Source organism: Pseudomonas sp. MS15a(2019) (assembly GCF_013277805.1).
Classification (GTDB): Bacteria; Pseudomonadota; Gammaproteobacteria; order Pseudomonadales; family Pseudomonadaceae; genus Chryseomonas; species Chryseomonas benzopyrenica.
Genome location: NZ_VBTN01000014.1, coordinates 80453 through 194491 on the forward strand (window position 1 = coordinate 80453; position 114039 = coordinate 194491).

General features: G+C 66.4%; 106 protein-coding genes (1 of these 106 running past the window's edge). 55 read left to right on the forward strand and 51 right to left on the reverse strand.

The window, feature by feature from the left end; genetic code table 11:
• The 6 genes from FEZ61_RS24495 to pilG form a co-directional block, all read right to left on the reverse strand.
• A partial coding sequence (locus FEZ61_RS24495; RefSeq protein WP_242455208.1) for an Hpt domain-containing protein occupies positions 1-3567 on the reverse strand: 3567 nt, incomplete at its 3' end.
• An 11-nt stretch (positions 3568-3578) separates the two neighbouring features.
• Positions 3579-4427, reverse strand: coding sequence for a CheR family methyltransferase (locus FEZ61_RS20330; protein ID WP_093254149.1), 849 nt, complete (start codon positions 4425-4427; stop codon positions 3579-3581).
• 61 nt (positions 4428-4488) lie between these two features.
• A complete protein-coding gene (locus FEZ61_RS20335; protein ID WP_173150232.1) occupies positions 4489-6519 on the reverse strand; it encodes a methyl-accepting chemotaxis protein in 2031 nt (676 codons plus the stop codon).
• Between the two features lie 161 nt (positions 6520-6680).
• The gene (locus FEZ61_RS20340) at positions 6681-7217 is read right to left on the reverse strand and encodes a chemotaxis protein CheW (RefSeq protein WP_017640975.1); all 537 of its coding nucleotides are present in this window, start codon (positions 7215-7217) and stop codon (positions 6681-6683) included.
• A gap of 49 nt (positions 7218-7266) precedes the next feature.
• Positions 7267-7632, reverse strand: a complete 366-nt coding sequence (gene pilH / locus FEZ61_RS20345; RefSeq protein WP_007161680.1) for a twitching motility response regulator PilH — start codon at positions 7630-7632, stop codon at positions 7267-7269.
• A 40-nt stretch (positions 7633-7672) separates the two neighbouring features.
• The gene (gene pilG / locus FEZ61_RS20350) at positions 7673-8080 is read right to left on the reverse strand and encodes a twitching motility response regulator PilG (RefSeq protein WP_007161679.1); all 408 of its coding nucleotides are present in this window, start codon (positions 8078-8080) and stop codon (positions 7673-7675) included.
• 223 nt (positions 8081-8303) lie between these two features.
• Between pilG and gshB the strand changes: the two genes are divergently transcribed.
• The 7 genes from gshB (at position 8304) to FEZ61_RS20385 (ending at position 14110) form a co-directional block, all read left to right on the forward strand.
• Positions 8304-9254: a glutathione synthase gene (gene gshB / locus FEZ61_RS20355; RefSeq protein WP_173150234.1), complete on the forward strand. Its 951-nt coding sequence runs from the start codon at positions 8304-8306 to the stop codon at positions 9252-9254.
• A 103-nt stretch (positions 9255-9357) separates the two neighbouring features.
• The gene (locus FEZ61_RS20360) at positions 9358-10236 is read left to right on the forward strand and encodes an energy transducer TonB (RefSeq protein WP_173150236.1); all 879 of its coding nucleotides are present in this window, start codon (positions 9358-9360) and stop codon (positions 10234-10236) included.
• A 55-nt stretch (positions 10237-10291) separates the two neighbouring features.
• Entirely contained in the window at positions 10292-10861 is a 570-nt protein-coding gene (locus FEZ61_RS20365; protein WP_173150238.1) for a YqgE/AlgH family protein, read from the forward strand.
• A complete protein-coding gene (ruvX, locus tag FEZ61_RS20370) occupies positions 10858-11310 on the forward strand; it encodes a Holliday junction resolvase RuvX (RefSeq protein ID WP_007161675.1) in 453 nt (150 codons plus the stop codon). The genes FEZ61_RS20365 and ruvX overlap by 4 nt, the downstream gene beginning before the upstream one ends.
• Positions 11311-11312: 2 nt before the next feature.
• A complete protein-coding gene (pyrR, locus tag FEZ61_RS20375) occupies positions 11313-11822 on the forward strand; it encodes a bifunctional pyr operon transcriptional regulator/uracil phosphoribosyltransferase PyrR (protein WP_173150240.1) in 510 nt (169 codons plus the stop codon).
• A gap of 15 nt (positions 11823-11837) precedes the next feature.
• Positions 11838-12836 (forward strand): aspartate carbamoyltransferase catalytic subunit, encoded by a 999-nt coding sequence (locus FEZ61_RS20380; protein ID WP_017640980.1) that lies wholly within the window; start codon positions 11838-11840, stop codon positions 12834-12836.
• Positions 12833-14110, forward strand: a complete 1278-nt coding sequence (locus FEZ61_RS20385; RefSeq protein WP_173150242.1) for a dihydroorotase — start codon at positions 12833-12835, stop codon at positions 14108-14110. Before FEZ61_RS20380 ends, FEZ61_RS20385 begins: the two co-directional genes overlap by 4 nt.
• A gap of 62 nt (positions 14111-14172) precedes the next feature.
• Here the strand turns inward: FEZ61_RS20385 and FEZ61_RS20390 are convergent, their stop codons facing one another.
• Positions 14173-14577 carry a TM2 domain-containing protein gene (locus FEZ61_RS20390; protein WP_017640982.1) on the reverse strand — a complete coding sequence of 135 codons (405 nt, stop codon included), beginning with the start codon at positions 14575-14577 and terminating at the stop codon, positions 14173-14175.
• A gap of 434 nt (positions 14578-15011) precedes the next feature.
• Between FEZ61_RS20390 and FEZ61_RS24500 the strand changes: the two genes are divergently transcribed.
• From FEZ61_RS24500 to FEZ61_RS20405, 3 genes are all read left to right on the forward strand, one after another.
• Positions 15012-15569, forward strand: coding sequence for a C40 family peptidase (locus tag FEZ61_RS24500; protein ID WP_017640983.1), 558 nt, complete (start codon positions 15012-15014; stop codon positions 15567-15569).
• Positions 15570-15701: 132 nt separating this feature from the next.
• Positions 15702-16913: a putative DNA modification/repair radical SAM protein gene (locus FEZ61_RS20400; protein WP_017640984.1), complete on the forward strand. Its 1212-nt coding sequence runs from the start codon at positions 15702-15704 to the stop codon at positions 16911-16913.
• Positions 16914-18362 carry a UdgX family uracil-DNA binding protein gene (locus FEZ61_RS20405; RefSeq protein ID WP_064309242.1) on the forward strand — a complete coding sequence of 483 codons (1449 nt, stop codon included), beginning with the start codon at positions 16914-16916 and terminating at the stop codon, positions 18360-18362.
• On the opposite strand, the gene FEZ61_RS20410 is transcribed toward FEZ61_RS20405, so the two are convergent.
• Positions 18359-19501, reverse strand: coding sequence for a PilT/PilU family type 4a pilus ATPase (locus FEZ61_RS20410; RefSeq protein WP_017640986.1), 1143 nt, complete (start codon positions 19499-19501; stop codon positions 18359-18361). The genes FEZ61_RS20405 and FEZ61_RS20410 overlap by 4 nt on opposite strands.
• A complete protein-coding gene (gene pilT / locus FEZ61_RS20415) occupies positions 19501-20535 on the reverse strand; it encodes a type IV pilus twitching motility protein PilT (protein ID WP_007161666.1) in 1035 nt (344 codons plus the stop codon). Before pilT ends, FEZ61_RS20410 begins: the two co-directional genes overlap by 1 nt.
• 126 nt (positions 20536-20661) lie before the next feature.
• Here pilT and FEZ61_RS20420 point away from each other — a divergent pair, with 126 nt between their 5' ends.
• From FEZ61_RS20420 to FEZ61_RS20460, 9 genes are all read left to right on the forward strand, one after another.
• The gene (locus FEZ61_RS20420; protein ID WP_173150244.1) at positions 20662-21357 is read left to right on the forward strand and encodes a YggS family pyridoxal phosphate-dependent enzyme; all 696 of its coding nucleotides are present in this window, start codon (positions 20662-20664) and stop codon (positions 21355-21357) included.
• A 9-nt stretch (positions 21358-21366) separates the two neighbouring features.
• On the forward strand, positions 21367-22185 hold the full coding sequence (gene proC, locus FEZ61_RS20425) for a pyrroline-5-carboxylate reductase (protein ID WP_173150245.1): 819 nt from the start codon (positions 21367-21369) through the stop codon (positions 22183-22185).
• 9 nt (positions 22186-22194) lie between these two features.
• Entirely contained in the window at positions 22195-22788 is a 594-nt protein-coding gene (locus FEZ61_RS20430) for a YggT family protein (protein ID WP_064309244.1), read from the forward strand.
• A gap of 117 nt (positions 22789-22905) precedes the next feature.
• Entirely contained in the window at positions 22906-24864 is a 1959-nt protein-coding gene (locus FEZ61_RS20435) for a dynamin family protein (RefSeq protein ID WP_173150247.1), read from the forward strand.
• 107 nt (positions 24865-24971) lie between these two features.
• Entirely contained in the window at positions 24972-26111 is a 1140-nt protein-coding gene (locus FEZ61_RS20440) for a homoserine O-acetyltransferase (protein WP_064309246.1), read from the forward strand.
• Between the two features lie 5 nt (positions 26112-26116).
• Complete coding sequence (metW, locus tag FEZ61_RS20445) at positions 26117-26737, forward strand: methionine biosynthesis protein MetW (RefSeq protein WP_017640992.1); 621 nt, start codon at positions 26117-26119, stop codon at positions 26735-26737.
• Between the two features lie 83 nt (positions 26738-26820).
• Positions 26821-27414, forward strand: a complete 594-nt coding sequence (gene rdgB / locus FEZ61_RS20450; protein ID WP_173150249.1) for an RdgB/HAM1 family non-canonical purine NTP pyrophosphatase — start codon at positions 26821-26823, stop codon at positions 27412-27414.
• Positions 27411-28562 (forward strand): radical SAM family heme chaperone HemW, encoded by a 1152-nt coding sequence (gene hemW, locus FEZ61_RS20455; RefSeq protein WP_173150251.1) that lies wholly within the window; start codon positions 27411-27413, stop codon positions 28560-28562. Before rdgB ends, hemW begins: the two co-directional genes overlap by 4 nt.
• Positions 28563-28576: 14 nt before the next feature.
• Positions 28577-28903 carry a DUF3392 family protein gene (locus FEZ61_RS20460; protein ID WP_017640995.1) on the forward strand — a complete coding sequence of 109 codons (327 nt, stop codon included), beginning with the start codon at positions 28577-28579 and terminating at the stop codon, positions 28901-28903.
• On the opposite strand, the gene FEZ61_RS20465 is transcribed toward FEZ61_RS20460, so the two are convergent.
• The 5 genes from FEZ61_RS20465 to FEZ61_RS20485 all read right to left on the reverse strand — a co-directional run bounded on the left by FEZ61_RS20465 (position 28900) and on the right by FEZ61_RS20485 (position 33063).
• Positions 28900-30642, reverse strand: coding sequence for an EAL domain-containing protein (locus tag FEZ61_RS20465; RefSeq protein WP_173150253.1), 1743 nt, complete (start codon positions 30640-30642; stop codon positions 28900-28902). The two genes, FEZ61_RS20460 and FEZ61_RS20465, sit on opposite strands and share 4 nt — an antisense overlap.
• 169 nt (positions 30643-30811) lie before the next feature.
• Complete coding sequence (gene trmB, locus FEZ61_RS20470; RefSeq protein WP_064309249.1) at positions 30812-31522, reverse strand: tRNA (guanosine(46)-N7)-methyltransferase TrmB; 711 nt, start codon at positions 31520-31522, stop codon at positions 30812-30814.
• Positions 31523-31589: 67 nt separating this feature from the next.
• Positions 31590-32372 (reverse strand): thiazole synthase, encoded by a 783-nt coding sequence (locus FEZ61_RS20475; RefSeq protein ID WP_173150255.1) that lies wholly within the window; start codon positions 32370-32372, stop codon positions 31590-31592.
• A gap of 19 nt (positions 32373-32391) precedes the next feature.
• Positions 32392-32592 carry a sulfur carrier protein ThiS gene (gene thiS / locus FEZ61_RS20480; RefSeq protein WP_017640999.1) on the reverse strand — a complete coding sequence of 67 codons (201 nt, stop codon included), beginning with the start codon at positions 32590-32592 and terminating at the stop codon, positions 32392-32394.
• Positions 32593-32685: 93 nt separating this feature from the next.
• Positions 32686-33063 carry a DUF423 domain-containing protein gene (locus FEZ61_RS20485; RefSeq protein WP_017641000.1) on the reverse strand — a complete coding sequence of 126 codons (378 nt, stop codon included), beginning with the start codon at positions 33061-33063 and terminating at the stop codon, positions 32686-32688.
• A gap of 68 nt (positions 33064-33131) precedes the next feature.
• Between FEZ61_RS20485 and mtgA the strand changes: the two genes are divergently transcribed.
• Positions 33132-33833, forward strand: coding sequence for a monofunctional biosynthetic peptidoglycan transglycosylase (gene mtgA / locus FEZ61_RS20490; protein WP_173150257.1), 702 nt, complete (start codon positions 33132-33134; stop codon positions 33831-33833).
• 205 nt (positions 33834-34038) lie between these two features.
• Here the strand turns inward: mtgA and rpoH are convergent, their stop codons facing one another.
• From rpoH to ftsY, 4 genes are all read right to left on the reverse strand, one after another.
• Positions 34039-34893, reverse strand: a complete 855-nt coding sequence (rpoH, locus tag FEZ61_RS20495; RefSeq protein WP_026083834.1) for an RNA polymerase sigma factor RpoH — start codon at positions 34891-34893, stop codon at positions 34039-34041.
• A gap of 161 nt (positions 34894-35054) precedes the next feature.
• On the reverse strand, positions 35055-36065 hold the full coding sequence (gene ftsX / locus FEZ61_RS20500; RefSeq protein ID WP_017641003.1) for a permease-like cell division protein FtsX: 1011 nt from the start codon (positions 36063-36065) through the stop codon (positions 35055-35057).
• Positions 36062-36736, reverse strand: a complete 675-nt coding sequence (gene ftsE / locus FEZ61_RS20505; protein ID WP_007161647.1) for a cell division ATP-binding protein FtsE — start codon at positions 36734-36736, stop codon at positions 36062-36064. The genes ftsX and ftsE overlap by 4 nt, the downstream gene beginning before the upstream one ends.
• Entirely contained in the window at positions 36733-38184 is a 1452-nt protein-coding gene (gene ftsY / locus FEZ61_RS20510) for a signal recognition particle-docking protein FtsY (protein WP_160924097.1), read from the reverse strand. Before ftsY ends, ftsE begins: the two co-directional genes overlap by 4 nt.
• Before the next feature lie 202 nt (positions 38185-38386).
• Here ftsY and FEZ61_RS20515 point away from each other — a divergent pair, with 202 nt between their 5' ends.
• From FEZ61_RS20515 to FEZ61_RS20540, 6 genes are all read left to right on the forward strand, one after another.
• On the forward strand, positions 38387-39748 hold the full coding sequence (locus FEZ61_RS20515) for a pitrilysin family protein (protein WP_173150259.1): 1362 nt from the start codon (positions 38387-38389) through the stop codon (positions 39746-39748).
• Entirely contained in the window at positions 39745-41184 is a 1440-nt protein-coding gene (locus FEZ61_RS20520; protein ID WP_173150261.1) for a pitrilysin family protein, read from the forward strand. The genes FEZ61_RS20515 and FEZ61_RS20520 overlap by 4 nt, the downstream gene beginning before the upstream one ends.
• Position 41185: 1 nt before the next feature.
• Positions 41186-41755, forward strand: coding sequence for a 16S rRNA (guanine(966)-N(2))-methyltransferase RsmD (rsmD, locus tag FEZ61_RS20525; protein WP_068384915.1), 570 nt, complete (start codon positions 41186-41188; stop codon positions 41753-41755).
• The gene (locus tag FEZ61_RS20530; RefSeq protein WP_173150263.1) at positions 41752-42756 is read left to right on the forward strand and encodes a hydrolase; all 1005 of its coding nucleotides are present in this window, start codon (positions 41752-41754) and stop codon (positions 42754-42756) included. The genes rsmD and FEZ61_RS20530 overlap by 4 nt, the downstream gene beginning before the upstream one ends.
• A 99-nt stretch (positions 42757-42855) precedes the next feature.
• Positions 42856-43341: a pantetheine-phosphate adenylyltransferase gene (gene coaD / locus FEZ61_RS20535; protein ID WP_173150265.1), complete on the forward strand. Its 486-nt coding sequence runs from the start codon at positions 42856-42858 to the stop codon at positions 43339-43341.
• A 99-nt stretch (positions 43342-43440) separates the two neighbouring features.
• Positions 43441-43692 (forward strand): YfhL family 4Fe-4S dicluster ferredoxin, encoded by a 252-nt coding sequence (locus tag FEZ61_RS20540; RefSeq protein ID WP_017641009.1) that lies wholly within the window; start codon positions 43441-43443, stop codon positions 43690-43692.
• 10 nt (positions 43693-43702) lie between these two features.
• Here the strand turns inward: FEZ61_RS20540 and FEZ61_RS20545 are convergent, their stop codons facing one another.
• The 18 genes from FEZ61_RS20545 to FEZ61_RS20630 form a co-directional block, all read right to left on the reverse strand.
• Positions 43703-44059: a hypothetical protein gene (locus tag FEZ61_RS20545; protein WP_017641010.1), complete on the reverse strand. Its 357-nt coding sequence runs from the start codon at positions 44057-44059 to the stop codon at positions 43703-43705.
• An 85-nt stretch (positions 44060-44144) separates the two neighbouring features.
• Positions 44145-44957, reverse strand: a complete 813-nt coding sequence (lgt, locus tag FEZ61_RS20550; RefSeq protein ID WP_017641011.1) for a prolipoprotein diacylglyceryl transferase — start codon at positions 44955-44957, stop codon at positions 44145-44147.
• 19 nt (positions 44958-44976) lie between these two features.
• Positions 44977-45759, reverse strand: a complete 783-nt coding sequence (locus FEZ61_RS20555; protein ID WP_017641012.1) for a sulfite exporter TauE/SafE family protein — start codon at positions 45757-45759, stop codon at positions 44977-44979.
• A 76-nt stretch (positions 45760-45835) separates the two neighbouring features.
• A complete protein-coding gene (gene ptsP / locus FEZ61_RS20560) occupies positions 45836-48115 on the reverse strand; it encodes a phosphoenolpyruvate--protein phosphotransferase (protein WP_017641013.1) in 2280 nt (759 codons plus the stop codon).
• 111 nt (positions 48116-48226) lie between these two features.
• Positions 48227-48700 carry an RNA pyrophosphohydrolase gene (locus tag FEZ61_RS20565; RefSeq protein WP_007161635.1) on the reverse strand — a complete coding sequence of 158 codons (474 nt, stop codon included), beginning with the start codon at positions 48698-48700 and terminating at the stop codon, positions 48227-48229.
• A 191-nt stretch (positions 48701-48891) separates the two neighbouring features.
• The gene (locus FEZ61_RS20570; RefSeq protein WP_173150267.1) at positions 48892-50415 is read right to left on the reverse strand and encodes an MFS transporter; all 1524 of its coding nucleotides are present in this window, start codon (positions 50413-50415) and stop codon (positions 48892-48894) included.
• A 113-nt stretch (positions 50416-50528) separates the two neighbouring features.
• Positions 50529-51542, reverse strand: coding sequence for an Ldh family oxidoreductase (locus tag FEZ61_RS20575; RefSeq protein ID WP_017641016.1), 1014 nt, complete (start codon positions 51540-51542; stop codon positions 50529-50531).
• A gap of 92 nt (positions 51543-51634) precedes the next feature.
• Positions 51635-52702: a uroporphyrinogen decarboxylase gene (gene hemE, locus FEZ61_RS20580; RefSeq protein WP_093254193.1), complete on the reverse strand. Its 1068-nt coding sequence runs from the start codon at positions 52700-52702 to the stop codon at positions 51635-51637.
• Positions 52703-53072: 370 nt separating this feature from the next.
• On the reverse strand, positions 53073-54491 hold the full coding sequence (locus FEZ61_RS20585) for an FAD-dependent oxidoreductase (protein WP_017641018.1): 1419 nt from the start codon (positions 54489-54491) through the stop codon (positions 53073-53075).
• Between the two features lie 90 nt (positions 54492-54581).
• Positions 54582-59030 carry a glutamate synthase large subunit gene (gltB, locus tag FEZ61_RS20590; protein ID WP_064309266.1) on the reverse strand — a complete coding sequence of 1483 codons (4449 nt, stop codon included), beginning with the start codon at positions 59028-59030 and terminating at the stop codon, positions 54582-54584.
• A 216-nt stretch (positions 59031-59246) separates the two neighbouring features.
• Entirely contained in the window at positions 59247-60839 is a 1593-nt protein-coding gene (locus FEZ61_RS20595) for an AAA family ATPase (RefSeq protein WP_173150269.1), read from the reverse strand.
• An 18-nt stretch (positions 60840-60857) separates the two neighbouring features.
• Complete coding sequence (gene aroB, locus FEZ61_RS20600) at positions 60858-61952, reverse strand: 3-dehydroquinate synthase (RefSeq protein ID WP_017641021.1); 1095 nt, start codon at positions 61950-61952, stop codon at positions 60858-60860.
• A 52-nt stretch (positions 61953-62004) separates the two neighbouring features.
• Entirely contained in the window at positions 62005-62523 is a 519-nt protein-coding gene (gene aroK, locus FEZ61_RS20605; protein WP_026083835.1) for a shikimate kinase AroK, read from the reverse strand.
• Between the two features lie 5 nt (positions 62524-62528).
• On the reverse strand, positions 62529-64778 hold the full coding sequence (gene pilQ / locus FEZ61_RS20610; RefSeq protein ID WP_173150271.1) for a type IV pilus secretin PilQ: 2250 nt from the start codon (positions 64776-64778) through the stop codon (positions 62529-62531).
• A complete protein-coding gene (locus tag FEZ61_RS20615) occupies positions 64778-65296 on the reverse strand; it encodes a pilus assembly protein PilP (protein ID WP_026083837.1) in 519 nt (172 codons plus the stop codon). The genes pilQ and FEZ61_RS20615 overlap by 1 nt, the downstream gene beginning before the upstream one ends.
• Positions 65293-65946 (reverse strand): type 4a pilus biogenesis protein PilO, encoded by a 654-nt coding sequence (pilO, locus tag FEZ61_RS20620; RefSeq protein WP_017641025.1) that lies wholly within the window; start codon positions 65944-65946, stop codon positions 65293-65295. The genes FEZ61_RS20615 and pilO overlap by 4 nt, the downstream gene beginning before the upstream one ends.
• Positions 65943-66530: a PilN domain-containing protein gene (locus tag FEZ61_RS20625; RefSeq protein ID WP_017641026.1), complete on the reverse strand. Its 588-nt coding sequence runs from the start codon at positions 66528-66530 to the stop codon at positions 65943-65945. Before FEZ61_RS20625 ends, pilO begins: the two co-directional genes overlap by 4 nt.
• On the reverse strand, positions 66531-67595 hold the full coding sequence (locus FEZ61_RS20630; RefSeq protein ID WP_026083838.1) for a pilus assembly protein PilM: 1065 nt from the start codon (positions 67593-67595) through the stop codon (positions 66531-66533).
• Positions 67596-67762: 167 nt separating this feature from the next.
• Here FEZ61_RS20630 and FEZ61_RS20635 point away from each other — a divergent pair, with 167 nt between their 5' ends.
• Positions 67763-70183, forward strand: coding sequence for a penicillin-binding protein 1A (locus FEZ61_RS20635; RefSeq protein WP_017641028.1), 2421 nt, complete (start codon positions 67763-67765; stop codon positions 70181-70183).
• Between the two features lie 53 nt (positions 70184-70236).
• Here FEZ61_RS20635 and FEZ61_RS20640 read toward each other — a convergent pair whose 3' ends face one another.
• From FEZ61_RS20640 to rpmE, 3 genes are all read right to left on the reverse strand, one after another.
• Positions 70237-71505: a malic enzyme-like NAD(P)-binding protein gene (locus FEZ61_RS20640; RefSeq protein ID WP_173150273.1), complete on the reverse strand. Its 1269-nt coding sequence runs from the start codon at positions 71503-71505 to the stop codon at positions 70237-70239.
• A gap of 112 nt (positions 71506-71617) precedes the next feature.
• Positions 71618-72445: a thermonuclease family protein gene (locus tag FEZ61_RS20645; protein ID WP_242455209.1), complete on the reverse strand. Its 828-nt coding sequence runs from the start codon at positions 72443-72445 to the stop codon at positions 71618-71620.
• Positions 72445-72660, reverse strand: a complete 216-nt coding sequence (gene rpmE, locus FEZ61_RS20650) for a 50S ribosomal protein L31 (protein WP_007161618.1) — start codon at positions 72658-72660, stop codon at positions 72445-72447. Before rpmE ends, FEZ61_RS20645 begins: the two co-directional genes overlap by 1 nt.
• A gap of 157 nt (positions 72661-72817) precedes the next feature.
• On the opposite strand from rpmE, the gene FEZ61_RS20655 reads away from it, so the two are divergent.
• From FEZ61_RS20655 to FEZ61_RS20680, 6 genes are all read left to right on the forward strand, one after another.
• Positions 72818-75031: a primosomal protein N' gene (locus FEZ61_RS20655; protein WP_173150275.1), complete on the forward strand. Its 2214-nt coding sequence runs from the start codon at positions 72818-72820 to the stop codon at positions 75029-75031.
• Between the two features lie 96 nt (positions 75032-75127).
• Positions 75128-76885: an arginine--tRNA ligase gene (argS, locus tag FEZ61_RS20660; protein WP_173150277.1), complete on the forward strand. Its 1758-nt coding sequence runs from the start codon at positions 75128-75130 to the stop codon at positions 76883-76885.
• 15 nt (positions 76886-76900) lie between these two features.
• Positions 76901-77638, forward strand: coding sequence for an SPOR domain-containing protein (locus FEZ61_RS20665; RefSeq protein WP_173150385.1), 738 nt, complete (start codon positions 76901-76903; stop codon positions 77636-77638).
• Between the two features lie 230 nt (positions 77639-77868).
• Entirely contained in the window at positions 77869-78402 is a 534-nt protein-coding gene (gene hslV, locus FEZ61_RS20670; protein ID WP_017641034.1) for an ATP-dependent protease subunit HslV, read from the forward strand.
• A gap of 19 nt (positions 78403-78421) precedes the next feature.
• A complete protein-coding gene (gene hslU / locus FEZ61_RS20675; RefSeq protein ID WP_068384945.1) occupies positions 78422-79771 on the forward strand; it encodes an ATP-dependent protease ATPase subunit HslU in 1350 nt (449 codons plus the stop codon).
• A 227-nt stretch (positions 79772-79998) separates the two neighbouring features.
• Positions 79999-80370, forward strand: a complete 372-nt coding sequence (locus tag FEZ61_RS20680; RefSeq protein ID WP_017641036.1) for a DUF971 domain-containing protein — start codon at positions 79999-80001, stop codon at positions 80368-80370.
• A gap of 7 nt (positions 80371-80377) precedes the next feature.
• Here the strand turns inward: FEZ61_RS20680 and FEZ61_RS20685 are convergent, their stop codons facing one another.
• The gene (locus tag FEZ61_RS20685) at positions 80378-80656 is read right to left on the reverse strand and encodes a polyhydroxyalkanoic acid system family protein (protein ID WP_017641037.1); all 279 of its coding nucleotides are present in this window, start codon (positions 80654-80656) and stop codon (positions 80378-80380) included.
• A 151-nt stretch (positions 80657-80807) separates the two neighbouring features.
• Between FEZ61_RS20685 and ubiE the strand changes: the two genes are divergently transcribed.
• The 9 genes from ubiE (at position 80808) to FEZ61_RS20730 (ending at position 86973) form a co-directional block, all read left to right on the forward strand.
• A complete protein-coding gene (gene ubiE, locus FEZ61_RS20690) occupies positions 80808-81578 on the forward strand; it encodes a bifunctional demethylmenaquinone methyltransferase/2-methoxy-6-polyprenyl-1,4-benzoquinol methylase UbiE (RefSeq protein ID WP_017641038.1) in 771 nt (256 codons plus the stop codon).
• A complete protein-coding gene (locus FEZ61_RS20695) occupies positions 81578-82213 on the forward strand; it encodes an SCP2 sterol-binding domain-containing protein (protein ID WP_017641039.1) in 636 nt (211 codons plus the stop codon). Before ubiE ends, FEZ61_RS20695 begins: the two co-directional genes overlap by 1 nt.
• Positions 82210-83808 carry a ubiquinone biosynthesis regulatory protein kinase UbiB gene (gene ubiB, locus FEZ61_RS20700; RefSeq protein WP_017641040.1) on the forward strand — a complete coding sequence of 533 codons (1599 nt, stop codon included), beginning with the start codon at positions 82210-82212 and terminating at the stop codon, positions 83806-83808. The genes FEZ61_RS20695 and ubiB overlap by 4 nt, the downstream gene beginning before the upstream one ends.
• 277 nt (positions 83809-84085) lie before the next feature.
• On the forward strand, positions 84086-84487 hold the full coding sequence (hisI, locus tag FEZ61_RS20705; protein ID WP_093254229.1) for a phosphoribosyl-AMP cyclohydrolase: 402 nt from the start codon (positions 84086-84088) through the stop codon (positions 84485-84487).
• Complete coding sequence (locus tag FEZ61_RS20710; RefSeq protein WP_007161606.1) at positions 84480-84812, forward strand: phosphoribosyl-ATP diphosphatase; 333 nt, start codon at positions 84480-84482, stop codon at positions 84810-84812. Before hisI ends, FEZ61_RS20710 begins: the two co-directional genes overlap by 8 nt.
• A 27-nt stretch (positions 84813-84839) precedes the next feature.
• A complete protein-coding gene (locus FEZ61_RS20715) occupies positions 84840-85106 on the forward strand; it encodes a twin-arginine translocase TatA/TatE family subunit (RefSeq protein WP_064309273.1) in 267 nt (88 codons plus the stop codon).
• A 9-nt stretch (positions 85107-85115) separates the two neighbouring features.
• A complete protein-coding gene (gene tatB / locus FEZ61_RS20720; protein ID WP_093254239.1) occupies positions 85116-85472 on the forward strand; it encodes a Sec-independent protein translocase protein TatB in 357 nt (118 codons plus the stop codon).
• Positions 85469-86266, forward strand: coding sequence for a twin-arginine translocase subunit TatC (gene tatC / locus FEZ61_RS20725; protein ID WP_173150279.1), 798 nt, complete (start codon positions 85469-85471; stop codon positions 86264-86266). Before tatB ends, tatC begins: the two co-directional genes overlap by 4 nt.
• Positions 86263-86973 (forward strand): 16S rRNA (uracil(1498)-N(3))-methyltransferase, encoded by a 711-nt coding sequence (locus FEZ61_RS20730; RefSeq protein WP_173150281.1) that lies wholly within the window; start codon positions 86263-86265, stop codon positions 86971-86973. Before tatC ends, FEZ61_RS20730 begins: the two co-directional genes overlap by 4 nt.
• Before the next feature lie 83 nt (positions 86974-87056).
• On the opposite strand, the gene mdoH is transcribed toward FEZ61_RS20730, so the two are convergent.
• The 4 genes from mdoH to pip form a co-directional block, all read right to left on the reverse strand.
• On the reverse strand, positions 87057-89654 hold the full coding sequence (gene mdoH / locus FEZ61_RS20735) for a glucans biosynthesis glucosyltransferase MdoH (RefSeq protein ID WP_173150283.1): 2598 nt from the start codon (positions 89652-89654) through the stop codon (positions 87057-87059).
• Complete coding sequence (locus FEZ61_RS20740; protein ID WP_173150387.1) at positions 89647-91164, reverse strand: glucan biosynthesis protein G; 1518 nt, start codon at positions 91162-91164, stop codon at positions 89647-89649. The genes mdoH and FEZ61_RS20740 overlap by 8 nt, the downstream gene beginning before the upstream one ends.
• Positions 91165-91380: 216 nt before the next feature.
• Positions 91381-91818, reverse strand: a complete 438-nt coding sequence (gene dtd / locus FEZ61_RS20745; RefSeq protein WP_068384956.1) for a D-aminoacyl-tRNA deacylase — start codon at positions 91816-91818, stop codon at positions 91381-91383.
• Positions 91815-92780 (reverse strand): prolyl aminopeptidase, encoded by a 966-nt coding sequence (pip, locus tag FEZ61_RS20750; RefSeq protein ID WP_068384959.1) that lies wholly within the window; start codon positions 92778-92780, stop codon positions 91815-91817. The genes dtd and pip overlap by 4 nt, the downstream gene beginning before the upstream one ends.
• Before the next feature lie 132 nt (positions 92781-92912).
• Here pip and FEZ61_RS20755 point away from each other — a divergent pair, with 132 nt between their 5' ends.
• Complete coding sequence (locus tag FEZ61_RS20755) at positions 92913-93716, forward strand: hypothetical protein (RefSeq protein WP_173150285.1); 804 nt, start codon at positions 92913-92915, stop codon at positions 93714-93716.
• 17 nt (positions 93717-93733) lie between these two features.
• Here the strand turns inward: FEZ61_RS20755 and FEZ61_RS20760 are convergent, their stop codons facing one another.
• The 7 genes from FEZ61_RS20760 to FEZ61_RS20790 all read right to left on the reverse strand — a co-directional run bounded on the left by FEZ61_RS20760 (position 93734) and on the right by FEZ61_RS20790 (position 99321).
• Positions 93734-94228, reverse strand: coding sequence for a YbhB/YbcL family Raf kinase inhibitor-like protein (locus FEZ61_RS20760; protein WP_231356885.1), 495 nt, complete (start codon positions 94226-94228; stop codon positions 93734-93736).
• 16 nt (positions 94229-94244) lie between these two features.
• A complete protein-coding gene (locus tag FEZ61_RS20765; protein ID WP_173150287.1) occupies positions 94245-94808 on the reverse strand; it encodes a lipocalin family protein in 564 nt (187 codons plus the stop codon).
• The gene (locus FEZ61_RS20770) at positions 94805-95059 is read right to left on the reverse strand and encodes a hypothetical protein (RefSeq protein ID WP_064309282.1); all 255 of its coding nucleotides are present in this window, start codon (positions 95057-95059) and stop codon (positions 94805-94807) included. Before FEZ61_RS20770 ends, FEZ61_RS20765 begins: the two co-directional genes overlap by 4 nt.
• Positions 95060-95265: 206 nt before the next feature.
• The gene (speA, locus tag FEZ61_RS20775) at positions 95266-97179 is read right to left on the reverse strand and encodes an arginine decarboxylase (RefSeq protein WP_007161593.1); all 1914 of its coding nucleotides are present in this window, start codon (positions 97177-97179) and stop codon (positions 95266-95268) included.
• An 86-nt stretch (positions 97180-97265) separates the two neighbouring features.
• Complete coding sequence (locus FEZ61_RS20780) at positions 97266-97610, reverse strand: translation initiation factor Sui1 (protein WP_017641051.1); 345 nt, start codon at positions 97608-97610, stop codon at positions 97266-97268.
• A gap of 143 nt (positions 97611-97753) precedes the next feature.
• Positions 97754-98305: an NUDIX hydrolase gene (locus FEZ61_RS20785; RefSeq protein WP_017641052.1), complete on the reverse strand. Its 552-nt coding sequence runs from the start codon at positions 98303-98305 to the stop codon at positions 97754-97756.
• Positions 98305-99321 (reverse strand): DUF2333 family protein, encoded by a 1017-nt coding sequence (locus FEZ61_RS20790; protein WP_064309283.1) that lies wholly within the window; start codon positions 99319-99321, stop codon positions 98305-98307. Before FEZ61_RS20790 ends, FEZ61_RS20785 begins: the two co-directional genes overlap by 1 nt.
• 268 nt (positions 99322-99589) lie before the next feature.
• Here FEZ61_RS20790 and FEZ61_RS20795 point away from each other — a divergent pair, with 268 nt between their 5' ends.
• The 12 genes from FEZ61_RS20795 to FEZ61_RS20850 form a co-directional block, all read left to right on the forward strand.
• On the forward strand, positions 99590-101209 hold the full coding sequence (locus FEZ61_RS20795; RefSeq protein WP_068384974.1) for a PleD family two-component system response regulator: 1620 nt from the start codon (positions 99590-99592) through the stop codon (positions 101207-101209).
• A 56-nt stretch (positions 101210-101265) separates the two neighbouring features.
• Positions 101266-103029 (forward strand): protein-disulfide reductase DsbD, encoded by a 1764-nt coding sequence (gene dsbD, locus FEZ61_RS20800; protein WP_173150289.1) that lies wholly within the window; start codon positions 101266-101268, stop codon positions 103027-103029.
• A gap of 116 nt (positions 103030-103145) precedes the next feature.
• The gene (gene aroQ, locus FEZ61_RS20805; RefSeq protein ID WP_007161587.1) at positions 103146-103592 is read left to right on the forward strand and encodes a type II 3-dehydroquinate dehydratase; all 447 of its coding nucleotides are present in this window, start codon (positions 103146-103148) and stop codon (positions 103590-103592) included.
• A 53-nt stretch (positions 103593-103645) separates the two neighbouring features.
• On the forward strand, positions 103646-104107 hold the full coding sequence (gene accB, locus FEZ61_RS20810; protein WP_017641057.1) for an acetyl-CoA carboxylase biotin carboxyl carrier protein: 462 nt from the start codon (positions 103646-103648) through the stop codon (positions 104105-104107).
• Positions 104108-104123: 16 nt separating this feature from the next.
• A complete protein-coding gene (gene accC, locus FEZ61_RS20815) occupies positions 104124-105470 on the forward strand; it encodes an acetyl-CoA carboxylase biotin carboxylase subunit (RefSeq protein WP_064309286.1) in 1347 nt (448 codons plus the stop codon).
• 210 nt (positions 105471-105680) lie between these two features.
• Positions 105681-106556 carry a 50S ribosomal protein L11 methyltransferase gene (gene prmA, locus FEZ61_RS20820; RefSeq protein WP_068384981.1) on the forward strand — a complete coding sequence of 292 codons (876 nt, stop codon included), beginning with the start codon at positions 105681-105683 and terminating at the stop codon, positions 106554-106556.
• Between the two features lie 110 nt (positions 106557-106666).
• Positions 106667-108097, forward strand: a complete 1431-nt coding sequence (locus FEZ61_RS20825; RefSeq protein WP_017641060.1) for a DUF3426 domain-containing protein — start codon at positions 106667-106669, stop codon at positions 108095-108097.
• Positions 108098-108252: 155 nt separating this feature from the next.
• A complete protein-coding gene (gene dusB, locus FEZ61_RS20830) occupies positions 108253-109245 on the forward strand; it encodes a tRNA dihydrouridine synthase DusB (protein WP_026083844.1) in 993 nt (330 codons plus the stop codon).
• Positions 109242-109559, forward strand: coding sequence for a DNA-binding transcriptional regulator Fis (fis, locus tag FEZ61_RS20835; protein ID WP_026083845.1), 318 nt, complete (start codon positions 109242-109244; stop codon positions 109557-109559). The genes dusB and fis overlap by 4 nt, the downstream gene beginning before the upstream one ends.
• Positions 109560-109625: 66 nt before the next feature.
• Positions 109626-111218, forward strand: coding sequence for a bifunctional phosphoribosylaminoimidazolecarboxamide formyltransferase/IMP cyclohydrolase (purH, locus tag FEZ61_RS20840; protein ID WP_017641062.1), 1593 nt, complete (start codon positions 109626-109628; stop codon positions 111216-111218).
• 90 nt (positions 111219-111308) lie between these two features.
• Positions 111309-112592: a phosphoribosylamine--glycine ligase gene (gene purD / locus FEZ61_RS20845; protein WP_173150291.1), complete on the forward strand. Its 1284-nt coding sequence runs from the start codon at positions 111309-111311 to the stop codon at positions 112590-112592.
• A 94-nt stretch (positions 112593-112686) separates the two neighbouring features.
• Positions 112687-114039: the beginning of a response regulator gene (locus FEZ61_RS20850; RefSeq protein ID WP_173150293.1), read on the forward strand. The gene runs 1422 nt beyond the window's last position; the window shows 1353 of its 2775 coding nt (coding positions 1-1353); the start codon lies at positions 112687-112689; the stop codon falls past the right edge of the window.

A 114039-nucleotide genomic window follows, 5' to 3' on the forward strand; every position in this document is an offset into this window, starting at 1 on the left:
GGCTTCGGCTTCGGCTTCGGCGGGCAGTTCGACGTCGAGCGCCAGCTCGGGTGCCACCGGCGTGGCCGTTTCCGGATCGAAGAGGTCTTCGGGTTCGGGCTCGGCCAGCAGGGTGGTGGCCGCCATGGGCAGCCCGGCGAGAATGCCCGCCAGCAGGGCGCGCAGACCCTGGATCCGCTCCTCGTTGGGGGTGGCCCGCATGCCGCCCGCCAATTGATTGAGCATGCTGATCAGGGCTTCCTGGGCTTCCTCCGCCTCGCGGAAAAAGGCTTCATCGGCCGGCAGCGAACCGCTCGCCGCGGCGGCATAGACCACCTGCAGCGCCTCGGCCAGTTGCTCGACATCGGCCAGGCCGACCCGGGCCGCCCCGTCGGCAAAGGTGTTCAGTCGTTCGGCCAGTAGATCCGGGCAGGCCGCCAGGTCACCATCGGTGCGCCAGGCATTCAGGCGTTCGTCGGCTTCCAGCAGCAGCTCCATCGCCGGCATCAGGAAGTCGGTAAGGCGCAGGACGTCACGCTGCTCCGGCAGCGGTGCTGCGGGGATCGGCAGCTGGGGATTCAGCTCCTCCAGCAGTCTCTCGCAGTGCTCGATCACGGCCGCCGCGCCCGTCAGCGGGGTCGCCAGCGCCCCCTCATCGAGGGCAGCCAGCCGCTGCTCCAGCAACTCGGCCCCCTGGGCGAGCAGGGCGCACTCGGGTTCGGCGAAGGCGACATGGGCGAGCTTGTATTCCTTGGCCAGCCGCTCCAGCGCCGACGCCAGCTCGGCCATTGGCGAACTGCCCGCCATATGGGCACTGCCCTTGAGGGTGTGCAGGGCGCGCAGGAGATTGTCGGAGACCGGCTGGACGCTACCGGCGTCGGCCTGTTCGAGGAAGCGACGCACGGTTTCCAGGTGCGCCTGGGCCTCGGTACGGAAGATGTCCAGCAGCTGGGTATCGGCTTCGCCAGCGGCGAGTGCCGCTGCCGCGGGCTCGACGCTCTCCACCTCAGGCAGCGCCGCCGCCACGGAGGGAACTGCGTCGCTCGCCGAAGCCCGCTCGGGCAGGGCTTCGTTGCGCGCCAGTGCATGGGCGGCATGGGCCAGCCAGTCGACGTCATCGCGCTGCCGTTGGCGATCCTCGGCGTATTCCTCGACCAGCTCCGGCAGCAGGGCACAGGTCTGCTCGACCACCGTCTGCAGGGCAGAACTGTGAGCGACGCTATGGTCCAGCCGGCGATTGAACAGATTCTCCAGGGCCCAGGCCAGCTCGCCGATGACCAGCGCCTGGACCATGCGACCACTGCCCTTGAGGGTATGGAAATTGCGCCGCAATTCGCTCAGCGCGGTACGCTGCTCGGGGTCGGCCTGCCAGGTCGGCAACCAGCGTTCCAGTTCCACCTGGACCTCGCCGGCCTCCTCGATAAAGACCTCGCGCAGCTCTTCCTCGACCGGTTCGGCATCGGCCGCCGGTGGCAGCAGCGCCTGCGGCACTTGCACCGCCGGGGGATTGATGGGATTGACCGGCGCGGCCAGCACCTCGGCGACCGCATCGGCATCGGCGGTCGCCGGCGGCAGGCTGTCCAGCTCGATACCGGCAGGCAGCTCCTCGGCCCCTGCGCCCGCAGGCTCGGCCTCGCCATGCGCCGCGTCAGCCACCACATCGGCCGCTGCCTGCGCGTCCGCTTGGTGATCGGCGGTCAGAGGCTCGTCAGGTTCGGACTGGAATTCGGCGTGGGATTCTGCTTCAGCGTCCGCAGGCTCCTCGATCGGCAGGGCGGTGAGTTCCAGCGTCTCTTCGAGCACCGGCTCCGCTTCCGGCGCCGGCTCTTCCGGTCGATCCAGAGGCAGCGTCTCGACCGCGCTGGAGACCAGGGGCGCCTCCGCCTCCGCACCTTCGCCGACCGCCTTGGGCGGATAGCCGAGGGCGATGAGACTCTCGTCGGCGATGTCGAGAATCATGTCGTGGGGCGTGGACGGATCTTCCGCCAGGCGCTCCAGGTAATACTCGACGCTGGTGATGGCGTCGGCCAGGGTATCCAGGCTCTGCCAGTCCGGCACCGCCTGCTTGCCCAGCAGTTGCTGGCAGATGTAGTCGTTGGCCGCCTGCACCTGGGCCGCGGCCCGCTCCAGCGGGATCATCGCCAGGCCGCCACGCACCTGGGTCAGCAGCAGAGGCACCGGCTCCAGGTGGACATGGTTCCACTGGGAGGCGATGAACTCGATGATGGCGTCCTTGGATTGCTCCAGGCCATTGCGCGCCTCGCGCACCACCACCCGGTGCAACTGATCGATGTCGGTGGTGGGCAGGCGGCTCTCTTCGGCATCGCCGACCTCGTTGCCGCTGACCATGCCGGCCAGGGTGGCTTCGACATAGAGCAGCGCCCCGGCGATGTCCATCAGGGCGGCATCGCTGGCGTCGTGCACGCCAGCGGCCAGGTCGGCGACGGCTTCGTACTGCTCCAGCACCACCTTGCGCGGCTGACCGAAGCCCAGCACCGCCAGGGTATCGGCGATCTGCTTGAGCGGTGCCAACAGGCCCCGCAGGCTGGCGGGCTGCTGGCGATCGCTGCGCACGAACAGGTCCAGGCTGTCCTTGATCTGCACCAGCTCTTCGCACAGCGCGGTCACCACCGAACGCATGGCCTCGCGATCCGGACCAACGATGCGCGAGCGCTCGAACCCCACCAGCTCGGCATCCGGCAGGGCTTCGTCGAGACGATAGTGGGCCTTGAGCGCGGCGATGCGCGGACTCTGCACCGGCGCCTTGGCCAGATAGAACAGCAGATTCTTCAGCAGATCGGCCGGCGCCGGCTGGTTGAGGGTGGTCACGCCATCGCTGATGAGCCGCTTGAGTTCACGATCCAATTGTCGCAGCAGACCGCGGATCGAGCTGCTGTTGTCCAGCTCGCCGGCCTGCAGCAATTCGGTCAGTCCCGCCGCCACCGGCCAGAGGGCGCCAAAGGGCGAACCGGCGCAGAGCTGGTCCAGGCGCTCGAAGACCCGCAGCAGGTAATCCAGGTGCAACTGGACATCACGGTCGCGGAACAGCCCGACCTGGGCACCTTGCAGCGCCTGGCGCAGCTTGCGCAGCCGTGGCAGCCAGTCCGGCGCGGCGCGGTCGGCCAGTTCGGCATCGCTCAGCGACAGCGGCGTGGCGGACAGATCCGGCGAGAACAGGCTGGTTTCCGAGAGCAGCTTTTCACCACGCGCCGAGCGCAGGTCGTTGAGCAGCGGCAGGATGGCCAGTGGGAGATCGCGGCGGGCCTCGAGGACCCGATCCAGATAGGGCGGTACCTGCAGGATGGCCTGCATCAGCACCTCCAGCGCCTCGTCCGAGCTGTTCACCCGCTCTTCGTGGAGGGCCTGCAGCAGCAGTTCCATTTCCTCGGCGAGCAGCGCGGCGCCATAGAACTCCACCATCTGCAGGGTGCCGTAGACCTGGTGCACATAGGTCCGACAGAAACCCAGGCGGCTACGGTCGTGCGGGTTGTCGACGAACGCCTCGAGCGCCTTGCGGGCCTGCTGCAAGGTTTCGGCGATCTCTCCCTTGACCCACTCGAGGGCTACGTAGTCGTGTCGATCGATCATCTCGGCTCCTGTCATGCCGGGTGGTCTGGCTGGCGGGTGAACGCCAGGACTTCGGGATGATCGACGGGTACCAGTTGCGGGTGGCTCCAATTGCTCACCTCACCGACACCCAGGACCAAGAGCCCACCCGGTGCAAGCCGCTGGACCAGCTGATTGAGCAGGTCTCGACGCAGCCAGCGGCGGAAATAAATCAGCAAGTTCTGACAAAAAATGACATTGAGCCCCTGCAAGGGGGCCTGGCCCAGTTCCAGCACATTGAGCCGGGCAAAGCACAGTCGCTCCGCCAAACCGGCGACGACTTCGAAACTGCCGTCCGCCTGGGCACGGAAATAGCGCTCGCGCAGACTGGCCGACACGCCGGCCAGCCGCTGCAGGCTGTAGCTACCCTGCCGCGCCTGGCGCAGGGCTTCGCTGCTGATGTCGGTGCCGGTCAGGGCGAACGTCAGGGGTCGCGCCTGCCGTGCCAGGACTTCGGCGGTACTGATGGCCATCGAAAACGCTTCCTCTCCACTGGCGCACCCCAGACTCCACAGGGTCAGCCCCTGGCCCTCGGTGGTCCGGGCGAATTCACTCACATAGGCTTCCAGCAGCGCGAAGGAAGGGGGATGGCGAAAGAAGCGGGTGGCCTGGATGGTCAGCCGATCGAGCAGTCGGACCCATTCGATGCGCCCGCTGATGCCCGCGCAGACGACCTGGTAGTAGCTGTCGTAGTCCGCGATCGCCAGTTCGCGCATGCGCGCGGCCAACTGGATCTGCAGAAAGCTGCGCTGGCGATCGTCCAGCACCATGCCGGCGCGGGATTCCAGCAGCTGTCGCCAACGCTCGAAGTCCGCATCCGGCAGCTCGGGAGCACGGCGCAACGCCCAACTCGACTCCCCCACCCCGTCTCCCCCTCGCCACACCACGATGTGGCCGCTGCATTCAGCCCAGCGGCTGCTCGTTCGGCAGATTGAAGCCCGACACCGAACGCCGCATCTCGCTGGCCAGCTTGGCCAGCTCGCCGATGCTGCGCGCGGTGGCGGTGGTACCGGCCGAGGTCTGCGAGGTGATCTCCTGAATCACGTTCATGGTGCTGGAGATGTGGCTGGCGGACGAGGACTGCTGACGCGCGGCGTTGGAGATGTTCTGGATCAGTCCGGCCAGGCTCTGGGAAACCTTCTCGATCTCTTCCAGCGCCACACCGGCGTCCTGGGCCAGGGCGGCCCCGCGCACCACTTCCGAGGTGGTCTGTTCCATGGAGATGACCGCCTCGTTGGTGTCGGTCTGGATCGCCTTGACCAGGGCCTCGATCTGCTTGGTGGCGCCGGAGGAGCGTTCGGCGAGGCGCTGGACCTCGTCGGCGACCACGGCGAAGCCGCGACCGGCGTCACCGGCCATGGAGGCCTGGATGGCGGCGTTCAGGGCCAGGATGTTGGTCTGGTCGGCGATGTCGTTGATCAGGCCGACGATGTCACCGATCTCCTGGGACGATTCACCCAGGCGCTTGATTCGCTTGGCGGTGTCCTGGATCTGCTCGCGGATGCTGTCCATGCCGATGATGGTGTTGTGCACCACCTGGTTGCCCTTGTTGGCGATGGCCACGGAGCGCTCCGCCACCGCGGTGGACTCCGAGGCGTTGGTGGATACCTGGTCGATGGACACGGCCATCTCGTTGATCGCCGCGGAAGCCCCGGCGATTTCCTGGGCCTGGTGCTCCGAGGCCTCGGCCAGCACCGTCGCGGTGTCTTGGGATTCCTGGGCGGCGGCCGCCACCTGCACGGCGGTCTGGTTGATGGTCTCCACCAGTTCGCGCAGCTGGTCGATGGAGTAGTTGATGGAGTCGGCGATGGCGCCGGTGAAGTCCTCGGTCACCGTGGCCTGCACCGTCAGGTCACCATCGGCCAGGTCGGCGATCTCGTCCAGCAGACGCAGAATGGCGGTCTGGTTGCGCTGGTTCTTCTCGTCGGTCTCGGCCAGGCGGCGGCGGGTATCGCGCACCAGGATGTAGCCGATGCACAGGATGGCGCCGAGGGCGATGAACACCAGCAGATAGCTGCCCACGGTGTTGATCTTGCGGCTCTGGGCCAGCGAAGCGTAACCGGCGCTCAGCTCCGAGGCGGAACCGAGCAGTGCCTGGGAGCCCTGGTAGATCAGGCCCACGGCGGAGCGGATCTGCAGCAGTTCGGGCGAGGTGGCGAGAATCTCGTCGACGTTGCCGGAGACGAATTCGAACAGCTTGTTGGCTTCGTTGAGTCGGCTGACCGCCTCGGGGTCGGTGATCTTGGCGATGCCCATGGAGGCATTGCCTTCGCGCATGGCCTTGAGTACCCGGCCGAACAGGCTGGCGTCGCGGCCAAAGCTGTCGGCCGCCTGGACGGCGGCTTCGTCGCCGGTAAGGATCTTGTTGATGGCGCCGAGGATCCGCTCGGCCAGCAGTGCCTGACGCTGGGCCACCACCACCTGGCCAGCGGGCGCGCCGCGCTCGATCAGGATGTCGACGACCTCTTCGTTCTCGACCTGCAACTGGGGAATGGTGTCGGCCAGGGCGCCGGACAGCTGGTGCAGGGACAGTACGGTCTGCTCGCTGCCGAGCATGGTGTCGACCTGCTTGCGTTGGGTCTCCCACTGGGATTGCAGGGTATCCAGACGCGGGCCGAGGATCGCCGGCGAGGGCGGCAGACCGGTCTGCGGATCGCCGCTGCGCAGGATGGTCAGGCGCCGCTCGAACTCGGCGCGCGCCTGGCGCAGGTCCCTGAAGGCCTCGGCCTTGCCGGTGGCGGCCTCACTGGCACTCTTGGCCAGCTGCTGCGAGAGAATCCGCAGCTCGGTGGCCTGACCCTGATACTGGTTGTCGTAGTTGGTCTGGGTGCCCAGGTACGCGAAGTTGGCGAACAGCAGCACGATCGCGACGATCAGCACCACGAACATGCCCGCGACCCACGCGTTGATTTTCCCGGTATTGAGTTTGTTCATCAGCGGCCCCCGCCTGGACCTTGGTTCCTTTAGTTCTATCCTTGTCGGACGCCGGACCGGTTCGCTTGAAGCCGATGCTCGCCGCCCTACCCCCACCCGTCGGCGACGGCTCCTGCCATCCCGACCCCGATCCGCCTCGTGGCGCCCGGACGCCTGGCGACCTAGGCCGCAACGTCCATGAATTCGGGATGCTCGACCAAGGCGCGTGGGCTGCAGACCAGCCAGGGCACGTCGCGTTGGAAGACACCTTCCAGAAAGAAGTGCAGGCCCGACGGCACGTTGTCGGCGTGCTCGCGATAGGCCTCGATGTCGAAATGCTGCATACCCAGGACTTCGTCAACCGCCAATCCGACGAAGAGGTCGCCATGGTCGACGATCAGGATGCGCCGCTGTTTGCGCAGGGCCTGGATCTTTACGCCGAGGAATTGCCCCAGGTCGGCGATCGGCAGCAGGCGACCGCGTACGTTGGCCACGCCCTTGAGCCAGGGTTTGACGCCGGGCAGCGCGGTGAAGCGCGGCTCCGGCAGGATCTCGCTGACCTCGCCCATGGGAATCACGAAGCGCAATTCACCGAGACGAAAGCCGATACCGCTCCAGCTGCGCTGGTTTTCCTGTTGCGCCGGCAGACCGGCCGCCCGCTCGCGGCAGCGCAGATCGATCAGGCGCAAGAGTTCATAGGGCGTGGTAGCGTCGCTCATAGGATTCCCTGCCCTGTAGGGCGCTGCCGCGAGAAACGGACGTCGGAAGTTAGCCTTGCAGGACACCCGCCAGGGTGCGCAGCAGGGTGTCTTCGTCGATGGGCTTGGTGAGGTAGTCCTTGGCGCCCTGGCGCTTGCCCCAGACCTTGTCGGTTTCCTGGTCCTTGGTGGTGACGATGACCACCGGAATGTGACTGGTCTCGGCATCCTTGGTCAGCTGCCGGGTGGCCTGAAAGCCGTTGAGGCCTGGCATGACGATGTCCATCAGGACCGCATCCGGCTTCTCCTGACGGGCCAGGGCGACGCCATCGGCACCGTTCTCGGCCTTGAGCACCTGATGCCCATGCTTTTCCAGCATGGCGGTGAGCTTGTACATCTCGGTGGGAGAGTCGTCGACGATCAGAATTCGAGCCATGAAAATTTCCTACTAGATAGAATCGCCCGCCTCAGGACACTCAGGACGCTTGTTCGAGCGGAGTGAAACTGGGGACGTGGGTCTTGATCGCACCGATCAGCTCTTCTTTGCTGAAGGGTTTGGTGAGGTACTGGTCAGAGCCGACGATGCGGCCCTTGGCCTTGTCGAAGAGGCCATCACGCGAAGACAGCATGATGACGGGCGTCGCGCGGAAGGCGCTGTTGTTCTTGATCAGCGCGCAGGTCTGATAGCCATCCAGTCGCGGCATCATGATGTCCACGAAGATGATGTGGGGATGACTATCGGCGATCTTGGCGAGCGCATCGAATCCATCGATGGCGGTAATGACCTCGCAGCCAACTTTCTTGAGCAGGGTCTCGGCGGTCCGACGAATCGTCTTCGAGTCGTCGATCACCATGACCTTCAGCCCTTCCGAATACTGTTCCATGTTCAAGCTACCAGCTCATCGTCGATGAAACGTGAATAATGATGTCGATCCGGGCACTTTGGCGGCGCCTCTTTGTAGCACACAATACCGTGACGTACCACGCAGATCCCCTGGTGACGGACCACCGGCCCGCCCACCACGACGATCGCGCAAGCATTGGCACTGAAGGGGATCGAAGGGCTATTCTGACGCCTTGCCCACGTAGAACCGAGGTCTAGCGTCAATGAGTATCCGCCTGGGGATCGTCATGGATCCCATCGAACGCATCTCCTATAAGAAGGATAGCTCCATGGCCATGCTGTGGGCGGCCAAGGCGCGCGGCTGGACCCTGCACTATTTCGAGATGCAGGACCTGTACCAGGTCGATGGCGAGGCCCGCGGCCGTGGCCGGCAGCTGGACGTGTTCCAGGATCCGGAGCGCTGGTTCGCCTTTGGCCAAGACGTCGACCTGCCCCTGCGCGAGCTGGACGTGATCCTGATGCGCAAGGACCCGCCCTTCGACAACGAATTCGTCTATGCCACCTATCTGCTGGAGCAGGCCGAGCGTGGCGGCACCCTGGTGGTCAACCGCCCGGCCAGCCTGCGCGACTGCAACGAGAAGTTCTTCGCCACCCTGTTTCCCGAGCTGGCGCCGCCGACCCTGGTCAGTCGTCGCGCCGACATCATCCGCGAATTCGCCCGCAGCCACGGTGACGTCATCCTCAAGCCGCTGGACGGCATGGGCGGCAGCTCGGTATTCCGCCACCGCGAAGGCGATCCCAACCTCTCGGTGATCCTGGAAACCCTCACCGCCCACGGTACCCAGCAGATCATCGCCCAGCGCTACCTGCCGGGCATCAAGGATGGCGACAAGCGCATCCTGATGATCGACGGCGAACCCGTGGACTACTGCCTGGCGCGCATTCCGGCCCAGGGCGAGACCCGTGGCAACCTGGCCGCCGGTGGCCGCGGCGTCGCCCAGCCGCTGTCGGCGCGGGATCGCGAGATCGCCGCGACGGTGGGCCCGGAATTGCGCAAGCGCGGCCTGCTCTTCGTCGGCCTGGACGTGATCGGCGAGCACCTCACCGAGATCAATGTCACCAGCCCGACCTGCATCCGCGAGATCGATGCGGCCTACGACACCCGCATCGCCGAGCGCCTCATGGATGTGATCGCGCAGAAGCGCGCGGGCTGAGGCGAGGGTTCATGCCGCCCCCAGCGGCATGGACAACCGCGGACACAATCCGCAGACTGGCGCCAGCCCTGCCGCGCGTCCTCTGCCCTTGCCGACCCAGTCAATGCCCAGCACCGCCTCCTCCCCCGCCGCCCAGGTCCGTCCCGCCGACCGCCTGGGCTTCACGCTGCTCATCGCGACCCTGCTGCACGTCGTGCTGATCCTCGGCGTCGGTTTCTCGCTGCCCGAGCCCAGCCAGATCAGTCGCACCCTGGAGGTGACGCTGGCCAGCTTCAAGAGCGACGAGGCGCCCAAGCAGGCTGATTTCCTCGCCCAGGAAAACCAGCAGGGCAGCGGTACGCTGGACAAGGCGGCAGCGCCGAGTACCCCGGTGCAGGCGCCCTTCCACGACAGCGAGATCCGCCCGGCCGCGCCTCCGGCTCGCCCGCCGGCGGCGGATCGTGCCCAGGCGCCCAAGGCGGCGGTGACCACCCGCGCCGCGCGGCCGACCAAGGCCGAACCCAGTCGCGAGACCCCCGAACGGGAACAGCGTGACGCTCCGAGCCCCGAATCCGACAGCCAGGCCGCCGAACTCGCCAGCCTGGAAGCCCAGCTCGCCGAGGAGCGCCAGCAATACGCCAAGCGGCCAAAGATCTGGCGGATCAACGCTGCCTCGACGCAAAAGGACAAGGGCGCCCGCTACAAGGAAGAATGGCGGCGCAAGATCGAGCGCATCGGCAATCTCAACTACCCCGAGCAGGCCAAGCGCGACCGCCTCTACGGCAGCCTGCGTCTGCTGGTGGCCATCAACAAGGACGGCTCGCTCTACGAGGTCCAGGTGCTGGAATCCTCGGGACGCCAGGTGCTGGACCAGGCGGCGCTGCGCATCGTCCGGCTGGCGGCGCCCTTCGCCCCCTTCAGCGGCGATCTGGCCGACATCGACCGGCTGGAGATCATCCGCACCTGGCGCTTCGAGCGTGGCGACCGCCTGTCCAGTCAATAGCCCTGGACGCCGTTGGACTTGAAGCCGGACCGCGCAACCGGGAAACTTGCCGGTCATGAAGCCGACCTCCAGCACCACCCTACAGCACCAACTCCTGATCGCCATGCCACAGATGGACGATCCCCATTTCGCCGAGACGGTGATCTACCTCGTCGACCACGGCCCGGATGGCGCCATGGGCCTGGTGATCAACCGACCCAACGGCCTGCACCTGGACGACCTGCTCGAACAGCTGCGGCCCGAGGTCCCGGCCACCCTGGAAGACACCCAGGTCGTCCTCTATGCCGGCGGCCCAGTGCAGACCGATCGTGGCTTCGTCCTGCATGACACCGGCCCGGTGTTCCAGAACACCCTGGAACTGGACGAACTCAGCCTCACCACCTCGCCGGACGTGCTGTTCGCCCTTTCCGATGGTACCGGCCCGACCCGCCACCTGATCACCCTGGGCTACAGCGGCTGGGGTCCCGGCCAGCTGGAAGAGGAATTGGCGGCCAATCTCTGGCTCACCACCCCGGCCACCAGCGCCCTGCTGTTCGAGACGCCCAGCGAGCAGCGCCTCGGTGCGGCCGCCGCCCTGCTGGGGGTCGACCTGCGGCTGCTCTCGCGCCAGGCGGGCCACGCATGAGCGCACCCAGCGGCCTCTACCTGGGCTTCGACTACGGCACCCGGCAGATCGGCGTCGCCGTCGGCCAGGCCGTGACCGGCCAGGCCCGTGAACTGCTCACCCTCAAGGCGCAGAACGGCGTGCCCGACTGGCAGCAGATCCAGCGCCTGCTGGACGAGTGGCGCCCCACCGCCCTGGTGGTCGGCCTGCCACTGAACATGGACGGCACCCCCAGCGAGATGAGCGAGCGCGCCGAACGCTTCGCCCGCCGCCTACAGGGTCGCTACGGCTTGCCCGTGCATACCCATGACGAACGCCTCACCACTTATGCCGCCAAGGGCGAGCGCCTGCAGGGCGGTCAGCGCGACGGCTATCGCGAACGCCCGGTGGACGCCCTTGCCGCCGCCCTTCTCCTGGAAGGCTGGCTGACCCAACAACTGGAACGGGCCGCGCGCCCGCAATCGGAGTAGCCATGCACCTGCCCTCTCCCGCCGAGCTCCTGCCGCGGCTGGCCGCCGACCTGCGCCTATCGTTGGATCGCCGTGGCATCACCGATCCCGGCTTCGTCGGCATCCATACCGGTGGCCTGTGGGTCGCCGAGGCCCTGCTGGCCGAACTCGGCCTGGATACCCCGCTGGGCAGTCTGGACGTCTCCTTCTACCGCGACGACTTCACCCAGAAGGGCCTGCATCCCCAGGTACGGCCCTCGGCCCTGCCGTTCGAGATCGACGGGCGCCACCTGGTGCTGGTGGACGACGTGCTCATGAGCGGCCGCACCGTGCGCGCGGCGCTCAACGAACTCTTCGACTATGGTCGTCCCGCCAGTGTGACCCTGGTCTGCCTGCTGGACGTCAATGCCCGCGAATTGCCGATCCAGCCCGACGTGGTGGGCGCCACCCTGAGCCTGACCCCCACCCAGCGCGTCAAGCTGACCGGCCCCACGCCGCTCGCCCTCGAATACCGCGACGCCCCCGCCGCCTGACCTGGATCCGCTGCCATGACCGACGCTACGCGCTCGCTGCAACTCAACGCCCAGGGCCAATTGCGCCATTTCCTGTCGCTCGACGACCTGCCCGCCGAACTCCTCACCGAATTGCTCGATACCGCCGACTCCTTTCTGGAAGTCGGCGCCCGGGCGGTGAAGAAGGTGCCGCTGCTGCGCGGCAAGACCGTGTGCAACGTCTTCTTCGAGAATTCGACCCGCACCCGCACCACCTTCGAACTGGCGGCCAAGCGGCTGTCGGCGGACGTCATCACCCTTAACGTCTCCACCTCTTCCACCAGCAAGGGCGAGACGCTGTTCGACACCCTACGCAACCTGGAGGCCATGGCCGCCGACATGTTCGTGGTGCGCCACGCCGACTCCGGCGCCGCCCATTTCATCGCCGAGCACGTCTGCCCCGATGTGGCCATCATCAACGGCGGCGACGGCCGCCATGCCCACCCCACCCAGGGCATGCTCGACATGCTGACCATCCGCCGCCACAAGGGCGACTTCGCCAACCTCTCGGTGGCCATCGTCGGCGACATCCTGCATTCGCGGGTCGCCCGCTCCGACATGCTGGCGCTGCGTACCCTGGGCTGCCGCGACATCCGCGTGGTCGCGCCGCGCACCCTGCTGCCGGTCGGCCTCGAAGAACTCTATGGCGTGCGCACCTTTACCGACCTGGCCGAGGGCCTGGACGGCGTGGACGTAGTGATCATGCTGCGCCTGCAACGCGAGCGCATGCAGGGTGGCCTCTTGCCCAGCGAAGGCGAGTACTACCGGCTGTTCGGCCTGACCCGCCAGCGCCTGGCCCGCGCCAAGCCCGACGCCATCGTCATGCACCCGGGACCGATCAACCGCGGCGTGGAGATCGAATCGGCGGTCGCCGACGGCGAGCAGTCGGTCATCCTCAACCAGGTCACCTATGGCATCGCGGTCCGCATGGCGGTGCTGTCGATGACCATGAGCGGGCAGACCGCCCAGCGTCAGCTACAGGAGAATGCGCAGTGAGCCTGAGCATCCGCAATGCCCGGGTGATCGACCCGGCCACCGGCCTCGACCAGGTCAGTGACGTCCATGTCGACCAGGGTCGCATCCTGGCCCTGGGCGAAGCGCCCCAGGGCTTCCAGGCCGACGAGCAGCTGGACGCCAGCGGCCTGATCCTGGCGCCTGGTCTGGTCGACCTGGATGTCGCCCTGTGCGAACCGGGCCTGACCCGCAAGGGCAATGTCGACAGCGAGACCCGCGCCGCCGCGGCCGGGGGCGTCACCAGCCTGTGCTGCCCGCCCACCACCCGCCCGGTGCTGGACACCACCGCGGTGGCCGAACTCATCCTCGACCGGGCGCGCACCGCCGATCACGCCCGCGTCCATCCCATCGGCGCCCTGACCAAGGGCCTGGGCGGCGAGCAGCTGGCCGAACTGATGGCCTTGCGCGACGCCGGTTGCGTGGCTTTCACCAACGGCCTGCAGCCCTTCGAGAATCTGCGGGTGCAGCGGCGAGCGCTGGAATATGCCGCCACCTTCGACCTCACCGTGGTCTTTACCGCTCTGGACGCCGACCTAGCCCATGGCGGCCTCGCCCATGAAGGCCCCACCGCCAGCTTCCTGGGTCTCACCGGCATCCCGGAGACCGCGGAGACCATCGCCCTGTCTCGCGACCTGCTGCTGGTGGAACAGAGCGGCGTGCGTGCCCATTTCGGCCAGCTGACCAGCGCCCGCGCGGTGGAGATGATCGCCGCCGCCCAGGCCCGCGGCCTGCCGGTGACCGCCGATGTGGCGCTCTACCAGCTGCTGCTCACCGACGAGGCCTTGCAGGGCTTTTCCAGTCTCTATCACGTCAAGCCGCCGCTGCGCACCGCGCGGGACCGCGACGCCCTGAGAGCCGGGGTACGTGATGGGGTGATCGGCGCCATCTCCAGCCATCACCAGCCCCACGAGGCGGACGCCAAGCTGGCGCCCTTCGCCGCCACCGAGCCGGGCATCAGCAGTGTCGAATTGCTGCTGCCGCTGGCCCTGACCCTGGTGGAAGACGGCCTGCTGGATCTGCCGACCCTGCTGGCCCGCCTGACCCAGGGTCCGGCCCAGGCGCTGCGCCTCGCGGCGGGCCGCCTGGCCAAGGGCCTGCCGGCGGACCTGGTGCTGTTCGCCCAGCAGCCGACCGCCCAGGCCGCCACGCCCTGGCTGTCGCGTGGCCGCAACTGCCCCTTCCAAGGCCTCACCCTGCCCGGCCGCATCGAACGCACCCTGGTAGGGGGACGCGCGACCTACCAGCGCGGCGCCTGAATAGAGGCGCCTGAATAGAAAAGGGGCTCCGCGGAGCCCCTTTTCTCTGTCTCTTAGCTGGATTAGCGCACCAGCCGCCGGCGATTCTCTTCGGAGATCTGCGAGTTGAGCGTCCAGAAGTCGTAGAGCACGCCCAGCAGGAAGAAACCCGCGGTAAAGAAATAGAGGATGGCGGTGATCCACTTGCCCAGATAGAGGCGATGGACGCCAAAGATGCCGAGAAAGGTCAGCAGGATCCAGCCCAGACTGTAGTTGATCGAACCGGACTGGAAACGCAGATCCGCCTCGCGATCCATGGCCGGGATCAGGAACAGATCGATCAGCCAGCCGATGCCCAGCAGACCCAGGGTGCAGAACCAGAGGGTGCCGGTGACCGGTTTGCCATAGTAGAAGCGATGAGCGCCGAGAAAACCGAAGATCCACAGCAGATAGCCCATGACCTTGCTGTGGGTGTCCTGATACTGCATGCCTACGACCTCGCGACTGAAGGAAAAGACCCACCTTACCGACACCCTTACATTCACCGTGACTTTATGTCGAAAACTGGATGAATGCCCAGGGAGTCTCACTGGTTGGCGCTCAAGGGACCCCACTTTCCGCTAAAAATTACATAATTTCTTGATGAGAGGTGCACAAAATATCCACAGGGTTGGTATAGAATCCCTCGCTTCGATCTTCAGACACCCCTACGACAATGCGTTTATTTCTTCTGACATGGCTCTCCGCCTGTCTTGTGCTGCCCGCGGCAGTACAAGCGAAAGAGAACTCTGCAGCGCGCACTGCCGCTCCGGTCCACAAGGTCGCAGCCCGGCATGTCACCGCCGCTTCAGCTCCCAAGACCGCCGCCCGGCACGCCTCCGCTGCTCCCGCGCCCAAGGCCGCCGCTCGCCGCGTCGCGAAGGTGGACCCTACCCAGGCAGCCTCCGCCGCCCGCGCCAAGCACGCCGCCCGCGCCACCAGCGCCCTGCACCGTAAGCAGGCCACCGCCCAGGCTGCCACCCGCAACGTCGGCGCCCAGGTCGCGACCCGCGCCATGGACCTGGTCGGTACCCCCTATCGCTACGGCGGGACCAATCCGCAGAACGGCCTGGATTGCAGCGGCCTGGTGAACTACGTCTATCGCGACGTACACAACGTCAAGCTGCCGCGTACCTCCCGTGAGCTGTCCCAGCTCAAGGGCCCCAAGGTCGCCCGTGGCGATCTCAAGGCCGGTGACCTGGTGTTCTTCAAGACCGGTCAGCGCAGCGGCATCGATCACGTCGCCATCTATCTGGGCAACGACCGTTTCGTCCATGCCCCGCGTAGCGGCGAAAGCGTTCGCGTCGATCACCTGAGCAAGCCCTACTGGACCAAGAGGTTCGCCTCGGCCAAGCGCGTGCTGCAACAGCCCACTACCCTGGCAGCGGAAACCACGTCCGTCGCGGACAAGCCGCGTACCAAGCGTACCCGCAAGTCCTGATCCCTCCTCCTCGCTTCGCCGGGCACTACCGCCCGGCGGAGTGTCGCCTTACTCGGCGCCGCCCGGCGCAAAGCCATTGAACGACGCTCCGCTTCCTGGATACTGTATGCAATCACAGTCCAGGAGATCTCGATGGAGCTCGCCGACAAGCTGATCATTCTCGCCGATGCCGCCAAGTACGACGTATCCTGCGCCAGCAGTGGTGCGCCCAAACGCAGCTCGAAGGGCAAGGACGGCCTGGGCTCGACCGATGGCATGGGCATCTGCCACAGCTTCACCCCGGATGGGCGCTGCGTGGCGCTGCTCAAGGTGCTGCTGACCAATTTCTGCCAGTACGACTGCCAGTACTGCGTCAATCGCCGCAGCAGCAATGTGCCGCGGGCGCGCTTCACGCCCGAGGAAGTGGTGCAGCTGACCCTCGACTTCTACCGGCGCAACGTCATCAGCGGGCTGTTTCTCAGCTCCGGCATCATCCGCTCCTCCAACTACACCATGGAGCAGATGACCCGGGTGGCCCAGCTGCTGCGCGAACAGCACCAGTTCCGCGGCTATATCCACCTCAAGACCATTCCCGACGCCGATCCCGAGATCATCGCCCAGGCCGGTCTCTATGCCGATCGCCTGTCGGTGAACATCGAACTGCCCACCGAGAGCAGCCTGATCAAGCTGGCGCCGGAAAAGAACGGCAGCAGCATCCGCAAGACCATGGGCAACATTCGCCTGGGGCTGGAGGAAGCCGAGGCCGAAGCCAAGGCGCCGCGTTTCGCGCCAGCTGGCCAGAGCACCCAGATGATCGTGGGTGCCGATGCCACCGACGACCGCACCATCCTCGATACCGCCCAGACCCTGTATGGCGCCTATCGCCTCAAGCGCGTCTACTATTCGGCCTTCAGCCCCATCCCGGAAAGCCCGGGTACGGTGCCGCTGCAACCGCCGCCGCTGCTGCGGGAGCACCGGCTGTACCAGGCCGACTTCCTCATGCGCGGCTATGGCTTCCAGGCGGAAGAGCTGCCCACCGAAGATGGCCAGTTGCCGCTGGACGTGGATCCCAAGCTGGCCTGGGCGCTGCACAATCGTGCCATTTTTCCGCTGGATCTCAACCGCGCCGACCAGGCACTCATCGCCCGGGTGCCCGGCATCGGTGTGCTCTCGGCCAAGCGGCTGGTGGAGCTCAGGCGCGAGCGGCGCATCCGCTACGCCGACCTGATCCGCCTGAAATGCAGCGTCGAGAAGGCACGGCCCTTCATCATCACCCAGGACTACCGACCGCAGCCGCGCCTGGCGGAATCCCTCGACCTGCGCCGGCAACTCGCCGAACCGCCCGCCCAGCTCGCCCTGCTCTAGATGCAGAGAGTCGACTTCGACGGCACCTTCGCCGGCTGGCGCAAGGAGGCGCGCCGGTTGCTCCAGGCGGGTATCGCCCCGGCCCAGGTGAGCTGGCAGGAAAGTCGCGGCCTGGGCGATCTGTTCGACGAACCGGCCGAGGCCACGGCGCCGCCGCCCAGTGGCGCCATACGCATCCCGCCGCAACTGGCCGAAGCCCTGACCTATGCCGCCTGCTTTCGCAGCGACGATCGCTGGGCGCTGCTCTACCAGGTGCTCTGGCGGGTCGCCCGGGGCGAGCGTGCGGCGATGCTGGCCGGTGACGAAGACGGCAGCGAATTGCAGCGCCGGGTCAAGGCGATTCGCCGCGAGATCCACCATGTGCATGCCTTCCTGCGCTTTCGACCGCGTGCGGAGAGCGCGGGGCCGCCGGCCTGGGTGGCCTGGCACCAGCCGGCCCACGACGTCCTGGCCCTGGCGGCGCCGCATTTCTGCGACCGCATGGGCAACAGCAGCTGGCTGATCGCGACCCCCGAGGCCGCCGCGCTATGGGATGGCCAGGCGCTGCAACTGGTGGAGCCCTGCCCCGCCGAGCTGCAGCAACTGGCGCGGCAGACGCCGGAAGACGATGACCGCAACGCCGGCGACGAACTCTGGCGCGCCTACTACCGCAGCACCTTCAATCCGGCGCGGGCCAATCCGCGCACCTTGCGCGGCAACATGCCGGCGCGCTTCTGGAAGGATCTACCGGAAGGGCCGCTGATCCCGGCGCTGCTCAGCGAGGCACGGGCCGGCGCCCAGCGCCTGGCCCAGGCCGAAGCCGTGGGCCGCCAGGGCGGTCGCGAGGTGCTGATCGCCGCCGAGCGCGCCCAGCCGGAACGCCCGCTGCCCACCACCCTCGACGAGTGCCGCCGCTGCGAGTTGTGGGAAAAGGCTACCCAGCCGGTGGCCGGCGAAGGCCCGCGCACCGCCCGCATCCTGCTCTTGGGCGAGCAGCCCGGCGATCAGGAAGACCTGGCGGGTCGCCCCTTCGTCGGCCCGGCCGGGCAGGTGCTGATGGCGGCGCTGGCCGAGGCCGGCCTCGCGCGCAGCGAGGTGTTCCTGACCAATGCGGTCAAGCACTTCAAATGGATTCCCCAGGGCAGGCGGCGCAAGCACGTCACCCCGGGACCGGAGATCGCGCCCTGCCGCTACTGGCTGGAGCAGGAACTGCGCGACATCCAGCCGACCGTGGTGGTGGCCCTGGGCTCGACCGCCCTGGAAGCCTTGCTCAAACGCAAGCCACGGGGCCTGGCGCAATTCATGGGCCGACCACTACGGCTGGACGAGCGCTGGATCATTGCCACCTATCACCCCTCTTACATCCTGCGCACCCCGGACGCCGAGCAGCAGGAGCAGGCACGCCAGGCGCTGGTCGCCGCTCTGCGCGAGGCCAGGACCCTGGCCGCCGAGAACGAAGACGAAGGCTAGCGGAAGCGCTTGGGCGGATCGTCGCCCATGTCCACCGAGAGGTTGCGGGTGAGCTGATTGAGGTGATCGGCGTCCGTTTCCGACCCCAGCTTGATCATCAGCCGCAGGTCGTTGGCGGAATCGGCGTGGGCCAAGGCCGCTTCGTAGCTGATCTCGCCGTCGCGATAGAGACCATAGAGCGACTGGTCGAAGGTCTGCATGCCCAGTTCGCCGGACTTCTTCATCAGCGCCTTGAGTTCGTGCACCTCGCCCTTGCGGATCAGGTCGGCGGCCAGCGGGGTGTTGAGCAGCACCTCGATCACGGCACGACGGCCCTGGCCATCGGTGGTGGGCACCAGTTGCTGGGCGACGATGCCCTTGAGATTGAGCGACAGGTCCATCCAGGTCTGGCTGTGCCGATCGGCCGGGAAGAAATGGATGATGCGATCCAGCGCCTGGTTGGCGTTGTTGGCGTGCAGGGTGGCCAGGCACAGGTGACCGGTCTCGGCGAAGGCCAGGGCGTGCTCCATGGTGTCCCGGCTGCGGATCTCGCCGATCATGATGACGTCCGGCGCCTGGCGCAGGGTGTTCTTCAGGGCCACCTCGAAGGATTCGGTGTCGATGCCCACCTCGCGCTGGGTGACGATGCACCCCTGGTGCTGGTGGATGTACTCGATGGGATCCTCGATGGAGATGATGTGCCCCGCCGAGTTCCTGTTGCGATGGCCGATCATGGCCGCCAGCGAGGTGGACTTGCCGGTGCCGGTGGCGCCGACGAAGATCACCAGCCCGCGCTTGGTCATGGCCAGCTTCTTGATGATCTCCGGCAGGCGCAGCTGCTCGACCGTGGGAATGTTGACCTCGATGCGGCGCAGCACCATGCCCACCAGGTTGCGCTGGTAGAAGGCGCTGACCCGGAAGCGACCGATGCCGCGGGCGCTGATGGCGAAGTTGCACTCGCGCTTCTGCTGGAATTCCTGCCGCTGCTCGTCGTTCATCACCCCCAGCACGATGGCTCGGCACTGATCCGGCGTGAGCGAATCCTTGGTGACCGGCGTCATGCGCCCGTTGATCTTCATCGAAGGGGGCACGCCGGTGGTGATGAAGAGGTCGGACGCCCCCTTGTCCACCATCAGCTGCAGGAACCTGTCGAAATCCATCAGAAGTTCTCCGGCGTCTTGGCCTTCTCGCGGGCCGCGTCGCGGCTGATCAGCCCCTTGGCCAGCAGCGCCTTGAGGCACATGTCCAGGGTCTGCATGCCCAGGCCGCCACCGGTCTGGATCGAGGAATACATCTGCGCCACCTTGTCCTCGCGGATCAGGTTACGGATGGCCGGGGTACCGATCATGATTTCGTGGGCCGCCACCCGGCCGCCACCGACCTTCTTGAGCAGGGTCTGGGAGACCACCGCCTGCAGGGATTCGGACAGCATGGAACGCACCATGGACTTCTCTTCCGCCGGAAAGACGTCCACCACCCGATCGATGGTCTTGGCCGCCGAGGTGGTGTGCAGGGTGCCGAACACCAGGTGCCCGGTCTCGGCCGCGGTCAGCGCCAGGCGGATGGTCTCCAGGTCGCGCAGCTCGCCGACCAGGATGATGTCCGGGTCCTCGCGCAGCGCCGAGCGCAGGGCCTCGGAAAAGCCCAGGGTGTCGCGGTGCACCTCACGCTGGTTGACCAGGCACTTCTTGGATTCGTGGACGAATTCGATGGGATCCTCGATGGTGAGGATGTGGTGGTACTTGGTGTTGTTGAGGTAGTCGAGCATGGCCGCGAGGGTGGTGGACTTGCCCGAACCGGTCGGCCCGGTCACCAGCACCAGGCCGCGCGGGACGTCGGTGATCTTCTTGAACACCTCGCCCATGCCCAGCTCTTCCATGCTCAGCACCTTGGACGGAATGGTCCGGAACACCGCGCCGGCGCCGCGATTCTGGTTGAAGGCGTTGACCCGGAAGCGCGCCACGCCCGGCACCTCGAAGGAGAAGTCGGTCTCCAGGAATTCCTCGAAGTCCTTGCGCTGCTTGTCGTTCATGATGTCGTAGATCAGCGCGTGCACCTGCTTGTGCTCGAAGGCCGGCAGGTTGATGCGGCGCACGTCGCCGTCGACGCGGATCATCGGCGGCAGGCCGGCGGACAGGTGCAGGTCGGAGGCGCCTTGCCGCGCGGAAAAGGCCAGCAATTCGGTGATATCCATGGGACTCCCAGATGTCGAGCAAGCAGGTAGAATGCCGCGCAGCACTGGCGGTCTGACCTGGTCACCGCCACTCACTCATCCGGTACGCCGAGGCCTGCCGGATGCGCCGACGCAAGCAGGGGCTGAATGTCCACGATAGCCGAGAATAGCGCAACCGTACTCGAACGCATCGCCGCCGCCAGCCGGACGGCAGGCCGCGATCCCGCGACTGTCGGCCTCCTGGCGGTGAGCAAGACCAAGCCCGCCGCCGCCTTGCGCGAGGCCGCCGCCGCCGGCCTGCGCGACTTTGGCGAGAACTACCTGCAGGAGGCGCTGGACAAGCAGCCGGCGCTGGCCGACCTGCCACTGGTGTGGCATTTCATCGGTCCCATCCAGTCCAACAAAACCCGCGCCATCGCCAGCCATTTCGACTGGGTGCACTCGGTGGACCGCTTGAAGATCGCCCAGCGCCTGGCCGAACAGCGCCCGCCCGAGCGCGGGCCGCTGAACATCTGCCTGCAGGTCAACGTCAGTGGCGAAGCCAGCAAGTCCGGCTGCCACCCCGACGAACTCCCAGCGTTGGCCACCGCGGTGAGCCAGTTGCCCAACCTGCGCCTGCGTGGCCTGATGGCCATTCCCGAACCCACCGACGACCCGGCCAGCCAGCGCGCGGCCTTTGCCCGGCTGCGCACCATGAGCGAGACGCTGAACCTGGGCCTGGACACCCTGTCCATGGGCATGAGCCAGGATCTGGAAGCCGCCATCGCCGAGGGCGCCACCTGGGTCCGCGTCGGTACCGCCCTCTTCGGCGCCCGCGACTACGGCGTCGCCTCTTCAACCTAGGAAGTCTCGATGAACGACACCCGCATCGCCTTCATCGGCGCCGGCAACATGGCCGGCGCCATCATCGGCGGCCTGCTCGCCCAGGGCGTGCCGGCCCGGCAGCTCAGCGCCAGCAATCGCAACCCGACCAAGCGCGAGGCGCTGGCCCGGGAGCACGGCATCCGCGTCGAGGCCAGTAACAGCGCCGTGCTCGCCGACGCCGACGTGGTGGTCCTGGGGGTCAAGCCCCAGGTGATGGGCGAGGTCTGCCAGGAGTTGGCTCCCCACCTGCGCCCGGACCAGCTGATCGTCTCGGTCGCCGCCGGCATCACCTGCGCCAGCCTGACACGCTGGCTGGGCCAGCGCGCGCTGGTGCGCTGCATGCCCAACGTGCCTTCGCAGCTGCGCCTGGGTGCCAGCGGCCTGTTCGCCAACGACCAGGTCACCGCCGAACAGCGCGCCCGCGCCCAGGAGATCCTCGCCGCGGTGGGCCTGGCCCTCTGGGTCGGGGAAGAACAGCAGCTGGACGCGGTCACCGCCGTCTCCGGCAGTGGCCCGGCTTATTTCTTCCTGCTGATGGAAGCCATGACCCAGGCCGGCACCAAGCTCGGCCTGCCGGCCGCGGTAGCCGAACAGCTGACCCTGCACACCGCCCGCGGCGCCGCCGCCATGGCCTGTCAGGGCGACCGCAGCCCCGAACAATTGCGTCGTTCGGTGATGTCCCCCAAGGGCACCACCGAACGCGCCATCGAAACCTTCCAAGCCGGGGCCTTCGCGGACCTGGTGGAAGAAGCCCTCACCGCCGCGGCCGACCGGGCTGCGGAACTGGCCCAGTTGCCGGATCGATAAGGAGTATCCATGTCCGCTTTCGCGCAAGCCCTCGTCTACGTCATCCAGACCCTCGGCAGTCTCTATCTGCTGATCATCCTGCTACGCTTCATCCTGCAGCTGGTGCGGGCCGACTTCTACAATCCGCTGTCGCAATTCACCGTGCGCGCCACCCAGCCGCTGCTCAAACCGGTGCGACGCATCATTCCCGGCTTCGGCGGCGTCGACCTGGCGGCCCTGGTGCTGGCGATCCTGGTCCAGCTGGCGCTGATGATGGTCGTGGTGGTGCTGCTCGGCGCCAGCATCGGCGGTCTGTTCCCCGCCTTGCTGATCTGGGCCCTGCTGGGCGTGGCTTCGCTGTTCCTCAAGGTGTTCTTCTTCGCCCTGATCGTCAGCGTCATCCTCTCCTGGGTCGCGCCCCAGACCCACAACCCCGCCGCCGAGCTGGTCAATCAGATCTGCGAGCCGCTGCTGGCCCCCTTCCGCCGCATCCTGCCGAATCTGGGTGGCCTGGATCTGTCGCCGATCTTCGCCTTCATCGTGATCAATCTGCTGGATCGCTTCGTCATCGGCCAGCTGGCCGCCGCCACCGGCATGCCGCAGATTCTCGCCCCCTTCCTCTGACGCACCACTCGCGCACCCGCCACGACCGCCTGCCGCGTCGTGGCGGAGGCGGCATTGACGTCCTCTGGACGCTGGGGCACCGTCCAGCCTTTGCTGTCCAGGTCAAGGAAGTCCCCTATGGAACGCCTGTTCCGCCACGTCGATGCCTATGCCACGTGGAAAGCCGAACTCGACACCCAATTGGGCCGCTACCGCGACTGGTTGCAGCGTAATCGTCTGGCCTCCCCGGCACTGGACGCCGCCCTGGCCAGCTGCCAGAGCGAATTGCAGGCCGACGGCATCACCCTGGCCTTCGCCGGCGAGTTCTCCCGCGGCAAGACCGAGCTGATCAACGCCCTCTTCTTCGCCGACTACGGCCAGCGCATGCTGCCGTCCCAGGCCGGGCGCACCACCATGTGCCCCACCGAGATCTTCCATGACGCCGGGGCCGACGGTCCCTATCTGCAGCTGCTGCCCATCGATAGCCGCCTGGACGAACGCAGCCTGGCCGCCTGGCGCAAGACGCCCGAGGCCTGGCAGCGCTTCGCCCTGGACGACCGCCACCCGGACGCTATGGCCGCCCTGCTGGCCAAGGTCACCGAGACCCGCGAGGTGGAAACCGCCGCCGCCGTGCAGCTGGGCTTCGATCCCGAGCAGCTGGAACAACTCGACAGCGACGGCCTGGTCAGCATCCCGGCCTGGCGCCACGCGCTGATCAGCATCGACCATCCGCTGCTGCGCCAGGGCCTGCGCATCCTCGACACCCCCGGTCTCAACGCCCTGGGCGCCGAGCCGGAACTGACCCTGTCGCTGCTGCCCCACGCCCAGGCCGTACTCTTTCTGATCGGTGCCGACACCGGCGTGACCGCCTCGGATCTCGCGCTCTGGGAGCAGTGCGTCAAGCCCTCCCTGGGCGATGCCCCGGAGCGGCTGTTCGCGGTGATGAACAAGATCGACAGCCTCTGGGACGACCTCGGCGGGGTCGCCCATGTCGCCCAGTCCCTGGAAAACGTCCGCCAGGCCAGCGCCCGGCAACTAGCGCTGCCGGCCGAGCACATCCTGCCGCTGTCGGCCAAGCAGGCGCTGCTGGGCAAGGTCCGCGGCGATCTGGAATTGCTCGCGCGCAGCCAGCTCGACAGCCTCGAACAGCTGCTCGCCGAACGCATCGTCGGCGCCCGCGAGCGTCTGTTGCAGCAGCGCATCGTGCAGCAGGCCAGTGGTCTGCTGGGCGCCAGCCGTACCCTCATCGAGCAGCGCCTGGAAGCCATTCGCGCCCAGTACGCGCAACTGGCCGACGAGGAATTGCCCGGTGCCGGCCTGGAATTGCAGACCGCTCGCACGCGCCAGGAATACGACCAGTATCACCGTCGCCTGCTGGACCTGCGCACCACCCAGAACATGCTGGCCGGGCAGCGCAAGCTGCTGACCGACCTGGTCGCGTCGGAGCGCCTGGACGCCCATCTGGACACCGCCCGCCGGGAATTCCGCAGCAGCCTGACCACCGTCGGCATCAACCAGTCCATCGCCCGTTTCTTTCGCGTGGTCGAGCATGACCTGCTGGCCCTGGACAACGAGGCGGACCGGGCCAACAAGGTGCTCGGCGCGGTCTACCAGCGGCACAATGTCGAGAATCCGCTGCATCCCCTGGAAGCGCCGCGACTGCGCATCCGCCCCTATGTCCGCGAGCTGCGCCAGCTGCAACTCAAGACCGAGGAGGTGCAGCGCCAGGTCAAGACCCTGCTCACCGAGCAGAGCGCCCTGGCCCGCCGCTTCTTCGCCACCGTGGCCCAGGAGGTCCAGGCGCTGCAGGAAGGCGCCCATGCCCAGGTGCTGCGCTGGAACGACGGCGCCCTGACCCCGCTGGTGCAGCACACCCGCGAGCAGAAGCAGCTGCTGGAAACCAGCATGCTGGCACTCAAGCAGCTCACCCAGCAGAACCTCAACAGCCAGGAGCAGGTGCGCCGGCTACAGGTGCACGAGGACGTCCTGCACGGGCAGCTCAGCGAGGTCAGCGACATGCTCAAGCAGATCAGCCGGCCGGCGCCCTCCCAGCGCCACGACAACGTGGTCGCGCTGCCGCTGGCGCGGGTCGGCTAGCGTCATCCGCTACCGTGACGCGGCCCTTGACCGCCGCGCCACGCCTGCCCTTGCCGCTCCCGGCGGTGCTCTTTAGACTGGCGAGCCCCGCCCCGGACGAGCCGTCAATGCCCAGCGTCATTCCCGAAGATTCCGTCGGCCTGGTCACCCCCGAGCTGCTGCATTTCAGCGAGCCGCTGGCCCTGGCCTGTGGTCGCACCCTGCCGGCCTATGACCTGATGGTCGAGACCTATGGCGAACTCAACGCCAGTCGCAGCAACGCCGTGCTGATCTGCCACGCGCTCTCCGGCCATCACCACGCGGCCGGCTATCACAGCCTGGACGACCGCAAGCCCGGCTGGTGGGACAGCTGCATCGGCCCCGGCAAGCCCATCGACACCCGCAAGTTCTTCGTGGTCGCCCTCAACAATCTGGGCGGCTGCAACGGCTCCACCGGCCCCAGCAGTCCGAACCCCGAGACCGGTCGGGCCTATGGCGCCGACTTCCCGGTGCTGACCGTGGAAGACTGGGTCAACAGCCAGGCACGCCTGGCCGATCGCCTGGGTATCGGGCAGTGGGCGGCGGTGATCGGCGGCAGCCTGGGCGGCATGCAGGCGTTGCAGTGGACCATCAGCTATCCCGAGCGCATCCGCCACTGCCTGGCCATCGCCTCGGCGCCCAAGCTGTCGGCGGAAAACATCGCCTTCAACGAGGTAGCGCGCCAGGCCATCCTCTCGGATCCGGACTTCCACGCCGGACACTTCCAGGAAAAGGGTGTGATCCCCAAGCGCGGCCTGATGCTGGCGCGCATGGTCGGCCACATCACCTACCTGTCCGACGAGGCCATGGGCGAAAAATTCGGTCGCGAACTCAAGACCGACCAGCTCAACTACGACTTCCACAGCGTCGAATTCCAGGTCGAGAGCTACCTGCGCTATCAGGGTGAGGAATTCTCCGGCCGTTTCGACGCCAACACCTACCTGCTGATGACCAAGGCGCTGGACTACTTCGATCCGGCCCATGCCCACGGCGGCGACCTGGCCAAGACCCTGGCCGGGGTGCAGGCGCGCTTCCTGATCGTCTCCTTCACCACCGACTGGCGCTTCTCGCCGGCGCGTTCCAAGGAGATCGTCAACGCCCTGATGGCCGCGCGCAAGGACGTCAGCTACCTGGAGGTCGACGCGCCCCAGGGCCATGACGCCTTCCTCATTCCCATCCCGCGCTATCTGCAGGCCTTCTCCCACTACATGACCCGCATCGAGGTATAGCTGCCGTGCGCGCCGATCTGGACATCATTCAGGAATGGATCCCCGCCGGCAGCCGGGTCCTCGACCTCGGTTGCGGCACCGGCGAACTGCTCGCCTGGCTGCGCGATCACAAGCAGGTCACCGGCTACGGCCTGGAGATCGACCCTGACAAGATCGCCGAATGCCTGCTCAAGGACGTCAACGTCATCGAGCAGGATCTCGACGGCGGCCTGGCCAACTTCGCCAGTGACAGCTTCGACGTGGTGGTCATGACCCAGTCGCTGCAGGCCATGCAGTACCCGGACCGCATCCTCCAGGAGATGCTCAGGGTCGGTCGCCAGTGCATCATCACCTTTCCCAACTTCGGTCACTGGCGCTGCCGGCTGTACCTGGGCGGCAAGGGGCGGATGCCGGTCTCGGACTTCCTGCCCTACACCTGGTACAACACGCCGAACATCCACTTCTGCACCTTCGAGGACTTCGAGCGCCTCTGCCGCGAACAGCGCGCCCAGGTACTGGATCGTCTTGCCGTGGATCGCCTGCACCGCCACGGCTGGGCCAGCAAGTTGTGGCCCAACCTGCTCGGCGAGATCGGCATCTATCGGGTCAGCGCGCCGCATCTGCACGACCTGCGCGTCGCCATATGACGTAAGGCCTGGGCGGCGCGGCCAGCCCGGGCCTGGCTTCGCGTACAATACGCCGCCCTTCCCAATGCGACACGGTGCCCCTCATGTCCGACCTAACCGAACTGGTTCTCGCCAGCCACAACGCCGGCAAGCTCAAGGAACTCCAGGCCATGCTCGGCGACCGGGTGCGGGTGCGCTCGGTGGGCGAATTCAGCCAGGTGGAACCCGAGGAAACCGGGCTGTCCTTTGTCGAGAACGCCATCCTCAAGGCGCGCAACGCGGCGCGGCTGTCCGGTCTGCCGGCCCTGGCCGACGATTCGGGCCTGGCGGTGGATGCCCTCGGCGGTGCTCCCGGCATCTATTCCGCCCGCTACGCCGACGGTAAGGGCGATGCCGCCAACAACGCCAAGCTGCTCGACACCCTGCGTGACGTACCCGACGCCGAGCGCACCGCCCAGTTCGTCTGCGTGCTCGCCCTGGTGCGCCACGCCGACGATCCGCTGCCGATCCTCTGCGAAGGCCTCTGGCCCGGGCGCATCCTGCATGCTGCTCAGGGCGAGCATGGCTTCGGCTATGATCCGCTGTTCCAGCCCGACGGCGAAACGGTCTCCGCGGCCGAATTGGCGCCGGCGGAAAAGAACCAGCGCAGCCATCGCGCCCGCGCCATGGCCCAGCTCAAGCAACGGCTCCAGCTGTGACCGACACCTTCGCCTTGCCGCCACTGGCGCTCTACGTCCATATCCCCTGGTGCGTGCGCAAGTGCCCCTATTGCGACTTCAACTCCCATGCCGCTGGCCCGACGCTACCGGAAACGGAGTACGTCGACGCCCTGCTGGCGGATCTGGACCAGGACCTGATCCACGTCCATGACCGGCCGCTGACCTCGATCTTCTTTGGCGGCGGCACACCCAGTCTGTTTTCCGCCGAGGCCCTGGGCCGCCTGCTGGACGGCGTGGCCCGCCGGCTGAGCCTCGCGCCGGACATCGAGATCACCCTGGAGGCCAATCCCGGCACCTTCGAGCAGGCCAAGTTCGTCGCCTATCGCGGCCTGGGCATCAATCGGCTGTCCATTGGTATCCAGAGCTTCCAGGACGCCAAGCTCAAGGCTCTGGGGCGCATCCACGGCCGCGATGAAGCCATCCGCGCCGCCGACCGGGCGCGCGCCGCCGGCTTCGACAATTTCAACTTGGACCTGATGCACGGCCTGCCCGAGCAGAGCGTCGCCGATGCCCTCGGCGACCTCGAACAGGCCATCGCCCTGGCGCCCACGCACCTGTCCTGGTACCAGCTGACCATGGAGCCCAACACGGTGTTCTGGAGCCAGCCGCCGGAGCTGCCCGAGGACGACACCCTTTGGGATATCCAGGAAGCCGGCCAGGCGCGCCTGGCGGCCGCCGGCTACCAGCAGTACGAGACCTCCGCCTATGCCCAGCCCGGGCGCCAGGCGCGGCACAATCTCAACTACTGGGGCTTTGGCGACTTCCTGGGCATCGGCGCCGGCGCCCATGCCAAGCTGAGCGCCCCGGACGGCACCCTGCTGCGCACCTGGAAGACCCGTCTACCCAAGGACTATCTGGACCCGGCCAAGGCCTTCCAGGCCGGCGCAAAACAATTGGAGCCGGCCGACCTGCCCTTCGATTTCATGATGAACGCCCTGCGCCTGGTGGACGGGGTACCGGCCGCCTGGTATCCGCAGCGCACCGGCCAGTCGCTGGACAGTCTGGCACCCGCGCTGACCGCGGCGCGCCAGGCCGGCCTGCTGGCCGAGGATGCACAGCGCCTGCGCCCCACCGCTCGCGGCCAGCTGTTCCTGAACGACCTCTTGCAATCCTTTCTGCCTGACTGACGAGGAGCTCTGCCTTGGACTTCGTGCTCGACCATATCGCCGACCTCTCCCGCTGGAGCCGCAGCCACCTGGACGAGGTGGCCCTGGCGGTCACCGCCACCCTGCTGGTGCTGTTCGGCAGCCAGGTCAATGGCTTCATCCAGGCGCGCCTGGGCAGCCTGCCGACCGCCATCCGCGTCCCGGCCTTCGCCCTGGCGTGCCTGGCGATCTACGGCGCCGCCATGACCTTCCTGACCCCCTGGGTGGTCAAGGGTCTGGCGCAGTTCAACAACTATGCCCTGGCCCCGGTGCTGCTGATCGGCGTCTGCCTGCTGGGCGTGCTGGCCGAGCGGCGCGGCTAGGGCTGGCCCCGCTGGCAGACGCGGATACTGTCCAGCAGGCACTCCAGTGATTGCGGACGCCCCAGCAGGAAGCCCTGGAAGGTGTCCACGCCCAGGTCCTTGAGCAACTCGAACTGGGCCTGGGTTTCCACCCCCTCGGCGACGATCTGCATGTCCAGCGCGCGGCACAGGCTGACGATGCCGGCCAGCAGTTGCCGGGATCTGTCATCGGCGTCCACCGCCAGCAGAAAGCTGCGGTCGATCTTGATGGTGTCGAAGGGCAAGCGGTGCAGATAGCCCAGCGACGAATAGCCGGTGCCGAAGTCATCCATCGCCACCCGAAAGCCCTGCTCGCGCAAGGCGGCCAGGCGCCGCTCCGGCGTGCCCTTCTGCAGGAAGACCGACTCGGTCACCTCCAGCTCCAGTGCCCTGGGCGCGATACCGAATTCGGCGCAGGCCGCCGCCAGGACCTCGGCCAGTTCATCATCAGCCACCTGCAGCGGCGAGATGTTGACCGCCACCGGGATCTGCAGGCCGGCGTCCTGCAGGGCGCGGGCGCAACCGGCCGCGCGGCGGATGGCCAGGCGCCCGAGGGCCGAGGCCATGCCGTTCTGCTCGGCCAGGGCGACGAAGACATTGGGCGGCACGGCCCCGACGCCCGGGCAATTCCAGCGCGCCAGCAACTCGGCGCTGATCATGCGCTGACGGGCATCGAACTTGGGCTGCAGCACGAAGGTGATGAGCTCCGCCTCGATGGCGCCATGCAGATGAGCCAACAGGGTCACCTTGCTGCGCGCCTCGCTGGTCAACTGCGGATCGTAGCAGCGCACCCGGCTCTTGCCGGCCGCCTTGGCTGCGTACATGGCGGCATCGGCATTGCGCAGCAGGGTTTCCACATCCAGCCCTTCTTCGGGGGCCAGACTCAGGCCGATGCTGGCCGATACGCGGATATCGTGGCCGGCGATGCACTGCTGCCGACCCACCGCCTGCACCAGTTGCTCGGCCACCTGGCGGGCCTGCTCGCGATCGTTCACGTCCAGCAGGGCGACGAATTCATCGCCGCCCCAGCGTGCCAGCACCTCATCGGCCCCCAGCACCTGGCGCAACTCCCGCACCAGGGCACAGAGCAGCTCGTCACCGGCAGCGTGGCCCAGGGAGTCGTTGACCTCCTTGAAGCCGTCGACATCGATGAACAGCACCGCGAGGTTGCCGGTCTCCTCCAGGTTCTGCAGGCGCGTCTCGAAATCCTGGTAGAAGGAGGTCCGGTTGGGCAGCTGGGTCAGGGCATCGCTCAGGGCCATGCGCTCCAGGGCCTGCTCGGCGCGCTTGCGCTCGGTGATGTCCCTCAGGCTGGCGACCACATAGCCTTCGCGATCCGCCTCGCCGGCAAAGCGACTCAGGCTGATCTCCACCGGCGTGACGCGCTTGGCGGAGACGTGGAACTGGGCTTCGCACAGGGCATAGCCGTCGCGCTCGAACGTGCGGATGGCCGTCTCGGGCAACTTGATGTAGTGGGACAGGTACTGACCGCTGACACTGCGCTCCGCACTGAGCATCAGGGCGCGCAGGGCATCATTGGCTTCGATGATCTGACCGCTCTCGGTCAGCACGGCCATGGCGTCGCGACAGAGGGCGAAGGCCGAGGCGATGAGGTGCAGCGAGCGTTCGGTACGCTGCCGGGCGCTGCGTTCGACTTCGAGCCAGCGCCGTACGGCGTGCAACTCGGCCGCTGGCGAGTCGGGGCGTACCAGGTCCGTCATCGGATCCGCTCTGCACGAAGGGCGGCGCGGAGCCGGTTGGCATTCTTGAGGAAGGCTGACATCCAGGTGTCTCTGTGAATTCGAATGCAACCGCCATCACAGCAGGGCAATTGGCCATCATGCCAATTGTCCCTCACCAGCTCAAGCTCGATTCGTCAGAGATACACGGTCAGCTCTGGCGTTCGAACTTGAGATCCCAGACGCCATGCCCCAGGCGTTCGCCACGGCGTTCGAACTTGGTGATGGGTCTTTCCTCGGGACGCGGTACATAGCCCGAGGCGTCGCCGAGGTTATGGTAACCGGGGGCGGCGTTCATGATCTCGAGCATGTGTTCGGCATAGGCCTGCCAATCGGTAGCCATGTGCAGCACCCCGCCGACCCTGAGCTTCTGCCGAACCAGCTCGGCGAAGGCCGGCTGGACGATCCGCCGCTTGTGGTGGCGGCTCTTGTGCCAGGGATCGGGAAAGAACAGCAGTACCCGGTCCAGACTGGCATCGGCCACGCACTGGCGCAGGACCTCCAGGGCATCGCAGCTGTAGACCCGCAGATTGGTCAGCTCCTGGGTCATGGCGCCATTGAGCAACGCACCCACGCCCGGACGATGCACCTCGACGCCGATGAAATCCTGCTCCGGCGCGGCGGCAGCCATTTCCAGGGTGGAATGGCCCATGCCGAAGCCGATCTCGAAGGTACGCGGCGCCTGGCGCCCGAATACCTGGTCGAAATCCTGGGGGCCGTCGGTCAGCTCCAGACCGAAACGCGGCCACCCCTGGTCGAGACCGCGTTGCTGGCCTTCGGTCATGCGGCCGGCGCGCATCACGAAGCTCTTGATGGTGCGCCGGGGGCGGTCGGGGGTCTGGTCGTCTTGATGATCGGTCATGGCGTTATCGATAGTGGGAAAAAGAGACGCCCGGCACAGGCCGGGCGCGTGATGGAGGGCGCCAGGTCTAGTTGACCAGGCCGTCCAGCGGCGAGGACGCGGTCGCATAGAGCTTGCGCGGCATGCGCCCGGCCAGATAGGCCAGGCGACCGGCGACGATGGCGTGCTTCATGGCTTCGGCCATCAGCACCGGCTCGCGGGCATGGGCGATGGCGCTGTTCATCAGCACCGCTTCGCAACCCAGCTCCATGGCGATGGTGGCGTCGGAGGCGGTACCCACCCCGGCATCCACCAGCACCGGCACCTTGGCCTCTTCGAGGATGATGCGCAGGTTGTAGGGATTGCAGATGCCCAGGCCCGAGCCGATCAGACCGGCCAGCGGCATGACGGCGATGCAGCCGATGGCCTCCAGCTGGCGCGCGACGATGGGGTCGTCGCTGGTATAGACCATGACGTCGAAGCCGTCGGCAACCAGGGTCTCGGCGGCCTTGAGCGTCTCGATGACATTGGGGAACAGGGTCTTCTGGTCGGCCAGGACTTCCAGCTTGACCAGGTTGTGGCCGTCGAGCAGCTCGCGCGCCAGGCGGCAGGTGCGCACCGCTTCCACCGCGTCATAGCAGCCGGCGGTGTTGGGCAGGATGGTGTAGCGCTCGGGCGAGATCACGTCGAGCAGATTGGGCTCGCCGGGATTCTGGCCGATGTTGGTGCGGCGCACCGCCACGGTGACGATCTCGGCGCCCGAGGCTTCGATGGCCAGGCGGGTCTCTTCGAGATCGCGGTACTTGCCGGTGCCGACCAGCAGGCGCGAGGCATAGGTGCGCCCGGCCAGGGTAAAGGGAGTGTCTTTCATCTGGATTCCTCTTGCGCGGCTAGCCGCCGCCGATGGCGTGGACCACTTCCAGCCGGTCGCCGTCCACCAGGGCGGTGGTGGCGTGCTGGCTGCGCGGCACGATGTCGAGGTTGCGTTCCACCGCCACTCGCCGCCCGGTCAGGTCGAGACGCACGAGCAGGTCGGCGACGGTGGCGCCGTCCGGCAATTCAAGGGATTCGCCGTTCAACAGAATCTGCATGGCAAAGGCATCGTCACGGGGTGAGCCGGCATTCTACGCCGGTCGGGCGTGCATTGCAGCGACGCCAGACCGGGAACGACGGCCAGTGCTCGGTCAGAGGCTGCCGAGGCGCCAGGCGAGGATGGCCAGGCACGCCCAGCCGGCGAGAAAGCACAGTCCGCCGAAGGGAGTGATGATGCCCAGCCGCGAGATGCCGGTCAGCGTCAGCAGATAGAGGCTGCCGGAAAACAGCAGGATGCCGGCGATGAAGAAGCCACCGGCCCAGGCCACCAGGCGTCCCTGGAAGTGCAGCGACAGGAGCGCGACGCCGAGCAGCGCCAGGGCGTGGATGAGCTGATAGAGCACGCCGGTCTGGAATACGGCCAGGTAGTCGGCGGTCAGCCGGCCCTTGAGTCCATGGGCGGCGAAGGCGCCGAGTCCGACACCGGTGAAGCCGGCCAGGGCAGCGAACAGCAGGAAGAGACGCAACATGGGTTTTACCGGGCGATGGAAGAGAAGCGCTGGTTATAATGGCCCGCTAACCGCCAAAGACCAAGCCGATGCTGCTCACCCTCCTCCGCCGTCTCCTGCGTATCGCCCTCTGGTTCGCCGTCCTCAGCGCCGCCCTGGTGCTGATCCTGCGCTGGGTGCCGCCGCCGGGCAGCATGCTGATGGTGGAGCGCAAGGTCGAGTCCTGGATCGACGGCAAACCCATCGACCTGCAGCGCGACTGGCGACCCTGGAAGGAGCTGCCGGACGATCTCAAGATGGCGGTGATCGCCGGTGAAGACCAGCACTTCGCCGAGCACTGGGGCTTCGACATGGCGGCGATCCGCCAGGCCTTCAGCCACAACGAAGCCGGCGGCTCCCTGCGCGGCGCCAGCACCATCAGCCAGCAGACCGCCAAGAATCTCTTTCTCTGGAGCGGCCGCAGCTACCTGCGCAAGGCCTTCGAGGCCTGGTTCACCGTGCTGCTGGAAACCTTCTGGTCCAAGCAGCGCATCCTCGAGGTCTATCTCAACAGCGTGGAATGGGACGACGGCGTGTTCGGCGCCGAGGCCGCGGCTCGTCACCATTTCGGCATAGGTGCTCCCTACCTGTCCGATCGCCAGGCCAGCCTGCTGGCCGCCGTGCTGCCCAATCCCCGCGAATGGAGCCCGAGCCGCCCGAGCGCCTATGTCGCCGAACGCGCCGCCTGGATCCGCCAGCAGGAGCGCCAGCTGGGCGGCAGCGACTACCTGCGGCGGATGACCGGGCAGTAGCAAGGCGACTTCGCACGCGGTTTTCAGCCTACAGACGCTCTATCGCGGCCATGGGCCGCTCCTACGGACTTCCCGGTACTTGTAGGAGCGGCCCATGGCCGCGATGGCCAGAGCCTGATCCAAGCCAGCCTACTGGCTGGGCGACAAGATTTGCAGACATAAAAAAACCGCACCCCGAGGTGCGGTTTTTCAATCAACGAGCGGATCAGGCGGCGATATTGCCCTTGAGCTTGTTCATCGCGTTCTTTTCCAGCTGACGGATACGCTCCGCCGAGACGTTGTATTTGGCCGCCAGCTCGTGCAGGGTCGCCTTTTCCTCGGCCAGCCAGCGCTGGTAGAGAATGTCGCGACTGCGATCGTCCAGGCGTTCCAGGGCCTCGTGCAGATTGGCCGTGGAGCTGTCGGTCCAATCGGCTTCTTCCAGCTGGCGTGCCGGGTCGTAACGGCTGTCTTCCAGGTACTGGGCCGGTGACTGGTAGGCGGCATCGTCATCGGCATCGCTGGCCGGATCGAAGGCCATGTCCTGACCGGTCAGGCGGCTCTCCATCTCGCGCACCTCCCGAGGCTCCACGCCCAGGGTCTCGGCCACGCGATGGACCTCGTCGTTGTTCAGCCAGGCCAGCCGCTTCTTCTGGCTGCGCAGGTTGAAGAACAGCTTGCGCTGCGCCTTGGTGGTGGCGACCTTGACGATGCGCCAGTTGCGCAGGATGAATTCGTGGATTTCCGCCTTGATCCAATGCACGGCAAAGGACACCAGGCGTACGCCCATTTCGGGGTTGAAGCGCTTCACGGCCTTCATCAGGCCGACGTTGCCTTCCTGGATCAGGTCGGCCTGGGCCAGACCATAGCCGGAATAGCTCTTGGCGATATGTACCACGAAGCGCAGATGCGCGAGCACCAACTGCCGGGCGGCCTCGACGTCTTCCTTGTAGAAGAGGCGCTCGGCCAGTTCACGCTCCCGCTCCGGAGTGAGCAGCGGAATGCTGTTCACCGAATGCACATAGGCTTCCAGGCTGGCGCCAGGAACCAATGTAGGAACAGGTTGCAACGAAGTGGTCATGCGAATCCTCCGATTCACTAAGCACTGGGCAGTCTAACACTGATTTTTTGGACAGCGCCAGACTAGTCCAGGTTCCCTTAACCCCAGCTGAAAACCGCCTTGAAATGCTTGTGTCATCAGGGGGTTAGACCGTTTCCAAAGGTGTCGGAAACGGTCGTTGGTCAGCGCGGCGCGAGTTCGCGCAGGTGACGGGCAACGGCCAGCCAGGCGCCGATGTAGCCGAGCAGCACGGCGCCGATCAGCAGTTGCAGCCCGTCTTCGATGGCGACGCTGCCCAGGGCGAAATCGCTGCCGTAGAGGCCGGCCAGATCCAGCACCGCGCCGTTGAGCCAGTTGAGGCCGAACACCAGCAGCGCCCAGGCGGCGATGCCGGCGCCCAGGCCGAACAGCGCGCCCATGTAGAGGAAGGGCCGGCGCACGTAGCCGTCGGTGCCACCCACCAGCTTGACCACCTCGATCTCGGTGCGGCGATTCTCGATGGCCAGGCGGATGGTGTTGCCGATCACCAGCAGCAGGGCGATCACCAGCACCACGGTCAGGCCGAAGACGAAGCGCTCGCCGAGCTTGAGGATGGCGGTGAGGCGCTCGACCCACTGCATGTCCAGCTGCACCTGCTGCACGCCGTTCATCTCGGCCAGCTGGCTGCGCAGCATGTCGAGGCGACTCTTGTCGATTTCCTTGGGCGTCACGGCGATGACGCCGGGCAGCGGATTCTGCGGCAATTCGCGCAACGCCTCGCCGAGGCCGGCGTCCTGCTGCAATTCCTTCAGGGCATCGTCCGGGCTGATCCAGCGCGCCTCGGCCACATCGGGCAGGACCTTGATCTGGCTCATCAGCACCTCGGCCTGGTCCTGGCCGGTGCGCAGGTCGAGGAACACCGAGATCTGCGCCGCGCGCTGCCAGGAGCCGCCCAGGCGCTCGACGTTCTTCAGCAGCAAGGACACACCCATGGGCAGCGCCAGGGCGATGCCCATCACCAGGCAGGTGAGAAAGGTGCCTATGGGCTGCTGCACCATGCGCCTGAGGCTGTCCCTCAGGCCGGTACGGTGGGCTTCGAGGTAGGCGTGCAGCGGGCTGCGCCAGTCGCTCTTGGGTTTCTTCGGGGCCTGGCGCTGCGGACGCTGGGGCTTGCCGCCCTGTTCCTGGCCACGGGGCAGTTCGGTGGCGCTCATGGCTGGCTCTCCTCTTCGTCGCCGATCAGGCGGCCGCGCTGCAGAGTCAGCATGCGATGGTGCAGGCGGGCGATGAGGGCATGGTCGTGGCTGGCGATCAGCACCGTGGTGCCGAGGCTGTTGATGTCCTCGAAGACGCCCATGATCTCCGAGGCCAGGCGTGGATCGAGGTTGCCGGTGGGTTCGTCGGCGAGCAGCAGGGCTGGCCGGTGCACCACGGCGCGGGCGATGCCGACCCGCTGCTGCTGGCCGGTGGAGAGTTCGGCCGGATAGTCGTCGAGCTTGTCCTTGAGGCTGACCCGCTCCAGGGCCGCAGCCACCCGCTTGGCGATCTCGGGCTTGGACAGGCCGAGGATCTGCAGCGGCAGGGCGACGTTGTCGAACACAGTGCGGTCATAGAGCAGCTGGTGGTTCTGGAAGACCACGCCGATCTGCCGGCGCAGGAAGGGAATCTGCGCATTGGTGATGCGCGAGATGTCCTGGCCGGCCAGGGTCAGCTTACCGCCGGTGGGCCTTTCCATGGCCAGGATCAGCCGCATCAGGGTGCTCTTGCCGGCGCCGGAATGCCCGGTGACGAAGAGGATTTCGCCGCGTTCGGCACGGAAGCTCAGTTCCTGCAGGCCGACGTGACCGTTGGGATAGCGCTTGGAGACGCGGTCGAACTGGATCATGAGACGCCCCGCTCCGCGAACAGGGCCTGGACGAAGGGCCGCGCCTCGAAGGGCCGCAGGTCGTCGATGCCTTCGCCGACGCCGACATAGCGGATCGGCAGGGCGCTCTGCTTGGCCAGGGCGAAGATCACCCCACCCTTGGCGGTGCCGTCGAGCTTGGTCAACGCCAGGCCGGTCAGGGGCACCGCATTGTGGAACTGCTTGGCCTGGTTGAGGGCGTTCTGGCCGGTGCCGGCATCCAGCACCAGCAGGGTCTCGTGGGGCGCCGCCTCGTCCAGCTTGCCGATCACCCGGCGTACCTTGCGCAGCTCTTCCATGAGGTTGTCCTTGGTGTGCAGCCGGCCGGCGGTGTCGGCGATCAGCACATCGATGCCACGGGCCTTGGCGGCTTGCACCGCGTCGAAGATCACCGAGGCGGAGTCGGCACCGGTGTGCTGGGCGATCACCGGGATGCGGTTGCGCTCGCCCCAGACCTGCAACTGCTCCACGGCGGCGGCGCGGAAGGTGTCGCCAGCGGCCAGCATGACCTTCTTACCGTCGTTCTGCAGGCGCTTGGCCAGCTTGCCGATGGTGGTGGTCTTACCGGCGCCGTTCACACCGACCACCAGGATGACGTATGGCTTGTGCGAGGTGTCGATCACCAGCGGCTGTTCCACCGGCAGCAGCATCTCGGTGAGCTCCTGCTGCAGGGCCTGATAGAGCGCCTCGCTGTCGGCCAATTGTTTGCGCGCCACCTTCTGGGTCAGGTTGCGCATGATGACGCCGGTGGCCTCGACGCCAACGTCGGCGGTCAGCAGGCGGGTCTCCAACTCTTCGAGCAGGTCATCGTCGATGGCCTTCTTGCCGAGGAACAGACTGGCCATGCCTTCGCCGAGACTGGCGCTGGTCTTGGACAGCCCCTGACGCAGACGAGCGAAGAAACCCAGTTTAGTTGGTTCGGCCGGAGCGGCGGCAACGGCGGGTGGAGCGGGTTCGGGTTCGGGCGCAACCACCTCAGGCTCAGGACGTACCGGGGCGACGGGTACGACCGGGGCTGGAGCAGGCTCGGGCTCTACGACAGGCGCAGGAACTACCGGGGCCAGCGGCGCGACCGGCGCCGATACCGGCTCGGGCTCTGTCTCGGGCACAACTACCGGCTCGACCTCGACCGGCGGCAGGATGGGATCGGCCACCAGCGGCTCGACCAGCGCCGTCAGGGCCACCGGCGACGGGGCCTCCTCTTCGGCGACCGGGGTCAGCGAGGGGATCGCCTCCGGAGGCTCGGGTACCGGCTCCGGATGCTGCACCGGTTCGCTGGTCAGCGGCTCGGGCAAGCGCTCTTCGGCTTCGGGCGCGGCGGCCGGGGCTTCGGCCGGCGTCGCTACGGGTTCGGCAGTCTTCTTGCGGAACCAGCCGAACAGGCCTTTCTTCTCCGCGGGGGGAGACTTCTTGTCGTCGGATCCAAACATGCAGGGCTCTGTATCGAACGGACGAGCCAGCTGCGGGAGCTCCGCCAGGCGGGGCTCGACCGTCAGGCATGGCCGTCGGGAAAAGGGATGCGTATCCTAGCAGCCTGCCGGGCGGAAGACCTCCCCGTCGGCGAAAAACGCGCGACCGTCCCCAGGACGCAGCCGCTTCGTCCCCTACCGCGCTACAAGGCCTGCTCTCGCGATGCCCGCCTCCCGCTTCCGTCGGACCGCCCTGGTCGTCTTGCTCAGCCTGCTCCCCACCCTCGCCCTGGCCACCGCCAGCCGGCAGAACACCGAGGAATTCACCTTCGACAACGGCCTCAAGCTGGTGGTCCGCGAAGATCACCGGGCGCCGGTCGCCGTGGTGCAACTCTGGTATCGCGTGGGTTCGAGCCTGGAGGCACCCGGCGTGACCGGCTTGTCCCACGCCCTGGAACACCTGATGTTCAAGGGCAGCCGCAAGCTCGGTGCCGGCGAGGCCTCGCACCTGCTGCGCGACCTGGGCGCCGAGGAAAACGCCTTCACCACCGATGACTACACCGTCTACTACCAGCTGCTCGCCGGCGATCGCCTGCCGGTGGCCCTGGAGCTGGAAGCCGATCGCATGCAGCACCTGCGCCTGGCGCCCGACGAGGTCAGCCGCGAGCTGGAGGTGATCAAGGAGGAACGCCGGCTGCGCACCGACGACCGGCCCGAGGCGCTGTCCTTCGAACGTTTCAAGGCCGCGGCCTACCCGGCCAGCGGCTATCGCAACCCCACCATCGGCTGGCCCCAGGACCTGCAGCGCCTCGGCGTCGACGACCTGCGCCGCTGGTACCAGACCTGGTACGCACCCAATAACGCCACCCTGGTGGTGGTGGGCGACGTCGAGCCCCAGGCGATCCGCGCCGAGGTGCAGCGCTGGTTCGGTGGCATCCCCCGCAGCGACCTGCCCGCGCCACGGCGACCGCTGGAACTGCCCGCGCCGGGCGAACGCCGCCTGGCCCTGCAGGCCCGCGAGCTGCCCAGCCTGCTGATGGGCTTCAACGTGCCCAGCCTGGCCACCGCCGCCCAGCCGCGCGATGCCTATGCGTTGCAACTGCTGGCCGCCCTGCTCAGCGGCGGCTCGGGGGCGCGCCTGCCCAGTCGTCTCGAACGCGGCGAGGAAGTGGCCAGCAGCGTGCGCGCCGCCTACGGCGCCTACACCCGTGGCGACAGCCTCTTCTTGCTCAGCGGCACCCCCAACACCCCGCGCGGCAAGACCCTCGATCAGCTGGAAGCGGCCTTCTGGGCGCAGCTGGACCTGCTCAAGCGCGAGCCGCCCAGCGCCGAGGAACTGGCCCGGGTCCGCGCCCTGCTGGTGGCCGGTCTGGTCTATGGCCGCGACTCCATCACCGCCCAGGCCAGCAGCATCGGCCAGCTGGAAAGCGTCGGCCTCGGCTGGCGCCAGGGGGATCGGCTGCTTGACGAACTAGGCCGGGTCACCCCCGACGACCTGCGCCGGGTGGCCCGCACCTACTTCACCCGCGAGCGCCTGACCCTGGCCCAGCTCGAGCCCACAGCCACCGCGGAGAATCGTCCATGAAACCGCTGCTCTGGCTGTCGCTGTGCCTGCTCGCGGGCTGCCAGTCCCCTACCCCGGTCGGCGACCTGGCGCGCGCCTATCCCGCCGTGGACAGCCTCAAGACCCTCAAGGACGCGCCGCCCCTGGGGCGCCAGCTGGACATCCAGCGCTGGCGCACCGCCGAGGGCGCCCAGGTGCTGTTCGTGCCGGCGCCGGAATTGCCGATGTTCGACGTGCGCCTGATCTTTGCCGCCGGCAGCAGCCAGGATGGCGCCACTCCGGGCCTGGCCATGCTGACCAATGGCCTGCTCAACGAAGGCACCCCGGGACGCGATGCCGGCGCCATCGCCGATGGCTTCGAGCGCCTGGGCGCCGACTTCAGCAACGGCGCCTATCGTGACCAGGCGGTGGCCGGGCTGCGCACCCTCGCCGATCCGGCCCACAGCGAACCGGCCCTGGCGCTGCTGGCCGACGTGGTGGGTCGACCGACCTTTCCCGCCGAGGCCATCCAGCGCATCCGCGACCAGCTGCTGACGCTGATCGTCGCCAGCCACCGCGAACCGGCGAACCTGGCGGGCGAGGCCCTGCAGGAACGTCTCTACGGCAACCACCCCTATGCCCATTCGCCGCGGGGCACGGCCGCTGGCCTGGCCCGCCTGGACGCGGCCAGCCTCAGGGCCTTCCATGCCCGTGCCTATGCCGCCGGCAATGCCGTGATCGCCCTCACCGGCGACCTGGATCGCGCCCGCGCCGAGCAGATCGCCGCCCAGCTGTCGCGCGCCCTGCCCCGCGGCCCGGCCCTGCCGCCACTGCCGGTGCCAGCGCCTGCCGCACCGGCCCGGGTGCAGCTGGAGATCCCGGCGCAGCAGACGCGCCTGCTGCTCGGCCAACTCGGCATCACCCGCCGCGATCCCGACTATGCCGCCCTCTTCGTCGGCAACCAGATCCTTGGCGGTGGCGGTTTCGGCAGTCGCCTGATGACCGAATTGCGCGAACGCCGCGGTCTCACCTACGGCGTCAGCTCGGGCTTCACCCCCATGCGTCAGCCTGGCCCCTTCACCCTCGGCCTGCAGACCCGCGCCGAACTGGGCGATGCCACCCTGGCCTTGGTCCGTGACCTGCTGCGCGACTACCTGGCCCAGGGCCCTACCCAGGCCGAACTGGACCGCGCCAAGCGGCAGATCGAAGGCAGCTTCCCGCTGGCCAACGCCAGCAACGGCGCCATCGTCGCCCAACTGGGCAACATCGGCTTCTATGACCTGCCCAGCAGCTACCTCGATGACTTCCTCCAGCAGGTCCGCCGGCTGACGGTGGAGCAGGTGCATGCCGCCCTACAGCGCCACCTGGATCCGGCCAACTTCGTCGTGGTCAGCGCCGGCCCACGGGTCGCCCAGCAGCCGCTGCCGCCACCCCGCCCTCTTCCCAACCTGCCGCCCAGCGGCGTTCCGGAGCACTAGCATGGCCCAGAAGACCGCCAACCAACTGCGCATCATCGGTGGCGACTGGCGCAGCCGGCGCTTCGTCTTTCCCGATGCCCTGGGCCTGAGACCCACCCCGGATCGGGTCCGCGAGACCCTGTTCAACTGGCTAGCCGCCGTCACCCCGGGCGCCCGGGTGCTGGACCCCTTCGCCGGCAGTGGCGCGCTGCTGCTGGAAGCCCTGTCCCGCGGCGCCGGCCCGGCGCTGGCCTTCGACCTCAATGCCCAGGCCGCCAATGCCCTGCGCGGTCATCTGCAGGTCCTCGGCTGCGCCCAGGTCGAGGTACGCCAGACCGATGCCCTGCAGGCCCTGGCCAAGCCGGCGGCGACGCCCTTCGACCTGGTGTTTCTCGATCCGCCCTTTGGCCAGGACCTGCTGGAGCCGGCCTGCGCGACCCTGGAAGCCCAGGGCTGGCTCGCCGCGGACGCCTGGATCTACACCGAGAGCGAGACCCAGCCCTCGCGCCTGAGCCTGCCCGCGACCTGGCAACTGCACCGCGAGAAGAAGACCGGCAACGTCCACTACGCCCTCTGGCACCGCCAGGCGTGAACAGCGCCCCCTTTCGACCGGCACGCTGGCTACCCGGCCCGCACCTGCAGACCCTCTGGGGCTCGTTGTGGCGGCGTCTGCCGCCCATCACCCGACCACGCGAACGGCTGTGGCTGGAGGATGGCGACTTCCTGGATCTGGACTGGTACCACGCCGAGGACCCACGGGCGCCGCTGGTGCTGATCGCCCATGGGCTCACCGGCAGCTCCGGCTCCCACTATGTGCTCGGCCTGCAATTCGCCCTGGCCGCCCGCGGCTGGGCCAGCGTCGGCCTTAACTGGCGCGGCTGCTCCGGCGAACCCAACCGCCTGCCGCGTGGCTATCACTCCGGCGTCAGCGAAGACCTGGCGGCGGTGGTGCGCCATCTGCAGGCCAGTCGTCCGGAGGCTCCGCTGTATGCGGTGGGCTTTTCCCTCGGTGGCAATGTGCTGCTCAAGTACCTCGGTGAGCGCGGCGCGGAAAGCGGACTACAAGCCGCGGCGGCGGTGTCGGTGCCCTTTCGTCTGGACCTCTGCGCCGATCGCATCGGCATCGGCTTCTCGCGTATCTATCAGCGGCACTTCATCCGCGAACTGGCGCGCTATGTGCGCGACAAGCAGGCACTGTTTGATCGCGAGCGCCATCCCGAGCAGCACGAGATCCTCGCCCGCCTGGGCCCGCCCGAGGGGCTCAAGACCTTCTGGGACTTCGACGACAGATACACCGCGCCCCTGCATGGCTTTCGCGATGCCCAGGACTACTATCGCCAGGCCTCCAGCCGCTATTACCTGGGGGGTATCCGCATCCCCACCCTGCTGATCCAGGCCGAGGACGATCCCTTCATCGGCACCGACGCCCTGCCCGCCCGCGCCGAACTGGCGCCCGACACCCTGTTCGAGCGCCTGCCCCACGGCGGCCACGTGGGTTTCGTCGGCGGCTCCTTCCGCGACCCGGACTACTATCTGGAAAGGCGCATCCCCGACTGGCTGGTCAGCCAACGAGCAGCGCCATCCGGCCGATAAACGCCCACGGGTCGGCGATCCTGGCGGCTGTCGCCTTGGCCTCACCCCGCCCCTGAGCTACCATCCAAGCCCCAACAGCTTCGCCCCCAGGACAGCGTCATGAACCGAGTGCTATACCCCGGCACCTTCGACCCCATCACCAAGGGCCATGGCGATCTGGTGGAGCGCGCCTCGCGGCTGTTCGACGAAGTCGTGGTGGCGGTGGCGGCCAGCCCCAAGAAGAATCCGCTGTTTCCGCTGGAACGCCGGGTCGAGCTAGCCAAGGCGGTGACCGCGCACCTGCCCAACGTCGAGGTGATCGGCTTCAGCTGCCTGCTGGCCACCCTGGTGGAACAGCAGAAGGCGACCATCATCCTGCGCGGCCTGCGCGCGGTGTCGGACTTCGAGTTCGAATTCCAGCTGGCCAACATGAACCGGGTGCTGGCGCCCCAGGCGGAAAGCATGTTCCTGACCCCGTCGGAACACTATTCCTACCTCTCCTCCACCCTGGTGCGCGAGATCGCGGCCCTCGGTGGCGACGTGACCAAGTTCGTCCATCCCACCGTGCATCAGGCGCTGCTGGAGCGTTTTGTCCCGGCCAGCTGATTAACCCCAAGGACTGTCGGGTGCAGCCGGCGCGCGGATGGGGCAAAATGCGCGCCTGACTTTTGGATCGCTGCGCGTTCGCGTGGCGAGGAGCCGACGATGTCCCTCATCATTACCGACGATTGCATCAACTGCGACGTGTGCGAGCCCGAGTGCCCGAACGGCGCCATCTCTCAGGGCGCGGAGATCTACGTGATCGATCCGAACCTGTGCACCGAGTGCGTGGGCCACTACGACGAACCCCAGTGCCAGCAGGTCTGCCCGGTGGACTGTATCCCCCTCGACGAAAACCATGTCGAGACCAAGGAGCAGCTGCACGACAAATACCTGAAGATCAGCGGCCAGGGCTAGCGCCAGGGCCTTACTCGGTACGCCCGTAGCCGCTCTGGGTGCAGCCCAGGCAGCGCACGAAGGCCGCCTTGCCTGGCTCGACCACCAGGGCCTTGCCGGCCTTGCCGATGTTACCGCCCGCGGCGGTGAATGGCAGACTGACCACGAAGACGCCCGCGCCGATCACGGTGGCGGCGATCAGCAGCGGCCGCGCGATCAAGAGATCGCCGATCATGGAAAAGGCGGCGGGAGCCTGGGCTTCACCGAACGCCTGGTCGGCGGTCTGATACTCGGTGACGTCACCCTGAGCCTGTTGCGCCTGCGCCGGCAGGACCTGCATCGTCAGGGCCAGCGCCAGCACGGCAGCCAGGCTACGGAACGGATTCATACGGCTGATCCCTTGCGCGGTTGTGATGGTGGTCCCTGAACTATAACAGGCCGCCCGCACTTGTCATGCGGGCGGTCCCCAGACGTCATTCGGCGCGGACGACCGGCTGCGGCGCGCGGCGATGGGCGTAGACCATGAGCGCGATACCGCCGAGCACCATGGGCACGCAGAGCACCTGCCCCATGGTCAGCCAGCCCCAGGCCAGATAGCCGAGCTGGGCATCGGGCACCCGCACGAATTCGACAATGAAGCGGAAGATGCCGTAGCAGAGCACGAACAGGCCGGACACGGCCATGGTCGGCCGCGGCTTGCGCGAATATAGCCAGAGGATCACGAACAGCGCCACGCCTTCCAGGGCGAACTGGTAGAGCTGCGAGGGATGGCGCGGCAACTGGGCCGGATCGCTGTAGGGCGGGAAGATCATCGCCCAGGGCACATCGGTCGGCTTGCCCCAGAGTTCGGCATTGATGAAGTTGCCGATGCGGCCGGCACCCAGGCCGATGGGCACCAGCGGGGCGATGAAGTCCATCAGCTCGAAGAAGCCCTTGTTGTGGCGCTTACCGAACCACCAGACCGCCAGGATCACCCCGAGCAGCCCGCCATGGAAGGACATGCCGCCCTTCCAGACCTCGAAGATCAGCGTCGGATTGGCGATGTACTCCGCCAGGTTGTAGAACAGCACGTAGCCGAGCCGCCCCCCGGCGATGACCCCCAGCGCCACCCAGAACACCAGGTCGGACAGGGTCTCGCTGGTCCAACGCGGATCGAAGCGATTGAGCCGACGCTTGGCCAACCACCAGGCGCCACCGATCCCCACCAGGTACATGAGCCCGTACCAGTGGATCTTCAGCGGCCCCAGCGACAGGGCCACCGGGTCTATTTGCGGATACGGCAGCATGGTGCCTCCTTGAAGGGGATCAGAGTAAGAAGTTGAGACCGACGCCGAACAGCAACAGGGCGAACAGGCGCTTGAGCAGCCGGGGCGACAGGCGATGGGCCAGTCGCGCACCGAAACGGGCCGAGAACATGCTGGTCAGGGCGATACCCAGCAAGGCCGGCAGATAGACATAGCCCAGGCTCCAGGCGGGCAGGCCCGGCTGCTGCCAGCCGACCAGGATGAAGGACAGCGCCCCGGACAGGGCAATGGGCAGGCCGCAGGCCGCCGAGGTGGCCACCGCCTGCGGCATGCTCAGGCTGCGCCAGATCAGGAAGGGGACGGTAAGCGAGCCGCCGCCGATGCCGAAGATGGCCGAGGCCCAGCCGATCACCACCCCGGCCACCGTCAGCGCCGGCTTGCCCGGCTCACCGGCCTGGGCCTTGGGGCGTAGGTCCAGCGCCAACTGGAGGGCGATCAGGATGGCGAAGGTGCCGATGATCTTCTGCAGCAGCGGGCCATGGATGGCGGCGGCGGTCAGGGCGCCCAGGGCGCTGCCGAAGACGATGCCCAGGGCCATCCAGGCGAATAGGCGCCAACGCACGGCGCCAAGCCGGTGATGGGCCCAGACGGAATTGAGCGAGGTGAAGACGATGGTGGCCAGCGAGGTACCCACCGCCAGGTGGGTGAGGATATCCGGATCAAGGCCCTGGGCGGTAAAGCTGTAGACCAGCACCGGCACGATGATCAGGCCGCCGCCAACCCCGAACAGACCGGCCAGCAGCCCGGCGCAGACGCCGAGCACCAGAAAGAGCAAGAGATCCATCATCACCTCGGGCGCAGGAGGCGGCATGGTACGCCGCTGCCTGCCCGGCGGGAAGCAGCCTTCCCGCCGGACACGCTCAGCTCTGGACGCTGGCCGCCGGGTTGATCACCCGACCCAGTCCGAGGTTGCGCAAGGCGAGATGCAGGGCGCTATGGATGACCTGGGGGTTGTCGATCTGGCGCATCTGTTGCACCAGTTCCCGGGCCTTTTCCAGGGTGACCTGACGCAGCAGCCATTTCACCTTGGGCAGGTTGGTGGCGTTCATCGACAGGGTATCGAAGCCCATGCCCATGAGCAGCACCGCCGCCGCCGGATCGCCGGCCATCTCGCCGCAGATGCTGACCGGCACCCCTTCGGCATGGGCGCCATCGACCACCTGTTGCAGCGCCTGCAGCACCGCCGGGTGGAAGTAGTCGTAGAGATCGGCCACCCGCGGATTGTTGCGATCCACCGCCAGCAGGTACTGGGTCAGGTCGTTGGAGCCTACCGAGATGAAGTCCACCTGGCGCGCCAGATCGCGGGCCTGGTAGACCGCCGAGGGCACCTCGACCATGACCCCCACCGGCGGCATGGGAATGTCGACACCTTCGTCACGCACCTCGCACCAGGCACGATGCAGCAGATGCTGGGATTCCTCCACCTCGTGCACACCGGAGATCATCGGCAGCATGATGCGCAGGTTGTTCAGGCCTTCGCTGGCCTTGAGCATGGCGCGGGTCTGCACCAGGAAGATTTCCGGATGATCCAGGGTGACGCGAATGCCGCGCCAGCCCAGGAAGGGGTTGTCTTCCTTGATCGGGAAATAGGACAGCGCCTTGTCGCCGCCAACGTCCAGGGTGCGCATGGTCACTGGCGCCGGATGGAAGGCCGCCAGCTGCTCGCGATAGATGGAGAGCTGCTCCTTCTCGCTGGGAAAGCGCTCATTGACCATGAAGGGGACTTCGGTGCGATACAGCCCGACCCCTTCGGCGCCCCGCTGCTGGGCGCGGGCCACGTCGGCCATCAGGCCGGTGTTGACCCACAGCGGCATGCGGTGGCCGTCGAGGGTCTCGCAGGGCAGGCTGCGCAGGGCGTCGAGGCCCTGGGTCAGCTGGCGTTCCTCTTCCACCACGTCGCCGTACTGCTTGATCAGCGTCGGCGAGGGGTTGGTGAAGATCTCGCCGTGGTAGCCGTCGACGATGAGGTCGATGCCGTCCACCTTGGAATACGGCAGGTCCACTGCGCCCATGACGGTGGGCACCCCCATGGCACGCGCCAGGATGGCGACGTGGGAGTTGCCCGAACCCAGCACCGAGATCAGGCCGACCAGGCGCCCCTCGGGCACCTCGCCGAGCATGGCCGGCGAGAGCTCCTCGCTGACCAAGATGGTGTTTTCCGGGTAGATCAGGCAGGCCTGGTGGGCCTGCTGCAGATAGGCCAGCAGCCGGCGCCCGAGGTCACGCACATCGGCGGCACGTTCGCGCAGATAGGCATCGTCCATCAGCTCGAAGCGCTGGACGTGCTCCATCACCACCTGGCGCAGGGCGCCCTGGGCCCACTGGCCGCTCTTGATGATGGTGGTCACCTCGTTACCGAGGGCGGCGTCGTCGAGCATCATCAGATAGACGTCGAACAGCGCCTGCTCTTCCTTGCGCAACTGGGTGGACAGCCGCTTGGACAGCGCCTTCATGTCCGCCCGCACGCCTTCCAGCGCCGAGCGGAACAACTGCAGCTCGGCGTCGATGTCGGTCACGGTCTTGTCCGGGACCACTTCCAGGTCGGCCGGTGGCAGGACCACCACCGCCTTGCCGACGCCGACCCCGGGCGCGCCGGGGATGCCGACGAAGCGGGCTTCCTGGATGCCCCTGCCCTGCCGATCCAGACCACGGATGGTCCCGGTGGCCTCGGCATGGGCGATCACCCCGGCGAGCTGGGCGCTCATGGTGACCAGGAAGGCTTCCTCGCCCTCGTCGAACTGACGGCGTTCCTTCTGCTGCACCACCAGCACGCCCATGACCCGACGGTGGTGGATGATGGGTGCACCGAGGAAAGACGCATAGCGTTCCTCACCGGTCTCGGCGAAATAGCGAAAGCGCGGGTGGCTGGCGGCGTCTTCGAGATTGAGCGGCTCTTCGCGGGTGCCGACCAGACCGACCAGGCCCTCGTTGGGGGCCATGCTGACCCGGCCGATGGACTTCTTGTTGAGGCCTTCGGTGGCCATCAGCACGAAACGGTTGGTGTCCGGATCCAGCAGATAGACGGAGCAGACCTGCGACTGCATGGCCGCGCGGACGCGCTGCACGATGATGGACAGTGCCGACCCCAGATCCTTGGCGGCATTGACCTCCTGGACGATCTTGCGCAGAACTGCAAGCATCTAGCGCCTCCGCAGCAGACGCCCGGCGGATCCGCCGGCGTGCATCACGTGTCGTTCATCCTGCATGACCACAGCTTCTCCTCACCTCTTTCGCACCGGCCGTACCGGCAATCAGGCCAGCAAGCGGGGTGCCAACTCCTTGAGCGCCCGCCGATAGACCTCTCGCTTGAAGGTCACCACCTGGCCCAGAGGGTACCAGTAGCTTACCCAGCGCCAGCCATCGAATTCCGGCTTGCCCGTCACATCCATCCGCACCCGCTGCTCTTCCGCGGTCAGCCGCAGCAGAAACCACTTCTGCTTCTGGCCGATGCACAGCGGACGGCTGTGGGTGCGCACCATGCGCTGCGGCAGACGATAGCGCAACCAGCCCCGGGTACAGGCCAGGATACGGACATCATCGGGGCTCAGCCCCACCTCTTCGTTGAGCTCCCGGTACAGCGCCTCTTCGGGCGTTTCCCGGTCATCGATCCCACCCTGGGGAAACTGCCAGGCATCCTGGTTGATGCGGCGAGCCCACAGTACTTGGCCGGCATCGTTGGCGAGAATGATGCCGACATTGGGGCGAAAACCATCAGCGTCGATCACGGCTGCCACCCTTGAAAAATATCGTTGCCCGCATTGTTCCACAAAGCCCGACAGCCCAGCAATGCAAGCTCCGGACCGACCGGGGCGCGGCCGACCGGCGCAGGCTCCCGGCAACCGCCGCGACCTGCAAAGGCCCGCATTATGGTGGTCGCCAGCTGAACGTCGGCTTAAGGGCGGGCAATCGTCGTGCGCTAGCGGAAATGCCGCTGTACGGCCATGTAGACCGCCAGCGCCAGACCGATCCAGCCGACCAGCCAGAAATAGTCGAGATAGCCCAGCACCTGACTCTGGCGGGTGACCAGACTGGAGATCTGCGCCAGGGCGCTGTCGGCGCCGGTGACCTGCCGATAGCGTTCGCCATAGGCCTGGTAGTTCTGCGCATAGGGATTGACCGCAACGCTGAGCACCGAGGCGTGGAAGGCGTCGCGCCACTGCAGGAAGACGTTGGACAGCACGATACCCATGGGCATGACCAGCTGCTGGGTCATGTTCTTGATCTGGTAGGCCTGGCTGAAATAGGCCGGCTCGACGCGCATGAAGGTGTACATGATGATCACCGCGAAGGTGCCGATCAGGTAGGTGCCATGCATCATCAGGCCCGGCACCAGCTGCTGATAGAGGGGCACGTCGGCGTGCTGGTGCACCATCCAGAAGCCGTAGCCGGCCAGCAGCAGATAGCCCGCCACCAGGTACTTGCGAAAACCGCCCCAGGGAAAGCGCTCGCGCAGCCGCACCGAGGTGATCATCAGCAAGGGTGCCAGGCCGCACAGCCAGCCCAGCGCCATGACGCCCCCGGCGGTATAGACCGGCAGCTGCAGACCGTTGACCACGTACTGGGGAATGATGAAGTTGTAGGCCCCGAGCAGGAAGTAATTGAGCATCATGAACAGCATGCCGGCGAGAAAGCCGGGGGTGATGGCGTGCTTGAAGTCCAGGGTCGGCCGTGCCAGGCCGCGCTCGTAATAGACGTAGAGCCCGAGGATGGCCGTGCCCAGCAGCAGCTCCAGGGCCAGCCACGGACCATCGCTGAAGAAATCGAAGGCCAGCCGCTGGGTGGTGGTGGTCAACAGCAGACTGCCACCCGCCAGCAGCACCATGGACAGCAGCGACGGCGCCCCGGAATTCTCCAGCGGATGGGAACGCCGCGGCAGCGACAGCCAGATGCAAATGGCCACCAGCGCGCAGGCCAGCGCCGGCACCATGAAGATGGCACGCCACTGATGGCCTTCCAGCAATTCCGCGGTGGTGAAGGACGCCAGCGCACCCCCCAGGGGCACGCCCGAGGCGAAGGCGCGGATCCCGGTCGGCAGCTGCGGACCGGAGAAATACATCTGCACCAGCACCCGCGCCCCGGCAAAGAAGGTAGCGGCGCCGGCGCCCATCAGGACGCGTCCGGCGATGAAGGTCGGCAGATCCGTGGCCACCAGGCAGCACACCTGGCCGACCAGATGGATGCCGACGGCGGTGAAGATCAGGTTGCGATAGCCCAGGCGCTGGGCGAACCACTGGTGCGGCGCGCTGGTGACGATGACGGCGACGCTGTAGCAGGCGGTCGCCAGGCTGTAGCTGCGCGGGTCGATGCCGAGGCCGCCATAGACATAGCGGTTGGCCAGGGCGATGGACAGGTTGTCGAGAAAGTACACCAGCACCATCAGGGTGATGCTCAGCAGCAACAGGCCGCGGTGATGGGGGCGATCGGTGTCGTCGGCGTACATGAAGACCCAGGGCTGGCACTAAGGGGGGGCCAGTCGTGGACCCTGCGTCTGGCACGGGGTTCAGAGGCCGCGTTGTCGCAGCCTCCTTCAGGTGATGCGCATCGCGTCCCGGCTCAGCCAGGTAGCAGGGCCCGGACGTCTGCTAGGAGTTCGTCCGGCACCTCCACCCAGCCACGGGTGGTATTGCGAGCCCGCGCCTGGTAGCGGCGCTGCGACGGCAGGCGGGCGCCCTGGGCCTCGATGCCGGCGAACAACTGCTCGGCGCGCTGCTGGTAGTCGCCTACCGCTGCGCCGAGAAAACGCTGGGGATCGAAGGCCAGGATGAGTTCGCCGTGATAAGGCAGTCCGCCCGCCCCGGCGTCGACCGCGGAAGATTCCGGGCTGGTGAGATCGCCGATCAGCGGTCCGGCGAGCAATTCGATCATGGCCGACAGCGCCGAGCCCTTGTGACCACCAAAGGTGAGCATGGCGCCCTCCTCCAGCACGGTGCGGGCATCGCTGCTGGGAGCGCCCTCGGCATCCACTCCCCAGCCTTCGGGCAGGGCCTTGCCGGCACGGCGGTGCAATTCGATTTCGCCGCGGGCCACGGCGCTGGTGGCGAAATCGAAGACGAAGGGTTGCCCTTCCGGTCGCGGCCAGCCAAAGGCGATGGGATTGGTACCGAACAGCGGGCGACGACCGCCGGCCGGGGCGACATAGGCCTGGGTCGGATTGCAGGCCAGGGCCACCAGGCCCCTGGCGGTGAGGGCTTCCATCTCCACCCAGAGCGCCGAGAAGTGCACGCAGTTGTTGATCGCCAGGGCCGCCAGGCCACAGGCGCGCGCCTTGGCTTCCAGCAGCGGCAGACCGGCGTGGAAGGCCAGCGGCGAGAAGCCACCCCCGGCATCGACCCGGACGATGGCCGGCGCCACGTCCTCGATGCGGGGTTCGGCATCCGGCACCACCTTGCCGGCCTTGAGCGTCTTGACGATGCCCAGCAGCCGATAGATGCCGTGGGAGGCACAGTCATCACGCTGGCCGGCCACCATCATGGCGGCGATGGCTGTACTCTGCGGTTGACTGAAACCCTGGGCCGCGAGCACCTCTTCGGCCAGGTGCTGCAGCTCTTCCGGGGTCATCTGGGCCATGGCGGCGCTCCATCGGGAAAACCCCGACTATGCCGCAACCAGCCACGGCCCGCTCGCTCGACTTGGGACCGGTCGTGCCGATCCCGGCACAGTCAGCCCTGGTGGTAGCGCCCCGACAACTCGTGCACGGCTTCGATGAAGGCGCCGGCGTGAGCCGGGTCCACCTCGGGAGTGATGCCGTGACCCAGGTTGAAGACGTGGCCGCTGCCCTGGCCATAGCTTTCCAGGATACGCCCCACCTCGGCGCGAATGGCCGCCGGCTTGGCGTAGAGCACGCTGGGATCCATGTTGCCCTGCAGGGCAACCTTGGCACCCACGCGGCGGCGCGCTTCGCCAATGTCGCAGGTCCAGTCCAGGCCCAGGGCCTCGGCGCCGCTGTCGGCCAGGCTTTCCAGCCAGAGACCGCCGTTCTTGGTGAAGAGGATCACCGGTACCTGTCGTCCTTCATGCTCGCGGATCAGCCCGGCGACGATCTTGCGCATATAGGCCAGGGAGAACTCCTGGTAGGCCGCGGCGGATAGGTTGCCGCCCCAGGTATCGAAGATCTGCACCGCCTGGGCGCCAGCACGAATCTGGCCGTTGAGGTAGGCGGTGACCGCCTGGGCCAGCTTATCCAGCAGCAGGTGCAGGGCCTCGGGGGTGTCGTAGAGCATGGCTTTGGCCTTGCGGAAATCCTTGCTGGAGCCGCCTTCGATCATGTAGGTGGCGAGGGTCCAGGGGCTGCCGGAAAAGCCGATCAGGGGTACTCGGCCGTCCAGCGCCGCGCGGATGGTGCGCACGGCGTCCATCACGTAGCCCAGGTCGGATTCGGCATCGGGGATCGGCAGCGCCTCGATGTCGGCCGGGGTATCGATCACCTTGCGAAAGCGCGGCCCCTCGCCGGTCTCGAAATAGAGGCCCTGGCCCATGGCATCGGGGATGGTGAGGATGTCGGAGAAGAGGATGGCCGCATCCAGGGGATAGCGCTCCAGCGGCTGCAAGGTCACCTCGCAGGCGAATTGCGGGTTCTTGCACAGACTCATGAAGTCACCGGCGCGGGCCCGGCTGGCGCGGTACTCGGGCAGGTAGCGCCCGGCCTGGCGCATCATCCACACCGGGGTGACGTCCACCGGCTGCTTGAGCAGGGCACGCAGGAAACGGTCGTTCTTCAGGGCAGTCATGGCGACATCCGGCAGCAAAAGTGCCGGCATTGTCGCAAAGCGGCTGGCAAAAGGCACGGCAGGGGGGCGTGCCTTTTGTCTATCGGGGTGATGGGGTACTCCGTAGGGTGACGGTGCAGCCTCGCCTATCGCCGGACGGTCATCCAGATGGAAAACGCTGTGCGGTTTTCAATCCTACGGCTCGGCGGGCTAATCGTGGCCATGCCGGTGCGCCGTAGCGACCGCTCCTACAGAGTGACGCTTTTCGTAGGAGCGGCCCATGGCCGCGATTGCTTGGCGGATACTGCACGAAGCCCCGTGCCGGCAGGATCCCACCCCAAAAAAAAGCCGACCGGCTTGCACCGGTCGGCTCTTGTCCAGCGGCCTGGCCTCAGACGCCCAGGTAGTCGAGGATGCCCTCGGCGGCGTTGCGGCCTTCGAAGATGGCGGTCACCACCAAGTCGGAGCCGCGCACCATGTCGCCACCGGCAAAGATCTTCGGGTTGCTGGTCTGGTGCTTGAACTCGTGCAACCCCGGCGCGACGACCCGGCCCTGGCTGTCGATGTCGATGCCGAATTGCTCGAACCAGGGCGCCGGACTCGGGCGGAAACCAAAGGCGATGACCACCGCATCGGCCGGCAGTATCTCTTCGGAACCGGGGATCGGCTCGGGGCTGCGGCGGCCACGGGCATCGGGTTCGCCCAGACGGGTTTCCACCACCTTGACGCCTTCCACCTTGTCTTCGCCGATGATGGCGATGGGCTGGCGGTTGAAGAGGAACTTCACGCCCTCTTCCTTGGCGTTCTTCACTTCCTTGCGCGAGCCCGGCATGTTGGCGGCGTCGCGGCGGTAGGCGCAAGTCACGCTCTTGGCACCCTGGCGGATGGAGGTGCGGTTGCAGTCCATGGCGGTGTCACCACCGCCCAGGACCACCACGCGCTTGCCCTTCATGTCGACGAAGTCGGCCGCATCCTTTTCAAAGCCCAGGTTGCGGTTGACGTTGGCCACCAGGAAATCCAGGGCGTCGTGAACGCCTGACAGGTCTTCGCCAGGGAAGCCGCCCTTCATGTAAGTGTAGGTACCCATGCCCAGGAAGACCGCATCGAATTCCTCGAGCAGCTGATCCATGGTCACGTCCTTGCCCACCTCGGTATTCAGACGGAATTCCACGCCCATGCCGCCGAAGACCTCGCGACGGCGACTGAGCACGGTCTTTTCCAGCTTGAATTCGGGGATGCCGAAGGTCAGCAGGCCACCGATCTCGGGATGCTTGTCGAACACCACCGGGGTCACGCCATTGCGTACCAGGATGTCGGCGCAACCCAGGCCGGCCGGACCGGCACCGATCACGGCGACCCGCTTGCCGGTGGGCTTTACCTTGGACATGTCCGGGCGCCAGCCCATGGCGAAGGCGGTGTCGGTGATGTACTTTTCCACCGAGCCGATGGTCACCGCGCCAAAGCCGTCGTTGAGGGTGCAGGCACCCTCGCAGAGCCGATCCTGCGGGCAGACGCGACCACAGACCTCGGGCAGGGTGTTGGTCTGGTGCGACAGTTCCGCCGCCGCCAGGATGTTGCCTTCGGACACCAGCTTGAGCCAGTTGGGAATGAAGTTGTGCACCGGGCACTTCCATTCGCAATAGGGGTTGCCGCAACCCAGGCAGCGATGCGCCTGCTCGGCGGCCTGCTGCGGCTTGAAGGGATCGTGGATCTCGACGAATTCCTTCTTGCGCTGGCGCAGCAGCTTCTTCTTCGGATCCTTGCGACCGACCTCGATGAACTGGAAGTCGTTGTTCAGACGTTCAGCCATTTCCAAACCTCTTGAAGCGACGCCCCTTCAGCAGGGCGCCACGAGCTATCACGGTGAAACCGGCGCCATGGGCAGCCGGCATCGAAGTCGTTATTCCGGACGGGCGCGGGTACTGACCAGCAGCGAGGCCAGGCTCGCGGCCTTGGGCTTCACCAGCCAGAACTTGCGCAGATAGTCGTCCAGGTTCTCATGGAGATGGCTGCCCCAGGCGCTGCCGGTCTCGCGCACGTATTCGGCCAGCACCCCTTCCAGGTGGCTGCGGTAGGCCTCCATGGCCTCGCTGTTGATGCGCTGGATCTCCACCAGTTCGTGGTTGACCCGGTCATAGAAGCCGTTGTCCAGGTCCAGCACATAGGCGAAGCCGCCGGTCATGCCCGAGCCGAAGTTGTAGCCGGTCTTGCCCAGGACGCAGACGAAGCCGCCGGTCATGTACTCGCAGCAGTGGTCGCCGGTACCTTCCACCACGGTGTGGGCCCCGGAGTTACGCACCCCGAAGCGTTCACCGGCGGTGCCAGCGGCGAACAGCTTGCCACCGGTGGCGCCATAGAGGCAGGTATTGCCGATGATGGCCGATTCCTGGCTCTTGAAGCCCGCGCCCTGGGGCGGGGTGATGACCAGCTTGCCGCCGGTCATGCCCTTGCCCACGTAGTCGTTGGCATCGCCTTCCAGATACATGTGCAGGCCGCCGGCGTTCCAGACGCCGAAGCTCTGGCCGGCGGTGCCCTTGAAGCGGAAGGTCAGCGGCGCCTTGACCATGCCCTGGTTGCCGTGACGCCGGGCGATTTCGCCGGAGACACGGGCACCGATGGAGCGGTCGCAGTTGCCGATACTGAGGCTGAAGTCACCGCCTTCGAGCTTTTCGATCCCGGGCAGCGACAGGCGCACCATTTCTTCGGCCAGCAGGCCCTGGTCGAACGGCGGGTTCTTTTCCACCTGGCAGTATTGCGGCTTCTCGGCCGGAATGTGATCGCTCCCCAGCAGCGGGGTGAGGTCCAGGTGCTGCTGCTTGGCGGTCTCGCCCGGCAGGATTTCCAGCAGATCGGTACGGCCGATCAGCTCACCCAGGCTGCGTACGCCCAGCCTGGCCAGCCACTCACGGGTTTCCTCGGCGATGAAGGTGAAGAAATTCATCACCATCTCCACCGTGCCGATGAAGTGTTCCTTGCGCAGCCGGTCGTTCTGGGTGGCGACGCCAGTGGCGCAGTTGTTCAGGTGGCAGATGCGCAGGTATTTGCAGCCCAGGGCGATCATCGGCGCGGTGCCGAAGCCAAAGCTCTCGGCGCCGAGGATGGCCGCCTTGATCACGTCCAGGCCGGTCTTCAGGCCGCCGTCGGTCTGCACCCGGACCTTGCCGCGCAGATCGTTACCGCGCAGGGTCTGGTGCGCCTCGGCCAGGCCTAGTTCCCAGGGCGAGCCGGCGTACTTGATGGAGGTCACCGGCGAAGCACCGGTACCGCCGTCGTAGCCGGAGATGGTGATGAGGTCGGCATAGGCCTTGGCCACACCGGCGGCCACGGTGCCTACGCCAGGCTCGGACACCAGCTTGACCGATACCAGCGCCTTGGGATTGACCTGCTTGAGGTCGAAGATCAGCTGCGACAGGTCTTCGATGGAATAGATGTCGTGGTGCGGCGGCGGCGAGATCAGGGTCACGCCGGGTACCGCATAGCGCAGCTTGGCGATCAGGCCGTTGACCTTGCCGCCGGGCAGCTGACCGCCCTCGCCCGGCTTGGCGCCCTGGGCCACCTTGATCTGCAAGACCTCGGCATTGACCAGGTACTCGGGAGTGACGCCGAAGCGGCCGGTGGCCACCTGCTTGATCTTGGAGCTCTTGATGGTGCCGTAGCGCGCCGGATCCTCACCGCCCTCACCGGAGTTGGAGCGGCCGCCCAGGCGGTTCATGGCCTCGGCCAGGGCCTCGTGGGCTTCCGGCGACAGGGCGCCCAGGGAGATCCCGGCAGCATCGAAGCGGGTGAAGATGTTGGCCAGCGGCTCGACCTCTTCCAGCGCCAGGGGCTGGTCGCTGGTCTTGACCTTGAGCAGGTCGCGGATCATCGCCACCGGGCGCTGGTCCACCAGCGCGGTGTATTCGCGGAACTTGGCGTAGTCGCCCTGCTGCACGGCGGCCTGCAGCAGATTGACCACGTCCGGGTTGTAGGCATGGTACTCACCGCCATAGACGAACTTGAGCAGGCCACCCGGCTGGATCGGCTTGCGGTTGTTCCAGGCTTCGCCGGCCAACAGCTTCTGTTCGGCTTCCAGGTCGACGAAGCGCGCGCCCTTGATGCGGCTGGTGACACCGGGGAAGCACAGGTCGGTGACTTCGTCCGCCAGGCCCACGGCCTCGAACAGCTGGGCGCCGCGATAGGAGGCGACGGTGGAGATGCCCATCTTGGAGATCACCTTGAGCAAGCCCTTGGTGATGCCCTTGCGGTAGTACTTGAACACCTCGTAGAGGTCGCCCAGCACCTCGCCGGTGCGGATCAGATCGCCCAGCACCTCATAGGCCAGGAACGGATAGACCGCGGTGGCGCCAAAGCCCAGCAGCACGGCGAAGTGGTGCGGATCACGGGCGGTGGCGGTCTCCACCAGGATGTTGCTGCTGGTACGCAGCCCCAGGTTGACCAGGTGGTGATGCACGGCGCCGGTGGCCAGCACCGCATGCACCGGCAGCTTGCCCGGTTCGATGTGGCGGTCGGTCAGCACCAACAGCACCTTGCCGGCGCGCACCGCTTCCTCGGCCTGCTCGACGATGTTGCGCAGCGCCGCCTCGAGCCCCATGGACTCGGGGTAATTGAGGTCGATCGTGACATGCTCGAAGCCGGGCTTGGGCATGTTGAGGATGGTCCGCCACTTGGCCGGCGAGATCACCGGGCTGCTCAGGATGGCGCGATCGGCGTGCTCGGCGGTTTCCTCGAAGACGTTGCGCTCGGCACCCAGGCAGGTCTCCAGGGACATGACGATGGACTCGCGCAGCGGGTCGATCGGCGGATTGGTGACCTGGGCGAATTGCTGGCGGAAGTAGTCGTAGGGCGAACGGATGCGCCGCGACAGCACCGCCATCGGGGTGTCGTCGCCCATGGAGCCCACGGCTTCCTGGCCCTGCTCGCCCAGCGGACGCAGCACCTGGTCACGCTCCTCGAAGGTGACCTGGAACATCTTCATGTACTGGCGCAGCTGATCCTGGTCGTAGAAGGCCGAACCGTGATCATGGTCGTCCAGGGTCGCCTGGATGCGCATGGCGTTCTTGCGCAGCCACTGCTTGTAGGGATGGCGCGCCTTGAGACGATTGTCGATGTCGTCGGTCTGCAGCACCTCGCCGGTCTCGGTGTCCACGGCCAGGATCTGGCCCGGGCCGACCCGGCCCTTGGCAATGACGTCGTCGGGCTGGTAGTTCCAGACGCCTACTTCCGAAGCCAGGGTGATGTAGCCGTTCTTGGTGGTCACCCAGCGCGCCGGGCGCAGGCCGTTGCGGTCGAGCAGGCAGACCGCGTAGCGGCCTTCGGTCAGCACCACGCCGGCCGGACCGTCCCAGGGCTCCATGTGCATGGAGTTGAATTCATAGAAGGCGCGCAGATCGGCGTCCATGGTCTCGACGTTCTGCCAGGCCGGCGGAATGATCATGCGCACGGCGCGGAACAGGTCCATGCCGCCGGTCACCAGCAGCTCCAGCATGTTGTCCATGCTGGAGGAGTCGGAACCGACGCGGTTGACCAGCGGACCGAGCTGGTCGAGATCCGGGATCAGTTCGTTGACGAACTTGGTCCGCCGCGCCTGGGCCCAGTTGCGGTTGCCGGTGATGGTGTTGATCTCGCCGTTGTGGGCGAGATAGCGGAAGGGCTGCGCCAGCGGCCACTTCGGCAGGGTGTTGGTGGAGAAGCGCTGGTGGAACACGCAGATGGCGGTAGCCAGGCGCGGATCGCCGAGATCCGGATAGAAGGCGGCGAGATCCGCCGGCATCATCAGGCCCTTGTAGACGATGACGCGGGACGACAGGCTGCAGATGTAGTGCTCGGCGTCTTCGGCGTTGCGCACCGAGGAGCGGCGGCGGGCGGAGAACAGCTTGACCCCGAACTGCTGGTCGTCGAGACCCGGACCGGCGACGAACACCTGCTCGATGCGGGGCAGTCGCGCCAGGGCAAGCTCGCCCAGTACCGAGGTGTCGATGGGCACCTTGCGCCAGCCGACCAGGGTCAGACCAGCGGCCTCGATCTCCAGGTTCATGTTGGCGCGGGCCTGTTCGGCGCGGGCCTCGTCCTGGTTGAAGAACACCACGCCCGCGGCGTACTGCTCGGGCAACTCGGCGCCGAACTGCTCCTGGGCGATGGCGCGCAGGAAGGCGTCCGGCTTCTGCATGAGCAGACCGCAACCGTCACCGGTCTTGCCGTCTGCGTTGATACCGCCCCGGTGGGTCATGCAGGTCAGGGCTTCGATGGCCGTTTCCAGCAGGTCATGGCTGGGCTCGCCCTGCATATGGGCGATCAGGCCGAAGCCGCAGTTGTCCTTGAAGCTATCGGGATTGAACAGGCCTGCTTTCATAGCGCTCTCACCGGCAATCAGGTTATTGCGAAGGCATCACAAAACGGTCCGCTTATTTGAACTTTTTTCGGACAGTCAAAGGCTGACCAGTGTAGCGAAAAAATCGCTTACGACAAACACTGATGACACCTGATGAAAATTCGATGACGCAAAAAAGAAAGCCCCGGCATCACTCTCGTGATAGCACCGGGGCTTTCTTTGCGTAGCAGGCAAGAATCAGCGACTGGTGGCGATGTCCTGCTGGATGCTGGCGAAGGTCCGCGGCCAGGGTTTGCTGGCCTGCACCTTGGCTGGCAACTGCTTGACCGCCGCTTCGGCCGCTGCCCGATTGGCGAAGTTGCCGTAGGTCACCACATAGAGCGCCTTGCCCTGGTAGCTCTTCTTGAAATAGCGGAAGTTGCCACTGTCGGCCTGGGCGGCGATGAAGTCCTGCGCCGCCTTCTCGGTGCTGGTACCCACCACCTGCAAGGCGTACTTGCTGCCCGCCTGGCTGCCGTACCAACCCGCCGCTGCGCTGCCAGCATGAGCGGGCGCTGCAGCCGGGGCCGGCTTGGCCGGTGCCGGGGTAGGCGCAGGCGCGGTATGCCGGGGCGCCGGAGCCGCCACTGCCGGAGCGCTGGGCGCCGGAGTACGCGCCGGCGTGCGGCTGGGCAGTTCGTCCTCGTCACTGATGGGTGGGGCATCGGTGGTCACGGTCGGCGGCACGCCGCCCGCACCCATGTCGTTGCCCGCGGCGGTACCCGCCTGACGACCGCCCGCCGCTTCCGCCAGGGGTTCACGGATGACCGGCTGCGACTCACCCACCAGCGGCAGGGGCAGCGGCTTGGAAGAGCCGTCGAACTGGATGGGCGCACCCTGGGCGTCCTTACCGGCAGAGGCGGTGTTCTGGCCACCCATGGGTAGGTCCTGTCCGGCCGTGCCGGTGGCCGGGGTCTCACTCTTGCCGCCCTTGAGCGACAGCGCCGCGGCGCCTACCGCCAGCACCACCACCCCGAGAATGACCAGGTGCTTGCGCGGCAGGGCCGCCAGCAGATTGCGCGAGCCTTTCACCGGTGCCGCGGCCTTCTTGCGCCGGGCGCTCATGCCGGCCACCAGCACATCCCGGGCTTCTTCGTTGAGCCGACCGGGCCAGCCGCCGGAGCGCTCGTGGATGGTCGCGAGCTGCTCGTCGGTAAAGATCTCCAGGCCCTGGCCGGCACCTTCCAGGCGCTGGGCCAGGTACTCCTCGGCCTCGCTCTCGCTGTAGGGCAGCAACTCGATGGCGTGATAGCGCTCTTCGCCCTGGACAATGTCCTCCAGGCGCATCACCACTTCCGCTTCGCCGAACAGGAAGACGTGCAGGCGCTCCTTTTCGCTGCCCCCGGCCAGCTCCAGCAGAGCTTCCAGCGCGGGAGTGGCCAGGGCCTCGGCGTCATCCACCAGGATGTAGACCTCCTGCCCCGCCAGGCGCACTTCCGCCGCCTGCACGAGAATGGCCGCCGGCGTCTGGCTGTCGGCGCCAACGCCCTTGGCGACCTGGGCCAGCACGGTGCGGGCGTCACCGCCGTTCTGCGCGGAAATCACCACGCAGTGCACGGCCTCCTTCTTGGTACTGGCCGCCAGCGCCTGGCGCAGCAGCGTCTTGCCACTGCCCTCGGGACCACTGACCACCAGCAGCAGCTGGCTGTAGCGGGCCAGGTGATGCAACTGGCCCAGCACCGGCTTGCGCTGGGCCGGAAAGAATTTGAAACCGGGAACGCGGGCGGCGAACGGGTCGTGAGTGAACTGATAGTGACCGAGGAAGGCTTCGTCGGCGTGCAGATTGGACATGGGACTCTCTTGTTCTCCTTACTGGGCGGTCAGCGCTTGGTAATCGGTACGCAGCGTCTGCTCGAGAATGTCGCGGGCGAAGTCGGCGGTCACCACGGCCTGGCCCAGGTCACTGAGCAGTACCAGCCGGAGTTGTCCATCCAGGACCTTCTTGTCCACCGCCATGAGGCGTTCGAAATCGGCCGGCTGCATGTCCGCCGGCGGTACCACGGGCAGCTTGGCCTTAACCAGCAGGCGAATGGCGCGGTCGCGTTGCGCGGCACTGAGCCAGCCCAGCAGCAGGGACATCTGCAGCGCCATGACCATGCCGGCGGCAACCGCCTCGCCGTGCAGCCAGACGCCATAGCCCTGGTGGGTCTCGATGGCGTGACCGAAGGTATGGCCGAGGTTGAGGATCGCCCGCAGACCCGACTCGCGCTCGTCGCTGCCCACCACTTGGGCCTTGGCCGCGCAGGAGCGCTCGATGGCTTCGGTGAGTGCGCTTTGATCCAGTGCCAGCAGCGCCTCGACATGCTCTTCGAGCCAGCCGAGGAAGGGCTCGTCGCAGATCAGGCCGTACTTGATGACCTCGGCCAGACCCGCCGAGAGTTCGCGCGCCGGCAGGGTCGCCAGGCTGTCGGTATCGATGACCACGGCCTTGGGCTGGTAGAAGGCGCCGATCATGTTCTTGCCCAGCGGGTGGTTGATGCCGGTCTTGCCGCCCACCGAGGAATCGACCTGGGACAGCAGCGTGGTCGGCACCTGGATGAAGTCCACTCCGCGCTGATAGCAGGCCGCGGCGAAACCGCCCATGTCGCCGATCACCCCGCCGCCCAAGGCGATGAGGGTGGTCTTGCGATCATGGCGATCCTGCAGCAGGCCGTCGAAGATCAGCTGCAGGGTCTCCCAGTTCTTGTGCGCCTCGCCATCGGGCAGCACGATCGAACTGACCGGGCGATCGCCCAGGGTGCGCAGCAGACGCTCCAGATAGAGCGGCGCGATGGTTTCGTTGGTGACGATCGCCACCTTGCGCCCGGCGAGATGGGGCAGGACGCATTCCGGTCGATCCAGAAGGCCCTGGCCGATGTAGATCGGGTAGCTGCGCTCACCGAGCTCGACGTGAAGAGTCCGCATGCCGTCACCTTGATTCAAAGGGCGCCTAGCATAGCGCAGAACGCTCGCGGCTTTAATGCGGTGCCAGGGCTTTCAGACGGTCGAGTATCTGCAGCACGACCATCCGGGGTGGCCGCTCGTCGGTCTCGATGATGATGTCGGCGATCTCCCGATACAGCGGATCGCGCATGGCCATGAGATTGCGCAGCACCGCCGCGGGATCGGCGGTCTGCAGCAGCGGTCGATTGCGATCCCGGGAGGTGCGCTCGATCTGCTGCTCGATGGAGGCATGCAGGTAGATGACCCGCCCGCCACGCTTGAGCGCCTGACGATTGTCTTCGCGCAGCACGGCACCCCCGCCGGTAGCCATCACCAGGCCGTTCTCCGCGCACAGCTCAGCGATCGCGGCGCGTTCGCGCTCGCGAAAGCCCTGCTCGCCTTCCACATCGAAGATCCAGGGGATGTCGGCACCGGTACGTTCTTCGATTACCTTGTCGGAATCCTTGAACGGCAGCCGCAATTCCTTCGCCAGGAGCCGGCCGATGGTGCTCTTGCCCGAGCCCATCGGTCCTACGAGAAACAGATTACGCACTTATGTCATCGACCAACCGCTATCGCCTGGTTGTTCATGATACGCGGCGTGAGGAAGATCAGCAGCTCGACTTTGCTGTCGGTGACCGAATCCCGGCGGAACAGCCGGCCGACATAGGGGATATCCCCCAGCATCGGCACCTTGGTGGTGGACTTGGTCTGGGTGTTGGAGAACACCCCGCCCAGCACGATGGTCTCGCCATCGCTCACCAGGACCTTGGCATTGACCTCGTTCTTGCTGATCGGCGGCACGCCATTGAGCGCATTCTGGTAGTCAGGGGCATCCTTGTTGACCTTGACCTCCATGATGATGCGGTTGTCCGGGGTGATCTGCGGCGTGACCTCCAGCGACAGCGCGGCCTGCTTGAAGCTGGTGCTGGTGGCACCGCTGGAACTGGCTTCCTGGTAGGGAATCTCGGTACCGCGCAGGATCTTGGCGGTTTCTTTGTCCGAGGTCACTACCTTGGGCTGGGAGATGATCTCGCCATTGCCGCTGGATTGCAGAGCGGACAGCTGCAGGTCGAGCATCTGACCACCAGCCATGAAACCGATGCCGATGCCCGAAGTGCTGCCGGAGACGCCCATGTCCACGAAGGGCGTGGGCGCGAGGCCAGTGGCGGCGGTGACGTTACCGATGGTGCTGGTTCCAGGCAGGAAAGCCTGGTTAGTGGTGCTATCAACGGTCGTCGCGCCATCCTTGCCATAGACTGAGAAATTGCCCTGGCGAGTATTGCCGCCCCAGCGCACGCCCAGCTGCTTGCTGTAGTCGACATTGGCTTCCACCAGCCGCGCCTCGATCATCACCTGACGTACCGGGATGTCCAGCTGCGAGACGATGCGCCGCAGTTCGTCCAGGCGATTCTGGGTCTGGTAGGCGATGATGCTGTTGGTACGCTCGTCCACCGAGATGGAGCCACGCTCGTCGGCGGTCTTGTCGGCACTGGTCACCGACTGGAACAGCTTGGCGATGTCGGCGGCCTTGGCATAGTTGACCTGGATCAGGTCGCGCCGCAGGGGAGCGAGCTGCTGGATCTGTTTCTGGGATTCCAGCTCCTGGCGCTCACGCGCAGCGATCTCGTCGGCCGGCGCGACCAGCAGCACGTTGCCGATCTGGCGCTTGTCCAGGCCCTTGGTCTTGAGGATCAAGTCCAGCGCCTGATCCCAGGGTACGTTCTGCAGGCGCAGGGTGATGTTGCCCTGCACGGTGTCGCTCGCCACCAGGTTGAGGTTGGTGAAGTCGGCGATCAGCTGCAGCACCGAACGGACGTCGATGTCCTGGAAGTTCAGCGACAGCTTTTCGCCGGTGTAGGTAAAGCGATCGGCTGCGCGCTTTTCCTTTTCCTCGGTGGTGAGCGGCTTGACGCTCAGGGTCAGGCGATTGTTGGTCTGGTAGGCCAGGTAGTCGTAGGTCCCGGTCGGTTCGATGACGATGGAGGCGCCACCGCTGTCAGCCGAGGCGTTGACGAATTGCACTGGGGTAGCGAAGTCCTTGACGTCCAGCCGTACCCGCAACTCCTCAGGCAACTGAGTGCCGGCGAAGGTCAGGCGGATCTTGCCGCCCTGCTCCTGGATGTCCGGGTTGATGCCGGTCTCGCTCAGGTCGATGACCACGTTGCCCTCGCCCTGGGGACCCCGCTGGAAGTCGAGATGACGGATCGCCTTACCGCGCAGTTGCGGCCGCGGCGCGGTCATGGCCGCCACGGTGGAAGTGGCCTGAGTCGGCGGCAGTGGCGTGCGGGTGACGGCGCTGGGCAGCGGGGCGGACGACGGCGCGGTCACGGTGGCCGGCGCCGCGGCGCGCGGCAGGTTCGGCGTCAGGTTGGCCTGGGCGCCGGCCGCCTGGCGACCCGCGGTACCGCCGATGGTGACGAACAGGTTGCGACCGTCGGCACGGGTGTCGTAGCTGGCCAGATTGGTGAGGTTGATGATCAGCCGGGTCCGGTTGCCCGCCTCGACCACCGTCACGCTGCGGGCATTGCCATTGCCCAGCTCGCGGCTCTTGGTACCCAGCTTGTTGGCCACGCCGGGCAGGTCCAGAGCGATCCGCGCCGGCTGCTCGATGGTGTAGCCCTTGGGGATCGGCACCGGCTGATCGAAGGTCAGCTTGAGTTCGATGCGATCCCCGGGCAGGGAGGCGACGTTCAAGGCCTGCAGATCGGCGGCCAGGACCTGGCCGGCCAGGCTACCCAGCAACAAGGCCAATCCCAGTCCCAGCCGTCTTGCGCTATTCGTCTTCACTGTACTTGCCCCGCCCATTAAGTCTTTTCCTTCAAGGTGATGGTGCGCGGCCGTTCCAGCCAGCCACCCTCGCCATCCGGGACGATTTCGATCACGTCGATCTCACCGTCGGTGATCTTGGTGATGCGCCCGTCATTGCGGCCCAGGTAGTCCCCCACCTTGACGCGATGTACGCCCCCGGCGCCGTTGACCAGCGCATAGCGGCCACTGGCGTTGGCCAGGATGCCCACCATGCTGAAGGTCTCGATGTTGAAGCCTTCGAGAAACTGCTTCGGCCGATTCACGTCCGGCTTGATGTTGCCGGTCCCGCGCTGGCGCACCGTGGGGTCGATGCGTACCGGCGCCTGGAAGGGGCTGCGCAGCGCCGCAGCGGCATAGGTGAAGGGTTCGTAGGCGCGGAACTGCGGCAGCGGCTCGATGGAACCGCGCGGCTTGGCGCGGGTTTCGTCCATGAAGGCCTGCAGATCGCTGGTATCGCTGGAACCGCAGCCGACCAGCACGCCGGTCAGCAGGCAGAGCAACAGAGGCGTCCTCATTTGCCGAGCCCCTTGTCGTTGTAGCGATAGGTCTTGGCCAGGACGTTCATGCGCAACTTGCCACCGGTCCCGGATACCGTGCCGCCGCCATTGGCGTTTCGGTCATCCACCGGCTTGAGGTCGAAGTCGTGCAGGGTGACGATGCGCGGCAGGCTGGAGACGCTGCTGACGAAGGTCGCCAGGTCATGATAATTGCCCACCACGGTGATCTGGATCGGCAACTCGACATAGAACTGCTGGGTCACCTCGGGCAGGAGCTTGATCTGCTCGAACTCCAGACCACTGCCCAGACCGGTGCGGGTGATGTCTTCCAGCAGCGCCGGCACTTCGGTATCGCCGGGCAGTTGCCGCAGCAGCGCGCCGAAGGACTCTTCCATCTCGACCATCTGCTGCTTGTAGGCATCCAGATTGGCGGCCTGGAAGGCCTTGCTGGCGTATTGCTGCTTGAGGGTTTCTTCCTGAGTGCGCTGGCTGTCCAGCTGCGCCTGCATGTCGCTGAGATGGAACTGATAGCCGAGCAGGAGCACCACCAGCACGATCAGCAGGCAGGCGATGACCTTGACCGGCTTGGGCCAGGAACCGAGGTTCTCCAGGCTGAGTTCGTTGATGTCGACCTTGCGCAGGCTGGCCAGGGAATCGGCGAGACTCATGGTTTGCCTCCCTTGGCGAGCGGGGCCGGAGCAGGAGCGCCGGGCTGGGTCTGCTTGACGGTGAGCTGGAAGGTGTTGGCCTGATCCACCGCCCCGGCGGTGGTGGCCTTCACCTCGATCAGCGTAGGCGAAGCGAACCAGTCGGAGGCGTCCAGATTACGCATCAGGTTGGAGACCCGGTTGTTGGATTCCGCCTCGCCGCTGATGGACAGGGTGTCGCCCTGCATCTTCAGCTCGCGGAAGTACACGCCGTCCGGCAGGGTGCGCACCAGTTGATCGAAGACGTGGCCGATGACCGGGCGGTTGCCCTGCAGGTCCTGGATGATCTTCATCCGTGCCAGCAGTTGCTGGCGCCGGGTCTTGAGCTCGCTGATCTCCTTGATGCGCACGTCCAGCTGGGCGATGTTCTGCTGGATGAAGGCATTGCGCGCCTCCTGACGGGCGATCTCGCCGGACAGGTACTGATCCCCGAGAAACACAGCGCCGCACGAGAGCACGAAGATGCCGCCCAGGATCACCAGGAACTGCTTGCGCCTTTCTTCGCGCAGCTGCTCCCGCCAGGGCAAGAGGTTGATGCGGGCCATCTAGTCGAAACTCCTCATGGCCAGGCCGCAGGCGATCATCAGCGCCGGGGCGTCACCCGCCAGGGCCGCCGCATTGACCTTGTTGCTGACGGTCATGTCGGCGAAGGGATTGGCCAGGACCGTGGGGGTGCCGATTTTCTGCTGGATCAAGCGGTCGAGTCCGGAAATTGACGCGGTTCCTCCAGCAAGCAAGATGTAGTCCACATCATTGTATTGCCCGGCGGCGAAAAAGAACTGCAGCGAGCGCGCCACCTGCTGCACCACCGCCTCGCGGAAGGGCGTCAGTACCTCGCTCTGGTAGTCGTCAGGCAGGCCACCCTGCTTCTTGGCCAGACCGGCCTCCTCCACCGACAGGCCGTAGCGGCGCTGGATCTCTTCGGTGAGCTGGCGGCCGCCAAACAGCTGCTCGCGGGTGTAGATGGTCTTGCCGTTGTGCAGCACGCTCAGGGTGGTCATGGTGGCGCCAATGTCGACCACCGCCACGGTCAGGTCGTCGACATGGCCGCCGAGCTGATTGGCCAGCAACTGGTAGGCACGCTCCAGGGCATAGGCCTCGACGTCGACCACCTTGGCCGAGACGCCGGCCAGCGCCAGGGCCGCTTCGCGGACCTCGACGTTTTCCTTCCGGCAAGCGGCCAGCAGCACCTCGACGCGCTCGGCGTTGCGTGGCGACGGCCCCTGCACCTCGAAGTCGATGGCGACCTCGTCCAGCGGATAGGGAATGTACTGGTCAGCTTCCAGCTTGATCTGGTTTTCCAGCTCGTCGTCGGTGAGGCCGGCATCCATCTCGATGGTCTTGGCGATCACCGCCGAGCCAGAGACAGCCACGGCGGCGCTGCGCGCGGAACTGCGCGCCTTGACCAGCACCCTGCCGATGGCGAGGCCCACGCCCTCCAGCTCGGCGATGTTCTTTTCCACCACGGCATTGGCCGGCAGAGGTTCGACCGCATAGGCTTCCACCCGGTAGCGCCCGCCTGCACGGCTCAACTCGATGAGTTTCACGGATGTCGAACTGACGTCGATACCCAGCAGCGTATTCGCCTTCTTTCTGAATAGCCCTAGCACATCAGTTCCCTATGAGCGACGGTGGTCTTCCGCGGACGGGCATTAGATAACAGACTTGACACCCGAGCAAATAGCGGCCAACCGCCAAACGCGCCTATAATGGCGACGCCGTGTAGGCTGACCGTCACCTGTCGCCCTTTCCTTCTTTCCATTCGAAAAGTCTCTTGATGCGTGTTCTGAAATTTTTCTGGTGGTCGTTGGTCGCCCTGGTCTGCAGCCTGTTGCTGGGTCTCAGCGGTGCCTTCCTCTACCTCAGCCCCAGCCTGCCCTCCATCGATGCCCTGCGTAACGTGCAACTGCAGATCCCTCTGCGGGTGTTCAGCGCGGACGGCAAACTCATCGCCGAATTCGGCGAAATGCGCCGCTCGCCGCTGCGTTTCAACGAGATACCGCCCGATTTCATCCATGCCCTGCTCTCCGCCGAGGATGACAACTTCGCCAATCACTATGGCGTGGATGTGAAAAGCCTGGCACGGGCAGTGAGCCAGCTGGTCAAGACCGGACACATCCAGACCGGTGGCAGCACCATCACCATGCAGGTCGCCAAGAACTACTTCCTGACCAGCGAGCGCAGCTTCTCGCGCAAATTCACCGAGATCCTCCTGGCGCTGCAAATCGAGCGCCAACTGACCAAGGACGAGATCCTCGAGCTCTATGTCAACAAGATCTACCTGGGCAACCGCGCCTACGGCATCGAGGCCGCCGCCCAGGTCTACTACGGCAAGTCCATCAAGGACCTGACCGTCGCTCAGATGGCGATGATCGCCGGTCTGCCCAAGGCGCCGTCGCGTTACAACCCGGTCGCTAATCCTGAGCGTAGCCTGGAAAGACGCAATTGGATTCTCGAACGCATGTTCAAGCTCGGTTATATCGATCAGGCGGCCTACCAGGCCGGCATCGCCGAGCCGCTCGAGGCCTATCATCACGTCGCCGTGCCTGAGCTCAACGCCCCCTACATCGCCGAGATGGCACGGGCGGAAATGGTCGGTCGCTATGGTGGCGATGCCTACACCGATGGCTACCAGGTCTACACCACCATCGACAGCCGGCTGCAGACGGATGCGTTCGAAGCCGTACGTGACGGCCTGACCGACTACGACCGCCGCCACGGCTATCGCGGCCCCGAGGCCCAGTGGCCCAATCGCAGCCGCGCCGAATGGACCGCGCTGATCCAGAAGCAGCGCATCGTCGGCGGTCAGGATCCGGCCCTGGTCACTCAGGTGGAAAAGAGCGGCATCCTGGTCCTGACCCGCGAGGGCAAGGAAGAGGCGGTCTCCTGGGACTCGATGAAATGGGCACGCCCCTACCTCAGCGCCAACAGCCTGGGGCCACGCCCGAACGGTCCGGCCGACGTGGTCAAGGTCGGCGACCTGATCCGGGTGCAGCGCCAGGACGATGGCAGCCTGAAGTTCTCGCAGATTCCCAAGGCGCAGAGCGCCCTGGTATCGCTTGATCCCCAGGATGGCGCCATCCGCGCCCTGATCGGTGGTTTCTCCTTCGAGCAGAGCAACTACAATCGCGCGACCCAGGCCCGGCGCCAGCCCGGTTCCAGCTTCAAGCCGTTCATCTACAGCGCGGCGCTGGAGAAGGGCTTTACCGCCGCCAGCCTGGTCAACGATGCGCCCATCGTCTTCATGGACGAGAATCCCGACGAAGCCTGGCGGCCAAAGAACGACAACAACACCTTCCTCGGCCCAATCCGTCTGCGCGAGGCTCTCTATCGCTCGCGCAACCTGGTGTCCATCCGGGTGCTGCAGGCCATCGGCATCGACTATGCGCTGGATTACGTCAGTCGTTTCGGCTTCGAGCGCGACCAGTTGCCGCGCAACCTGTCGCTCGCCCTCGGCACCCCGGGCCTGACGCCGCTGGAAGTGGCCACCGGCTGGTCGGTGTTCGCCAACGAGGGCTACAAGGTGACACCCTACGTGGTCGATCACGTGACCGATCGCGACGGCAAGGTGGTCTATCGCATGGCTGCGCCACGGGTGCCCCAGCAGGCGCAGGCCACGACCGCGCCGGGCGTCGAGGTCACGCCGGCGGCCGACACCGCCGCCGCCGACCCGGCCAATCCGGCGCCGGTGTTCGCCCCCCAGGTCATCGATCCGCGCAACGCCTTCATCATGAACAGCATGCTGCAGGACGTGATCAAGCGCGGCACCGGCCGCAAGGCGCTGGAACTGGGCCGCAACGACCTGGCCGGCAAGACCGGCACCACCAACGAATCCAAGGACACCTGGTTCTCCGGCTACAACGGCGACTACGTGACCACGGTCTGGGCCGGCTTCGACCAACCCGAGACCCTGGGCCGCCAGGAATTCGGCGGTACCGTGGCCCTGCCGATCTGGATGAGCTACATGGGCGCCGCGCTCAAGGACAAGCCACCGCATCAGCTCAAGGAACCGGACGGCATCGTCTCCATCCGTGTCGATCCCACCACGGGTCGCGCCGCGCCGCCCGGCACGCCTAACGCCTACTTCGAGCTGTTCAAGAGCGAGGACACCCCGCCGAGCCTGGACGAACTGCCGCCCGGCGTGGCGCCCGGCACGCCGCTGCCCTCCAGCGAAAACGTGCCCATGGACATCTTCTGATCTCCAGCCAATAAAAAACCCCGCCGTGGCGGGGTTTTTTATTGCTTCGGGCCTTACTTGGCGAAGACGTCATCCACCGACTTCAGCGGATAGTTCGCCGGATAGGGCAGCGTGGCCACGCTGGTCTCGATGGCGGCCTTGGCCACGGCATCGGATACCAGGGTGATCAGACGGGCATCCATGGGCTTGGGAATGATGTACTCACGACCGAAGCTCAGGCTGTCGACGTTGTAGGCGGCGCAGACTTCCTTGGGCACCGGCAGCTTGGCCAGATCACGCAAGGCCAAGGCGGCGGCGATCTTCATCTCTTCGTTGATGACCCGGGCGCGGACGTCCAGGGCACCACGGAAGATGAAGGGGAAGCCCAGCACGTTGTTGACCTGATTCGGATAGTCGGAACGACCGGTCGCCATGATCACGTCGTCGCGAGTGGCGTGGGCCAGCTCGGGGGTGATTTCCGGATCCGGGTTGGAGCAGGCGAAGACGATGGGGTTGGCCGCCATGCGCTTGAGGCCTTCGGCCGACAGCAGGTTGGGGCCGGACAGACCGACGAAGACGTCAGCGCCTTCGAGGGCGTCGTCCAGGGTGCGCTTGCTGGTCTCGGTGGCGAAGGCCGCCTTGTACTGGTTCAGGTCGTTGCGGCCGCTGTGGACCACGCCCTGACGGTCGATCATGTAGATGTTCTCGACCTTGGCGCCCATGCTGGCCAGCAGGCGCATGCAGGAGATGGCGGCGGCACCGGCACCCAGGCAGACGATCTTGGCGTCTTCCAGGCGCTTGCCGGCGATTTCCAGGGCGTTGAGCATGCCGGCGGCGGTGACGATGGCGGTGCCGTGCTGGTCATCGTGGAAGACCGGGATGTCGCACTGTTCGATCAGGGCGCGCTCGATCTCGAAGCACTCGGGCGCCTTGATGTCTTCCAGGTTGATGCCGCCGAAGGTGATGGAGATGCGCTTGACGGTGTCGATGAAGGCCTGGGGGGTCTCGGCGTCCACCTCGATGTCGAAGACGTCCACACCGGCGAAGCGCTTGAACAGCACGCCCTTGCCTTCCATCACCGGCTTGGAGGCCAGCGGGCCGAGGTTGCCCAGGCCGAGGATGGCGGTACCGTCGGAGATCACGGCGACCAGGTTGCCTTTGCCGGTGTAGCGGTAGGCCAGTTCGGGATCGCGGCCGATCTCGCGGACCGGTTCGGCGACGCCGGGGCTGTAGGCCAGGGACAGGTCACGAGCGGTCGCGGTGGGCTTGGTCAGCTCGACGCTGAGTTTGCCGGGACGCGGCTGAGCATGGTATTCGAGGGCGGCGGTTTTGAGATCAGACATTATTGGTATATCCGCGTGGTGTGGGTCTTGGGTCGGGCGAGAATACGCAAAGACTCAAGGTGCCACAAGCAATCGGCCATATGCCTGAAATCAATCGCAATACGACTTTCGGCTAAAACGATTCAACCCGCAAACCCAGCATGTGCGGATCGCTCAGGGTCAGCTGCCAGCGTGCCCGCCCCGCTTCCTGGCGACGGCTGCGATCGACGATCCAGCCCCGTGCCTCGAGCTGGCGCCCGATCCATTGCTGCAGTGGCAGCTCAGCGAAGGCATCCACAAAGCGATTCGGCACATTGACCACCAGATCGCTGTCGAACTGCAGCCAGAGTCCGCCCCGGTTGCGTTCGATCCCCTGTAGGCGCCCCTGCACCACGGCGAAACCACTCTCCTGGATATGCGTGGCGGAAAGGGTGGGGTCCTTTTTCCAAACACCGAGTCGAGCCTTGCGCGCCGCGCCTTCCGCCGCGACCTGACAGCCGGCCAGTCGGGTATTGGGCGCGATGGCCACCGCGTAGCCGAGACCCTCGGCGATCAACTGGGCTTCGAGATTGCGGCCCTGGCGGTCATAGAGATGGGCCAGGGTACGACCGTAGTGATCGGTCGCCTCGCGACCCGGGACCAGGCGCAGGCGGTCGTCACTGGCGTCCACCAGTGCCTGCAGGCGTCGACGTGCATCCTCGGCATAGGGCTGCGCCGTGCCGCCGGACCTGCCCAGCTCCGGTGCGTTGATGCCGATCAGGCGCACGGAGCGACCATCGACCAGGCGCAGGGTATCGCCGTCCACCACCTGCCGCACCTCGACCTCCTGGCCGCCCGGCAGCAAGGGGCACGCCGCGGCCAGGGCCAGCGGCGCAATTGCCAGGGTAGAAACGAAGAAGGCGCCCCAGAGGGACGCCTTTTTCAGTGTCGAACCATGCGGAGATGGTCGACGGCAGCGCATTACTTGCTGCTGCCGAACACGCCGAAGCGCTGCTTGAAGCGATCAATACGGCCGCCAGCGTCCAGGACCTTCTGCTTGCCGGTGTAGAACGGGTGGCATTCGGAGCAGACGTCCAGGTGAATGTTCTTGCTCAGGGTCGAGCGGGTCTTGATGACGTTGCCACAGCTGCAGGTGGCTTCGATGGCATCGTACTGCGGATGGATATCAGCTTTCATGGAACTATCCTCGGGGTCTAGCTGTGCCGCCACCCGGCGCCATTGCCGGATACCGCACAGATTTGGGCTGTAAATCATACCAGAGCGGATAGGAGGCGCAAGCAGCCCCCTCACCGCCTGTCTGCTACCATCGGGCTTTACGTCTGTGAGCCCTGCCGTGCCCCTGATCCTGCGCCTGGCGCTGCCTTCCCCCCTGCGCCGCCTGTTCGACTATCTGCCGCCCAAGGGCGCGGTGGAGGAGCAGTTGCGCCCCGGTGTGCGACTGCGGGTGCCCTTCGGTCGCCGTGAGGTGGTCGGGGTGCTGATCGAGGTGGCCCAGGAAACCGAGGTGCCGCCGGACAAGCTGCGCAAGGCCCTGCAACTGCTCGACGAGCGCCCGCCGCTGCCCAGCGCCCTGTTCGAACTCTGCCAGTGGTCCGCCCAGTACTATCAGCACAGCCTCGGCGACACCCTGAGCTGGGCACTTCCTGCCCTTTTGCGTCAGGGGGAGCCGGCCGAGCGCCGGCTGCAGCGTTTCTGGATCGCCCAGCCCGATGCCCGCCCGGAAGATCCACGCCTGGCCCGGGCGCCGCGCCAGCGCGAGGCGCTCAAGACCCTGCGCCAGCATCCCCATGGCGTGCTGCACGAATTGCTCGGCCAGCTCGGCCTGGTCAAGGACAGTCTCGACCTCCTCCAGGCCAAGGGCCTGGTCAAGGTGGAGACCCGCTATCACCAGCCGACCCGGCACCAGGGCTCCTGGCTCGCCCAGGCCGAATTGCCGCTCAACGGCGAGCAGCGCCTGGCCTACGAAGCGGTCCGCGCCGGCAGCGGCTTCCACTGCTATCTGCTGGAAGGTGTGACCGGCAGCGGCAAGACCGAGGTCTATCTGCAGCTGATCCGCGCCACCCTGGAAGCGGGACGCCAGGCGCTGCTCTTGATTCCCGAGATCAACCTGGGCCCCCAGACCCTGGGCCGCTTCGAGCAGCGCTTCAATGCGCGCATCGCCCTGCTGCACTCGGCGCTGACCGATCGCGAGCGGATGGACATCTGGCTGGCCGCTCGCGATGGCGAACTGGATATCGTGGTGGGCACCCGCTCGGCGCTGTTCACCCCGCTCAAGTACCCCGGGCTGATCATCGTCGACGAAGAACACGACGCCTCCTATAAACAGCAGGAAGGCCTCAGGTACCACGCCCGTGACCTGGCCGTGGTCCGCGCACGCTTCGAGCATCTACCGGTGGTGCTGGGCTCGGCCACTCCCTCGTTGGAGAGCCTGCACAACGCCGATCAGGGGCGCTATGCCCACCTGCGCCTGTCACTGCGCGCCGGCGGTGCCCAGCCGCCACGCTTCGAGCGCCTGGACGTGCGCAGTCGCCCGCTCGACAGCGGTCTGTCCCAGCCACTGCTCAAGGCCATGGGCGCGACCCTGGAGCGCGGCCAGCAGGTGCTGGTGTTCCTCAATCGACGGGGCTTCGCCCCTACCCTGCTCTGCCACGACTGCGGTTGGCTGGCCCAGTGCCCGCGCTGCGATGCGCGCATGACCTACCACCGCGGTTCCGGTGAGCTGCGCTGCCATCATTGTGATCACCGCCAGGCGCCGCCGCGTCATTGCCCTTCCTGCGGCAAGCTCGACCTGCGCCCGGTGGGCGCCGGCACGGAGCGCGCCGAGGAACGCCTGCAGCTGCTCTTCCCGGACATCCCGGTGCTGCGCATCGACCGCGACACCACCGCGCGCAAGGACGCCCTGGGCAAGCTCTTGCGCACCATTCATAGCGGGGTGCCCTGCATCCTGGTCGGCACCCAGATGCTCGCCAAGGGGCACCACTTTCCCAAGGTGACCCTGGTGGCCGTGCTGGACGCTGACAGTGGGCTGTTTTCCGCCGACTTCCGCGCCAGCGAGCGCATGGCGCAGCAGATCGTCCAGGTCGCCGGGCGCGCCGGGCGCGCCGAGGAACCGGGCCAGGTGCTGATCCAGACCCACCTGGCCGATCATCCGCTGATGGTGCAGCTGGCCGAGGAAGGCTATCCGGCCTTTGCCCGCCAGGCGCTGCAGGAGCGCCGCGCCGCCGGTCTGCCGCCCTTCGCCTATCTGGCGCTGCTGCGCGCCGATGCCCATCGCCAGGATCAGGTGGAGAATTTTCTCGAAGCGGCCTATCACGTCGCCGAAGGCCTGGCGGTCAATCTCGCCCTGCCCCAGGTGGAGTTGCTCGGCCCGGTACCGGCGCCCATGGAGCGGCGCGCCGGTCGCCATCGCGCCCAGCTGCTGCTGCAGAGCAGCAGCCGTGCGCCTCTGCACCGGCTGCTGGGCATCTGGGTGGCCCAACTGGAAAGCCTGCCGGAAGCGCGCCAGGTGCGCTGGTCCCTGGACGTCGATCCCATCGATCTGTTCTAGTGGCACTGGCTTACCATTGGCAAGGCCGGGCTCGCCACGGATAATGCCGGGTTTTCATCGCAGTGCGCGCCCGGCGCACGCCGAAGGCCAATGACCATGAAAGACAGCATCCGCCAGCTCATCCAGCACGCCCTCGACCGCCTGATCGCCGACGGCACCCTGCCGGCCGACGTGGCGCCGGCCATCCAGGTCGAGAACACCAAGGACAAGAGCCACGGCGACTTCGCCAGCAACGTCGCCCTGCTGCTGGCCAAGCCGGCCCGCGCCAAGCCCCGTGACCTGGCCGAGAAGCTGCTGGCCGCCCTGCCCGCCGATCCGGCGGTGAGCAAGGTGGAGATCGCCGGCCCCGGCTTTCTCAACTTCTTCCAAAATCACGCGCAACTGGCCGCGCGGCTGGATGCGGCCTTCGCCGATCCGCAACTGGGCGCGCCCACGCACGACCCACGCCAGCGCGTGGTGGTGGACCTCTCCTCGCCGAACCTGGCCAAGGAGATGCACGTCGGCCACCTGAGATCCACCATCATCGGCGACGCCGTGGCGCGGGTGCTGGAATTCCTCGGCGACGAGGTGATCCGCCAGAACCACGTCGGCGACTGGGGTACCCAGTTCGGCATGCTGCTGGCCTACATGGAAGAACAGCCCCAGGCCGCCGAAGGCGAGCTGGCCGACCTGGAGGTCTTCTACCGCGCGGCCAAGGGCCGCTTCGACGCCTCGCCGGAGTTCGCCGCGCGGGCCCGCGAGCTGGTAGTGGCGCTGCAGGCGGGCGATGCCCACTGCCTGCGCCTCTGGGAGCGCTTCAACGCCGTCTCCCTGTCCCACTGCCAGGAGGTCTATGACCGCCTCAACGTCAAGCTGACCCCAGCTGACGTCAAGGGCGAGAGCGCCTACAACGACGACCTGGCCCAGGTGGTCGCCGATCTGGAGGCCGCCGGACTGCTAACCGAAAGCGACGGCGCCCGTTGCGTCTTCCTCGACGAATTCAAGAACGCCGAGGGCAATCCGCTGCCGGTGATCGTACAGAAGGCCGGCGGTGGCTATCTCTATTCCACCACCGACCTGGCCGCCATGCGCTATCGCAGCCGCCAGCTGCAGGCCGATCGCGCGCTCTACTTCGTCGACCAGCGCCAGGCCCTGCACTTCCAGATGGCCTTCGAGGTCGCGCGCCGCGCCGGCTTCGTCGATCCGGCCATGCAACTCGAACACATGGGCTTCGGCACCATGAACGGCGCCGATGGCCGCCCCTTCAAGACCCGTGATGGCGGCACCGTCAAGCTGGTCGACCTGCTCGACGAAGCCGAAGAGCGTGCCTACCAACTGGTCAAGGAGCGCAATGCCGGACGCGCCGAGCGTGGCGAGACACCCTTCAGCGAAGACGAACTGCGCCACATCGGCCGCGTGGTGGGTATCGCCTCGGTCAAGTACGCCGACCTGTCCAAGCACCGCACCAGCGACTACAGCTTCAACTTCGAGCAGATGCTCAGCTTCGAGGGCAACACCGCGCCCTACCTGCTGTACGCCTACACCCGGGTCGCCAGCGTGCTGCGCAAGGCCGGGCAGAGCGAGCCCACCGGCCGCATCCGCCTGGACGCCCCGCAGGAGCAGGACCTGGGCGGCCGCCTGGCGCAATTCGGCGAGATCCTCGCCAGCGTCGCCGACAAGGGCACCCCGCACCTGCTGTGCAGCTACCTCTATGACCTGGCCGGGCTGTTCTCCAGCTTCTACGAGAACTGCCCGATCCTGACCGCCGAGGACCCCGAATTGCGCCAGAGCCGCCTGCGGCTGGCCGCGCTCACCGGACACACCCTCAAGCAGGGCCTGGAACTGCTCGGTCTGCATACCCTGGAACGCATGTAAGAGACGGATCACCGCCTGATGGCCAAGAAAGCCCCACCCAAGCGCGGCGCCAGTCGCAATACCTCGGCCCCCAAGAAACAGCCCCTGCCCGGCTGGGTCTGGCTCGCGTCGGGTCTGGCCATCGGCGCCTTCGTCGTGTTCCTGATGAAGCTCGAACCGGGCAACAAGGCGGTGCAGCGCGCCAAGCCGGAAGAAGGCCGCCCAGCGGCCGCGGCGGGCAACGGCAAGGCGTCGACTGCTACCGGCAAGACCGAAGGCACGCCGCCCACGCCGATCAAGCCCAAGTACGACTTCTATACCCTGCTGCCCGAATCCGAGGTGATCGTGCCGCCGGACGCCGTGCCGCGCACGCCGGCCGCCAAGCCGACCACCCCGGCCAAACCGGATGCCGCGGCGACCCCGGCGCAGCCCGGCCAGCCGACCACCGCGACGCCGACCACGCCAGGCACCGCTCCGGGCCAGCCCGCTGCGACGCCGCCCAAGGAAGCCACCACCAAGGCCCAGCCGCCGGTGACCCTGTTCTTCCTCCAGGCCGGCTCCTTCCGTACCCAGGCCGATGCCGACCGCGTCCGCGCCCAGATCATCATGCTCGGCCAGGACGTGCGGGTGGAGTCGGGCAAGGTCAAGGACGACACCTGGTACCGAGTGCTGGTAGGTCCCTACAGCGATCGTGATCAGCTGACCCAGGCGCAGAAACAACTCGCCGGCAGCGGCTTCAAGAATCTGTTGCTGCAGCAACGCCGCGGTCACTGAAACCGGTCCACGGCCGGTTGCACGTCGGCCAGACGGTGTGAAAAGACCTCTGGAATGCCTATAACTCCGGGTCCTCAGGTTTTTTCGCCTGGTCTGGCGCTAGCTCGCCAGGCCGTGAACCGGCTCTCGCCCGGCGAATCCCCTCGCCGTGATGCTTGAAGGGCGCCGCGGCCATCCCCATATCTCCGCGTAACCGGGGCCGATGCCCCAAGCAACGCGGAGAGATTCCCTTGACCACCATCGTTTCTGTACGCCGCAACGGCAAGGTCGTGATCGGCGGCGACGGCCAGGTTTCCCTGGGCAACACCGTCATGAAAGGCAATGCCAAGAAAGTCCGGCGGCTGTACCGGGGCGAGGTGCTGGCCGGTTTCGCTGGCGGTACCGCCGACGCCTTTACCCTCTTCGAGCGCTTCGAGGCGCAACTCGAAAAGCACCAGGGTCATCTGGTCCGCGCCGCCGTCGAGCTTGCCAAGGACTGGCGCACCGACCGTGCCCTGCGCCGCCTGGAAGCCATGCTGGCAGTCGCCAACAAGGACGCCTCCCTGATCATCACCGGCAACGGCGACGTGGTGGAACCCGAAGAAGGCCTGATCGCCATGGGCTCCGGTGGCGCCTATGCCCAGGCCGCCGCCCGCGCCCTGCTCATGCATACCGACCTCAGTGCCCGCGAGATCGCCGAGACCTCGCTGAATATCGCCGGTGACATCTGCGTGTTCACCAACCGCAACCTGACCATCGAGGAGCTGGACGCGCCCCAGGCGTGATCCGGTTTAGAGACTGCCCATGTCCATGACCCCCCGCGAGATCGTCCACGAACTCAACCGCCACATCATCGGCCAGGACGACGCCAAGCGCGCCGTGGCCATCGCCCTGCGCAACCGCTGGCGGCGCATGCAGCTGCCCGTCGAGCTGCGCCCCGAGGTCACGCCCAAGAACATCCTGATGATAGGCCCCACGGGTGTGGGCAAGACCGAGATCGCCCGGCGTCTGGCCAAGCTGGCCAACGCCCCCTTCCTCAAGGTGGAAGCCACCAAGTTCACCGAGGTCGGCTATGTCGGCCGCGACGTCGAGTCCATCATCCGTGACCTGGCCGATGCCGCGGTGAAGATGCTGCGTGAACAGGAAATGGTGCGTAACCGCCATCGCGCCGAAGATGCCGCCGAAGAGCGCATCCTCGATGCCCTGCTGCCGCCGGCGCGGCCTTCGGTGGGCTTCAGCAACGAACCCCAGCCGACCGCCACCGATAGCAACACCCGTCAGCTGTTCCGCAAGCGCCTGCGCGAAGGCCAGCTGGACGACAAGGAAATCGACATCGAGGTGGCCGATGCCCCCGCTGGCGTCGAGATCATGACGCCGCCCGGCATGGAGGAGATGACCAGCCAGCTGCAGAATCTCTTCGCCGGCATGCACAAGGGCAAGACCAAGCAGCGCAAGCTCAAGGTCAAGGAAGCGCTCAAGCTGGTGCGCGACGAAGAAGCCGCGCGCCTGGTCAACGAGGAAGAACTCAAGGGCCGCGCCCTGGAAGCCGTCGAGCAGCACGGCATCGTCTTCATCGACGAGATCGACAAGGTCGCCAAGCGTGGCAACACCAGCGGTGCCGATGTTTCCCGCGAAGGGGTGCAGCGTGACCTGCTGCCGCTGATCGAGGGCTGCACCGTCAACACCAAACTGGGCATGGTCAAGACCGACCACATCCTGTTCATCGCCTCGGGTGCCTTCCACCTGTCCAAGCCCAGCGATCTGGTACCGGAGCTGCAGGGTCGTCTGCCGATTCGCGTCGAACTCAAGGCGCTGACCCCGCAGGACTTCGAGCGCATCCTCACCGAGCCCCATGCCTCCCTCACCGAGCAGTATCGCGAACTGCTCAAGACCGAGGGGCTGCTGGTGGAATTCGCCGCCGACGGCATCACCCGCATCGCCGAGATCGCCTGGCAGGTCAACGAGAAGACCGAGAACATCGGTGCCCGCCGCCTGCATACCCTGCTGGAGCGCCTGCTGGAAGAGGTGTCCTTCAGCGCCGCCGATCTCGCCGGCCAGCAGAATGGCGAACCCATCGTCATCGACGCGGCCTATGTGAACGGCCATCTGGGCGAACTGGCCCAGGACGAAGACCTGTCGCGCTATATACTGTGACGGCAGGCCTGATGCCTGGTTGACGCGGCCATGGCTGCAACAGACCGTAGGTTGGGTTGAGACAGCTCTATCGTCGAAGCCCAACGTTGCCTGCGCCCTGAACCCATGGTGGGCTTCGCTGCGCTCAACCCAACCTACAGCGGTTGCTAAGAGCGGCCACATCGGCGGACCGTCAGGGCCGCGTTGGCCTCAAGCAAAGACTGAATCGCCGCCCAGAGAACCTCAGCATGCGTACCCCTACCGCCATCCAGCTCCACAAGGCCTCCAAGATCCTCAGCGTCAGCTATGGCGCGGAAACCTTCGAGCTGCCCGCCGAATTCCTGCGGGTGCATTCGCCCTCGGCCGAGGTCCAGGGACACGGCAATCCGGTATTGCAGTGGGGCAAGCAGCAGGTCGGCATCACCGCCGTGGAACCAGCGGGGCGCTACGCCATCAAGCTGACCTTCGACGACGGCCACGACAGCGGCCTGTTCAGCTGGGACTATCTCTATGAACTGGGCAGTCGTCGCGACCAGCTCTGGGCCGACTACCTGGAGCAGCTGGCCCGCGCCGGCAAGACGCGGGATCCGCACGTCAGCGCGGTCAAGCTGATGCTCTAGCGCTGGCTCAGGCCGCCAGGGCCTTGTCCAGCTTGCGCTCGATTTCCTTTTCGATCTGGCCACTGAGCATCGAGAACATCATGCCCAGGGTCGCAAGTACCCGCACCCGGTCTTCACCGACCTCGATCCGCCCGTCTACGCCGCTGCGCGTGAATGTCAGGGTATCGCCTTCCCAGGCGCAGGCCACCCCATAGTCGCGCGTGAGTTTTTCCGCCAGCTGGTCGGCTTTCTGGCGAGCGCCTTCCAGGCCGAGCGAATGGCTGCGTTCGATGGTGATCTGGGACATCGGGGAACTCCGGATAAGGGGCCCTGACTATAGCGAGGGCCCGCCACGTCGCCAATCGCGAGAACCGAGCGGTCAGCCCCCGTTTTAGCCGGACATCCCGGGCGATCGGCCTGCTAGAATGCCCTCTTGTCCCTGTCCCAGGTGTAGCCCCATGAGCGATCCGCGCAAAGGCCCCGAGGCCGAATCCCAGACCCACTTCGGCTACCAGAGCGTCCCGGAGAGCCAGAAGGCTTACAAGGTCGCGGAGGTCTTCCATTCGGTGGCGGCCAAGTACGATGTGATGAACGACCTGATGTCGGCGGGCATCCACCGGCTGTGGAAGAGATTCACCATCGAACTGTCCGGCGTGCGCCGCGGCAACCGCGTACTGGACATCGCTGGCGGCACCGGCGACCTGACCAAGCAGTTCGCCCGTCTGGTCGGCCCCACCGGCGAGGTGGTCCTGGCCGACATCAATGACTCCATGCTACGGGTCGGCCGCGATCGCCTGCTCGACGAAGGCGTCGCCAGCAATGTGCGCTTCGTCCAGGCGGATGCCGAGAAGCTACCCTTCCCCGACAACCATTTCGACTGCATCACCATCGCCTTCGGCCTGCGCAACGTCACCCACAAGGACCAGGCCCTGGCCTCGATGCTGCGCGTGCTCAAACCCGGTGGCCGGCTGCTGGTGCTGGAATTCTCCAAGCCCACCAACCCGCTGGTGTCCAAGGCCTATGACGCCTACTCCTTCGGCTTCCTGCCGCTGATGGGCAAGCTGGTGGCCGGCGATGCCGAGAGCTACCGCTACCTGGCCGAATCGATCCGCATGCACCCCGATCAGCAGACCCTCAAGGCCATGATGGAAGAGACCGGCTTCGCCCGGGTCACCTTCCATAACATGACCGGCGGCGTGGTCGCCCTGCATCGCGGCATCAAGCCCTGATGGCCCTCGTCACCCAGGCGTTGCTGGCCGCACTGGAGCGTGGCCTGAATCCGCTGCTGGCGCTCGATCCGGTGGCCTTGCCGCGCCTGGCCGGCCTGACCGGACGGGTGATCGCGGTCCAGACCCGGCAACCGGCGCTACGCCTGTACATCCTGCCCGCGGGTGACGGCCTGCACTTCGCCGCCCATCACGAGGGCGACATCGACTGCACCCTGAGCGCCCCGGCGACGCGCCTCGCTGAACTGGCTCTGGCCCGCGACAAGCAACGCGTGCTGCACCAGCCGGACGTGCGCCTGGAGGGCGACAGCGCCCTGCTGATCGAACTGTCCGACATCCTGCAGAAGCTGGAGCTGGACTGGCAGCACGAAGTCAGTCGCTGGCTCGGCCCGCTGCCAGCCGCACTCCTGGGTGATCTGGCCCGACGCAGCCAGGCACTCGGCGAACAGACGCGTGACAGTCTGCAGCTGACGCTGTCCAACTGGCTGAACGAGGAGAGTCGTCAGCTGGTCGGCCGCCTGGAAGGCGAGGCCCGCTTCGCCGAGATCGATGCCCTGCGCCTGGACGTGGATCGTCTCGACGCCCGCCTCGCCCGCCTGGGCACCGCCCGCAACGCCAGGGATAACCCCGACGAATGAAGCTGTTCGCTGCCCTCAACCGCCTGTTGCGGATCTTCTTCGTGGTGATCCGCTATCGGCTGGACGACATCGTCTACGCCCTGCCGCTGCCCTGGTACCTGCGCGCCACCCGCTACGTGCTGCCCTGGCGCTGGCTGCCGCGGCCGAGCAAGACCCTGCCGCGCGGTGCCCGCCTGCGCCTGGCGCTGGAAGGTCTGGGCCCAGTGTTCGTCAAGTTCGGCCAGATCCTCTCCACCCGGCGCGATCTCATGCCCGAGGATATCGCCGACGAACTGATGTTCCTGCAGGACAAGGTCCCGCCCTTTCCGCCGGAAAAGGCCGTGGCGCTCATCGAGTCCCAGCTTGGCGTACCCATCAAGCAGGCCTTCGCCCGCTTCGATCACCAGCCGCTGGCCTCGGCCTCGGTGGCCCAGGTCCATGCCGCCCAGTTGCGCACCGGCGAGGAAGTGGTGGTCAAGGTGGTGCGGCCCGGGTTGAAGAACATCATCAGCCAGGACATCGCCTGGCTGTTCCTGCTGGCGCGCACCGCTGAAAAGCTCTCCGCCGAAGCCCGCCGCCTGCATCCGATGGACGTGGTCAGCGACTACGAGAAGACCATCTACGACGAACTGGACCTCCTGCGCGAGGCGGCCAACTCCAGCCAGCTCAGACGCAATTTCGAGGGTTCCGAGCGCCTCTACGTGCCCCAGGTGTACTGGGACTGGTGCCGCGAGCGGGTGCTGGTCATGGAGCGCATCTACGGCATCCCGGTGACCGATCTGGCCGCCCTGCGCGACCAGGGCACGGACTTCAAGCTGCTGGCCGAGCGCGGCGTGGAGATCTTCTTCACCCAGGTGTTCCGCGACAGCTTCTTTCACGCCGACATGCACCCGGGCAACATCTTCGTCAGCACCGCCAAGCCCTGGGATCCGCTCTACATCGCCGTGGACTGCGGCATCATCGGCAGCCTGACCCCTGAGGACCAGGACTACCTGGCGCGCAACCTCTGGGCCTTCTTCCAGCGCGACTACCGCAAGGTCGCCCAGCTGCACATCGACTCCGGCTGGGTACCGGCCAACACCCAGGTCAACGAACTGGAAGCGGCCATCCGCACCGTTTGCGAGCCGATCTTCGAGAAGCCGCTCAAGGACATCTCCTTCGGCCAGCTGCTGCTGCGGCTGTTCCAGGTGGCGCGCCGTTTCAACATGGAGATCCAGCCGCAACTGGTGCTGCTGCAGAAGACCCTGCTCAACATCGAAGGGCTGGGTCGCCAGCTCTATCCGGACCTGGACCTCTGGTCCACCGCCAAGCCCTATCTGGAAAAGTGGATGCGCAAGCGGCTGAGTCCGCCGCAGGTCGCCCGCAACATCCAGCAGCAACTGGAACAGATCCCGCATCTGGCGCAGATGGCCCGCGATACCCTGGAACGCATCACCCAGCCGCATCGCAAGGATCCACCCAACCCCTGGGGCAGACGCAACGACGACTGGATCGTGCGGGTCATCGGCGCGGTCCTGCTGGTCGGTGCCGCCCAATTGGGCCTCGAACCCCAGCCACATGCCTGGCCCGCCTGGGCCATGCTGGTCGGTGGCCTGGTTCTGGTGATCAGGCGCTGAACTCCTTAAGCTGTAACCGTCCTGTCATTTTTATCGGGCGAAATACACGCCCTCAGCCACTGGTGCCCTGCCGCTGTATTCGAGTTGCGTCTTATGCGAGGCTAGGGCCTGTTTGAAAAGTCGCCGAGCGAAGGTCAGGCAAGGCAAAAATCCGTGAGGAAGCGGAGTTTACGAACGGTAAATGAGCATTCCGAACGGATTTTTAACGCCGCATGACCGAGCGCAGGCATTTTTCGGACAGAGCCAAGTACCCTAATTCGTAGTATTGAACAGACTCATGAGCGACTGGTTAGACGAGATCCACTGGAACAGCGACGGCCTGGTACCGGCCATTGCCCAGGACCCCACCTCGGGGCGCATCCTGATGATGGCCTGGATGAACCGCGAATCCCTGGCCCTGACCGCCGCCGAAGGCCGTGCGGTCTACTGGTCGCGCTCGCGCAATCGCCTCTGGCGCAAGGGCGAGGAATCCGGTCACGTGCAGCGCGTCATCGAATTGCGCCTGGACTGCGACGCCGATGTGGTGGTGCTGCAGGTGGAGCAACTGGGTGGCATCGCCTGCCACACCGGCCGGGAAAGCTGTTTCTATCGCGTGCTGCGCGATGGCCAGTGGGCAACCGTCGACCCGGTGATCAAGGATCCCCAAGCCATCTATGCAGGAGGGCACGGCCATGACTGACACCCTTGCGCGCCTGGCGCAGGTGCTGGAAGAACGCAAGCAGGCCGCTCCGGACTCCTCCTATGTGGCCAGCCTCTATCACAAGGGCCTGAACAAGATCCTGGAAAAGGTCGGCGAAGAAAGCGTCGAGACCATTCTTGCCGCCAAGGACGCCGCCATCAGTCAGCAGTACGACGACGTCATCTACGAGACCGCCGACCTCTGGTTCCACAGCCTGATCATGCTCTCGGCCCTTGGCCAGCACCCCCAGGCCGTGCTGGACGAACTGGATCGTCGTTTCGGCCTCTCCGGGCACGCCGAAAAGGCCGCCCGCACTCAATCCTGACCCCAAGCTTCGCAACGAGGAAAGACCATGGGTATCTTCGACTGGAAACACTGGCTCGTCATCCTGCTCGTCGTGGTAATCGTCTTTGGCACCAAACGCCTGAAGCATCTGGGCTCCGACGTCGGCGAGGCCATCAAGGGCTTTCGCAAGGCCATGCACACCGACGAGGATGACAAGGCCGAACAGCCGGCGCCTACCGCCAGCACGGCCAACCCCAATGCCCCTCTGAATCGCCCCCAGACCTTCGATGCCGAGCACCGCAAGGTCGAAGAGCCGGTGGTGCGCAAGGACTAAGGCCCACCCATGTTCGGAATCAGCTTTCCCGAAATGATGCTGGTGGGGTTCGTCGCCTTGCTGGTGCTGGGTCCGGAACGCCTGCCAGGCGCGGCGCGCACCGCAGGCTTGTGGATCGGTCGGCTGCGGCGCAGCTTCAACAGCATCCGCCAGGAAGTGGAGCGCGAGATCGGCGCTGACGAAATTCGCCAGCAGCTGCGCAACGAGCATATCCTGTCCATGGAACAGCGCGACAACCGGCCCAAGCCTGCCGCTTCCACCCCGGAAGCCCAGACGCCGCCCGCTGCCGCTGCTCCGCCCATGCCCCAGGACGTGGTTGCCGAACGCCCGCAGGATCCGCCCCAGACGCCGCCAAGAGCACCATGAGCGACAAGCCTTCCGATCACGATGACCAGGAAATGCCCCTGGTCTCGCACCTCACCGAATTGCGCACCCGCATCCTCAGATGCGTGCTGGCGACCTTTCTGATCTTCCTCGGCCTGTTCTACTTCGCCCAGAAGATCTATGCCTTCGCCTCCGAGCCGATCCGCCGCGTCCTTCCTGAAGGCGCGACCATGATCTCCACGGACGTCACCTCCCCCTTCCTGGCGCCCTTCAAGCTGACCCTGGTGGTGTCGCTGTTCATCGCCATGCCGGTGATCCTGCACCAGGTCTGGGGCTTCGTCGCGCCCGGGCTCTATCGCCACGAGAAGAAGGTCGCCATCCCGCTGCTGATCTCCAGCATCGTGCTGTTCTACGCCGGCATGGCCTTCGCCTACTTCCTGGTGTTCCCGATCATCTTCCACTTCTTCAGCAGCATCACGCCGGAAGGCGCCATGATGATGCCGGATCTGAACGCCTATCTGGATTTCATCCTGACGCTGTTCTTCGCCTTTGGCGTGGCCTTCGAGATCCCGGTGGCCACCGTGCTGCTGATCTGGATCGGCGTGGTCGACGTGGCCTATCTGAAGAAGATCCGTCCCTACGTCATCATCGGCTGCTTCGTGGTCGGCATGATCCTGACCCCGCCGGACGTCTTCTCCCAGACCATGCTGGCCGTGCCCATGTGGCTGCTGTTCGAGATCGGCCTGCTGTTCGGCCGCTTCGTGCAAAAGCGCGAGCGCCCGCTGGCCGACGAAGACGCTGCCGCCGAAGCCCAGCCGCCCGCCGAACGTCCGTGAATCTGATCCTGCTCAAAGCGGCCGACTTCACGGCCGCTGACCGGGTCGTGCTGCGCGATCCGCGCCGTCTCGCCCATCTGCGCGAGGTCCACCAGGCGGCTGCCGGCGACCGGATGCGCGTCGGCCTGCTGGATGGCCTGATGGGTACCGGCCAGATCGAGTCCCTCGACGCCAGCCAGGCCTGCCTGACCGTCACCCTCGACCAGCCACCGCCGGCCAAGCTGCCGCTCACCCTGTTGCTGGCCCTGCCCCGTCCCAAGATGCTGCGGCGGGTGCTGCAGACCGTGTCCGCCATGGGCGTTGCACGCCTGGTGCTGCTGAACAGCTACCGGGTGGAAAAGAGCTTCTGGCAGACCCCATTTCTGGAGCCTGCGGCCATCCAGGAGCAACTGCGCCTGGGACTGGAGCAGGCGCGGGACACGGTGCTGCCGGAGGTGCTGATCGAAAAGCGCTTCAAGCCCTTCGTCGAGGATCACCTGCCCGCGCTCGCCGCCGGCACCCGCGGCCTGGTCGGTCATCCGGGCAACTACCCGGCCTGCCCGCGCGCCCTCAGCGAGCCCGTGACGCTGGCGATCGGTCCCGAGGGTGGCTGGATACCCTATGAGGTCGAAAAGCTGCAGGAAGCGGGCCTGGCGCCCGTACAGCTCGGTGAGCGCATCCTGCGCGTCGAGAACGCCGTACCTGCCCTCCTCGCCCGCCTGTTCTAGCCCGCCTGTTCTGGCCGATCAGGGACAAGAAAAAGCCCCAGCGTCTCGCGACACCGGGGCTTTTCTATGCGCGGAGCGCCGCCTCAGGAGGCGGGCCGCGGGGTCAGACTGGCCGGGCTGGCTGCGGCATCCGCGGCCGAGTCGCTGTGGGAGCGTGGCCGCAGGGTGGCGTAGGCTTCCCGCCAGTTGCGGTGCTCTTCGGCCTTCCAGACCTGCAGGTGCAGTTGCGCCATGCCGTCCGGATCGCTGAGCAGACGCCACTGGTCGTCGCCCTTGGTCTTCTCGGGACCGGCGGCCAGGACCCGGGCCACCCGCTCTTCGCGCAGCCGGCGTGCCGGCTCCACCACCTTGCCGTGGCGACCGCGGGCCATGCCGATGGCCAGGGCATTGAGTACCGGATCGACGGTGGCGCGCAGGAAGCCCTTGGTCAGGGCGTTGCGGTTGTTCAGGTGCAGGTACTCGTCGGTCGCCACCAGCTCGCGCGGCGGTGCGTACTCTTCCGGGATCAGGAACAGGTGATGGCGACGACTGCCCAGACCCAGGTTGGTCCGGCTGGAAATCACCGACACCGGTGCCGACAGGATCAGCGACACCACGATGGGCGACAGCCACCAGAGGAAACGCGGATCCAGCCAGGCCACGCCGGCGGTCCAGATCAGACCAAGCAGCATCTGCGAACCATGGCGGCGGAACGCTTCGCTCCAGGGCGTGTCGTTGTCGTCCCGCTGGGGCGAATTCCACTGCACCGACCAGCCCAGGAAGGCGGCGGTCACGAACACCGTGTGGAACAGCATCCGCACCGGTGCCAGCAGCACCGAGAAGAGCATCTCCAGCATCATGGAAAGGAACAGCCGCAGACCGCCACCGAATTCCTTGGCACCCTTGGCGATGATCAGCACCACGCTGAGCAGCTTGGGCAGGAACAGCAGGATCAGGGTGGTGGAGAACAGCGCGATGGCCTGCTCCGGATGCCACTGGGGCCAGACCGGGAACAGCTGGCGGGGCTGGAAGAAGTACTGGGGCTCCAGCAACTTGTGGATCGCCAAGAGCGCCGTGGACAGCACCAGGAAAAGGAACCACAGCGGCGCCGACAGGTAGGACATCACCCCGGTCAGGAACACCGCGCGGTGTACCGGGTGCATCCCCTTGACCAGGAACAGCCGGAAGTTCATCAGGTTGCCATGGCACCAGCGACGGTCACGCTTGAGTTCGTCCAGCAGGTTGGGCGGCAGTTCTTCGTAGCTGCCCGGCAGATCGTAGGCGATCCACACGCCCCAGCCGGAACGGCGCATCAGCGCGGCTTCGACGAAGTCGTGGGAGAGAATCGCGCCGGCGAAGGAGCCCGTGCCTGGCAACGGAGCCAGAGCACAATGGTCGATGAACGGCTTGACCCGGATGATCGCGTTGTGACCCCAGTAGTGAGATTCACCCAGCTGCCAGAAATGCAGGCCGGCGGTGAACAGCGGTCCGTACACCCGGGTGGCGAACTGCTGCAGGCGCGCGTACAGGGTATCCATGCCGGACGCCTTGGGCGCGGTCTGGATGATGCCGGCACGGGGATTGGCTTCCATCAGCCGGACCAGACTGGCCAGGCACTCGCCGCTCATCACGCTGTCGGCGTCGAGCACCACCATGTACTTGTATTGGCTGCCCCAGCGACGGCAGAAGTCGTCGATGTTGCCGCTCTTGCGCTTCACCCGACGCCGACGGCGGCGATAGAAGATGTGGCCGAAGCCACCGACCTCGCGGCACAGCTCCAGCCAGGCCTTCTCTTCGGCCACGCACTTGTCCGGATCGTTGCTGTCGCTGAGGATGAAGAAGTCGAAGTGCTCCAGCTCGCCATTGGCACGGACCGACTCGTAGGTGGCTCTCAGACCGGCGAAGACCCGCGGAACGTCTTCGTTGGCGATGGGCATCACCAGGGCGGTACGCGACTGGGGATCAATCGGCTCGGTACCGGTGGAGCTGGCCGAGATGCTGTACTTGTCGCGCCCGCTGAGCAGTTGCCAGAAGCCCATCAGGGCGGTCCAGAAACCGGCGGACACCCAGCAGAACAGCAAGGCGAAGAGCAGCAGGATGCTGGTCTGCACCACATAGGGCAGCACCTGGCGAATGGATTCGCCCCAGCCCTGACTGTAGATCTCGCTGAGATCGACCAGCGCCCAGCCCTGATAGGGCAGCACGGCCTTCATGTACCAGGTGGCGATGCCGGTCTGTACCAGCATCAGGATCAGCAGGATGAAGCGCCGGAAGGACCCTACCTTGCGCCAGTGCGCATGGGCATCGGCTTCCGGATCGGGTTGCCAGCGACTGTGGTCCTTGCGGCCGAGCAGGCGCTTCCAGCTCCGCGCCACGGGATTGGTGCGCCAGGGATCGGGCACCATCATGGAGCGGGTCATGGGCGGGGTGGCCTTGATGAACACCCGACCCTGGGCATCGCTGCCCAGCAGCTCGCCATCGTCCAGGGTATCGTCCCAACCGGCGGCCAGGCGTGCCTCGGTGGAAGCGATCACCGCGTCGGCGCCCTGGGCACCTTCGCCGCGGGCACCGGCCAGTTGCCGGTGCAGCGACTCGACGTCAGCGGTCTGGTCCAGCACCTGCCGTTGCCCGGCGGGCAACGGCAGGTGTTCGAGGTAGTCGCCAGCAGCGGCGACCGAGGTATCGCGGGTGGTGTTATTCATTGGCAGGTAGCTGGTAAGTCCAGGTTTCGCTGAGCGGTTTGTCACCCTGGGCGAGGTTGGCGCGCATTTCCACCGGCTTGGTCTGATCCTTGACCTTGAGTCTCAGGGTCAGGCGATAGCCTTTGGTAACCGGGTTGTAGCGCACAGAGTTCTCGACCAGTTCACCGTTGGCGTCCAGGCTGACCTGGGAGCCGACCTGCGAATCCTCGGGCAGATCGTCGAGATTCGGCCCTTCGAAGTCGATGATGTAGGCCAGGCTGCCATCGGTCTGGCGCACCAGGTTGGATTGACGCACGTCGCCGGTGGACAGGCGGGTCTGGGCGACCCAGGCCAGGTCCTTGGTGTGCAGGTTGGGTTCGTCGGTGGTGAAGTGCAGGCGATAGCTGACATCGATCGGCTGGCCCTTCTCCGGCAGGGTATCCGGCGTCCAGAAGGCCACGATGTTGTCGTTGGTCTCGTCCGGGGTGGGGATTTCCACCAGCTCGACGTGCCCCTTGCCCCAGTCGCCCTTGGGCTCTACCCAGCCGCTGGGACGCTTGTCATAACGCTCGTCCAGGTCCTGGTACTTGTAGAACTCGTGACCCCGCTGCAGCAGACCGAAACCGCGCGGATTCTCGATGGTGTAGGTGCTGACCGACAGCCGGCGCGGATTGTTCAGCGGGCGCCACAGCCACTCGCCGTTGCCGGCATGGATGGCCAGGCCGTTGGAGTCGTGCAGGGCCGGACGATAGTTGACCTGGGCGCTCGGCTGGTTGGGGCCGAACAGGTACATGCTGGTCAGCGGCGCGATGCCGAGCTTGTTGACGTTGTCGCGCAGGAACACCTTGGCTTCGACGTCGACGGTGCTGTCCTTGCCAGGCGTCAGCACGAAGCGATAGGCACCGGTGGCCCGCGGCGAATCGAGCAGTGCATAGATCACCAGGTTGCGACGATCCGACTGGGGCTGTTCGACCCAGAACTCGGTGAAGCGCGGGAATTCCTCGCCGGACGGCAGGGCGGTGTCGATGGCCAGACCACGAGCGGACAGGCCATAGACCTGGTTCTTGCCGATCACGCGGAAATAGCTGGCGCCGAGCATGGTCATCAGCTCGTCATGCTTGTCCGCCTTGTTCAGCGGATAGAGCACCTTGAATCCGGCGAAGCCGAGATCCTTGAGCTGGGCCTGATCGATCTGCAGATTGCCGAAGTTGAACATCGAGGGATCGTATTTAATCTCTTCGACGTTGTTGGCGGTGACCTCGTTGATCTTCACCGGCACGCTGTAGTGCATGCCCTCGTGATAGAAATTCAGCCGGAAGGGCGTCTTGGCATCCTTCCAGTAGGCCTTGTCCTGATTGAAGGTGATCTGCTGATAATCGGCATACTTCATGCCGCTGAAGGATGCGGGCAGGTTGCTCTTGGGCGCGACGAATTTCTGGCCGGAGAGTTCTTTGGCTTTGGCGGCCACGTCGTCCAGGCTGAAGGCCAGGGCCTGGGCACTGAAGAGACCCAGTGCAACGGAGAGCCCGATCAGGGCGAAGCCCTGCTTGCCCGGCTTAACTTTGGAATGAGATAACACGCAGCCTCCTAAATCAGCGTACGAATACGTTCGGCGACCGGTGGTCGCGAAACGGATAGGCAGAGGTCCGACTCCCGCAAGGGTCAATGATTCCCCAGTTGGACGACCGTTCAAACTCGAACTGCGCAATCATAGACACTTGGCAGGGCGCTGTAAGGGGCGCCCTCACTAAATCGACAATAAAAATGTCACCGGTCCGTCGTTGACCAGGGAAACCTGCATATCGGCGCCGAAACGACCGGTCTGGACCTCGGGATGCAGGTCACGGGCGAGGCTCACCAGGTGATCGAACAGCCGTTCGCCCTGAGCCGGCGGTGCGGCGGTGGAAAAGCTCGGCCGCCGCCCGCTACGGGTATCGGCGGCCAGGGTGAACTGCGAGACCAGCAGCAGCCCGCCGCCGACGTCCTGCAGGGACAGATTCATGCGCTGCTCGCCGTCGGCGAACACCCGGTACTCCAGCAGGCGCTTGAGCATCCGGGCACAGGCGGCCTCGTCATCCGCCGGCTCGATGCCGACCAGGACCAGCAGGCCCGGGCCGATGGCGCCGACCGTATCTCCCGCCACCTCGACGCTGGCGCGAGCGACCCGTTGCAGCAACGCCTTCACTCGGCCTCCTGGGGCAGATCGAGCAGCTGGCGGGCGATTTGGTCGGTCGCCCGCACCAGGGCGTCACAGATACCGGGTTCGCTGGCCGCATGTCCGGCATCGCGGATGATCTGCAATTCGCTGCCGGGCCAGGCATGGTGCAGGGCCCAGGCATTGTCCAGGGGACAGACCATGTCATAGCGACCGTGCACGATCACCGCCGGGATATGGGCGATCCTGGGCATGTCGCGCAGGAGCTGGTCCGGTTCGAGAAAGGCGTCGTTGACGAAGTAGTGGCATTCGATACGGGCGATGGCCAGGGCGTGCTCGCTGAATTTCTCCAGCACGTCGGGATTGGGCCTCAGGGTCACGGTGCGGCCTTCCCAGCACGACCAGGCACGGGCGGCGGACATCTGCGCCAGCTCGTCCGGACCGGTCAGGCGCCGGTAGTAGGCCTGAATGAGATTGCCGCGTTCTTCCTCGGCGATGGGGTGCAGATAGTCCTGCCAGAAATCCGGAAAGAGCCGGCTGGCGCCATCCTGGTAGAACCAGTGCAGATCCACCGGACGACAGAGAAAGATGCCGCGCAGGATCATGGCACGGACCCGCTCGGGATGGCGCTGGGCATAGGCCAGCGCCAGGGTCGATCCCCAGGAGCCGCCGAACAGTACCCATTGCTCGATGCCCAGGTGCTCGCGCAGGCGCTCGATGTCCTCGACCAGGTGCCAGGTGCTGTTGTTTTCCAGGCTGGCATAGGGCGTGGAGCGACCGCAGCCACGCTGATCGAAGGTAACGATGCGGTAGAGATTGGGATCGAAGAAACGCCGGCTCAGGCGATCGCATCCGGAGCCGGGTCCGCCATGGATGAACAGCACCGGCAGACCGTCGGGCGAGCCACTCTCATCGACATAGAGCACATGGGGGGCTTCGACGGCCAGCTCGTGGCGGGCGTAAGGCTTGATTTCCGGGTACAGATTCAGCATGTCGCGCTCCGCGGGGCAGGGTCGGCCCCTTCATCATAGACCTGCACCTTACCGGGTTTCCACGCTGCCCGGGCTTGCCTCGCGTCCAGCGGCACCCGCACCATCGACGGCCAGTCGCCCAAGGAGATCGCCATGTCCCACGCCAAGCTGCAGTTGCTGCTGATCGATCCGCAAAACGATTTCTGCGACCTGCCGGGTGCGGCCCTGCCGGTACCCGGCGCGGTAGCCGGCCTGCAGCGCGTCGCCGCTCTGATCGAGCGCCTCGGGACTCGGCTCACCGCGGTGCATGTCACCCTGGATTCCCACCAGCCGCTGCACATCGCCCATCCGCACGGCTGGCAGGACGCCGCCGGGCAGCCACCGGCGCCCTTTACTCAGATCAGCGCGGACGAAGTGGCCGATGGTCGCTGGCAGACCCGCGAGCCGAGCGAGCGTGCCCGGGCGCTGGCCTATGTGCAGGCGCTGGAGGCTGGCGGTCGCTATCGCCTGGTAATCTGGCCGGAACACTGCCTGGTAGGCGGCTGGGGCCATGGGGTGCAGGAGGATGTCCACCAGGCGCTCAATGCCTGGGGCCGAGAGCAGGGGCGCCTAGTGGAGTTCATCGCCAAGGGCGGCAATCCCCATACCGAACACTATTCGGCCCTGCGCGCTGAGGTGCTGGACCCGGAGGACCCGGGCACCGCCGTGGACGCCGGGCTGATCGCCCGGCTACAGGCGGCTGACACTCTGTTAGTGGCGGGCGAGGCGCTGTCCCATTGCGTGGCCAGCACCCTACGCGACCTGCTGGAATTCTGGCCGGTGGAGCGGCGCCAGGACCTGGTGCTGTTGACCGACTGCAGTCATTCGGTGCCAGGCTTCGAAGCCCAGGGTGAAGCCTTCCTGGCCGAGATGCGCGCCGCCGGCATCCGCCTGGCGGCCTCGACGGACGAGTTCTAGCCCGTCCGTGCTTTGTCCTACTTGATCTCGTAGAGACCGGTGTAGGTCGCCGCAGCCAGCTGGTTGAGGTGGATCATGAAGCGGCCGACCGCATTGGTCGCCTCGGCCGGCACCGGCAGCTGCTCGACCTTGAGCGCATGCAGCTGGAAGATGTAGCGGTGCGGCTTGTCACCCTTGGGCGGCGCCGCGCCACCGAAGCCGCGGGTGCCGTAGTCGTTGATCAGTTGCAGGGCGCCTGCCGGCAGGCCCGAGCCATCGGCGCGGCCGGCGTCTTCCGCCAGGCCCTGGGTGCCGACCGGGATATTGACCACCACCCAATGCCAGAATCCGCTGCCGGTGGGGGCATCCGGATCGTAGACGGTCAGCGCCAGACTCTTGGTATCAGCCGGCAGGTCGGACCACTGCAGCGCAGGCGAGATGTTGTCGCCGTGGGCGCCGAAGTCGGCCACGTCGAACTCGTGGCGCTTGGGCATGAAGCCGTTGTCGGTGAAGGCATCGGTCCAGAGTTTCACGGAGAGCTCCTGTGGCCTAGGGCATATGGGCGTCGGTCTCGCGCCAGACCAGACGATTGAGGTTGTAGCCCTTCTCACGGGCGATGCGCAGCAGCTTCTCGCTCTGCGCCGCGGAGATCTCGGGCTTGCGCGCCAGCAACCAGAGGTACTTGCGATCCGGACTGCCGACCAGGGCGGTCTTGTAGTCGTCGTCGACATAGAGGATCCAGTAGGGTCCCTTGGCCACGTTGGGCAGGACGCCGCTGAACCAGGTGTCGAAGCGCACGTCGAGACGATCGGTCACGCCCGGCTTGATCAGGGTAGCGGTGCCCGTGGCTTCCTGCACCTTGCCGTCCAGGGTGCGGCAGCGGTTGAACACGGCGACCGAGCCATCGGCCATGACGTGATAGTTGGCTTCGGACTGGGCGCACTTGCGCTGGAAGAACATCGGCAGCCGCGCCACTTCGTACCAATGCCCCTGGTAGCGCTGCAGATCGACATTGCCCGCGGTGAGCGGCGGGACCTCGCGCGGGCCACTGGCACAGGCCGCGAGCAGCCCGGCAGCACCCGCCAGCAGTAGAATCTTGGTAGAGGTTTTCATCGCAGACCCTGCCCGGCGAACATCGCCACCTTGTCGTTGAGATACTGCACGCTGATGAAGGAACCGCGGTCGCCCCAGGTACAGGTGGTGACGCCCAGGGCGCCTGCGCATTCCGTGGGTGCACCCAGGATCTGCTCCACCTCGGCCTTGGTCTGGCCAGCCTTGAGCCGGGAATAGTTTTCCTGATTGACCTTGCCGCAGCCGGCCAATACCAGGCTGCCCACCAGCAACAGCGCCAAGCGCCACTTCATACCTGCCTCCTCCATCCTGACGGCAAGGCTATAGAGCCCGCCTGGCCGCCAGGGTTCGCTTCGTCAGAAGCCGTTCACGATCTCGCGAGCTAGAGCCAAGCAAGACGACAATGCCTGAGAAAGCGGAATTTACAGATAGTAAATGAGCATTTCGAAGGCATTTTCAACGCCGCTTGGCCGACGCGCAGCAGATCGTGAGCGGCTTCTTAGCCGGCGAGGTAGGAGGAACGGGTCAGGCCCAGGCGCATGGCGTCGAGGAACTGGGTGCGCTCGCGCGCGGTGAGACGGGCGCTGGCGACCTTGTCGCGGTAGTAGGTCATCAGCTCCTCGGGCGAGAGGTGCACGTACCTGAGCATGTCCTCGATGGTGTCGTGGGTCTCGATGCCGCCATGGCGCACGCTGCCGTCGGCATCCTGGTAGACGTTCACCGAATCGGTGTCGCCGAACAGGTTGTGCATGTCGCCAAGGATCTCCTGGTAGGCGCCCACCAGGAACACCGCCAGCAGATAGTCCTCGCCCTCGCGCACCTCGTGCACCGGCAGGCTGGTCTCGATGCTCTGCTCGTCGACGTACTGCTTGATCTTGCCGTCGGAATCACAGGTCAGGTCCTGCAGCACGGCGCGACGCACCGGCTCCTCGTCCAGGCGGGTCAACGGCACGATCGGCAGGATCTGGTCGATGGCCCAGGTGTCGGGCAGGCTCTGGAACACCGAGAAGTTGCAGATGTACTTGTCGGCCAGCTTGTCGTTGAGCTCGTCGAGCACCTGGCGGTGGGAGCGCTGGCGCGCCTTGAGCTGGTTGTACAGGCGGCGGCAGATGGCGAAGTAGCACTGCTCGGCCAGGGCCTTGTCGCTCAGGCTCAGGGTGCCGGCGGCATACTGGGCGGCGGCCTCGCTGACGTACTGGGTGGCGCGCCAATAGGTCTCGGTGACCATCTCCGGGTCGGTGTCGCCGAGCAGCTCGGCCAGCCACTGCACCACCTCGGCCTTGCCTTCGAAGCGCTCGCTGGCCGGCACGCTGTCGTTGTGGCGCTCGACGTCGGTGACCTGCATCACCAGCATGGCGTGGTGGGCGGTCATGGCGCGGCCGCTTTCCGAGAAGATGTTGGGATGCGGCAATTCCTGCTGGTCGCAGAACTCCTTGAGCATGCCGACCACGGTACCGGCGTAGTCGTCCATGTCGTAGTTGATCGAGCTGGCGTTGCGCGAGTGGGTACCGTCGTAGTCCACGCCCAGGCCGCCGCCCACGTCGATGTGATCCAGCGGCAGGCCCAGGGCGCGCAACTCGGCGTAGTAGCGGATGGCTTCACGGAAGCCCTGGCGATAGTCGGCCAGGTTGGCGATCTGCGAGCCCATGTGGAAGTGCAGCAGGCGCACGCCCTGCTCCAGGCCGGCGGCGCGGAAGCGTTCGATCACCGACAGCAGCTGGGCGGCGGAGAGGCCGAACTTGGACTTCTCGCCACCGGTATCGGCCCATTTGCTCGACGCCAGGGACGACAGCCGCACCCGCAGGCCGACCTGGGGCGTGACCTTGAGCTCGGCCGCCTCCTCGATCACCAGCGGGACCTCGGATTCCTTCTCGATGACGATGAAGACGCTGTGACCGAGCTTCTGGCCCATCAGCGCCAGACGGATGAATTCGCGATCCTTGTAGCCATTGCAGACGATGGTACCGCCCTTGGGCGCCAGCGCCAGCACCGCCATCAGCTCCGGCTTGGAGCCGGCCTCCAGGCCGATGGAGACGTCGCGAGTGGCGATGATGTTTTCCACCACCGCTTCCTGCTGGTTGACCTTGATCGGATAGAGGGCGGTGTAGCGGCCCTGGTAGTCGAGGCGTTCGATGTTGCGATCGAAAGCGCCGGTCAGGTGCCGCACCTGGCCCTGGAGAATATCGGGGAAACGGACCAGCAGCGGCAGCGACAGCCCCGCTTCGCGCAGCTGGCCGACCAGCACATGGAGGTCGATCGGCTGGCCGTCCGGGCCGTGGGGGCGGACTTCGACGTTGCCGGCATCGCTGATGGCGAAGTAGCCGGCACCCCAGTGGCGAATACCATAGACGCTGCGGCTGTCCGCCACGGTCCACTGGCTGCCGTCATCTTTGCGCGTGCGTCGTGGGGACATTCGCGGGAATCTCCTGTAGGGAATCTTGCTTTGGATGGACCGCCGCCAGGGGCGGTAAGTTGTACGCGGGGGCTGGAAGGCCTGGCCTAGCCGCCCGACCGCTTGGTCTTGAAGCCGCGCTTTTCGAGTTCGCCGAGCAGCAGGTCGACATGATCGCCCTGGATCTCGATGACGCCATCCTTGAGCGCCCCACCGGTCCCGCAGCGACGCTTGAGCGCGCTGGCCAGGTCCTTGAGCTCTTCCTCGCCCAGGGGGACGCCGCTGACCGTGGTCACCGTCTTGCCGCCGCGGCCCTTGGTCTCGCGCCGCACGCGGGCGATGCCGTCACCGGCCGGGGTCGGTGCCTGGGGTTCTTCCGGACGAATGCGGCCAACGTCGGTGGAATACACCAGCCGGCTGAGATCCGACAGCGAGGAGGTTTTCTTGCTCAAGGGACGGTTCTCCCAGTTCGATTCAGACGCCGGGCGCCTGGAGGAAACCTTGGATGCAGCGCCGGCCGGCACGGGCCGCGCTAGTCCGGGGCCGCGCAATGTAGCAGCATCGCCCGCGGATGCTAAGGCGCGAATGCAAGAAATTAAGGCAGGGATGCGACATCCGACCGACTGACGGCCAGGCGCAGGGCCTCCAGCGAATCCGGGCAATAGGGTCGCTGGCGAGCCTCATCGAGAATGGCGGCCGGCGCCAGGAAGCGTGCCTCCAGTACCTCTTCCGGCTGCAGCCGCAGCGGGCCGTTCCAGCGCGCGCTGAACACGCCGCCCCAGAGGCGATTGCCGGGCTCTTCGAAATAGAAGGTGCCATGCTCGCGCAAGGCCACGCCGCTGACGCCCAGCTCCTCGGCCAGCTCGCGGGCCGCCGATTGCGCATAGCTCTCGCCGGGCGCCACCATGCCGCCGGCAGCGACATCCCAGTAGCCGGGATAGAGCGCCTTGCTCAGGGTGCGCCGGTGTACGCAGAGTTCGCCGGCGTCATTGAACAGCAGAATGAAGGTGCAGCGGCCGATCAGGCCACGGGCACGCAGTTCTGCCCGCGGCAATTCGCCCTGGATGCAGTCCTGGTGATCGACCCAGACCACTAGCTCCCGGTCGGAGGCGGCGCGATGCGCCGCCTCGCGTGCGTCCGGCGTCATCAGCCCTGTTCCAGCAACTGGCGCAGATCAATGATGGCGGCGTTGGCGCGGGAGATGTAGTTGGCGATCACCAGCGAATGGTTGGCCAGGATGCCGAAGCCGCTGCCGTTGAGGATCATCGGACTCCAGACCGGCTGCTGCGCCGCCTCCAGCTCGCGGATGATCTCGCGCACGTTGACCGTGGCGTTCTTCTTGGCCAGGGTGTCGGCGAAGTCCACCTCGATGGCGCGCAGGATGTGCGACAGCGCCCAGGCCTGACCGCGGGCCTCGTAGAAGACGTTGTCGATCTGCAGCCAGGGCGTCTCGACGCGCTGCTCATGCACCTCCGGCACCTGGCCGGCAGGGATGTCCTGGTTCGGCCGCACCTCGGCATCGAGGCGTACGCGACCGACGCTGGCGGAGAGTCGCTGGGACAGCGAGCCCAGCCGGGTCTCGACGTCGCCCAGCCAGTTGCGCAGGTTGTCCGAGCGCGAATAGAAGTAGGCGGCGGGCTGACCCTGGGCGTTCTGGCCACCCAGGCGCGCCAGGTAGCGGTCCAGGGAGGCGATGCCGGCGCGGTACTCGGATTCCGACGAGGGCATGGCCCAGCTGTGGTTGTCGAAGTTGAAGCGCGGCTCGGCCTGGGCCAAATCGACGTCTTCGGTGGACTGCGACTGGGAACGGGCGAAGTCCTTGCGCAGGGCGCGCGCCAGGTCACGGGTTTGCACCAGCACGCCATATTCCCAGGACGGCATGTCGTCGAGCCAAAGGCCCGGCGGGAAGATGTCGTTGGAGAGATAGCCGCCCGGCTTGTCCAGCAGGGTGCCGGCCACCTGCTTGAGGGTCTCGACCGTGGTGTAGCCGAGCACCAGCTTGCGACCACTGGCCGTGGCCGCCTCCTGGGCATGCTGCTGCACCGGGAAGAAATCCGGCTCACGACTCCAGTACCAGCCTATCGCCAGGCTGACCAGCAGGTAGAGCGCGACGAGCGCTGCTACCAGCCGGAGCCATCCCGATCTCAAGTTCCACTCCCGCATGGGCAATTCCTTGCAATGATTTCAAAGGTGTCGGCGCTTGGACCCCTGCCCGCGGCGCCGGTTGCGCAGCCCTCGCAGGCCGCTCGGGCGCAATGCACCTGGGCAGCCGCCTCCGAGCCTAGGGTAACAGGCGACAAACGCTACTCCAGAAGCGACCGACAGTGTCCATGCGAGCGGCATCGCCGCCGCTAACCAGGGTACCGCCTCTCCCCTGCCAGCCAGCAATTGGTAGCATAGGGCCACCACCTCAAGAATGACGGAACAATTCGTGAGCGAACCAGATGATCCGAGCCGGGACCGCCTCAAGCTGCACTTCGCGCAACGGGTCATCCACCAGTCGCGCCAGGTGCTGGAGATCTGGCAGCGGCTGCAACGAGACGAATGGACGGCCGGCAGCCTGGCCGAACTGACCGACGCCAATGCGCGCCTGCTGCAATACGCGAAGCGCTTCGAGCAGCAGGGCCATGCCGAGCTCGCCGAGACCATCGGCGCTTCCCTGGCCCAGGTCGCCGCCAATCGCGGCCGCCTCAACAGCCAGGCCATCACCGAACTCAGCCAGGCCATGCAGAGCCTGTCGCGCACCGGGCTGCGCCAGGGCGACCAGCTGGAAACGACCAGCCTGCCGCCGCTGCGCAAGCCGATCTACATCGCCCTGCTCGACAGCGAGCGCGCCGAGCGCCTGGCGCAGCAGATGGAGTACTTCGGCGTCACCATCCAGATCGTCCACCATGCCGACGACTTCCGCGCGATGATGGACAGTCGCCATCCGGCGGTCATCGTCATGGACGTGGACTTCGGCGGCGCAGGCGCCGGCATCCAGCTGGCGCTGGAGGCCCAGACCGGTCTCGAACGTAAGTTGCCGGTGCTGTTCTACAGCCACCAGGAGGCCGATACGCCCTTTCGCCTGGCGGCGGTGCGCGCCGGTGGCCAGGAGTTCTATACCGGCACCCTGGATTCGGCGCGGCTGCTGGAAAAGATCGAGACCCTCACCCGCACCGTCTACTACGATCCAATCCGCGCCCTGGTGGTGGACGATTCCCGCGCCCAGGCCATGGCCACGGAAATGGCGCTCAACAGCGCCGGCATCGTCACCCGCACCCTGATGCAACCCGGGGCGGTGATGGCGCACCTGGCGGAATTCGCCCCCGATCTGATCATCCTCGACATGTACATGCCCGAGTGCATTGGCACCGAGCTGGCCAAGGTCATCCGCCAGCACGAGCGCTATGTCAGCGTGCCCATCATCTATCTGTCGGCCGAGGACGATCTCGACAAGCAGCTGGATGCCATGAGCGAAGGCGGTGACGACTTCCTCACCAAGCCGATCAAGCCGCGCCACCTGATCGCCACGGTGCGCACCCGCGCCGCCCGGGCGCGCAGCCTGCAGGCACGCATCGTCCAGGACAGCCTCACCGGGCTGTACAACCACACCCATACCCTGCAATTGCTGGAAGACGCCTGCTTCCGCGCGCGGCGCAGCCAGCGACCGATCACCTTCGCCATGCTGGACATCGACCATTTCAAACAGGTCAACGACCACTACGGCCACCCCATGGGCGATCGGGTGATCAAGAGCCTGGCGCTGTTTCTCAAGCAGCGCCTGCGCAAGTCCGACCATATCGGCCGTTATGGCGGCGAGGAATTTGCCGTCGTACTGCCCGACACCGACCTGGCCACCGCCACCCGCCTGATCGACGAGATCCGCCAGCGCTTCGCCGAGATCCACTATCCGGCACCGCCCAAGGAACTCAGCTGCACCTTCAGCGCCGGCGTGGCGCAGCTGCAGCCCGGCCAGGAGATGCCCGCGCTGGCCAAGCAGGCGGACGAAGCCCTCTATGCCGCCAAGCATGCGGGACGCAATTGCGTGCGTCAGTACGGCCAGGACTGATCTGGCGAGCCGGGTGCCTCTGCTATGATCGGCCGCTGCCGATCATCGAGAAGCCCATGCGTGTCCTGCTGTTCCTGCTCACCCTGCTGCTGACCCTGCCCGCCGCCGCCGGCCTGTTCGATGCACCGCGCTCGACCGCCACGCTGGGCCTGGACGGTCAGCGCGGGGGCCAGCAATTCCTGCCGGTGGATCAGGCCTTTCGCCTGGAGCAGCGCCGTGATGCCGAGGGCCGCCCCCTGGTGCGCTTCACCATAGCCGAGGGCTACTACCTCTATCGGCAGCGCTTCGCCTTCGACGCCGATCCCGGCCTGCTGAGCGCACCGGTGGTCCTGCCGCCCGGCGAGCCCAAGCACGATGAATGGTTCGGCGATGTCCAGGTCTATCACGCCGGCGTCGACATCCCCCTGCCCCTCGCGCCCGGCCGCGGCGGTCGGATCACGGTCACCTACCAGGGTTGCGCCGACCGAGGTCTCTGCTATCCACCGGAAACCCGCATCCTGGATATCGCCAGCTCCGCGGCCTTGCCCACGGCGAGCCCGGCGGCCAGCGCCCCTGCCCCCGATCAGGTCGGCTGGAACAGACTCCTGCTGGCCTTCCTCGCCGGGCTGGGGCTGACCTTCACCCCCTGCGTCCTGCCGATGCTGCCCATCGTCTCGGCGGTGGTGCTGGCCGGCAAGGCGCGTCCGGGTCGTGGCCTGCTGCTGGCGTTGGCCTACGTGGTGCCCATGGCTCTGAGCTTCGCGGCCTTGGGCGCGCTCATGGGCGTCTTTGGCGCCAGTCTCAATCTGCAGGCGCAACTGCAGTCGGCCTGGGTGCTGATTCCCTTCGCCGCGCTGTTCCTGCTGTTCGCCCTGGCCATGTTCGGCCTTTTCGAACTGCGCCTGCCGGCGGCCCTGCGCGAGCGCCTGGAACAGCTGGCCAGCGGCACCCGCGGCGGCTCCCTCGGCGGCGCGGCCACCCTGGGCGTGCTCTCCAGCCTGATCGTCTCGCCCTGCGTCTCGGCGCCCCTGGCGGGCCTGCTGCTCTACATCAGCAGCACCGCCGACTGGCTTGGCGGCGGACTCGCCCTGTTCGCCCTGGGCCTGGGCATGGGTACCCCGCTGGTCCTCATCGCCGCCGGTGGCGGCGCCCTGCTGCCACGCAGCGGCGCCTGGCTGGTGGGCATGCGCAACGCCTTTGGCGTGCTGCTGCTGGCGGTGGCCCTGTGGCTGCTCGAACGGCTGTTGCCAGGACCTCTGGCCTTGGCCGCCTGGGGCCTGCTGGCCGCCGGCGTCGGGTTGTTTCTCGGGGCCCTGGAATGGGTGCCCAAGCCGCCCCGCCAGCGTCTGCTGCAACTGGCCGGACTGGCCCTGGTGGTCTATGGCGTGGCGGCGGGTATCGGTGCCCTGCACGGCGCCAGCGATCCGCTGCGGCCCCTGGGTGACTCGACGGCGCCTGGCGTGGCTGCGCACTCCGACGGCATGCGCAGCCTCAGCGATCCGGCTGCTCTAACCAGCAGTCTCGGCGGCAGTCGACCGGTGCTGGTGGACGTCTACGCCGACTGGTGCATCAGCTGCAAGATCATCGAGCGCGAGGTATTCGGCAACCCCGAAGTCCAGGCACAACTCAGGGACTTCGAGCTGATCCGCTTCGATATGACGCAAAGCACCCGGGAACAGCGGCAGTGGCTGCAGCAGCACGACCTGTTCGGCCCGCCGGCGATCCTGTTCTATGCGGCCAACGGCCAGGAACAGGCAAAGGGACGCATCGTCGGCGAAATCGACGCCGCGGGCTTTCTCGCCCGACTGGGCGAAGCAAAAAGGCTTATCGCCAGCGATTAAAAGAATTTCGCCCAACGTGCGGCTATTTCCGGCAAACGTCTAGCGACTGGACAGTCACCTCTGGTTGCGGCATAGTCCGCGGCCAATCTGGTTGCGAAATCGCGAGGCAAGTGGCTATGGCGCATCTGCTGGTACTGCACGGGCCCAACCTGAATCTGCTGGGCACCCGCGAGCCGGGCGTCTACGGTGCCACCACCCTGGCCCAGATCAATGCCGATCTCGAAGCCCGCGCCACCGCGGCGGGGCATCGCCTGCAATATCTGCAAAGCAATGCCGAGCACCTGCTGATCGAACGCATCCACGCCGCGCGCGACGAAGGAGTGGATTTCATCCTGATCAATCCGGCCGCCTTCACCCATACCAGCGTCGCGCTACGTGACGCCTTGCTCGCGGTGAGCATCCCATTCATCGAAGTGCACCTGTCGAACGTGCACAAGCGCGAAGCCTTCCGCCACCACTCCTATTTTTCCGACGTGGCGGTCGGTGTCATCTGCGGGCTCGGTGCCAGTGGCTATCGCCTGGCCCTGGAAGCCGCCTGCGAACAGCTCGCCGCCCGCGGCTGAGCGCGACTCAATATCCAGAACATCACCTGAACCCGAGGGGAGAGCCAACGCCAATGGACATCCGTAAAGTCAAGAAACTGATCGAGTTGCTGGAAGAGTCCGGTATCGACGAGCTGGAAATCCGCGAAGGCGAAGAGTCCGTCCGCATCAGCCGCAACACCGGCCGCAACCAAGGCATGCAGACCGTCTACGCCGCTGCCCCCGCGCCGGTCGCCGCTCCGGCTCCGGCCGCTGCGCCGGCCGCCGCCGCTCCTGCCGAAGCCGCCGCTCCGCAACTGACCGGTAACGTGGCTCGCTCGCCCATGGTGGGCACCTTCTACCGCGCGTCCTCGCCCACCACCCCGGCCTTCGTCGAAGTCGGCCAGCAGGTGAAGAAAGGCGACATCCTGTGCATCGTCGAAGCCATGAAGATGATGAACCACATCGAAGCCGAAGCCAGCGGTACCATCGGCCAGGTGCTGGTCGAGAACGGTCAGCCCGTCGAATTCGACCAGCCGCTGTTCACCATTGTCTAAGCCCGTGGAGCCCACGATGCTGGAAAAAGTCCTGATCGCCAACCGCGGGGAAATCGCCCTGCGCGTGGTGCGTGCCTGCAAGGAGCTGGGCATCAAGACGGTGGCGGTTCATTCCACCGCCGACCGCGAACTGATGCATCTGTCCCTCGCCGACGAATCGGTGTGCATCGGCCCGGCCCCCTCGCCCCTGTCCTACCTGAACATCCCGGCCATCATCAGCGCCGCGGAAGTCACCGGTGCCACCGCCATCCATCCCGGCTACGGCTTTCTCGCCGAGAACGCCGACTTCGCCGAGCAGGTGGAGCAGTCCGGTTTCGCCTTCGTCGGCCCCACCGCCAGCGTGATTCGCCTGATGGGCGACAAGGTCTCCGCCAAGAACGCCATGAAGCAGGCCGGCGTACCCACCGTACCGGGCTCCGATGGCGCCCTGCCGGATGACGAGGCCGAGTGCCTGCGCATCGGCCGCGAAGTCGGCTATCCGGTGATCATCAAGGCCGCCGGTGGCGGTGGTGGTCGTGGCATGCGCGTGGTGGAGGACGAGGCCGAGCTGATCAAATCGATCAAGCTGACCCAGACCGAAGCCGGCGCCGCCTTTGGCAACTCCATGGTCTACATGGAGAAGTTCCTCGGCAATCCGCGTCACGTGGAAGTCCAGGTGCTCTCCGATGGCCAGGGCAATGCCGTGCACCTCTACGATCGCGACTGCTCGCTGCAGCGCCGCCACCAGAAGGTCATCGAAGAGGCGCCTGCGCCCCAGATCGACGAAAAGGCCCGTGAAGAAGTCCTGGCGCGCTGCGTCAAGGCCTGCATCGACATCGGCTACCGGGGCGCCGGCACCTTCGAATTCCTCTACGAAGACGGCCGCTTCTACTTCATCGAGATGAACACCCGCGTGCAGGTAGAGCATCCGGTGACCGAGATGATCACTGGTGTCGACATCGTCAAGGAGATGCTCAGCATCGCCGCTGGCAACAAACTGTCGATCAAGCAGGAAGACATCAAGATCACCGGTCACGCCATCGAGTGCCGGATCAACGCCGAAGACCCCAAGACCTTCATGCCCTCCCCGGGCCTGGTCAAGCATTTCCATGCCCCGGGCGGCAACGGCGTGCGGGTCGATTCGCACCTGTACAGCGGCTACAAGGTTCCGCCGAACTACGATTCGCTGATCGCCAAGCTGATCACCTGGGGCAAGACCCGCGACGAGGCCATGGCCCGGATGCGCAACGCCCTGGACGAGCTGATCGTCGACGGCATCAAGACCAACGCCGATCTGCACCGGATGCTGACCCGCGACCAGGCCTTCGGCCAGGGCGCGGTGAACATCCATTACCTGGAGAAGAAGCTCGGCATGCGCCACTAACTAGCGTGACGGCTGCGCGTCGGCTAGGCTGCGTTGGAAACCGCCTCGGAATGCTCATTTACTCTATGTAAACTGCGCTTCCTCGGCGATTTCCGCCTTGCCTGACCTAGCTCGCTCGCCCCGTCGGCTTCTTACCTAGTAAACGGGCTGCCTTCGGGCAGCCCGTTTTCATTTACCCTCCCCGCTTTGACCCGATTCAGGTAGCCCACCATGTCCTGGCTGCAAGTCCGCCTCGCCCTCACCCCCGCTCAGGCGGAAACCTACGAAGACCTCATGCTCGAATTGGGCGCCGTCTCGGTGACCTTCATGGACGCCGAGGACCAGCCGATCTTCGAGCCGGATCTGGGCACCACCCCGCTGTGGTCCCAGACCCACCTGCTGGCGCTGTTCGAAGGCGACACCGACGCCGCGGCCCTGGAACAGCGCGTGCAGCTGCTGGCCAACGGCCTGACCTACGAGGTGGAGCGCCTGGAAGACCAGGAGTGGGAGCGCAGCTGGATGGACAACTTCCAGCCCATGCGCTTCGGCCAGCGGCTGTGGATCGTGCCCAGCTGGCACGAGGCCCCGGAACCCGAGGCGGTCAATCTGCTGCTGGATCCGGGCCTGGCCTTCGGTACCGGCACCCATCCCACCACCTCGCTGTGCCTGCAATGGCTGGACGGCGAACCGGTCGCAGGTCGGCAGGTGCTGGATTTCGGCTGCGGCTCGGGCATCCTCGCCATCGCCGCCCTGCTGCTGGGCGCCGAGCGCGCCGTGGGCACCGACATCGACGTCCAGGCCCTGGAAGCCTCGCGGGAGAACGCCAATCGCAACGGCATCGACCCGGCACGCTTTCCGCTTTATCTGCCCGCCGATCTGCCAGACGAGCCGGCCGACGTGGTGGTGGCCAACATCCTTGCCGGTCCGCTGGTCGGCCTGGCCGAGCAAATCACCCGTCTGACCCACATCGGCGGGCGCCTGGCGCTTTCCGGCATCCTCGCCGAGCAGGCCGAGGACGTGCGCGCCGCCTACGCCGGCTGCTTCGACCTGGAGCCCACCGCCACCCTGGACGGCTGGGTGCGCATCAGCGGGACCCGCCGCCGCTGATCGGCCAAGGCTCCACCAGGCCGCTTACCCGGCGGCCCGGTGGAGCCCCTTCTTTCGCCTGGGCCTTCGGGTACACTAGCGCGCTTAAATTCCCTGGCTGTCGCCTCGCCATGACTGAATCCCTCGTCGCCCAGTGTCCGCATTGCCATACCCGCTTCCGCGTCACCCAGGAACACCTGGCCGCCGCGGATGGCGACGTACGCTGTGGCGTCTGCCTGGAAGTGTTCAACGCCAGCAATCAGGCCGCGCCTTTGACGGCACCGGAACCCGTGCCCGCGCCGCCCATGCCGGCGCCGACGCCCAGTGAAGCGGCCTGGCCCCATGACGAACTGGACCTGAGCCATCTGGAATTGGACGCCGAGGTTGCTCGCCTGGGCGCCCTGGAAGAACAGCGCCGCGCGCCGACTGCGCCTCCCGCCATCGCCGCGCCGCCTGCCGTCACCACGCCGCGGGAAGAACCGGCACCGGCCCAAGGCCTGGCTGCCCGCCGCCTCCAGGAAGACGAGGAGGCCTTCGCGCTGCCTTCGCTTGGCGCCCTATCCGCCGCACGCGAACCCGAGCCGGAATCCCTGCGCCTGCCGACCGAGCCCGAAGTGGCGTTCGAGCCCGAACCGCTGTCTGTGCCCCTCACCGCCGCCGAACCGGAACCAGCGCTTGCGCCGGAACCTGCATTCGCATCGGAACCCGAGCCCGAGCCGGCCATCAGCCCCTTGCCTGCCGTCGCGCCGGCGGCCCCGCTCACGGCCCTGCGCACCCCATTGAAACCGGCCCCGGCCACGCCGCCCGCGCCCCTCACCGCCGCCCCGGCCGAGCGCCAGGAGCCGGCACTCGGCCGGGTCGAGGCCGACGAAGACGAACGCGCCGAACCCGGCCTGGGCCGCCTCGACGACTGGCAGGAGCCCGCAGCCGAACCTCTCAGCGCCGACCGCGACCGCGACGACGAGGCGCCGGCGGCCAAGTCCGCGGGCGTCCTGCGCAGCGAGCCGGAATGGCAGGACGATCCGCTGCTGGACCTGCACGACGAACCGCTGCAACTGGACAGTCACCAGCAGCGCCCACACTGGGGGCGCCGCCTGCTGTGGCTACTGCTCTGCCTGCTGGCACTGCTCGGCCTGGCCGGCCAGTACGTCTATTACCACTTCGACGAACTCGCACGGCAGGACAGCTATCGCCCGCTGTTCGTCCAGGCCTGTGCCAGCCTGGGCTGCAAGGTGCCGTCCAAGGTCGATGTCCAGCAGATCCGCAGCAGCAACCTGGTAGTGCGCAGCCATCCGCAATTCTCCGGCGCCCTGCGCGTCGATGCCATCCTCTACAACCGGGCGCCCTTCTCGCAGCCCTTTCCGATGCTGGAATTGCGCTTCGCCGACCTCAACGGCCAGCTGCTCGCCAGCCGCCGTTTCAAGCCGGGCGAATACCTGAATGGCGAACTGAAAGGCCAGGACGAGATGCCGCCGCAGACGCCGATCCACATCGCGCTGGACATTCTCGACCCCGGCCCGCGGGCGGTGAACTACAGTCTGAGCTTCTTCTCGCCGGAGTAGCCCCAGGGTGAATTGCTCATAAACTAGCCAACTCGCGCTTTATCCCGAGGCGGCGAGCGGGTATCATTCCCAACCCTTTTCAAGCACAGCAGCCCCTGTCCGCGGCCGGTTTCCGGCGCAGGCGGAACAGTCGCCTATTCGCCAGGGAAAAAGATATGTCGATGGTACGCATCGGCCCTTATACCTTGCCCAATCCGCTGATTCTCGCGCCCATGGCCGGGGTCACCGACCTGCCCTTCCGGCGCCTGTGCCTGGCACTCGGCGCCGGCATGGCCGTGTCGGAAATGGTGACCAGTGACGTGCGGCTCTATGACAGCCGCAAGTCGCGGCTGCGCCTGATCCACGCCAGCGAGCAGGAACCGCGTTCGGTGCAGATCGCCGGCGGCGATCCGGCGATGCTGGCCGAAGCGGCCCAGCGCAATGTCGAACTGGGTGCCCAGATCATCGACATCAACATGGGCTGTCCGGCGAAAAAGGTCTGCAACAAGGCCGCCGGCTCCGCGTTGATGAAGGACGAGGCCCTGGTGGCCGAGATCCTCGCCGCCGTGGTGGCGGCAGTGGACGTGCCCGTGACCCTGAAGATCCGCACCGGCTGGAGTCCCGACAATCGCAACGGCCTGCGCATCGCGCAGCTGGCCGAGGCGGCCGGCATCCAGGCCCTGGCCGTGCATGGCCGTACCCGCGACGACCGGTTCCTCGGCGCCGCCGAGTACGACACCATCGCCGCCATCAAGCAGGCGGTCGGCATCCCGGTGTTCGCCAACGGCGACATCGACAGCCCGGAAAAGGCCCGCAAGGTGCTCGAACACACCGGCTGCGACGGCCTGTTGATCGGCCGCGCCGCCCAGGGTCGGCCCTGGATCTTCCGCGAGATCGCCCACTACCTGGCGACCGGCGAACACCTGGCGGCGCCCAGCGCTGCGGAGGTGGAGGCCATCCTGCTGGAGCACCTCGACGCCCTGCACGCCTTCTACGGCCCGGAAATGGGCGTGCGCATCGCCCGCAAGCACGTCGGCTGGTACCTGGCCGACCGGCCGGGCGCCGCGGAATCGCGCGCCCAGTTCAACCGACTGCAAGACACCCAAGCCCAGCACGCCAGCATTCGCGCGTTCTTCGCGCAGCCCCCGACCGGGAAGCAGGTGGCATGAATTCGATGACCGAGACTTTGACTGGAACAGCGCCCGTGAGTGACAACGGCGACCTCAAGCAGCACCTGACCGCTCCCCTGCAGGAAGGCCAGACGCTGCGCGACAGCGTGGAAAAGGCGCTGCGCAATTACTTCGCCCACCTCGATGGGCAGCCGGTGACCGACGTCTACAACATGGTGCTCTGCGAAGTGGAAGCACCCCTGCTCGAAAGCGTGATGAATTACGTCAAGGGCAACCAGACCAAGGCGTCGGAGATGCTCGGGCTCAATCGCGGCACCCTGCGCAAGAAGCTCAAGCAGTACGACCTGCTCTGATCCGCCTCCTCGCCGGCGGCCCAGGGGGCTTGACCGGCGGTCTTCTTCCTCCTGATGGACATGACCATGACCGACCAGACCTCTCGCCTCCCCGTCCGCCGTGCGCTGATCAGCGTGTCCGACAAGACGGGCGTCGTCGACTTCGCCCGTGAACTCGCGGCCATCGGCGTGGAAATCCTGTCCACCGGCGGCACCTACAAGCTCTTGCGCGACGAAGGCATCCCGGCGGTGGAAGTCGCCGACTACACCGGCTTCCCGGAGATGATGGACGGTCGCGTCAAGACCCTGCATCCCAAGATCCACGGCGGCATCCTCGGTCGTCGTGGCGTCGACCATGAGGTGATGAGCGAACACGGCATCCGTCCGATCGACCTGGTCGCGGTCAATCTCTACCCCTTCGCCGCCACCGTGGCCAAGCCCGGCTGTAGCCTGGCCGACGCCATCGAGAACATCGACATCGGCGGGCCGACCATGGTCCGCAGCGCGGCCAAGAACCACAAGGACGTCGCCATCGTGGTCAATGCCAGCGACTACGCGGCCATCCTCGACGACCTCAAGGCCGGCGGCCTGACCTATGCCCAGCGCTTCGACCTGGCGCTCAAGGCCTTCGAGCACACCGCCGCCTACGACGGCATGATCGCCAACTACCTGGGCAGCATCGACCAGCAGGCCGAGACCCTGTCCACCGCAGGCCGCGCCGCCTTCCCGCGCACCTTCAGCGCCCAGTTCATCAAGGCGCAGGACATGAGATACGGCGAGAACCCGCACCAGCAGGCCGCCTTCTATGTCGAGCACGCCAGCGAAGCCTGCGTGGCCACCGCCACCCAGCTGCAGGGCAAGGAACTGTCCTTCAACAACGTCGCCGACACCGACGCCGCCCTGGAAACCGTGAAGAGCTACGACGCGCCGGCCTGCGTCATCGTCAAGCACGCCAACCCCTGCGGCGTGGCCGTGGCCAGCGACATCCGCCAGGCCTATGAACTGGCCTATGCCACCGACAGCGAGTCGGCCTTTGGCGGCATCATCGCCTTCAACCGCGAACTGGACGCCGAGACCGCCCGCGCCATCGTCGAACGTCAATTCGTCGAGGTGATCATCGCCCCGCGCGTCAGCGCCGAGGCCCGCGAGGTGGTGGCGGCCAAGGCCAACGTCCGCCTGCTGGAATGCGGCGAATGGCCCGCCGAGCGCAAGCCCGGCCTGGACCTCAAGCGCGTCAACGGCGGTCTGCTGGTGCAGAGCCGCGACATCGCCATGATCACCGCCGACGACCTCAAGGTGGTGACCCAGCGCGCGCCCAGCGAGCAGGAGCTGCAAGACCTGATCTTCGCCTGGAAGGTGGCCAAATTCGTCAAATCCAATGCCATCGTCTACGCCAAGGGTCAGCAGACCGTGGGTATCGGTGCCGGCCAGATGAGCCGCGTCAACTCGGCACGCATCGCCGCCATCAAGGCCGAACACGCCGGTCTGGCCGTGGCCGGGGCGGTCATGGCCTCGGACGCCTTCTTCCCCTTCCGTGACGGCATCGACAACGCCGCGGCCAATGGCATCACCGCGGTGATCCAGCCGGGCGGCTCCATGCGCGACGCCGAAGTCATCGCCGCCGCCGACGAAGCCGGCATCGCCATGGTCTTCACCGGCATGCGCCACTTCCGTCACTAAGGCCCGCTCCGCCGAAGGCATCGGGCCTTCGGCGTCGACTCCATCGTCAACGGCGGATGGCCACATGCAGTCCGCCCAGAGGAAAGCTTCATGAACGTACTCATCATCGGCAGCGGCGGTCGCGAACACGCCCTGGCCTGGAAGGTCGCCCAGGACACGCGGGTCACCAAGGTCTATGTCGCCCCCGGTAACGCCGGCACCGCCACCGAGGCCAAGTGCGAGAACGTCGCCCTCGACGTCCTGGCCCTGGACCAGTTGGCCGACTTCGCCGCCGCCAACGTTGAGCTGACCATCGTCGGTCCCGAGGCGCCGCTGGTGGCCGGGGTGGTCGATCTGTTCCGCCGCCGCGGCCTGCCCTGCTTCGGCCCCACCGCCGGCGCGGCCCAGCTGGAAGGCTCCAAGGCCTTCACCAAGGACTTCCTGGCCCGGCACCAGATCCCCACCGCCGCCTATGCCAACTTCACCGAGGTGGAGCCGGCCCTGGCCTATCTGCGCGAGCAGGGTGCGCCCATCGTGATCAAGGCCGATGGCCTGGCCGCCGGCAAGGGTGTGATCGTCGCCATGACCCTGGCCGAAGCCGAGGACGCCGTGCGTGACATGCTTTCCGGCAACGCCTTCGGCGATGCCGGTGCACGGGTGGTGATCGAGGAATTCCTCGACGGCGAGGAAGCCAGCTTCATCGTCATGGTCGACGGCAAGCACGTGCTGCCCATGGCCACCAGCCAGGACCACAAGCGCGTCGGCGACGGCGACAGCGGCCCCAACACCGGCGGGATGGGCGCCTACTCCCCGGCGCCGGTGGTGACCCCCGAGGTCCACGCCCGGGTCATGCGCGAGATCATCGAACCCACCGTGGCCGGCATGGCCCGCGAAGGCAATGTCTACACCGGTTTTCTCTACGCCGGTCTGATGATCGACCAGAGCGGTGCGCCCAAGGTCATCGAATTCAACTGCCGTTTCGGCGATCCCGAGACCCAACCGGTGATGCTGCGCCTGCAGTCCAGCCTGGTGCTGCTGGTGGAAGCCGCCCTGGCCGAGGCCCTCGACAAGATCGAAGCCTGCTGGGATCCGCGCCCGAGCCTGGGCATCGTCCTGGCCGCTGGCGGCTACCCGGGCGACTATGCCAAGGGTGATGCCATCGCCGGTCTCGAAGCTGCCGCGGCCCTGCCGGGCAAGGTGTTCCACGCCGGCACCAGCCTGCGCGACGGTCAGGTCGTGACGGCCGGCGGTCGGGTGCTGTGCGCCACGGCCCTGGGCGAAACGGTCTCCGCCGCCCAGCAGAACGCCTCTGTGCTAGCCCGGGAAATCTCCTGGAATGGCTGCTTCCACCGCAGCGACATCGGCTACCGCGCCATCGCTCGCGAGCGACAGTGAAGCTCGCCCAAGGGATCAGCCTGTTACACTGTTACGTCAACAGACGTGACTAGCTGATCTATACTCGACGTCCGCATTCGCGAAGGGAACTCTCGTGCACCGGCTCTGGATCGCCATAGGCTTTGTGATCAGCTGGCTGCTGTTGCTGCTGGTGGCCAATTCCGTACAGGCCGAGAACACGCCGGATGCGGGCTGGGCGCAGTATGAGGACGTCACCGGCGAATTCTCGCTCGACGACGTCCGCGACCGCCTGTCCGCCTTCAAGCCGCTGACCGCCGCCAAGGCCCACCGCCCCGCCGGCACCGGCGCGCTCTGGCTGCACACCCGCATCCAGCCAGATACCCAACAGCGTCTGCTGCGCATCATTTCGCCCAATGTGGGCTATCTCGACTTCTTCGCCTACCGCGACGCTCAACTGCTCAGCGAGATCCGCGATGGCCTGTCGCGACCGCTGCTCAATCCGCAGCAGCTCAGTCGCGACTTCGTCTTTCCGATTCCGCACAGCGATGAGCCGCTCGACCTCTTCCTGAGGTTCGAATCGCCCCAGCCGCTGCGGATCGCCCTGACCCTGAGCAGCAGTGCCGAAGCCGAGGTCACTCACCGCTTGGTGATGTTCGGCGTACTGCTGGGTTGCCTGGCGATGCTGGCGCTGTATAACGGCGTCCAGCTGCTCTATCACCGCAGTCGTGCCACCAGTGCCCTGACCCTGCTGCTGGTGATGCTGGTGGGCGTGGCGCTGAACCTGTTCGGCTTGAGCAAGTTCCTGCTCGGCAGCTTCAAGGGCCAGGCGCCCTTGCTGACCGATCTGTCGGTGCTGGCCTGCAGCGCCGCCGGGCTGAATCTGATCGGCGCCTTCTTTGGCTGGCGGCGCCTGCCACCCTGGATGCGTCAGCTGGTCAGAGTCCTGCTGGCCGTGGTCGGCCTGGCCGCGGTGGGTCGCATCGCCGCCGGCGATATCTACGTCGGCGACTGGTTGATGGCCGTCAACGGCCTGGCCCTGCTCGCCTGCCTGGGCATCGCCGTGGAGCGCTGGCACCAGGGCGCCCGCTATGCCCGCCTGCTGGTGGTGAGCTGTGCCCTGTTGGCCCTGGCCGGGCTGATCGCGCTGCCGATTCTGGCCGGCTATGCCAACCCCCCGGTGTGGATGGGCCGCGGCCTGATCGCCAGCTGCATGTTCAGCGGCATCCTGCTCACCCTGGCCCTGGAGGAGCGCCGCCGCTACCTGCGCGAAGAGCACTTCACCCGTACCCGTGATCGCGTGGCCAACCATGCGGAGCTCAAGGGCAAGGCCGAATTCCTCTCGCGCATCAGCCACGAGATCCGCACCCCCATGAACGGCGTGCTGGGCATGACCGAATTGCTGCAGGGCACCGCTCTGTCGGCCAAGCAGCGCGACTATGTGCAGACCATTCACAGCGCCGGCGCCGAGCTGCTCAATCTGATCAAC

Excerpts from the sequence above, each read along its gene's own strand:
- FEZ61_RS20335 (WP_173150232.1), bottom strand. The coding sequence starts at position 6,519 with ATGAACAAACTCAATACCGGGAAAATCAACGCGTGGGTCGCGGGCATG.
- FEZ61_RS20340 (WP_017640975.1), bottom strand. The coding sequence starts at position 7,217 with ATGAGCGACGCTACCACGCCCTATGAACTCTTGCGCCTGATCGATCTG.
- pilH (WP_007161680.1), bottom strand. The coding sequence starts at position 7,632 with ATGGCTCGAATTCTGATCGTCGACGACTCTCCCACCGAGATGTACAAG.
- pilG (WP_007161679.1), bottom strand. The coding sequence starts at position 8,080 with ATGGAACAGTATTCGGAAGGGCTGAAGGTCATGGTGATCGACGACTCG.
- gshB (WP_173150234.1), top strand. The coding sequence starts at position 8,304 with ATGAGTATCCGCCTGGGGATCGTCATGGATCCCATCGAACGCATCTCC.
- FEZ61_RS20360 (WP_173150236.1), top strand. The coding sequence starts at position 9,358 with ATGCCCAGCACCGCCTCCTCCCCCGCCGCCCAGGTCCGTCCCGCCGAC.
- FEZ61_RS20365 (WP_173150238.1), top strand. The coding sequence starts at position 10,292 with ATGAAGCCGACCTCCAGCACCACCCTACAGCACCAACTCCTGATCGCC.
- ruvX (WP_007161675.1), top strand. The coding sequence starts at position 10,858 with ATGAGCGCACCCAGCGGCCTCTACCTGGGCTTCGACTACGGCACCCGG.
- pyrR (WP_173150240.1), top strand. The coding sequence starts at position 11,313 with ATGCACCTGCCCTCTCCCGCCGAGCTCCTGCCGCGGCTGGCCGCCGAC.
- FEZ61_RS20380 (WP_017640980.1), top strand. The coding sequence starts at position 11,838 with ATGACCGACGCTACGCGCTCGCTGCAACTCAACGCCCAGGGCCAATTG.
- FEZ61_RS20390 (WP_017640982.1), bottom strand. The coding sequence starts at position 14,577 with ATGCAGTATCAGGACACCCACAGCAAGGTCATGGGCTATCTGCTGTGG.
- FEZ61_RS20400 (WP_017640984.1), top strand. The coding sequence starts at position 15,702 with ATGGAGCTCGCCGACAAGCTGATCATTCTCGCCGATGCCGCCAAGTAC.
- FEZ61_RS20405 (WP_064309242.1), top strand. The coding sequence starts at position 16,914 with ATGCAGAGAGTCGACTTCGACGGCACCTTCGCCGGCTGGCGCAAGGAG.
- FEZ61_RS20410 (WP_017640986.1), bottom strand. The coding sequence starts at position 19,501 with ATGGATTTCGACAGGTTCCTGCAGCTGATGGTGGACAAGGGGGCGTCC.
- pilT (WP_007161666.1), bottom strand. The coding sequence starts at position 20,535 with ATGGATATCACCGAATTGCTGGCCTTTTCCGCGCGGCAAGGCGCCTCC.
- FEZ61_RS20420 (WP_173150244.1), top strand. The coding sequence starts at position 20,662 with ATGTCCACGATAGCCGAGAATAGCGCAACCGTACTCGAACGCATCGCC.
- proC (WP_173150245.1), top strand. The coding sequence starts at position 21,367 with ATGAACGACACCCGCATCGCCTTCATCGGCGCCGGCAACATGGCCGGC.
- FEZ61_RS20430 (WP_064309244.1), top strand. The coding sequence starts at position 22,195 with ATGTCCGCTTTCGCGCAAGCCCTCGTCTACGTCATCCAGACCCTCGGC.
- FEZ61_RS20435 (WP_173150247.1), top strand. The coding sequence starts at position 22,906 with ATGGAACGCCTGTTCCGCCACGTCGATGCCTATGCCACGTGGAAAGCC.
- FEZ61_RS20440 (WP_064309246.1), top strand. The coding sequence starts at position 24,972 with ATGCCCAGCGTCATTCCCGAAGATTCCGTCGGCCTGGTCACCCCCGAG.
- rdgB (WP_173150249.1), top strand. The coding sequence starts at position 26,821 with ATGTCCGACCTAACCGAACTGGTTCTCGCCAGCCACAACGCCGGCAAG.
- FEZ61_RS20465 (WP_173150253.1), bottom strand. The coding sequence starts at position 30,642 with ATGACGGACCTGGTACGCCCCGACTCGCCAGCGGCCGAGTTGCACGCC.
- trmB (WP_064309249.1), bottom strand. The coding sequence starts at position 31,522 with ATGACCGATCATCAAGACGACCAGACCCCCGACCGCCCCCGGCGCACC.
- FEZ61_RS20475 (WP_173150255.1), bottom strand. The coding sequence starts at position 32,372 with ATGAAAGACACTCCCTTTACCCTGGCCGGGCGCACCTATGCCTCGCGC.
- thiS (WP_017640999.1), bottom strand. The coding sequence starts at position 32,592 with ATGCAGATTCTGTTGAACGGCGAATCCCTTGAATTGCCGGACGGCGCC.
- FEZ61_RS20485 (WP_017641000.1), bottom strand. The coding sequence starts at position 33,063 with ATGTTGCGTCTCTTCCTGCTGTTCGCTGCCCTGGCCGGCTTCACCGGT.
- mtgA (WP_173150257.1), top strand. The coding sequence starts at position 33,132 with ATGCTGCTCACCCTCCTCCGCCGTCTCCTGCGTATCGCCCTCTGGTTC.
- rpoH (WP_026083834.1), bottom strand. The coding sequence starts at position 34,893 with ATGACCACTTCGTTGCAACCTGTTCCTACATTGGTTCCTGGCGCCAGC.
- ftsX (WP_017641003.1), bottom strand. The coding sequence starts at position 36,065 with ATGAGCGCCACCGAACTGCCCCGTGGCCAGGAACAGGGCGGCAAGCCC.
- ftsE (WP_007161647.1), bottom strand. The coding sequence starts at position 36,736 with ATGATCCAGTTCGACCGCGTCTCCAAGCGCTATCCCAACGGTCACGTC.
- ftsY (WP_160924097.1), bottom strand. The coding sequence starts at position 38,184 with ATGTTTGGATCCGACGACAAGAAGTCTCCCCCCGCGGAGAAGAAAGGC.
- FEZ61_RS20515 (WP_173150259.1), top strand. The coding sequence starts at position 38,387 with ATGCCCGCCTCCCGCTTCCGTCGGACCGCCCTGGTCGTCTTGCTCAGC.
- FEZ61_RS20520 (WP_173150261.1), top strand. The coding sequence starts at position 39,745 with ATGAAACCGCTGCTCTGGCTGTCGCTGTGCCTGCTCGCGGGCTGCCAG.
- rsmD (WP_068384915.1), top strand. The coding sequence starts at position 41,186 with ATGGCCCAGAAGACCGCCAACCAACTGCGCATCATCGGTGGCGACTGG.
- coaD (WP_173150265.1), top strand. The coding sequence starts at position 42,856 with ATGAACCGAGTGCTATACCCCGGCACCTTCGACCCCATCACCAAGGGC.
- FEZ61_RS20540 (WP_017641009.1), top strand. The coding sequence starts at position 43,441 with ATGTCCCTCATCATTACCGACGATTGCATCAACTGCGACGTGTGCGAG.
- FEZ61_RS20545 (WP_017641010.1), bottom strand. The coding sequence starts at position 44,059 with ATGAATCCGTTCCGTAGCCTGGCTGCCGTGCTGGCGCTGGCCCTGACG.
- lgt (WP_017641011.1), bottom strand. The coding sequence starts at position 44,957 with ATGCTGCCGTATCCGCAAATAGACCCGGTGGCCCTGTCGCTGGGGCCG.
- FEZ61_RS20555 (WP_017641012.1), bottom strand. The coding sequence starts at position 45,759 with ATGGATCTCTTGCTCTTTCTGGTGCTCGGCGTCTGCGCCGGGCTGCTG.
- ptsP (WP_017641013.1), bottom strand. The coding sequence starts at position 48,115 with ATGCTTGCAGTTCTGCGCAAGATCGTCCAGGAGGTCAATGCCGCCAAG.
- FEZ61_RS20570 (WP_173150267.1), bottom strand. The coding sequence starts at position 50,415 with ATGTACGCCGACGACACCGATCGCCCCCATCACCGCGGCCTGTTGCTG.
- FEZ61_RS20575 (WP_017641016.1), bottom strand. The coding sequence starts at position 51,542 with ATGGCCCAGATGACCCCGGAAGAGCTGCAGCACCTGGCCGAAGAGGTG.
- hemE (WP_093254193.1), bottom strand. The coding sequence starts at position 52,702 with ATGACTGCCCTGAAGAACGACCGTTTCCTGCGTGCCCTGCTCAAGCAG.
- FEZ61_RS20585 (WP_017641018.1), bottom strand. The coding sequence starts at position 54,491 with ATGGCTGAACGTCTGAACAACGACTTCCAGTTCATCGAGGTCGGTCGC.
- gltB (WP_064309266.1), bottom strand. The coding sequence starts at position 59,030 with ATGAAAGCAGGCCTGTTCAATCCCGATAGCTTCAAGGACAACTGCGGC.
- FEZ61_RS20595 (WP_173150269.1), bottom strand. The coding sequence starts at position 60,839 with ATGTCCAATCTGCACGCCGACGAAGCCTTCCTCGGTCACTATCAGTTC.
- aroB (WP_017641021.1), bottom strand. The coding sequence starts at position 61,952 with ATGCGGACTCTTCACGTCGAGCTCGGTGAGCGCAGCTACCCGATCTAC.
- pilQ (WP_173150271.1), bottom strand. The coding sequence starts at position 64,778 with ATGGGCGGGGCAAGTACAGTGAAGACGAATAGCGCAAGACGGCTGGGA.
- FEZ61_RS20615 (WP_026083837.1), bottom strand. The coding sequence starts at position 65,296 with ATGAGGACGCCTCTGTTGCTCTGCCTGCTGACCGGCGTGCTGGTCGGC.
- pilO (WP_017641025.1), bottom strand. The coding sequence starts at position 65,946 with ATGAGTCTCGCCGATTCCCTGGCCAGCCTGCGCAAGGTCGACATCAAC.
- FEZ61_RS20625 (WP_017641026.1), bottom strand. The coding sequence starts at position 66,530 with ATGGCCCGCATCAACCTCTTGCCCTGGCGGGAGCAGCTGCGCGAAGAA.
- FEZ61_RS20635 (WP_017641028.1), top strand. The coding sequence starts at position 67,763 with ATGCGTGTTCTGAAATTTTTCTGGTGGTCGTTGGTCGCCCTGGTCTGC.
- FEZ61_RS20640 (WP_173150273.1), bottom strand. The coding sequence starts at position 71,505 with ATGTCTGATCTCAAAACCGCCGCCCTCGAATACCATGCTCAGCCGCGT.
- FEZ61_RS20645 (WP_242455209.1), bottom strand. The coding sequence starts at position 72,445 with ATGCGCTGCCGTCGACCATCTCCGCATGGTTCGACACTGAAAAAGGCG.
- rpmE (WP_007161618.1), bottom strand. The coding sequence starts at position 72,660 with ATGAAAGCTGATATCCATCCGCAGTACGATGCCATCGAAGCCACCTGC.
- argS (WP_173150277.1), top strand. The coding sequence starts at position 75,128 with ATGAAAGACAGCATCCGCCAGCTCATCCAGCACGCCCTCGACCGCCTG.
- hslU (WP_068384945.1), top strand. The coding sequence starts at position 78,422 with ATGTCCATGACCCCCCGCGAGATCGTCCACGAACTCAACCGCCACATC.
- FEZ61_RS20680 (WP_017641036.1), top strand. The coding sequence starts at position 79,999 with ATGCGTACCCCTACCGCCATCCAGCTCCACAAGGCCTCCAAGATCCTC.
- FEZ61_RS20685 (WP_017641037.1), bottom strand. The coding sequence starts at position 80,656 with ATGTCCCAGATCACCATCGAACGCAGCCATTCGCTCGGCCTGGAAGGC.
- ubiE (WP_017641038.1), top strand. The coding sequence starts at position 80,808 with ATGAGCGATCCGCGCAAAGGCCCCGAGGCCGAATCCCAGACCCACTTC.
- FEZ61_RS20695 (WP_017641039.1), top strand. The coding sequence starts at position 81,578 with ATGGCCCTCGTCACCCAGGCGTTGCTGGCCGCACTGGAGCGTGGCCTG.
- ubiB (WP_017641040.1), top strand. The coding sequence starts at position 82,210 with ATGAAGCTGTTCGCTGCCCTCAACCGCCTGTTGCGGATCTTCTTCGTG.
- hisI (WP_093254229.1), top strand. The coding sequence starts at position 84,086 with ATGAGCGACTGGTTAGACGAGATCCACTGGAACAGCGACGGCCTGGTA.
- FEZ61_RS20710 (WP_007161606.1), top strand. The coding sequence starts at position 84,480 with ATGACTGACACCCTTGCGCGCCTGGCGCAGGTGCTGGAAGAACGCAAG.
- FEZ61_RS20715 (WP_064309273.1), top strand. The coding sequence starts at position 84,840 with ATGGGTATCTTCGACTGGAAACACTGGCTCGTCATCCTGCTCGTCGTG.
- tatB (WP_093254239.1), top strand. The coding sequence starts at position 85,116 with ATGTTCGGAATCAGCTTTCCCGAAATGATGCTGGTGGGGTTCGTCGCC.
- tatC (WP_173150279.1), top strand. The coding sequence starts at position 85,469 with ATGAGCGACAAGCCTTCCGATCACGATGACCAGGAAATGCCCCTGGTC.
- mdoH (WP_173150283.1), bottom strand. The coding sequence starts at position 89,654 with ATGAATAACACCACCCGCGATACCTCGGTCGCCGCTGCTGGCGACTAC.
- pip (WP_068384959.1), bottom strand. The coding sequence starts at position 92,780 with ATGCTGAATCTGTACCCGGAAATCAAGCCTTACGCCCGCCACGAGCTG.
- FEZ61_RS20755 (WP_173150285.1), top strand. The coding sequence starts at position 92,913 with ATGTCCCACGCCAAGCTGCAGTTGCTGCTGATCGATCCGCAAAACGAT.
- FEZ61_RS20765 (WP_173150287.1), bottom strand. The coding sequence starts at position 94,808 with ATGAAAACCTCTACCAAGATTCTACTGCTGGCGGGTGCTGCCGGGCTG.
- FEZ61_RS20770 (WP_064309282.1), bottom strand. The coding sequence starts at position 95,059 with ATGAAGTGGCGCTTGGCGCTGTTGCTGGTGGGCAGCCTGGTATTGGCC.
- speA (WP_007161593.1), bottom strand. The coding sequence starts at position 97,179 with ATGTCCCCACGACGCACGCGCAAAGATGACGGCAGCCAGTGGACCGTG.
- FEZ61_RS20785 (WP_017641052.1), bottom strand. The coding sequence starts at position 98,305 with ATGACGCCGGACGCACGCGAGGCGGCGCATCGCGCCGCCTCCGACCGG.
- FEZ61_RS20790 (WP_064309283.1), bottom strand. The coding sequence starts at position 99,321 with ATGCGGGAGTGGAACTTGAGATCGGGATGGCTCCGGCTGGTAGCAGCG.
- dsbD (WP_173150289.1), top strand. The coding sequence starts at position 101,266 with ATGCGTGTCCTGCTGTTCCTGCTCACCCTGCTGCTGACCCTGCCCGCC.
- aroQ (WP_007161587.1), top strand. The coding sequence starts at position 103,146 with ATGGCGCATCTGCTGGTACTGCACGGGCCCAACCTGAATCTGCTGGGC.
- accB (WP_017641057.1), top strand. The coding sequence starts at position 103,646 with ATGGACATCCGTAAAGTCAAGAAACTGATCGAGTTGCTGGAAGAGTCC.
- accC (WP_064309286.1), top strand. The coding sequence starts at position 104,124 with ATGCTGGAAAAAGTCCTGATCGCCAACCGCGGGGAAATCGCCCTGCGC.
- prmA (WP_068384981.1), top strand. The coding sequence starts at position 105,681 with ATGTCCTGGCTGCAAGTCCGCCTCGCCCTCACCCCCGCTCAGGCGGAA.
- FEZ61_RS20825 (WP_017641060.1), top strand. The coding sequence starts at position 106,667 with ATGACTGAATCCCTCGTCGCCCAGTGTCCGCATTGCCATACCCGCTTC.
- dusB (WP_026083844.1), top strand. The coding sequence starts at position 108,253 with ATGTCGATGGTACGCATCGGCCCTTATACCTTGCCCAATCCGCTGATT.
- fis (WP_026083845.1), top strand. The coding sequence starts at position 109,242 with ATGAATTCGATGACCGAGACTTTGACTGGAACAGCGCCCGTGAGTGAC.
- purH (WP_017641062.1), top strand. The coding sequence starts at position 109,626 with ATGACCGACCAGACCTCTCGCCTCCCCGTCCGCCGTGCGCTGATCAGC.
- purD (WP_173150291.1), top strand. The coding sequence starts at position 111,309 with ATGAACGTACTCATCATCGGCAGCGGCGGTCGCGAACACGCCCTGGCC.